Consider the following 83,877-nt stretch of genomic DNA (forward strand, 5'->3'; position numbering starts at 1 on the left):
GATACCCAAGGAGGACACCAACGTCCTCAACCGCTTGCTGACCAACGCCTACCGGCCGGGCCTTGATTGGGTAATGCGCCGACCGAAAACCACTTTGGTTGTGGCCGGACTGGTATTCCTTACAGCGCTGGTCCCATTCACCCGCCTTGGAGGAGAATTTCTTCCCCCGCTCGACGAAGGCGATCTCCTCTACATGCCGAGCGCTCTGCCTGGCCTGTCTCCTGGTGAAGCATCCGCATTGCTTCAGCGGACGGACCGACTGATCAAATCTGTCCCCGAAGTCGATACCGTGTTCGGGAAAGCGGGGCGGGCCGATACAGCGACCGACCCTGCGCCGCTCACGATGTTCGAAACAACGATCCGCTTCAAACCGCGCGAAGACTGGCGGCCGGGAATGACGCCAGAGAAGCTCGTCGAAGAGCTTGATCGTGCAGTGCAGGTGCCGGGGCTGGCCAATGTCTGGGTGCCACCGGTCCGCAACCGCATCGACATGCTTGCGACCGGTATCAAGAGCCCGATCGGCGTGAAAGTATCTGGCGAGGACCTTGCCGAGATCGAGCGCGTGGCGTTGCAGGTCGAGAATGTTGCCAAGCAGGTTCCCGGAGTCAGTTCCGCTTTGGCAGAGCGTCTGTCGGGAGGCCGCTATGTCGACGTGGACATCGACCGGGTCGCTGCGGCGCGCTTTGGTCTGAACATTGCCGATGTTCAACAGATCGTGTCAGGCGCAATCGGCGGCGCAAATATCGGCAGAACGGTCGAAGGACTGGCGCGATATCCCATCAATGTCCGCTATCCGCGGGAGATCCGCGACAGTCTCGGAGAACTGCGCGCGCTGCCTGTGCTAACTCCCTCTGGCCAGCAAATTACGCTCGGCACCGTAGCGCAGGTGAGCGTCAGCGATGGCCCCCCAATGCTTAAGAATGAACAAGGCCGTCTCATCAGCGTGGTCTATGTCGACACGCGTGGACGCGATCTTACTTCGGTCGTAAGCGATCTTCAGGCGGCGGTGTCAGAGGGCGTCGATCTGCCCGCCGGTGTGAGCATCTCTTACGCGGGCCAGTTTGAATATCTTACCCGCGCCAACGAGCGGTTGCGGGTCGTCATTCCCGCAACGCTCGGCATCATCTTCATCCTGCTCTATCTGATCTTCCGCCGGTTCGACGAAGCGCTTCTGGTTATGGGCACGCTGCCCTTTGCCCTGACCGGCGGCTTCTGGCTGCTCTATCTGATGGGCTACAACCAGTCTGTTGCGACATCGGTGGGTTTCATTGCCCTTGCCGGGGTATCGGCGGAGTTCGGCGTCATCATGCTGATCTATCTCAAGTCTGCACTAGCCCGGCGCAGCGGTGCCCTCGATGCGGACGGCGTGGGCGAAGCCATCAGGGAGGGCGCTCTTTTGCGCGTGCGTCCCAAGGCAATGACCGTGGCCGTCATTCTTGCCGGTCTCTTCCCGATCCTCATTGGAACCGGCGCAGGATCAGAGGTCATGAGCCGCATCGCCGCACCGATGGTGGGCGGCATGATCACCGCGCCGCTGCTTTCCATGTTCGTTATCCCCGCCGCATATCTCTTGATGCGGCGCCCCAGGCCCGAGCGGCCAACACAATCCGAAGGAGAAGAAGAATGCGTACCTCAAACCTAGTTATGTTGCTGGCCGCGCCCTTGGCCCTCGCTGCTTGCGACAGCGGGCAAGAGATGGAGACCATGGACGAAATGGGCGCGGACGAGATGTCGATGGAAGGACATGATATGTCAGCGATGAATGAGAGCGAGGGTACAAAAACCGCCAGTGCCATCGGCACCGTAACCGCCATTGATCCCGAGGCAGACACTCTCACTGTCGATCACGAGCCCGTTGCAGAGCTTGGCTGGCCTCAGATGGTGATGGCTTTCGATGCCAGCGAAGACGTGCGCGGCGATGTGGCTGTGGGTGATGCAATCGAGTTTACAGTCGAGGCAACCGAAGACGGCAACACGATTACCGCGCTGACCAAGCAATAGAACTGAAAAGCCCTCTGCGCGAGGAAACCGTAACCCTTGGCCGAAAAATGACCGGCTCGGCCAAGGGGCTTACTTCAAAACTCGCGCGCGATCGTATGAGTGAAATATTTCAGGCAAGCTCCGTTACCGGCTGTCAGAGTGACGCTTTGGTAGAGACTTAAGTCAGAGCCCTCTCGGCGGTCGGCGCCCCTCAGCTGGAGCGGTATGCGGGCTCTTCCGCGGGCCTTTCGGTCTATGCACGCAAATTTGGATATTTGTTTCAGGGGCTTAGTTGGCTGATGTGAGTCCTCTTCTGGCACCATTTGTTCTTCTCCCGTTCTCCCAAATAATCTATAAAAACCGCAGAAATCCAAAGGATCCCGCCTTGGGTTCGTCTCGGAGTGGTCGCCCAATCTCGGCCATTCCAGACGTGAAGCGACAGAATTGCTGTGATTTATGACCAAACGTCGCTAGCGATTCCGGCGAACTTAATGTCAGCGTTGAGGCGGACGCTTCTGGCTGAATTAGGATTTATGACGATACCTTGCGAGGTGGCCGTTCACATTATGCATGCCATTTGGGGCAGCAGATCGATATTTCTTGCGCGCCGAAATGCGTTCGGCTTCGCGTACTCGGTATCGTCCATTGGGACCAGTTTCATGTGATCCGCTTCAATGCCAAAAATGCCGGCGAGTTCTCCATCTCAGATGGCGAAGATTTTGCGAATTCCATCGCGGCTGAAACAACCAGGAGGGTATCATTGTTCACTTATGTTAGTTTGGGCGCGAATTGCTAGGTCAGCGCGTCTCCACCATCCCATCTACGAATTTCCACCAGCGCAAAGCCCCGGAATTGCGGGCACAATTTCCGCCTCTGCGGAAGAGACACCAGAAACCGACGTTCGATGGAAATGGATGGTGAATGGCGCAGTCCATCTCTAACGGGTCTCCGCGCCAAATTTCCCATGTTTATGGGAAAGTAGTGGGAATATCCCGCGTAAAGAGCCATTTTGGCACGTATGCCAGACGAAGAAACGCCAAATTCTGCCGATGAGCGTCCTGATTTCCCATATCATGCAATTTGGGCAGGATATGGGAATGCAGAAGTCACCCTTAGGGAAATCAAAGAACAGCAAGAACTTTATCAGTCGCTTGAGAACTGGGCAGCAGGAGACATGCCTGATTTACCAAGTGTAGATATCAAGAGAGTGGAGGAGCTCGTTCTTGTTCATGGGATTGAGGATAGTGCAGCTTACGACTTTTGGCTCATCTGCTCGTTCTACCAACGACGTCAAAAACTTGAGTTACTCGGGTTCGATCCTGGGCGATCTCAAAAGCTGCTAGTGCGAAGTGCTCACACTGCTAATACATTGCTACAAAGTATTGGTAAGCTGTCGCCGCTGCTACTTGCTGCCCTGCACTATAAGCGGGCTGGCGTTGCAGGTGTGTCCAAACACGAAGGCCTGCCTCTCCATCGATTGCAAGAAGAGTTGAACGATTTCACGCTTGTCGCAATTGATGCCGCTCGGGAACTCGGGCGCCCTGAGGGCAGGCCTACCAGCCACCATCGCGATAGTATGCTCCGCTTGTTCATTGAGCTTCTCGAGGAGCATGGGCTCGACGAGCTTACGATCTCCAGCGGCACAAAAGACAATCCGCTGCCGCATCTGAAAGGCCGTGCAGGGCGATGCCTTTTTGATCTCGTGATGCTGGTCGAGCCTAACTGGAATGAAGCGTGGCTTGCTCCAAAGGTGAAAACTGTGCGGACAAAACTGCGCAGAGCAACATCAAGGTCAAAAACTCAGCGATCCTAGGGTCGTATTTTAGCTCTTTCTCGGCTTGGATTTGTGTTTCAAATGGTTCTCCACTTTGACCCTAGTGGAGATGCACGTTGAAAGCCGACTTATCGAAAGCAGCCAGGCTGAGCGTTGAATATCGCTCGGTTGGTAGCCTAACCCCGTACTCGGGGAATGCGCGCAAGCATCCCAAAAGCCAGATCCGCAAGATTGCGCAAAGCCTCAAAAAGTTTGGTTGGACGAACCCGATCCTTATCGATGTAGACGGGGTGGTGCTATGCGGCCATGGCCGTCTGGAAGCTGCTGAACTCCTCGATCAGAAGACTGTGCCGGCCATTCCGCTCGGCCAACTGAGCGAAGCAGATCGCAAGGCTTACATCATTGCTGATAATCGCATCGCTGAAGAGGCAGAATGGTCGAAATCCACTCTGCGCAACGAACTCAGCGGGCTTGCTGAGTTAGGTTATGATTTAGAACTCACCGGGTTCGATACGCTTGAAATAGATACGGTTCTCTCGATCGGAGACGACCCGATCGAAGAGGATCAAGTTGAGCTTCCAGACGAAGGAGCACTGCCGATTTCGCGACTAGGCGATCTTTGGGAGATTGGAGCTCATCGACTTCTTGTGGGAGATGCTCGCGATAAGGAAGCCTATGAGACATTGCTTCAAGGTGTGAAGGCTGAGCTCGTTATCACCGATCCTCCCTACGGCTGCGTAATCGCGAACAATGTATCTGGCGGCGGCACGAGTGAAGCATGGCAACTTTGTTATGGGCGCGGGCGAAACCGACCTCACCGAGTTTGCAAGCTCACTACTCCATCCGGCTTTTGAGCGGATCTCCGAAAATGCCAAAGAAGGCGCCATAGCCTTCGTCTTTATCGATTGGCGCGGTGCACCCTATTTATATGACGCAGCGAAGGGGGTGTTTCACGAAGCGAAGAACCTGATCGTTTGGGCCAAGACCAATGGCGGCCAAGGCGCATTCTATCGTTCGGCTCACGAATTGATCTACGCATTCAAAGTAAAGCCCGGAAAGCACATCAACAATTTTGGGCTCGGCGGACGATACCGTACCAATGTGTGGAGCTACCCGGGAGCCAATACATTCCGGGCGGGACGAATGAGTGACCTCGCCGACCATCCAACCGTCAAACCTAAGGCAATGATTGTTGATGCGATCCTTGATTGCTCGAAACACGGGGGCATTGTGCTTGACCCGTTTCTCGGTTCGGGAACAACGCTTGCGGCCTGCGAAGAAACTGGCCGTGTTGGCCGCGCGATGGAGTTGGATCCCAAATATGCCGATGTAGCCTTGCGCCGTTTGGCGAAAGCCACTGATGAAGTACCGCGGCTTGATGGCCGATCATTCGAGGAAATAGCCGAGCAGCGGAGCCATCATGGAGAGGCCACATGACCGATTCAAAGAAAAACCTGCAAAGTCATACAAGGCAGGAAATGTCGACGAGGATGGGGGGTACAAGGTTGGCAAGGGCCTGCCGCCCGAACATGGGAAGTTCCGCAAAGGTGACGGACGAAGAAGGGGGCGCCGCGCTAAAGGAACCCAGAACCTCGCCACAGACTTTGAGAAGGAACGCAACAACTATGTCTCGATCAAGGTAGACGGCAAAGCCCGTCGGGTCACAAAGCAACAAGCGGTCATTATGCGGCTATTTGACAAGGCGAGTAGAGGGGAAAACCAAGCCATACGCTCGGTCATGGAGTATGCTGAAAAGTTCAAACCATCTATCGCCGAAGAATCAGAGTTTGATCTTTCAGCTTTGAGCTATGATGAGCTGGGTCTGCTGGAGCAACTGTTAGAGAAGGCTGAGGTGGTTGATCAGAACATCAAAGAACAAAATTGAGTTAAAGCTGGTCAACTAACCGGTCTTGCGTTGCTTTAATCGTCTCTGAAGTCTGCAAAGCCTTCGCTTCGAAATCGCGGCGTGTCATATATTGGAGGGCGATGTCCATTCGTTTGTTTCCTGTGCCGGAGCATTCCGCGACCCGGTTATCGAAGTTGAGTCTCGCGAGTTCGTAGAGTGATAGCGCAAGCTTGCTGCCAAAACCGGGATGAGGTGGTGGGCGTTCGTTCGAAAAGGCAAATGTAAGCAAGACCACTACTTTATCCGACGCATAGATCTGTGAGATTGTTTGTTTCTCGCCACTTCGCCGCGCATTGAGATTGGCGCGAGAAATATCGCTTTCGCGCATATCCTTTTCGAAGATCACTTGAGGATATTTGACGGCCAGGCCAGATGATAGACGATTGAACACCGAGATAGCATCATTGCTGCATTGATCGCCTGAGGCGAGCCAGACCTGTTTCAATCGCTTCTGCGAGAAGCGGGGCTGCAAGATGAACTCCATTTCGCCTATTTGTATTTTGCCTGACGCGTAGCTGATCCTGATTTGGTCCGGGTTCTCAGCGCTACGCCTCCGGTAGAGCCGGGCTTTCTTTATGCCCGGCATCTCTTGAATGATTGGGAGGGCTTTCTCAGGAGACATCCCGGCTTCAAGTCCCTGCCAGAGTGTGACTGGCTTAGCCTTGGATAAGGCGCCATTTTCGTCATGTGAGGTCTCAGCATTTGCAGATGATGAGACTGGGCTTGTGTCTTGTGCATGTGCGGATGTGACCAAAGCGACGGAGCAAAGGAGAACCGCAGGCGTGGTCCTCCGAGCGCTGCGCTTCTGCGGACGAATTGGTCTTCGAAATGTTTGCATATTTCTCCGTGATGTCGTCGATAAGTGACAAGCACCATGCTCGAACTTCCGAGGAGTTCAAGCAAAATGTGACTGATCGTCTGTAGATTGATCGGCGACAAACAGCGCATCACGGATCGGTGGATGTGCATGATCGCCTTGCTGGGAACTTACGAAGACTGCGCCTGGCCAAGGGTTGGTCTCAGGAAGAGCTCGCTCACGAGGCCAACATCCATCGAACCTACATCAGCGACCTGGAGCGCGCGGCTCGAAATCCATCGATAGAAGTGGTTGAACGCGTGGCCAAAGCGCTCAAAGCAAGAATGGGTGAGCTGCTGGATTAGGGTCTGCTTAGAGGTACGTCATCACTCGATCTGGATGTCCGAAATTGGGATGGAAAGCGGACATTGCTTGTGAGGTGGAGTGAACCATTGCCTTAGGTCGCAGACGGGCACTGGTTCTGCGTGGCGGTTAATCGAAACGCGCAATTATGCAAATGCTGTGCTTGTTTGGCTGTGAGGCTATCCCGATTGTGTACCGGCTGACAGTATTGGCGGGCACAGGGCGCGGAAAGATCGTCACCCTATAAATCCATGTACTGCATGCCTTACTGTCTTTGGGCCTACCCAATGAGATGGACATCCAATCAGTCAATAGTGATTCGGCTGAGATGACAGCAGTTTGGGTGCCTTGTCGGTCGCAGGTCATTGATGTCATCGAACTGTCGTGAAGAATTTATGCACAGTGTGCAGAGTTAGGCTACCCTCGGTGAAGCAATGAGAGTTGTCGCAAACGTACAGTAAATGCGCACGGTTCGCTTTTACTGCACACTTGACTTGGCGTTCTGACGTTCGAAAATTATTCGTGAACAATTATATAGGGGGTTTGGGGACTATGATTCGATCATTGCTATTGTCGACAGCGAGTCTGGCGTGCTTAGCGACTACCTCGCATGCAATCGCGCAATCGAGTACGAAAACCTACACTTATGACGCTTTGGGCCGTCTAGTGAAGGCGAAGACTGCCGGTGGTCAGAAAAACAACCATACCCATTCAATTTGCTATGATGCTTCGGGCAACCGCGTTCAATACAAAACAACATCTAATGGAACAGCGGCAAGTTGCGTCGATACTGGCACCAGCACGCCTACCCCATCTCCACCTTCATAAAACCGTCATCCGCCAAGCAATAGGTCGCGGATGGGCGAATTCCGCTCGTTTAAATGAGGTCAGCACACCGATGTGCGCGGCTACCCTCAAATTCTGAATATCATCAAGGGCACTACCATTGAAAACGCTAAAGCATGCTGCCTTGAAAAGCGTCAGTTATTTCAGCGCTGTCGCCGCGATCACAACAGCTTCGATAGCCGGCGCTCAACAAATTGAACCTCTTGATGTCTACCAAGACCCGCATGGCATCGATCTCGTCAGTAACAATGTCGCCACTCCGCAAATGCCCACATTGTCTATTCCGGCAGCGCCGGAATTGGCGTTTCGTGATCTCGCTGACTTCATTCCCATTCTCGAAGTAACCACTGGAGATGTACCTGCAGATGGTTTTGAACCGAATGTTTATACGATCTCGGCGGGCAGGCTTGCTTCCGATGAATTTGCTCAATGCTCCCTTGAGATATGTTATGCCTCCAACGGGACGGGGGGTATGTTGTTCGATGCCGAGGGAGGCGAGAATACACCCAATTCGCCACCTCCTCCAAATTGCTCTGGTGCATCGTGCCCCCCTTCTCCCGAGGGGCCGCTCTACCCAGGCGACGTCATTGGACTAGGGGGAGTTACTTATCGGGCTGGTAGCACTGGTTTGATGATCCGGTTTGATCTCGAAACCGAGCCGGCCGGCGGCACGCTCCCACAACCAATCAAGAAGTTTTTATCACAGGAGATTACTGCGCCCGGTGGTGCTGACATCCAAATCGAGTACGACGCAAAAAGCATTGGAGGTATTTTGCGGCACCGCCCCTCGGTTGCGAAAAGCGCTTCAGGCTATGAGTTGCGCTTTACTTATTGGTCCAACTCGGCAGTGGCCAGCTGGGGGCAATTAAAACGTGCCGAGATAGTTCAAAGTACAAATCCTTCGGTGGTGCTCGCATCGCATGATTACAGTGCCAACACCGTGGTGGACATTGCGGGCCGCGTTTTCAATTGCATCTGTAATCCAGATATTTATCCGACGCGCCCTGAGCATCGTGGGAGCCGCATGAAGCTGCCGACAGAAACCACTGATAACTTTGACACTTTCCGCCAGCAAGGCAGCAACACCCGCACAGTCACCAGCGACGGTGTCACATATACTTACGTCTCAACACCTGACAATTCCTGGTTTCAGCCCCCAGGCTCGCCATGGCCGATTGGCGCGATCCACGACATCACGATCACCGGACCCGATGGGTTTTATCAGTTTGTTGATGTTACCAACATCCAATCGACCACAGGTGAGTATCATCCGCCGCGGCGACGCATTGAGTCGATTACTGATTCGCAAGGCCGCCAAACCACCTATCAATACACAGGGGCGCAAAGGCTCAGCGGAGTTACGTATCCTGAGGGTAACTCTACTTCGGTAAGCTATAACGTCCGTGGGAACATCACCCTAAAGACTGACACGCCAAAACCCGGGTCTGGGCAGTCGCCAATTACCCAGTCCGCCTCCTATCCAAATACTGGCTGTGGAACACTTGGTTTCCTTTGTTATCGACCTACTTGGATAAGGGACGGCAAAGGAAATCAGACCGACTACACCTGGGATCCAGTTCATGGCGGGATGCTTACCCAACTTGACCCAGCCAATGACCAGAACAAACGTCGAAAGGTGAAGCATACTTGGTCGGGAATTGCACCGATTAATGGTGAGACATGCCCCACCTCCATCCAATTGGGCCTTCAGGACCGCCGCGATGTCAATCTCGCCTGCTGAAAGAGGAGGTGTGTGAGACTGACGTAAACGGCAATGAATTAACATGCGGAACTGCCAGCTCTTTCGTACGCAAGTGGACGTATTTTGGCGCTACCAGCCTTCCGCTCAGCGAAACGATCACCGATGGCGCTAACAATACCCCGCTGACCACGACTTACACCTACGACAATGCAGGCCGCATGTTGTCGATGGATGGTCCATTGGCTGGCAGCGATGATGCGACCTACTACAAATATGATGTGATTGGTCGCCGCATCTGGGAAATCGGTGCCAAGGGTCAGGCGGGCTATCGTCAGGCAACCAAAACAACCTATCGCGATGCCGATGATCAGCCAACCAAGGTCGAAATTGGACGGGTCAACGATGCAGCAGGCAATGGCTGGACACGCTTCAGCTACACGTTGCACTATTACGATAACAATCGTCGCAAGACCTTTGATCGAGTGAATGATCATGGGCATACGACCTATGCCGTCACGCAATACAGTCACGATGCCCGAGGACGTTTGGATTGTACCGCCGTGCGTATGCGTCCAGTGGTGAACTCATCGCTACCCTCAAGCGCATGTACACTCGATCCAGGCACACCAGCTGATCAAACGGACCGGATCACCAAAAACATCTACGACACTGAAAGCCGGGTTACCAAGATCCAGCAGGGTGTTGGGACGTCGTTGCAGCGCGACTATGCGACATACACCTATACGACCAATGGTTTGCAGCGTAGCATGACCGATGCGCGGGGTTACAAGGCGCAATGGGTCTATGACGGCTTTGATCGGATGCGCCGCTGGTATTTCCCATCCAAAACAACGCCAGGCATCATCAACACATCGGACTATGAGCAATATAGCCACGACGCCAATGGCAACCGTACCGCGCTGCGCAAGCGCGATGGCAGCACCATCACGTATACGTATGACAACCTCAATCGAGTGACGCGCAAGACTGTGCCTGAGCGTGCCGGGCTTGATCCGCTGCATACACGCGACGTGTTCTACCAATACGACATTCGTGGGCTTCAAACGCGAGCACGGTTTAACTCGCTGTCAGGGCTAGGGCCGGTGTTTTATTACGATCGATATGGCCGGATGACGAGCGTCTATGACACGACCAGTACGCCGCGAAGCCAATGGTACTATTATGACAAAGCGGGCAATCGCACGCGCATCAAGTACCCGGATAACCAGTATTTTGATTATGTCTATCGCGCGGACAATTCGCTCTATGACGTCAAGCTCTCGAGCGGTTCCATATTTGCGCGTTACATCCGCAATGACCGCAATGAGATGACCCGGCTCCAACAGGCGGGATACCAAGACTTCACCTATGATCCCATTGGCAGGCTCTCTCAGCTAAAGCTCGACATGAGCGGCACTTGGCGCGATGTGACATGGGATTTTACTCGCAACCCGGCTTCGCAGATCGCTAGTGAGAGCCAGACCAATGATGCATATACCTGGGCAGGCCCCACCGGCACGACCACGAATTACACGACGAATGGTCTTAACCAGTATACCGGCGCTGGCGGCAACAACTTCACTTATGATGCCAATGGCAACCTAACATCCGATGGAACCAACACATACCTTTATGACCTTGAGAACCGCTTGGTCCGGGTTATCGGCAGTGGTTACACAACACATCTCTACTACGACCCGTTGGGCCGCCTTTATCGGAAAACCTCCAACAAACCCGGTACTACGAATACCGACTTCGTTTATGATGGGGACGCCCTGATAGCAGAATACAATACGTCAGGTACGATGTTGCGTCGCTATGTGCATGGGCCAAACCCTGGTGCAGATGATCCGATCGCTTGGTTTGAGGGCTCTGCAGTCGACCAAGCCAGTTCTCGGTTCCCCAAGGTTGACGCGCGCGGTTCAGTCGTCGGATGGGCCAATTGGTGGAGCAACTCGCTCGGGGTAAACACCTATGATCCCTATGGCGTGCCCGCCGCGACCAATACCGGGCGGTTTCAGTATACCGGGCAGGCATGGCTGCCAGAGATCGGCCTTTATTACTACAAGGCCCGCATCTACTCACCCACCCTCGGCAGGTTCCTCCAAACCGATCCCATCGGCTACGAAGACAACGTTAACCTCTATGCATACGTCGCAAACGATCCGATTAACTCGGTGGACCCGACTGGAAAGGAGGGGTGCCATCTCAATGGTTGTTCGCGGGACCTAATTGGCACTGGAAAACAAATCGGGCCAGATAATCCCCAATCTAGCGCTATAGATAGTGCTATTGGTGCTGCCATTGAGGCATTTGGAGAATTCCTTGTTGGGGATGCAATCAACGCGGTCGAAAATCCAAGTATAGAAAATGCGGTCGTCGGTGTCGCATTGACGGCTTGCAAGCCTTGCAAGGGCGTTAGCAAGTTAACGAAACATACCGACAACCGGCATATCAACAGAAAGAAGTTTCCTGGGAAAAGTAAGTTTAAGAAACCCAATCAAGTAGACAAGCTTCGAGAACGAACAGAGAAAAATCCTGATCGGGTGCAGAAGCAACCTGGGGGAAGAACACGCCTTGAAAAGGATTTCAAACGTGACATAGGCACAAACGGGGAGCGAACAAATGTTTCTGTGCGGGATAGTAAGGGCAAAAACATCACGCAGTTCCCCACAAAGAAATTAGAGGATGAATAGGAAAGTGAATGATGGTCAAATTTTCGAGATACTGAAGCCACACAATGACAGAAAATTTTATTGCCAAATTGGAAAGATTGAGAAGCGGTGTGGTGAAGACATCGTCCATATCGCTGTCTTAGATTCCGAGTTTGACGAAGTTATATCGCATGCACCGTTTTCAGAGGCCGGCTTTAGAATTCAAGTTAGTGGGCCGATAGACGATAGAGTCGTTTCAGCAGATTTCCAAGCCGGATACGAAGTATGGAAAGAGCACTTTGAAGAAGGCGAAGCCGGAGTTTTTTCTGGCCCAATTTTTGAGGTTCTGATCATTTGATTGGCCTTGTCAGGCTAAAGTGGCAATCCAAGCGCACCCCCTCTATCGGCGAGTCATGAGCCGTAAGTCGAGTGCCAATCTAGGTAGCCCATTCAAACGCTTCAACTCGTCGCCCGAGTTCATTCGTCTTGTTGTGGTAATGCAAGCTCGGCTTTTCGCGAGAGTGGGTTAACGTCCGCATCTGGGTCGGAAGCTGACTAGCCGCTGTTGGGTGACTGAGCCGCCGAATCCGCCAGTCAGCTCATGGCTGGAGCACTGGGATTGAATGAAGGCTGCTCTTGGGGGTGGGAGCGGACATTCACGCTACGGCTTACAACCACTCTATTGAGTTCTCTCTTGTCGCCTTCGCGCGCTCAACAAACGTTCGGTAATTCTCTGTTCAGTGATATAGAAATGCATGGCGATCACTCTTTCGTTCCGTGTGTGGAAAACGACATGAACACCGGGATGAGGTTGGGACAGCGGATGTGTCCGTCGTCATGACATTTGGCACAGACTGAGAGTTGATCGTTTGGAGGACTGGCCTCGTCTGTTGGTTTCAGTTTAGGCGGCTAGCTTGCGGTGAAGCAAGCGGCGATGTTTTAGCGTCTTTTGTTTGATCCTTTCTCTTCGCTTGATGATGGCTGCGGCTCTACCGAAGTAGACGTCGGCAGGTGTGACGTTGTCGAGGCTCTCGTGATAGCGCTGATGGTTGTAATGCTCGACGAACGCTTTGATTTGGTTTTCTAGATCGCCTGGCAGGAAGTAGTTCTCCAGCAGAACACGGTTCTTGAGCGTCTGATGCCAGCGCTCGATCTTGCCTTGGGTCTGCGGATGGAAGGGCGCGCTTCGCACGTGATCCATCTTCTTGGCGCTGATGTAATCAGCCAGCTCTCCAGCGATGTAACAGGGACCGTTGTCCGATAGCAGGCGCGGCTTATGCAGCACATTGGCATGGCTACAGTCTGAAGCAGTAAGAGCCATATCGAGGGTCTCAGTGACGTCTTCGGCTCGCATGGTGGTGCACAGCTTCCAGCTGATGATGTAGCGCGAGTAATCATCGAGCACGGTGGAGAGGTACATCCAGCCCCACCCGATGATCTTGAAGTAGGTGAAGTCCGTCTGCCACATCTCGTTCGGTCGCATGGTTTGCGTGTGGAACTGGTCTGCCGCCTTGATCACCGTGTAAGCAGGACTGGTGATCAGATCATGAGCCCTCAGAAGTCGGTAAACGGTCGCTTCAGAGACGAAGTAGCGCTTCTCATCAGTGAAGCGCACCGCAAGTTCACGCGGACTGAGCTCGCTATGCTCCAGCGCCATATCAACGATCTGGTCCTGCACTTCGGGCGCAATGCGGTTCCATACCCTGCTTGGCGTTGAGGGACGATCCTTGAGCGCCTCAGGCCCGCCTTCTAGGTAGCGGTCATACCAGCGGTAGAAGGTCCGCCGCGCCACGCCGAGCTGATCCAGCGTGCGCTTGGCAGGCAGATGTGACTGCTCGACCAGCTTGATGATCTCCAGCTTCTCAGATGCAGGGTATCTCATGCGTCGTCTCCCCCAAGCCCGGTCATGCTTTTTTTGAGCAACCGGTTCTCCAGGGTCAGATCAGCAACACACTCCTTCAGATCACGCGCCTCATTACGCAGATCCTTCACCTCATCCGTGGTCGCAGCACGGGCTGTATCGCCAGCAAGACGGCGTTTACCCGCTTCCATGAATTCCTTCGACCAGGTGTAATACAGGCTTTGCGCGATCCCTTCACGGCGGCACAGCTCAGCAATGCTATCATCGCCGCGCAGACCTTCCAATACGATCCTGATCTTGTCTTCGGCTGAGAAGTGCCGCCGCGTCCGACGGCGGATGTCCTTCACAACCTGCTCCGCAGGTTGCTTCGACTTCGACTTTTTGGTTCTCATCTTCGTTCCTTCGTCACTACGACGAGAACCAAAACTCTCCTAAACTTCAACCGCTAATCTGTGCCATAGGTGCTGACGGGGAACAGATAGGCCTCTCCCAGAAAGGTTTTGGCGAGTGCAGAGCCCTCGCTAGCAAACTCGTGCAATTGGTCGAGAATCTTTGACTGGTCTTCCTTTGCGTAGGCTAACGCTTCCTGAAGCTCCTTCGCAAACTTCTCATTTTTCCATTCCCGCGCCAAATTCTCACCAATCTTATTGTTTGCCAAGAGTATGCTCCATCGAAGGGGGTGATAGCCTGTCGGCAAAGCCCACTCATAGATGATCACTCGGATGACAATAGATACGAAAAGACGATTTAGAGTGGTTGGCTGAAATTTGGGGTTCGCAAAAAACACATCTACTCAATCTGCTGCAAGAAACAACCTATCCCAAGGCAGTCCAGATATGACTCAGAACATGCACCCAATGGCGTGGCAGTCATCCAGTGTCAGAATCATTTACATCACTCAGAAAACGCTTAGCGAGTGTTTTTATTCGTGACCACTCACTAGAATATTTGGGCGAACCGAAGCGCCAGAATTCACTCTGCTTAGGTGTCGAATGATCCTCAAAAATTGAGTTTATTTCTAATATGGACTTGGCACCGATTTCGGATAGCTCACCAACCTCGAGTAAATTAGTTAGGTCCAAGGCGGCTAAAGCGATGTCCAAGTCTTCGGCCAGATCTTCCTTGTGATCCACAGTTAGATCGCCGCTATTGAGAAAATTCTCAATCTCTTCTTCTTCAGATGCAAGTACTAAGGCAATCTCTCGCAACCGCTCGATCTTTCTCATGAGAAGTCTATCTCCTAGTATATCATTGCCCCACCACTCTTATGTTACCATGGCCTGAGTTTACCACCCAATAGCCGTTATCTCCGAATTCTTTGTGGTGCCTAGCGGTCGGATTGTACCGTATGTTGACGCCGGTCGGTTGCCCTCTTGGGTTTAACTTCTCAAATTTGAGTCCAGCACCCTTATTTGTACCGCGACTAAGCGTGGTGCGCCTCCAACCTTCGGGATTGGTGATACGATTAAAAACTCCCGGCCCTTCGCCTGTCAACATTTTTGGGTTACCAAGTACATTCTCAAGTGACTGAGCCTGCTCCGAAGGACTTAAAGTGGGTGCTGGCGCAGAAGCTGGTTCTGACCAGACGGCAGCAACTACGGCACCTCCAAGTCTAGAGGCTAGCCGTAGTGCCCCCTCTAAAAACCTTTTCCCAAGGGATTCTTCGTCAAGGGGCGGACCGCCATTGTGTCCAACGCCAGGGGTGCCTGACCTTCCACCATCCGGCGTTGTGTTCGCAGAATTTACGCCTCTTTGTTTCTTCAGAATTTCCTGACCGCCAGTTCCTCCTAGTACACCATCTGAGCTTCTGCCGCTGCAGCTGCTGCAGATATACATCCCAGTCGGATCGGTGTTGTTGATAGGATCATTGCCAACATATGCATAGAGGTTGACCTGGTCCTCGTAACCTACAGGTGTTCCCCGTCAGCACCTATGGCACAGATTAGCGGTTGAAGTTTAGGAGAGTTTTGGTTCTCGTCGTAGTGACGAAGGAACGAAGATGAGAACCAAAAAGTCGAAGTCGAAGCAACCTGCGGAGCAGGTTGTGAAGGACATCCGCCGTCGGACGCGGCGGCACTTCTCAGCCGAAGACAAGATCAGGATCGTATTGGAAGGTCTGCGCGGCGATGATAGCATTGCTGAGCTGTGCCGCCGTGAAGGGATCGCGCAAAGCCTGTATTACACCTGGTCGAAGGAATTCATGGAAGCGGGTAAACGCCGTCTTGCTGGCGATACAGCCCGTGCTGCGACCACGGATGAGGTGAAGGATCTGCGTAATGAGGCGCGTGATCTGAAGGAGTGTGTTGCTGATCTGACCCTGGAGAACCGGTTGCTCAAAAAAGCATGACCGGGCTTGGGGGAGACGACGCATGAGATACCCTGCATCTGAGAAGCTGGAGATCATCAAGCTGGTCGAGCAGTCACATCTGCCTGCCAAGCGCACGCTGGATCAGCTCGGCGTGGCGCGGCGGACCTTCTACCGCTGGTATGACCGCTACCTAGAAGGCGGGCCTGAGGCGCTCAAGGATCGTCCCTCAACGCCAAGCAGGGTATGGAACCGCATTGCGCCCGAAGTGCAGGACCAGATCGTTGATATGGCGCTGGAGCATAGCGAGCTCAGTCCGCGTGAACTTGCGGTGCGCTTCACTGATGAGAAGCGCTACTTCGTCTCTGAAGCGACCGTTTACCGACTTCTGAGGGCTCATGATCTGATCACCAGTCCTGCTTACACGGTGATCAAGGCGGCAGACCAGTTCCACACGCAAACCATGCGACCGAACGAGATGTGGCAGACGGACTTCACCTACTTCAAGATCATCGGGTGGGGCTGGATGTACCTCTCCACCGTGCTCGATGATTACTCGCGCTACATCATCAGCTGGAAGCTGTGCACCACCATGCGAGCCGAAGACGTCACTGAGACCCTCGATATGGCTCTTACTGCTTCAGACTGTAGCCATGCCAATGTGCTGCATAAGCCGCGCCTGCTATCGGACAACGGTCCCTGTTACATCGCTGGAGAGCTGGCTGATTACATCAGCGCCAAGAAGATGGATCACGTGCGAAGCGCGCCCTTCCATCCGCAGACCCAAGGCAAGATCGAGCGCTGGCATCAGACGCTCAAGAACCGTGTTCTGCTGGAGAACTACTTCCTGCCAGGCGATCTAGAAAACCAAATCAAAGCGTTCGTCGAGCATTACAACCATCAGCGCTATCACGAGAGCCTCGACAACGTCACACCTGCCGACGTCTACTTCGGTAGAGCCGCAGCCATCATCAAGCGAAGAGAAAGGATCAAACAAAAGACGCTAAAACATCGCCGCTTGCTTCACCGCAAGCTAGCCGCCTAAACTGAAACCAACAGACGAGGCCAGTCCTCCAAACGATCAACTCTCAGTCTGTGCCAAATGTCATGACGACGGACACTTGGGTGATTCTGTCTTGGATTGGGGCGCATTGCAGTCATTCTGCGATGGATTGAGCAGCAGCAACTAGCTTTGCGATCTTCGTCGAGGCGTGAGCCAGCTCATCGATAGCGGTGTTCTGTTCGCCTTGGGATTGAGCTCTCAGCGTCAACGCCAGCGCGCTGTGATCTTCCATCAGCATGCCAATTTTGGTGCAGAGCAGGTTGATGAGTTCACGGTCTATGTCGTCCATGACCACCGCAATGCTCGAACGTCGCCGCAAGTCCACTGGAAAGAACGCAAGCTGCCAGAAAGCACTCGACTAGTGCCCGAGTTCGAGCATCCATGCAGTCATGGATATCGAAGAGAGGATCGCCGCCACCGAGGAAATGACACCATCGGAACTACGAGCTGCTTGGCGCAACACATATGGGATCCCTGCACCTCCTGCTTTAGGCCTTGCTCTAATGAGAAGAGCCCTAGCGGCTCGCTTACAGGAACCCGAGGCCGGCAAACTCACAAAGGTTGAGCTTCGGCAGCTTGGTGCACGCGGTCGCAAAGATGAACGCCGCAAAGAAGGCCGAGTATCAACTGAGGCCAAGCCCGGCACGTGGCTATCACGAACCTGGCATGGAGAGGTTCATGAGGTTGTCGTGCTGGAAAGTGGATGCGAGTATCGCGGACAGATGTTCGGCTCCCTGAGCGCGGTCGCTTCTCATATCACTGGAGCAAAATGGTCAGGCCCGCGCTTCTTTGGACTAAACAGTCCGCGCCTCGGCGAACTGAAGGTGGCAGCCAATGGCTAGAGCAGAGAAGAAGCTTCGCTGCGCGATCTACACGCGCAAGTCGACCGATGAGGGCCTGGATAAGGACTTCAACAGTCTCGATGCGCAGCGCGAGGCATGCGCGGCATATATCCTTAGCCAGCAGCATGAGGGCTGGTCGCTGCTGCCCGAACTCTACGATGATGGTGGTCACTCTGGCGGCACGCTCGAACGGCCAGCGCTGCAACAGCTTCTAGACGATGTTCGATCGGGCAAGATCGACGTGGTCGTCGTCTACAAGATTGACCGGCTCACTCGCAGCCTCGCTGACTTCGCCAAAATCGTAGACGTTCTAGATGAGGCAGAGGCATCCTTCGTGAGCGTGACGCAGGCGTTCTCGACCACCAGTTCGATGGGACGGCTGACGCTCAATGTGCTGTTGTCATTCGCGCAATTTGAACGTGAGGTCGGAGCCGAACGGATCCGAGACAAGATCGCCGCATCAAAAGCCAAGGGCATGTGGATGGGGGGCAGTGTTCCGCTCGGTTACAGGGCTGTAGATCGAAAGCTCGTCGTCATCCCGAGGGAAGCTGAGACAGTCCGAGAGATCATGTGCCGCTATCTCGAGGCAGAATCAATCAGAACACTCGTTGGCGACCTGAGACGCGATGGCATTGTTAGCAAGCGGTATGTCTCCAAAAGAGGCAACGCGAAGGGTGGCAATCCGTTCAAGCGAGGGTCGCTGACCTGGCTACTTTCCAATCCACTCTACGTCGGCAAGGTACGGCACAAGGACAAAACCTTTCCCGGCCTCCACGACGCTATCGTCGACAAAGAGACGTTCGATGCGGTCCAAGAGAAGCTAAAGGCGCGCTCCTCATCTGGATCGACCGCGGGTCCTAAACGACGCTTGGCATTGCTGGCAGGAATGATCCGCGATCACCGTGGGCGGCCCATGTCTCCCACCCACACGCAAAACCATGGCCGGCGTTACACATACTATGCCTCAAACATGAATGGCGATGCTGGAGCACCCGCACTTCGTCTTCCTGCAAGCGAGATCGAACAGGCCGTCCGTCGTGCTGTCGCGAAATGGTTAAGGACTGATGCCAATATACAAAAGTTGGTCGCGTCACGGACCGCTGATGAGAAGAGGGCCGTCTTTGGCAAAGCCGAGCAGTTGGCCAATGATATCGAACAACTTCCGGTCAGCGCGGCAAGCCTCACGCTCTCACGGATTGGGCTACACGTTTCGGTAAGCGACCAGTTTGTCTTGGGAAGCTTTGATCCTACCGCCGCGTTGGGTGCGACCACCAACGAGGATGCCGAACAAGTTGAAGCAAGTTTCCAAATCGCTCTCGATCGACAGAGCTATGGTCACGAGCCGCGGCTCCGCCTGCAGCCATCCGAGCCTGATCTAGCGGTGAAGGACGACAGGCTCGTTGAACTGCTTGGCCGCGCGTTTGCGGCAAGGGAGGAGCTGCTCCAAATGGATGAGGAGGCCGCTCAGTCTACCAAGACCACTAGACTTCGCCATCTCCAGCGGCTTGCCAAGCTTAGCTATCTCGATCCTGCGATCATCCGATGCATTCTGAGGGGCAGTCAGCCCAAGGGCCTGAGTGCTCGTAACCTCTGGCGGATGGGAGACTTACCAATCCGCTTTGCCGATCAGCGCGACGCGCTCTGCTTCCCAACCTCCTGAAATCCAAGCAGTAGGTCACTAAATCGACCGCGGAGAACTTCGCGCATTTCAAGCGAGAATTGGTAGGTCATTGCGTCTCTGTTATCGGCAACGCGAACTCTAACGGGTGCAAAGCCCCGGAATTGCGGGCACAATTTCCACCTCCGTGAGGGAGACTCCGGTAATCGATGTTTGATAGAAATGGATGGTGAGCCCTGCTGGGTTCGAACCAGCGACCTACTGATTAAAAGTCAGTTGCTCTACCGACTGAGCTAAGGGCCCCCACAGATGCGCGGAATCACCGCGCAAACGCATCAGGTGCGGGCGCGTCACCTAGGCAGGGTGCGCCCGCGGGTCAAGCGTGCATTTAGGTGTCGGACAGAAAGTCCGCTTTTCGGGTCCCGCCAATTGCCCGCAATCTCGGCCACGGGGCTCAAGACAAAGTCGCGTTCGCGAAAGGCGGGATGGGGTATTTGCAAGCTAGGTGTGCTGAAAAGCCCGCCGTCCCACAGCACAATATCAAGATCAAGAATCCTCCTGCGCCAAGCTTGTCCGCGACGTCTGCGGCCAAAACGGTGCTCGATCCTTTTAAGCATAGTGAGCATGGCCATAGGTGCGAGTGGGCTGGCGATGAGCGCCGCAGCGTTAGCGAAGTCTCTTTGTGAGGGGCCGATTGGCCGGCTTCGCATGATCGTAGAAGTCGCGATCACCTCGGCGCCTTCGGTGGCGAGGTGCTGAAGAGCTTCGCGCACAATTTGGCGTGGTGAGCCGAAGCGCGCTGAGCGCATATTGCTGCCCAATGCGATCACATAGTGATGGGTTCGCTCCGTCAAATGTCTTCGCAAAGCCGCCCATAGAGTTGAGGGCGACGGTCGCGAAAGAAGCCCATGCCGGCACGGTGCTTTGCTGCTTCGTCCAAATCGAGTGTTGCGACCAACACGCCTTCATCGTCCGGGCCAAAGCCGCAGACGATGTCCCCCCACTCATTGGTGACAAAGCTGTGCCCGTAAAATGCTTGGCCGCCTTCCTTACCAATGCGGTTGGCGGCGATCACTGGCATGCAATTTGAGACTGCGTGCCCCTGCATGGCGCGCTGCCACATCCGGCTGGTGTCGAGATCATCATCATAGGGCTCTGACCCAATCGCAGTGGGATAGAACAGTAGCTCGGCCCCCATCAATGCCATCGCGCGCGCTGCCTCCGGATACCATTGATCCCAGCAAATGCCGACGCCGATCCGCGTGCCCGCAACATCCCACACTTTGAAGCCATCATTTCCCGGGCGGAAATAGAATTTCTCTTCATATCCGGGGCCATCGGGAATGTGGCTCTTGCGATACGTGCCCATCACATCGCCATTATGATCAACCATCGCGATGGTGTTGTAATAGTGATGGCCGTCACGCTCGAAGAAGCTGACTGGAATTGCGACCTTGGTTTTGGCCGCTAGCTTGCGCATCGCGATGACGGAGGGGTGCTCCAGCGTTGGTCGTGCGAGAGCAAACAACGCCTCATCCTCCCGCTGGCAAAAATAGGGGCCAGAGAACAATTCCGGCGGTAGAACAATTTCTGCACCGCGCGCCGCCGCGTGCTCGACCAACTCACCGACGGCGGCGATATTATCCGCCTCGTCTTTTTGGCCCAATGGCAGCTGCAGGGCGGCTATAGTCACATTGCGCATAAGCCACCCGCTTCGGATTAAGCCGATTTCTTGAAAAGCAAGGTCATGCGGTCGGTCTCGCCAATTTCGCGATATCTGGCCATTTCTTCTTCAGATTGATTGCCAAAGCCAAATGATGGCGGCAGCGTCCACACACCACCTTCATGATCAGCGGGGTCGTTGGGATTGGCATTCACTTCCGATGTATCGACAAGCTCAAAGCCATTAGCCTCGAAAAACGCGATCATCTCATCCTGCTTGAGGTAGCCTGCATTCCCATCGACATATGCATCGGGCGCATCGGCTTTGGCGCGGTGCTGCACCACGCCCAGCATCCCATCGGGTTTCAGAGTATCGCGCAACGTCGCAATCTCGCTTTCGTCTATGTCCCAACGCTTGAGGTTATGCATCATCCGGAAAATCAAGACGCGGTCGACCGTGCCATCGAGATCATCGGGAACAGCATTGCCAAAATAGAAAGGCAGTTTTTCTGCCGGGATGCCGAGCGCTTCTGACTGGGTGGCTGAGAATGTCTCGCCCCCTTTTCGAACGCGCTGCACAAATCCGTCACCTAGGCTTGCCCCGGCTTCCGGCGGGAAGCTGACGGCGATGTACTGACCATTATTCGCCAGATAAGGCGCGAGAATGCGAGTATACCATCCACCAGCCTGGCGCATATTCAATGATCGTCTGATCAGGTGCGATCTGGAAGAATGCCAGTGTCTCTGCCGGATTGCGGTGGACATCGCGTGCTGTGTCTTCTGCCCGCAAATCCGCCGCAAGAACCTCGCTTAACGCGGTATCTGCCGCGGTTGCCTCATCACCAGCAGGCTCTTCAACCTCGGCCTGAGTGCACCCGGCAGTCAGTGCCAGTATTGTAAGTGGGGCGAGTACCAGTGTCAGCTTGCGCATTGAAATTCCCCGAATGTGTCCCGTGAAGCGTTCGTTCAATTGGCTTTCTTGAACAACAACGTCATGCGATCGCTCTCACCAATGGCGAGATATTCGCTGCGTTTGGGGTCATCTTCGCCGGTTGCAAGTACCGGAGGCAGCGTCCAAACTCCGCGCTCCCAATTGGCCGGGTCATTGGGGTTTGCATTGATTTCTGAAGATTCGACCAGCTCGAAACCGGCGGCTTCGAAGATCGCCAACACACGCTCAGTCGGCATATAGCCTGATGCCGGGCTGTAATCATCGAAGCTCGCGCCCTCGGGTGCGCGGTGCTGAACGACACCAACCATGCCGTCATCTTTCAGCATTATACGAATAGCGCCGAGCACTTCGTCAGCGCGATTGCCATTCGCAAGTCCATGCATGGAGCGAAAGATCAAGGCGCGATCCGCAGTTCCTGCCATGTCTTCGGGGATTTCGTCCGTTTCGTATGCCGTAACAGCATCGGCTTCCATACCCATGGCTTCCGCAAGGCCAGTCTTGAAACGCTCTGTCCAGCCCTTCGTCCGTGCCTCTTGTGTGCGGTTGCGATAACTCCGCCTGTCACTGTCTTGGTTGATCGCAATATATTTGCCGCTGGCCATAACGTAGGGAGCAAGCACGCGGGTGTACCATCCGCCACCAGGCCCATATTCCACGACCGTATGAGATGGCTCGATCTGGAAAAAAGCCAGCGTTTCTGCAGGATTGCGATATTGATCCCGAGCGCGGTCATCGTCGCGGCGTTCATGCGCCAGGACTTCCGAAAGAGATGCGGAATGCGCCCCGTGTCCGTCAGCGACCGCAGGGGCCGATGCCAGTGCGAGAGGAAGAGCAGCGGCGGCGAAAAGAAGTGAACGCATTGGTTTGAGCCTTTCACGGGTATGTTCCCGAATTACCGGGGTTGTCTTGCACAGATTGCTATCGCTGATGGAACGCTGGATGACAAGCTGGGTTCCGCTCCCTATCTGCCCCTACTCGACCAGGGCAAAGGAGATATCGATGAGCGAACAGTCACAAGGCCAGGCCATCATTGCTGGCGGATGCTTCTGGTGCACAGAGGCAGTCATGAACGATGTGGTGGGCGTGAAGGCAGTCGAAAGCGGCTATATTGGCGGCGACAAAGCTGATCCAACCTACAAAGAGGTATGCTCCGGTACGACTGGCCATGCGGAGGCCGTTCGTGTGACCTTTGATCCTGGCGCAATCTCTTACGCCGAACTGCTCGATGTTTTCATGGGCACACATGATCCAACCCAGCTGAACCGTCAGGGCAATGATATTGGAACACAATATCGCAGCGCCATTTTCCCGCTTGATGATGCCCAACGGGCCGAAGCGGAAGCAGCGATTGCGCGGTGGAACGCGGACAATTCGGGAGATGCGGTTACGACCATAGAAGGTCCTGCGACATGGTACCCGGCGGAAGGCTACCATCAGGAGTACTGGGAGGGGGACGGCCAGCGTAACCCCTATTGCCTTGCAACCATTCCGCCCAAACTGATGAAGCTGCGCAAAAGTTTTCAGAATAAAGTTAAAGCTGGCGTGTAAAGGCCAATGTCAAACGCCCTGGCCAAATCCTTCACCCATGATCATGTGCTCCGCACCGACGGGTCTGTCGCATTTCGTTGCTCGACCGACACAGAAGCTTGGCCGTGGTTGCAGCTCGATGTGCATCACCCGTCTGCGGTGCAAGCAGTGCATTTCTGGGCGAGCGTCGGCGCATCAACCGCGATCGGCACATTCGATCCCAAGAAATGGAGCGCGCTCACATGGACGCGTTGGGAGATCGGCGATCGAGGCGCAGGCCAACCGGTGCGGGGCACAATGATTCAGGGCGGAAGGCAGCCTGGCAACGATGAGCGCTTAAGCTATCGACTGACCCTGTTTGATGCAGATGATCGACTTGCTTTTGAGGTTGAGGGCAAGGGCGTTGTATTCCGCACGCGCGATTTTCCCGCCTGGCGCGCGACGGCGAAATCCAAAGCTGCAGAAGAAGGCGGTGAGAAGGGTTTCGACTATGCGCCCGCCGCGCTTATTGGCGTTGAGAAGCTTGGCTTGCCTTTACTGTCTCGCTTGAAAGACTCTGTGGTGCCGCGCGCTGACGCATTGATCACGGCAGGCAATGGTCTGCCTCCCGGCCATCCATATCTTGATGGGTCTGGCGACCATGTGAACTCCACCCATTTATCCGAGGTTTCCATGCAATTTGTCGCGCTTTGCCGCGACGGCGAGCCATTTCGTGTCACTGGTGGAGAGATGCGCTTCACACACTATGTTGAGCTGGGCGCGCCATTCACGATTGCACAAACTGACCATTGCGAAGGCGCGATGTCCATTCAAATCACGCAGAATGATAAGCAATGTTGTATTGCTACGCTGCATTTTGAAGAGATTTAGGGTTTCGTCCACCGACCGATAAAGAACCCATCGAGCCCACCTAATTCAGGCAATAATCCGGGGTGCGTGCGCAGCCAGCCCTCATCCGAGGACACAAGACCTGCAGGCAGCTCATCCGACAATATCGGTGCCGGAGTGAGATCGGTATTCGCGTTGAGCAATTCAGCTTGCTTCTCGCCCTCTTCGCGTTCGAGAGAACAGACCGCATAAACCAGAACGCCGCCGGGTTTGAGCCATTCAACTGCCCGCAAGAGCAGCGCGCGCTGAAGCTCCGCCATTTCCTCAATTTGGCGTGCGGCGATCCGGTGCAGAACATCGGGGTGCCGACGGCACGTGCCCGTCGCAGTGCAGGGCGCATCAAGCAGGATAGCATCGAATTGATGCTTGGGTTCCCATGTGCGCGCATCGGCCCGCACTGGGCTCGCTTTCAGGTTGGTGCGTTTCAGATTGCTTTTCAGGAGATCAAGCCGCCGCTTGGAATTGTCGAGCGCGGTTACCTTCCAGTCTGTCGCTGCCAGCTGCATCGTCTTGCCCCCGGGTGCTGCGCAAAGGTCCAACACGTGTCGACCGTTGCCAACGCCAAGCAAACGGGCAGGCAGGCTCGCAGCCAGATCCTGCACCCACCATGCCCCCTCAGTAAACCCAGCGAGTTTCTCGACTGCTTCGCCGCGTGGCAAACGGACATGGCCCGGCGCATAGCTGTCGCCGCTTAGCTGATTGACCCAATGCGCGGTTTCTTCAGGATCGCGCAAAGTGAGATCAAGTGGCGGGGGTTCTGCCAAACCTGCTGCGATCTTTCGGGCACCCTCACCCCAGCGTTCTGCGATTTGGCCGGGTAGGGTTGGGGCTGTGGGCAATGAAGCTTCGCGCTTGCCCAGCGTCGAGAACACGCCGTGCGCCAATCGTCGGGGGCCGCCCGAAAGCAATGGCAGGCACGTCGCAATTACGGCATGGGGCGGAGTACCCAGCCGCAGCCATTGCGCCAGCATCATTCGCAAAACCATGCGGGGTTTCGCGTCATCGGGCAGCGGTTTTTGAGTTGCGCTGTCGATCAGCGTATCGAGATCCATCAACCATCGTAAGCTTTCACTGACGATTGCTCGCGCGAGCGCACGGTCAGCGGGCTTGCGAACATCGCGTGTTGCCCCGCCAAACGCCTGATCGAGTGTTTCGCCGCGCCGCAGCACTGCATCCAGTAACCGCAACGCCGCGCGACGCGCGTATATCCCTTCAGGTTGAGCCATAGAGGCCCCTAACGCGATGCTAGATTGAAACCAATGCTAATCAGCGTAGTTGTGTAGGTATGGCCAAGCAAAAGCTCAAAGCAGTGAAGAAGTTTGAAAAGCCCTCACACTGGACCAATGATCCTCCGCCGAAACCAAAGGCGGTTGATCCAGAAAAGGATGAGCCGCGCGAACTATCGCCAACCCGTTATGGCGACTGGGAAAAAGACGGCATAGCCTGGGATTTTTGAGGGGGATTTTGTTTACTTTGCACGCCATCCGGCGTGCGGTATCCTCGCTTACGCGATCAAAGATCGCATCGCTGCGAGCGACCGGCCTTGCGGTCGCTCTGCGACCGAACCCAGTCACTCAAATCTTCTTAAACTCAACCTTCAACCCATCCTTGGGCATCGGGATCGGCCATGGCTGCCAGTCTGGCTCGTAGCCATCCGCCATTTCAACACGATACCGGCTGAGCACTTGGACGGCGAGTATCTTAATTTGCATATATGCAAAGTGAAGCCCGATGCACATATGCGCGCCGCCGCCAAACGGCGTCCAAGCATATTTGTGGCGCGCCTTCACCTGATCTGGAGTGAAGCGCATTGGGTCAAAGGTTTCTGGGCTGTCCCAATGTTCTTCTGAGTGATGGACATAGTGGATATTGATGCCCACCAACTGTCCGGCAGGTATGCGATACCCACCAAACTCGAATTCGCGCAACGCGCGGCGCGGCATTGACGGTACGGGCGGGATGAAGCGCAACACTTCTTTGAAAAACATCTCAGTCAGTTCGAGCTTGCCAAGATCATCATAGCTTAATGGCCGTGGCTTGCCGGAAGCATCAAGCCCGCCCGTGACCGCCAGTATTTCTTGGCGCACTTTTTCCTGCCATTCGGGCTGCTGGGCGAAGTAATACATCATCGAGGTCGCGCTCGATGTGATTGTGTCATGCGCCGCCATCATCAGGAAGTTCATGTGGTCGACCACTTCGTCAACCGGCAGGAGTGAGCCATCCTCGCGCGTAGCAGTCGCGAATTGGCTGAACATGTCCTGCCCTCCGCCGGTCTCACGTCTTTTGTGCGTTTCCTTGGTGAAGAAATCGACGAGGAATGCGCGCCCATCAACACCGCGCTTCATCTTGGTGAACGGCAATGGCTTGCGAACCGGTGCGACCGAGGCCTGCACCATATCGACAAATGCGGTGTTGATCTGATCCGCCTCTGGCCCCCAAGGAATTCCGATGAAGCTATCAGCGGCGAGATCCAGTGTCAGCTGCTTGATTGCGGGCCAAAACTTGATCTCGCCGTTTGACCAAGTCTCTGTCCGCTCGGCAATACCGCGATTGAGAGCGTCGCAATAGTGGCGCATAGGTTCGGGTTTGAAGGCAATCGAAAGCGCGCGGCGATCAGCGCGGTGATGATCGAAATCTAGCAGCATGAGCCCGCGCGGGAACAGCTGATCGAGCACTGGACCCCAGCCTTGCTCGGATGAGAAATTCTTGCCGCGATCAAAGAGCAAGAGCTCGTTAGCGTCCGCTCCAACCAGCGCGACGTTCCATCCGCCAAACGCTTTGTTTTTGTAAACCCTGCCGTATTTCGCAACCATGTCTCGTGCGAAACCGTGCGGGTCGGCGAGCATCTTGAAGGTGTTGCCAACGAGGGGCAGACCTGCCTCGCCAGGGATGTGTGCCAGCTCGGCGTCAGTCGGGTTTCCCTCGCTCCAATGCGTTGGGATGTCGTGATCAGTGGAATCAGGTGCTAGCGTAGCCATAAAGCGCTCCTTACTGACAAAAGAGTAAGTAAATTACTTACCTAAATCCACCCCGAAAGTTCACGCCTTATCAAGTGTTCGAGCATGTCCATGCCGGCAGGTCCGTCATTAAGGCACGTAAGCGCAGCGAAATGCTCGCCGCCGAGTTCCGCAAATTGCTCGCGGCCCTGAATGCCCAGCTCTTCGAGCGTTTCTAGACAGTCAGCTGAGAACCCCGGAGCCACAATCGCGAGGCGCTTTGTTCCGCTTCGCGCTTCTTCCTCGATCACCGTGTCGGTCGCGGGCTCTAGCCATTTTGCGGGGCCAAAGCGTGATTGAAATGTGGTTCTTAGTCGCATGTCGGGTCGTGCGATCTTCTCGCTCAAGAGCCGCGCGGTCTTCTGACAATGACAATGGTAAGGATCGCCCAGTTCCAGCGTGCGCAAGGGCACGCCATGAAAGCTTAAAAGCAGCACTTCCGGATCGAAATCGAGCGCGTCCAACTGCTGGTTTATGTCCACCGTCAGCGCATCAATGTAGGCTGGATCGTCGTGATAAGGCGGCAGCGTGCGCAGCGAAGCCTGCCAGCGTAAATCCCTTTGGACATCCGCGACTTTGTCGAGGGCAGTCGCTGTCGTCGGGCCTGAATATTGCGGATAGAGTGGCGCGATAAGGATACGGTCACAGCCTCTATCTTTAAGTGCATTCAACTTATCTGGGATCGAAGGTTCGCCGTATCGCATCGCCCAGTCGACAATGACGCCCTCACCGAGCCGCTCTTGCAGCTTTTCCGACTGTCGCTTCGTAATGGCGGCCAATGGCGAACCGTCTTTCTCGTCCCACACTTCCGCATAGGCCTGAGCGCTTTTTTGTGGCCTCGTATTGAGGATGATGCCGCGCAGGATCGGCTGCCAGACAATCGAAGGAATCTCGACCACCCGCTTATCTGACAGGAACTCGCGCAGATAGCGTTTTACTGATCGACGGGTGGGCTCCTCGGGCGTACCCAGATTGATCACCAGCACGCCAATGCGTCCGCTTTTGACCGGGGCGTGATCGCTCGGCAGCTTTTGCTCTTGCCAGGTCATTATGCTTGCGTGTCTTCCTGATTAGACGGCCCAGAACTGTTTTGGGCGTCTTCGCTATTTTCTGTCGATTGAGCGCTACCTTGCTCGACGGTTTCGCTGTCAGATGGTTCCGGCTCCGTATTTTCCAAGGCGCTATCGCCGTCGGGCTCGCTTTCGCCAATCTCCTCAGCCTGTGCCGATGGACTGTTGCCAAATAGCGGGAGAGTTCGAAGGCGGTCGCCAGAAAGCGTAAAGAATGCATTGGCGATTGCAGGCGCGGCCACCGCCACACCTAGTTCGCCCGGATCAAATGGCGATGCCTCGCTGGCGATCAGGTCTACCGAGATTTCAGGAGCATTGGCCAGGGTTGGAAGATTCATTTGCGTAGGATCAGAAGGGTTCGGGAGGCCGTTCTCCCAAATGGCGCTCGAACCCATCGCAATGCCGAGGCCGAACAGCAGCCCGCCTTCGATCTGCTGACGAGCAATATCAACATTCACAATACGGTCGATGTCGGCGACTGCATGCATGGTGGTTATACGCGGTCGCCCTTCGACCATCAGAGCGCGGGCCACGCAGGCTATACGACCACCATCACTCCAGTTTTGAGTGCCGGGCTGATCCATACGCACCATCGCAATACCTTGGCGGCTTTGTGTGCGCCCTCCGTCCCATCCGGCAAGTTGTGCCACGCGGCGCAGCACAACGAGCATGCGCTGATCGTCTCCTATCATGGCGATCTCGATAGCTCAGCGGATCAACTCGCAGCCCTCTTGCCAATTCATCGACGAAGCTCTCATTGGCAAAGGCTGTGTAGGCCGCAGAATTACCGCGCAGACGCCCCGTAGGGAGAAACAGTTCGGTGGGCACATGGTCGATTGCCACGTTCGGGATGGCATAGGGCGGCACCGCGCCTTCACACGCGAGTGTGTCTGCCTGCCCAGCTGAATTTCTGATTGCCGCTTCGGGTGTATTTCCAGAAAACAGCCGGTTTCCAAACTCGGACATGGTGGACGGAGCTGCGATCCGCGATGTCCAATAGAGCGGTGTGCGCTGCTCGCCAGTGCTCAGCTTGGCGGAGATTTGCATGACCACTGGCGCCCGGGGGGCAGAGTCTTGGTTTCCTCTGCGCGGGACCACGTCAGTTGAACAGGGCGATCGAGCTGTTCGGCGATTTGCGCAGCTTCGATTGCGTGTTGATGTTCAAGCCGTGCATCAAAGCTGCCGCCAGCGGCGACGGGATAAAGGACAACATCATCCAGTGAGAGCCCGATAGACCGCGCCGCTGCATCGCGCGCGGCTTCTGGCGCCTGACTTGCGATCCACAAATTGAGCTTCTCGTCCGCATAATGTGCGGTAACGCTGCTGGTTTCGATCGATGCGTGATGCGCAGGCGCTATGCTGTAGGCATGTGTCATCGTTGGCGCGCCCGGCATGTCTTCTGGTACGCCAATCTCTGTAATCCGCTCGGCAGTGCCTTCCCTCAAGGCATCATCCAGTTGTTCTTCAAGAGTGATTGTGCTGACCGCCCCTGGCCCGGAAAAGCGCGCCATGAGAGCTTTTGCCCCGCGCTCCGCCTGCCACCAGTTTTCTGCGACAACGGCAATCCAGCGCTTCGCTTTGATCACGCTAATGACGCCAGGTATTGCCGCTGCTGCCTCGGCATCAAAGCTCGCCAGTTCAGCCATGCCAACCGGCCCATGACGCACCGACGCATGCACCATACCGGGCAGACGGATGTCGGCAGCGAAGGTGAGAGACCCATCGACCTTTGCTGGCAAATCAAGGCGAGGAAAATCGGTTAAACGACCAGTTAGCGCATCGCGCGGATCCTCTGCGGGTTCTACCGGACGAAGGGGTGGTGGGTCTGGTGCAGTGAACTCAGCTGCCTTTTGCGCCATCTCACCAAAGCGAGCGGTTCGATCCCCATAGCGCAGCAGCCCGCCCACGGCTCTGATCTCTTCGGGGGCAACACCCCACTCCTCTGCTGCGGCCATAGCCAGCATTGCACGTGCGGAGGCCCCAGCAATCCGGGCATCACGCTCGTAGGCCGTCAATGAGGTGCCGTCCGCCGTGGCTGTAAACCGTTCGGTCCTGGCGAACCGTTCCGCCAGCCAGCTGTCTGGTTTATTGACCAGATCCGGAGTGGCAGACCATAGTGGTGCCCATTTCGCCGCGAGAGGAATGTTCGGCTGAGTCCCGCTAGGCGGGGCGGGGACCACCGCGATTTGCCGCCAGTCCGCACCCATTTCCATCGCGATAACCTGAGGCAGGATCGTGGTGATCCCTTGGCCCATTTCCAGCTGCGGAACAGCGACGGTTACCACGCTGTCTTCACCCACGGTCAGCCATGCACCGAATGCGTGCTCGCCCTCGCTTGGCTCTAGCGGTGGGCTATAGCTGCGCGGCCAGGCCCACCATGCGACCAACAGGCCGCCTCCCACTGCGGCGCCAGTCAATACCTGCCGCCGGGAGAGCGTACCGTTTGTCATTTCTTCGCCCTGACCCATTCCGCGAGCTTGTTCGCGATATTCATGAAAGGCTCGGCAATCGGATCATTGCCTGCTGTGACGGGCCGCCCGCCATCGCCGCTGATACGGATTTTTATGTCCAGCGGGATTCGACCAAGAAACGGAAGCTCCAAACGTTCTGCCGCGGTTTCTACCCCGCCAGCGCCAAACGGGTCTGAGACATGGCCGCACTCTGGACATGTATAGCCCGACATGTTTTCGACCAGACCAATAATTGGCACATCTGAAGCGTCGAACAATTGCCCGGCGCGCGCGGCGTCAATCAAGGCAAGGTCTTGCGGTGTAGAAACGAGGATCGCTGCAGTCGGCTTAAATTTCTTGAGCATCGTAAGCTGCACATCGCCAGTGCCAGGGGGCAGATCGACCAGCAACACCTCTGCATCGTCCCAATGCGCGTCGACAAGCTGGCTTACTGCATTGCCAGCCATCGGTCCGCGCCATGCCAGCGCCTTGCCCTGCTCGACGAGATGCCCCATCGACAGCACCGGGATACCGTGCGGGCTTGGCACCGGCACGAGCTTATCGTCGCGCGCCTCCGGCCGTTTGCCCGAATTGCCAAGGATCATCGGCTGTGAAGGGCCGTACACATCAGCGTCAACCAAGCCGACTGGGATGCCTAGCGCTTTGAGCGCGACGGCCAGATTCGCTGTCAGCGTCGATTTACCAACACCGCCTTTTCCTGACCCGATGGCGATAATCTGACGCTGCTTGCGCTCCGCTGTCATTGCCACACGCACATCGTCAATTGTCTCTTGCGCGGTCAAGATGTCGCGCAGTGCACTCTCCAAATCGGATCTTGCGCCGTTATCCAATCCGCTGGCGTCCACCACCAGTGTTGCCACGCCGCCGCGCAGCTTTGCGCTGCCGATGCGGCTGGCGATGGAGGCAGGCAAAAGCGCGATGATGTCATCTGGGGTCATGCCAATATGCGGTTAAACATCAAAAAGCCTCTCGCAACCCCTGTTTTTCCTACAAACCGCACCTATAACAACATTCATGAGATGGATTGAGCACGTTACGAACAAATTTGGTGGCCTGGCTATGGCAGGCAAAAAGAACCCTTGGGGAACTTCGGGGGGCGGATCAGGTGGTGGATCCGACGGCGGTGATGATGGCGGGTCTGATGGGGAGGCACCGAAAGGTGACAGCTCCAACGGTCCGAAGAACCCCTGGCTGCCGGGCGGAAAAAGCGGCGGACGCCGATCAGCGAATATTGAAGATATTTTCAAGAACCGAGGCCCTGAAGGTCCTCGTCGTTCAGGTGGCGGTCCGCGGGGACCAAGTTTCAAGCTTCCTCAGCGTCCTGGTGGAAAGAGCTGGGCTCCTCTACTTATCGTTGCCGGTATCGCGGCATGGTACCTCCTTACGGGCATCCACTTTGTCCAGCCGCGTGAGCAGGGGATTGTGACAACCGCTGGAAAATTCAGCAGATTGATTACCCCAGGGACTCAGTTCACCGCGCCGTGGCCCTTTCAGAGTGTAGACATAGAGAACGTCAGCCAAATCCGCCGCGAATCTATTCCCGATGGCAACGCAGAGAAGCTGATCCTCACTGGCGATCAGAACCTCGTAAATCTCAGTTACATTGTTCGTTGGAACATCAAGGACTTGGGACAGTTTCGTTTCCAGCTTGCCGATCCGACAGCGACCGTACGCGAAGTTGCAGAGGCGGCGATGCGTGCCTCCGTTGCTGAGCAAGAACTGGACCGTGTTCTGTCAGGTGCAGGACGCGCTCAGATTGAAGGCGATGTGATGAGCCGGATGCAGGCAATCCTTGATGCCTACGGCGCTGGCGTTGCTGTGCAGGGTGTGGAGATCGATAAAACTGATCCGCCGGAGCGTGTGATTGATGCCTTTAAAGATGTGTCTGCTGCTGAGCAGGACGCGGACGCTGCCGAAAACCGGGCTCGTGCCTATGCGCAGCAAATTCTCGCCCGAGCACAGGGTAGTGCGGGTGCTTTCGACCGTATTTATGAAGAATACCGTCTCGCGCCTGAGGTAACTCGCCGGCGCTTGTACTATGAGACCATGGAACAAGTCCTGTCCAAGACCGATAAGACCATTGTCGAGGCGCAAGGTGTAACACCTTACTTGCCGCTTCCGGAAATTCGCCGCCGCTCTCAGCAAAATCAGGCGGCGACGCCTCCGGCGCCAGCGCAGGGGGTAACTAAGATGGAACAGATTTGGGAAAATCATAAGCTGACCCTCACGGCAATTTTCGGCGCTATCCTTGTCGCGATGGCATTCGTAATCGTCGTGCCAGAGGATAAGCAGGCGGTGATCATCCAAACTGGTAAGCCTGTTTCGATCGTCAATCGCTACCAACCAGACACTCCTTTCGGTGAGACTGGTGCTGGTGTTTGGTATCGCATTCCACTGATTCAGACGGTGCAATACATCGATAAGCGGGTGCAGAACCTCGACATGGAACCGCAGCAGATCCTGTCAAATGATCAGCAGCGCCTTCAAGTCGACGCCTATGCCAGGTTCCGCATTATCGACCCTGTAGAAATGGTCGAACGCGCGGGTACCGAAGAGAATGTGAAGCTGCAGCTGTCGCCGATATTGTCCTCGGTCATTCGCCAGGAACTGGGTCGACTGCCTTTTGCTGCGCTGATCAACACAGAGCGTAGCGCCGCGATGGCCAATATCCGCAATGCGCTCGATCGTCAGGCACGCCAGTATGGCGCGCAGATTATCGATGTTCGGATCAAGCGTGCCGACTTGCCCGACGGTGCGCCATTGGATGCCGCGTTCACTCGCATGCAAACAGACCGTCAGGAAGAGGCCGCAACCATTCGCGCGCGTGGTCAACGTAATGCGCAGATCATTCGCGCAGACGCAGAAGCGGAATCAGCGCGGATCTATGCTGATGCCTATGGCAAAGATCCGGAATTCTATGATTTCTATCGCGCCATGGAAAGCTATCGCCGCACCTTTGAGAATGGTGAAGCTGAAAGCTCAGCCATCCTTGGTCCAGATAACGAATATCTGCGGCAGTTCCGCGGACGTCGTTGATCGCTTGTCGATCGGCTGAGCAGATGTTCAAACGTTGTTCAGCCGGTGACGTTTGTAATCGTGACGTCTGATTGCAGGCATCTAAATATGAGTTCGCTGCGTAACTTTATCTGAAGTCGCGGCGGACCAGACAAGAGAAAGCCAGATTTTGAGTAGAAAACAAAAGGACGTGAAACCTGTGCGATATGCTTACGGATTGACGAGCGCGCTTCTGATTGGTGGCGCTGCACTTTCACTGACCACCGGGTTTCCTGCCGGCGCGCAGGTTGCCCAAAATGACGATGCGCGGATGAATGCGGTGGTGCCGCGGGCGGGCGCGCCATCAAGCTTCGCTGATCTTACGGCACAACTTCAACCATCCGTCGTGAATATCTCGACCCGGCAGCGTATCGAAGTGCGTAGCCGAAACCCGTTTTCGGGCACGCCGTTTGAGGGCCTTTTCAACCGTCGTCGCGGTGGGCAGCAACAGCCTAGCGAACCTCAGTTCCGCGAAGGTCAATCGCTCGGGTCAGGGTTCTTTATCTCTGCTGATGGTTATGTCGTAACCAACAATCACGTCGTCAGTCCCAACGTACCGCGGAACGGTGGAGGAAATCACCGTCACTATGCCTGATGGCACCGAGTACGAGGCTGAATTGGTTGGTGCTGATGCGCAATCGGATCTGGCCGTTCTCAAGGTCAGCCGTGGCGAGCCGTTCCCGTTTGTTGAATTCGGCGATAGCAGTCAGGCGCGTCCCGGTGACTGGGTTGTCGCAATCGGCAATCCCTTTGGTCTTGGCGGGACGGTGACTAGCGGAATTGTTTCTGCGGTCTATCGCAATACGGGTCAGGGCGGCGCGTATGACCGCTATATTCAAACCGATGCCAGCATTAACCGAGGCAACTCGGGCGGACCGTTGTTCGATATGCAGGGCAATGTGATCGGTATTAACAATGCGATCTTCTCACCTTCCGGTGGCAGCGTCGGGATTGGCTTTGCCATTCCGGCTGAGATTGCCCAGCCCATCGTGAACCAGCTGCGTGATGGTGAAGAAATCCAGCGCGGTTATCTGGGTGTTTCAATCCAGCAAGTCGATGATGACTTGGCAGACTCGCTCGGCCTAGCGCCCAACCGCGGTGAGATCGTTCAATCGGTCGTTGCTGATGAGGCTGCGGACGATGCCGGTATTGAGCCCGGCGACATCGTGCTGAAGGTCAATGGTCAGGACGTAACTCCGGATCAGACACTGTCATATCTGGTTGCGAACATCGCACCGGGAACGCGGGTGCCGATTGAGCTGCTGCGCGATGGACAGCGCCGTTCGGTCAGTGCGACGATCGGCAAGCGTCCTAGTATTGAAGAGCTTCGCCGACAGCAAATGTTCAATCCGGACAATGAGCCGGAACCGGAAATGGAAGAGAACAGCAGCGATCTGATCGCTGAACGTCTCGGACTTCAAGTGGTTGCATTGACGCCGCAGATCGCGCGTCAGCTTGGCGCACCGGAGGAAACGCGAGGTCTCGCGGTTGGGATCGTCGATCCAAACTCTGACGCTGCGCGCAAGGGCTTGCAGCGCGGGGACATCATCCTGAGCGTGAATTACCAGACAATCAGCACTGTTGCCGAATTGGAAGAGGCAGTGACCAGCGCTGACGCTGACAATCGTGATGCTGTGTTGCTGCGGGTAAGGCAGCGGACCGGTAATACGTTCTATCGCGCGGTGCGACTGCGCTGATAGATCAGTAGTGTAACGAACAAGAAGGCCCTCCCAGTTTCTGCTGAGAGGGCCTTTTTTGTGGGTGTTGCTGCGCTACGTTGCTTCGCGCGACTATTGATCATCCTCAGTGTTGGCTGCGCCGCCAGTCGCTCGCTCTAGAAAGTCATCGCTTGCAGCTTGCTGTTCATCGGGGCTCGGGCGGGCGTTGCCGGTTACGGGAGGTGGGGGAAGGTTTGGCGTGTCAGGCGTGTCCCCTGGTTGACGCTCACCGTCGACGCCAAAGGGATCTTCGCGATCGGGGTCGGCTCTCCCCGGCTCGACCAGATTTCCTTGCTCATCGATAAAGTAATAGTCGTCCGGATCTCCAAACAGATATTCATCATCTGGTTCAAGCTGCCATTCGGGAAGGTTTAGCTCGGTATCAAATTCTTCTGGCGCGCGGTCCTTCACCGCGTAGCGCATGTACGCGGCAAAAGCCTGTGCAGGAGCACGGCCGCCTTGCAATCCACCGACCCGTTTATTGTCGTCGCGACCCATCCAGACCCCAGTTGTTACGCCGCTGGAAAAGCCAACGAAATAGCCGTCCTTGTTCGAATTGGTCGTGCCAGTCTTGCCAGCGACAGGCCTGCCGATTTGCGCAGCGCGCCCAGTGCCGGTTTTGACCGCCGCTTGCAGCAGGTCTGTAATACCGGCGGCGACATAGTCAGGGATCAGCTGGCTCGCGCGGCGTTTCTTATGCTCGTAAATCGTCTCACCACTAGCGGTAGTGACTTTGACAATGCCGTAAGGTTGGACGGACTTTCCTTTGGCCGAAATCGATGAGTATGCGCGTGTCATATCGAGCAGGCGTGTCTCAGAGGTGCCGAGTACCATCGATGGATAGGTCTTGACCGGCGTTGTGATGCCAAAGCGTCTGGCCATTGACGCGACTGTACCGAAACCCACCTCATTGCCCAATTGCGCGGCAACTGTGTTGATCGAATAGGCAAAGGCGGTTCGCAGGTTTGTCTCGCCAACATTGCGCCCGCTGGAATTGCGCGGGCTCCATCCGTCGATCGTGACCGGCACGTCTTTGACCGCGTCGCCGGGCGTGTATCCGGCCTCTAGCGCGGAAAGGTATACGAACAGCTTGAATGCCGATCCCGGTTGCCTCAGAGCATCAGTCGCGCGGTTATAGCTGGTCTCGACATAGTCTGTCCCGCCGATGAGCGCGAGGATCGCACCGTCGCGATCCATGCTCACCATCGCGCCTTGCGAGCCATCAGGCGTATTCGACTTGATCGCCGCTGTGGCCGCCTGTTGCATGCCGGGGTCAAGCGTTGTCCAAACCTCGATAGGCTCGAATGTCTCTGGCAGTAGCAGGTCAAGCTGAGGCAGCGCCCAATCGGTGAAGTAGCGGACCGAATTGGTGCCAACTTCCTCTTTCAGATTGACAGCGGATACGTCCACCGACGCTTCATCGTACCGTGATCCTGCCTTGTTCCCGCATCAATCGCAGAACAACTGTGGCACGGCTAACCGCCGCATCGACATCGGCGGTTGGGGAGTAACGGCTTGGTGCTTTAACGAGGCCAGCAATGATCGCCGCCTCTGCGACAGAAAGCTCCGTTGCTGGATGACTAAAGAACTTTCGGCTGGCGCTATCAATGCCGTAGGCACCGCCGCCGAAATAGACTTTGTTCAGATAAAGCTCGAGTATCTGCTCTTTGCTAAACTTCATTTCCAGGGCCATCGCCAGCACGGCTTCGCGCAGTTTTCTGTCTAGCGTTCGGTTGGAGTTGAGAAACACGTTGCGCGCCAATTGCTGGCTGATCGTAGAGGTGCCGCCCACGCGTGATCTGGAACCCGTAATACCCTCAATCACCGCGCCGGTCAGACGGATTGGGTCCACGCCAAAGTGTGAATAATACCGTTTATCCTCCACGGCGATCATCGCGTCCTTCATGGTAGAAGGTATCTCTTGATGGTCCAGCCATTGGCCATAGCTTGGGCCAAGTTCGACAAGCTCGCTGCCATCGCGGGCGCGCACAACGATCGTTTGCCCCGTTTGTGAGGCTTTCAGTTGGTAATAGCTGGGTAGTGATCGAGCGGCGAAGACCACGGCGAGCGCGAGAAAAATGACGCCTAGCAGCGCTAACCCACCACCCCAAAAAAGGTACGGCGCAACCACAGTCGCCAGCCACTTTTGGCTTTCGCTGATCTGCGCTTGGTTTTGCTGGATATTTGGCGCGACTGCTCTTCCGCCGCGCGCCTGCGTCCACCGCGTTTCTGAATCTGATTACGTCTATTCCCGGCCAACTCATTCCACCCTGTAGCAGCCTTTGGCCATGTCTAATCGACTTCTAACCCGGCGTGAACAGAGCGTTCAGAGCAATCCCCGATGCAATGCGCGGGCAGTCGCACCTATTCGGCGTCGAAATCCAATGCTGCGGAATTGATGCAATACCGCATCCCGCCTGCCTCTGGCGGGCCGTCAGGAAAGACGTGGCCCAGATGGCTACCGCAATTAGAGCATGTCACCTCGGTACGGATCATGCCGTGAGAAGTATCGCGATGCTCAGCAACTGCCTCTTCATCAGCTGGCGCGGTAAAGGCAGGCCAGCCACATCCGCTGTTATATTTCGATGCGCTGTCGAACAGTTTATGCCCGCATGCGCCGCAATAATATTCACCGTCCTCATAGAACTTGTCATACTTGCCAGTGAAGGGCCGTTCAGTGCCCGCCTCGCGAAGCACGTGGTACTGTTCTGGCGAGAGCTTCTTGCGCCATTCGTCATTTGCAATTGCCTTTGGGTCGGCCATGACCTGCTCCTAAACATCAACTTTGGCATAGTGACTTGGCGGATGAATGCCTTCCATCTTTTCTGCCAGCAATGGGCGAAAACTCGGACGGCTCTTCATGACCGAATACCAGCCATGCGCCTGCTCATGGCCTTTCCAGTCGAGCCCACCGAGATAATCGGCAACCGAAATTTGCGCGGCGGCGGCTATATCTGCAAGGCTCATCGTCGGCCCGGCCAGCCAGCTGCGATTATCAATCAGCCAATCGATGTAATAGAGGTGCTCATGCGCCAGCTTCATCGCTTCGCGCAGCATTCGGCTGTCTGGCGGTTGGCGCAGGATCAGCCGCTTCTTCATGCGCTCGTTCAATAGCGGTCCCGTAACTTCTCCGTAAAAGTTCTCATCGAACAGAGCGGTGAGGCGGCGAATTTCCGCGCGGCCCCTTGCGGTGCCGGAAATGAGCGGCGCGCGTTCGACCGTTTCCTCTAAATATTCGCATATCGCGCGGCTATCGCATAGTGTGACGCGGCTATCTGGATCGCGTAGTACCGGAGTCCTGCCAGCAGGATTTAGAGCCCAAAACTCCTCCCGCATAACCCAAGGCTCTTCGAGCACCAGATCGTAGGCGACATTTTTCTCGCCGAGCACAAGGCGGACCTTGCGGCTGAAGGGGCAAAGCGGGAATTGGTAGAGGTGCCACATACGGCGTTAGCTAATGCCGGAACGCGGGACGAAAAGCCAGCGCCCTAAGTGTTATTTCATAGCACAAACTGGCTAGATATCAGTACTGCTCGGCCAGATCCTCCGGCAAGGCAGCCTTCAATTGTTCACTCATCGCGCGGAGCGCAGGCAGCAGTGCCGCCAGGCTGTCACTCATGCCAGCCATCGTGTCCATGGCACGCGGGACTTCGCTTGTGATTTTGGCTGGCAAATCGCCAGCCTCTGGCCGCATCCGACGCAGGGTCATGTCGGGATCGACCGGCTCAATGGGTTCGCCGGTAACGTCGCCAGCGGCATTCGCAAGCGGCTCAACAATCGGGGCGAGCGGCAAATCGAGCAAAACTTCGCTCAAGACGGCCAAGGTATTGGCGATCTGTTGCTGCCTGGCTGGGTCGCCAAGGGTTTGCGACAACTCGCTCAGACCCTCAGTCTGATCTGGCTGGGCCGTATCCTGCGCGGCAAGAGGCGTTGCCATGATGGCAAGCGGCGTAGCGGCGGCAAGCAAAATGCTGCGCATAGATAGATCCCTTCCTGTAGTGTGCGTTCAGTTTTAGTGCGACAATGCTGAACAGGTGCTGAAGTGGCTCTAGGTCCCGTGCGCTCAAAGGCGCGCAGTCTCAAGCATCAGGAGGCAGGCAGGCATGGTGGCAGCGAGTCTCTCTTTGTCCTGAAAGCCGCGTGCTTCGTTAGACAACCTGGCGGAGATTTCCTCACGCGAAAGCCCGGTATCATCAATCAGTTTGGCCATTGTTCGCACGAAAAACTCTCGCCCGCGATCGCTCAAAGGCGGATATTGCCCAGCCATTGCAACGCCGTTTTCCTGAAGGTTTGCCGTAACTGCTAGCGCCGCCGCGCAGCGTAAAGCTGCGGCTTGTTCGAGCGAGAGCTGTTGGGCAGGGGCGGGCGAACTCTGCGCGAGAATGAGCGAAGCGGCCAAACTGGATAACATTGTCATGCCTTCCCATAATGCAGCGAAGCTGAACCGCAAACGACCGCTTGCCGCGTGTTGGCCTGTGTCCTAGGTCAATGCCGACAGGAATCGGGAGAACATCAATAATGAAGACTCGCGCTGCGGTTGCGTTCGAAGCCAAGCAGCCGCTTGAGATTGTCGAACTGGACCTTGAGGGACCGAAAGCGGGCGAGGTACTGATCGAACTTAAGGCCACCGGTATTTGCCACACGGATGCGTACACTCTGGATGGCCTCGACAGCGAAGGGCTGTTCCCCAGCGTTTTGGGTCATGAGGGGTGCGGTATCGTGCGTGAAGTCGGCGCCGGAGTGACCAGTCTTGCCCCAGGCGATCATGTAATCCCGCTATACACTCCGGAATGCAGGCAGTGTAAGATGTGCCTGTCCGGCAAAACCAATTTGTGTAGCGCCATTCGCGAAACACAGGGCAAAGGCGTGATGCCTGATGGGACCTCGCGCTTCTCATATAGAGGCGAGACGATCTATCACTATATGGGCTGTTCGACCTTCTCCAATTATACCGTGCTCCCAGAAATTGCGGTCGCCAAGATCCGCAATGACGCTCCGTTTGAAACCACTTGCTATGTTGGTTGCGGGGTAACAACCGGGGTTGGCGCGGTGACCAACACCGCCAAGGTGCAGCCCGGAGATAATGTGGTTGTGTTTGGTCTTGGTGGGATCGGCCTCAACGTCATTCAGGGCGCTAGAATGGCCGGTGCTGACAGGATTGTCGGCGTCGATATCAACCCATCGAAGCGTGAATGGGGTGAGAAATTCGGCATGACCGATTTTGTGAACCCGAAAGAGACCGGCAATGTGGTCGAGCATCTGGTTGAGTTGCTAGATGGCGGGGCTGACTACAGTTTCGACTGCACGGGCAATACCGAAGTTATGCGCGATGCGCTCGAATGCTGTCACAAGGGGTGGGGCACATCGATCATTATTGGCGTTGCAGAGGCCGGTAAAGAGATTGCCACGCGACCCTTCCAACTGGTGACCGGGCGCAATTGGCGCGGCACAGCCTTTGGCGGGGCAAAAGGGCGTACTGATGTGCCCAAGATTGTCGACTGGTATATGAACGGCAAAATTCAGATCGACCCGATGATCACTCACACACTGACGTTGGAAGAGATCAACAAAGGCTTTGACCTAATGCATGCTGGCGAGAGCATCCGCAGTGTGGTGGTGTATTGATGGCTGCGGGCGTGCCTGCCAAAGTCAATCTGGCGGAAAAGTTCAGCCAATTCAGTGAGCATTGGTCGCCGAAAATTGTCGCGCGCTATAATGACAATGAAGTGCGGCTCGCCAAGGCTGAGGGCGATTTCCAGTGGCATTCGCACATGGAAAGCGATGAGCTGTTTCTGGTGGTTTCCGGAACGCTCACGATGGAATTTCGAGGACATACTCAAACGCTTGACCCTGGCGAAATGATCGTTGTTCCGAAGGGTGTTGAGCATCGCCCGCGTGCCTTGCACGGCGAGGTGGAAATGATCATTATTGATCCCAAAGATACTGCCAATACTGGTGACCATGCGACGGCGACAAAAGCAGTCGACATTTAGGAGAGAAGAATGCTGAACCACATTATGATCGGCTCTGGAGATATCGAGAAGTCGAAGAGCTTTTACAATGCTGTGCTGGGCGTACTCGGCGCGGGCGAGCCGATGGCGCATGTCAACGATACCGGACAAACGCGGCTGTTTTACATGCATGACGGCTCAACTTTCAGCGTTAGCGAGCCGATTAACGGAGAACCGGTTTCACCCTCCAACGGCAGTACGATTGGCTTTGTCTGCAATTCACCCGAGCAGATCCAAGAGCTTCATGATGTGGCGATTGCCAATGGTGGAACCTCTATCGAAGATCCTCCGGGGCTACGTGATGGCAGCATGGGGCCGATGTATCTGTGCTATTTCACTGATCCTGATGGCCACAAGATCTGCGGAATTCATCGTCCTGCCTAACCAAGCGAACTAGGGAATATATCTATGTTCAGTCACGTAATGGTTGGCGCCGACGACATCGACGCCGCCAAGAAATTCTATGACGCATGTTTCATTGCCCTGGGTGGCCGAGAAGGATCGGTCGATCCCAAAGGCCGGGTGATGTACTTCAAAGATGGCAGCATCTTTATCATCACCAAGCCGATTGACGGCAACCCGGCCTGTCATGCCAATGGCGGGACGATCGGCTTCAATGTCGATAGTGCAGAGATGGCCGAGGCTTGGCATGCGGCGGGTATTGCGAATGGCGGAACAGCGATCGAAGATCCACCGGGCATTCGCGAGGGTGGCGGCATGAAGATGCATCTGGCCTATCTTCGCGATCCTGCCGGCAACAAAGTCTGCACGATGATGCGGGCCGAGTGACGCCGCTGCGTTTGGTCTAAGTTACAACTGCAACGGTGCGGTAGGCCTCTCTATCCCAGCTTCTCTCTCGGCAGGCTTTGGTTAGCCTTTCTACGGCCTCCAAAATGTCGCGATGACTTGTATAGAGAGGCGTCAGGCCAAAACGGATTACGTCGGGAGTGCGGAAATCAGCGATGACATCTTCTTCACGCAGTGCCTGCACCAGCGCATAGGCATTCTCATATGCGTAGCTGATATGGCTCCCACGCATGCTAACGTCGCGTGGGCTTGCTAGAGCAAACCCAAACTCTGCGCATAGCGGCTCCACAGCTTTATTGAGCAACTCGCCAAGGGTTTCAGATTTTGCGCGCACCTGGCGCAAATCGGCCTCTAGCATCAGATCGACGCCAACTTCGAGTGCCGCGAGACCCAAGACATAGGGCGTGCCGCACAGGAACCGATCAATACCGGCGGCGGGCCGATAGCTCTCTTCAAACGCAAATGGCTGAGCATGACCAAACCAGCCAGAAAGCGCTGGCTGAGCATGCTGATTGCGCTTTGCCACATATAGAAATGCGGGTGCGCCGGGGCCGCCATTCAGAAACTTGTATCCGCATCCGACCGCGAAATCGACATTCGCTGCAGTAACGTCGAGCTCCATTGCGCCAGTGCTGTGGCTGAAATCCCAGATCGCCAATGCGCCAGCCTGTTGAATGCGTTTGGTTGTCTCAACCAGATTACGTCGCCTTGCCGACTTGTAATGGACATGGGTCAGCAGGACTGCGGTACGTGTTGTCATCGACTGCATTGAGAAGATCATCTGGAGCGACCGCGTGAGTGGCGACGCTACCGCCGGAAAACTGCGCGATTCCCTGCATCATGTAAGCGTCGGTGGGAAAGTTACCGGTCTCGGTCAGAATGACATTGCGATCTGGTTGAAGCGAAACTGCGGCGGCTAACGCTTTGAAGATGTTCACAGAGGTTGAATCGGTCGCGATCACTTCACCCGGACTGGCACCAATAAGCCGGGCGATCTTGTCACCGATGCGTTGTGGGGAGGTCGACCATTGCGCGTCGAGCCATGATGTTATGAGGCCTTCTCCCCATTCTTGGCCCATGACTGTTTGAAGGTGCGCCGGGGTGTCTTTCGGCAAACAACCCAGCGAGTTGCCATCCATATAGATGAGGCCATCTCTTATCTGAAAGTGGTCGCGGAAATGCGCGAGCGGATCGTTGGCGTCCATTTCATCGGCTCGAGCTATCAGGCTTTGCATCACACCAGCTCCCGCAAGATCGCGCGCACCGGGCTCGCATCGGCTCCTGCAAGCTTCAATGGCAGCGCCACTAACTCGTACTCACCCGGCTCGACATCATCCAAAACTAATCCTTCAAGAATGCGCATGTCGGCAGCCAAGACCGCATGATGGGCGTCCATGGTCTTCGATGTTTCGGGGTCTAGCGATGGTGTGTCTATCCCGATCAGCCTCACCCCCATTTTCCCGAGCCTTTGGATGACCTCCGGCGCAATTGCAGTGAAACCCGAATCCCAGTGATCATGCGGGAAGGCGGTGTAAGTCCGCACTAAGACGCGCGTATGTCCCGCTATCGCGTTCCAATCGCAGTGTTCGATCGCCACATCTTCATCAGCGTCTGACACGTCAATGACGACGCATCGGCCAATATAGGGCTCCAAATCGCACTCAGCCGATGCGATCCCTTCTTTGTCGTAATGCAAAGGAGCGTCGGCATGTGTGCCTGTGTGCAGTGGCAGCGAAACCGACCCTATATTGACTGGGCAGTCAGACCCAATTTCGGCGTGGCGCGTCAACGTGATCGGAGGTTCCCCTGGCCAACGCGGCGTGTCTTGGTGAATGCGTTGTGTCAGGTCCCAAACGCGGCGGGTGGTCAAGGTATTGCCCTTTCCGAGGTAAGGCTGCTTGTCTGGTCGCTTTACGAGCCGCATCACGTTTCATCAAACACTCTGGTCCGAATTCATAGTCGCTCTTGCGGGAGAAAGCAGCCACAGGCGTATCGGTACAGACTGCCCGACTGAGACACATAACGCCATTGGGCCGGATCACGCGGAGCCAGCCGTTGCGTTGATCACCGGTCTGAGTGTTGTATGCGCAAGATAAGAGGAGCCTTTTCGCCCGCAAAGCGGCAAAAGGCTCAAAGGGCTAAGTTAGCTCATCCAGAAGGCCAGGTCTTAACGTGCCGCCACCTGTTCTGTGCGAAGTTCGCCGCGCTCAAGCATCCTGATCGCCAAGCGGGCCAAGTGACGCGAGATCCTTCCACTCCCCAGAGGCAGTTTCAAGTACCGCTCGGTCTGAGCCGCGCATCGCAGCCTCGAACATAGCCCTTGCTGCTTCGGTACGCCCTTGTCGTGCATAGGCGATGCCGAGATTAATCAGCCTGGCAGGATCATTTTGATCAAGTTCTTCGTTTGTCTGAAGTTCCTCAACGGCAGCGGCGGCCCGACCATCGATCAGTTGTTCGTAACCCACATTGGGCGATGCTGTATCCGCCAGCATCATCGTCGCAACTGCACCTGTAAGCAGCATAATATCTCTCCCACTTGATCCGATAGATAATGTGGAAAAGTTTTTTCAGCTGCAACAAAAATGTAATAGATGTCACAAAACTGAAATAGAGGTGGGGAATAGTTATGATAATCAGTTATTTAAGTGGGAACGTGATGGGCTGGAGTGACCTCTCGGTTTTGTCACAAATGTCATAATCACGATACATTCTGTTATATGACAAATTTGCGTTAGTTCGGAGGAGGCTGACAACAAACAGTCATTCAGCACCCCTAGCGGGATCGAGGCGCGCACTGGCGCCAAACAATAATCGATCTCGGATTTTCTAGGGGACCGCTCGCTGTGAAAACACTCAACCGCACTCTTATCCTTGGCGTAAGCCTGTTCGCGCTCGCCGGTTGCGGGGCAGATGAAATCGTCTCGCCTGGCACAGGCGGAAACATCACTATCAATAATGGCGGCGGCGGAGGAGGCGGTGGTACGCCCACCCCGACACCACCTGCGACCACTGCGACCGCAGCTGCTGATTGCCCTTTTATCGCGGACCCTCAGGGCTTGGCTGATCGCGGCACGATCTCTGGTCCAACGGGATCGTATCGACTGTGCCAATTGCCCGCCCGGTTTAATCGTTCGTCACAGTTGCAATTCTCTGCGACAAACGCCGCAGTGATCTATCTGATCGATGGGCAGGTGGATGTTGGCTCCGACGGCGGTCCCACCGCTGACAATTCCGATGGGCTGGATGACACCAACGTTGTTTTGACAATTGAACCAGGGGTCATTCTGGCGGGCCTTGACGGGTCATATCTGAACGTAAATCGCGGGAACGAAATTCAGGCTAACGGTACGGCGGCGCGCCCGATCATCTTCACCAGCCAACAGAATATCCGGGGCGAGAATACCGATGATTCGTCGGGTGATTGGGGTGGTCTTATCCTGAACGGGCGGGCACCGGTCACAGATTGCCTTTCGAATGCGGCGACGCCGGGAACCGCAGATTGCGAGCGTGAGGTTGAAGGTACCACCACTCCGCCGCGTTATGGTGGCAATGATCCTGCTGACAGTTCCGGCTCAGTCCAGAACGTTCAGCTCCGTTACTCTGGTACGGTGCTCGCCAATGGCGACGAACTTCAGGCGCTAACCACTGGTGGCGTGGGTTCAGGAACAACTTTTGAAAACATCATGTCGTTCAACAGCGCGGATGACGGCGTCGAATTCTTTGGCGGCGTGGTCAATATGAAAGGGCTGGTGGTTGTCGGTGCAGAGGACGACTCGCTCGACACAGACACCGGCGTGAAGGCCACTCTGCAATATGTTGTCGCGGTGCAACGTCCTGATGTCGGTGACACGATTATCGAGGCGGACAGCAACAATACGCTGGTCGACAATACACCGCGCCAGAATACGCTGATTTCCAACGCAACCTTCATTCAGCGCAGAAATGACGATCAGGTTGTGCGGATCCGCGGGGGAACAGACTACTCGCTGTTCAACACAGTCATCTTTGACAACTCCTCTAATGGTACGCCTTGCTTGCGAATTGATCTTCCTGAGACAGTGCGCGCTGCTGATGCTGGTCTTGACGATGTCGGGCCGCCACGATTTGAATCGGTCGCGCTAGATTGCGCCACCGCGTTCCGTGACGGCAGCAGCGGGATCACCGCTGCCCAAACGCAGGCGATCTTCGACAGCGGTTCGAACAACAATGCCATGTTCACCAACACTCTGACGATGACATACATCAATGGGGCCAACGAAGATGCCCTGGTTGCCTTCGATCCAACCGCCGTTTCCGCCTTCTTCGACAATGCCGGGTTCGTTGGTGCGGCCAGAGCCGGTGATACGCGCTTTGAAGGGTGGACTTGCGATTCTGCGACGATCGCCTTCGGCAACAATACCGGCGCCTGCACTTCGCTGCCGGTTTACCAGTAACCCCCGACCGTAGTGGAGCGGCCAGCATCTCTCCCGCCGGTCGTTCCACTGCACAATCCCTGACTTTCTTCCAGGCCTCTATGAAAGGGTCTTCGCATATGAAAACCGGCAAGCAGTTGGTTGGGCTGCTAACGCTTACCACCGCTCTCACATTTCCAGCAGTTGGCTATGCTCAGGATAGTGAAATCGTCGACCCGCCCGCTTCCGATGCGACAGCAGTGGATGAGCAAGTCAACCCAGACGATGAGCCTATCGAAGACCCCGAGATTTCGGTCCCCGGTGGGGCCATCATTGTTACTGGTCGGCGCAACAGAGATGTAACTCGCAGCTCTACTCAAGTCATATCAGTTCTGTCGCAGGAACAGATTGCGCGAACTGGTGAGGGGGATATCGCCGGTGCTTTGGGGCGAACCACGGGCCTAGCCGTGGTCGGTAATGGTAACGTGTTTGTACGCGGTCTGGGTGATCGCTACTCGCTGGCACTCCTGAACGGCCTCCCGCTACCATCGCCACAGCCGCTTAGTCGGGTGGTGCCTCTCGATATCTTTCCAACCAATGTCGTTGCCTCCTCCTTGGTTCAAAAGAGCTACTCTGCGAATTTTCCAGGAGAATTTGGTGGCGGCGTTATCAACTTAACCACGCGCGCGGTGCCCGATGAGAGCTTCCTGGATATCAGCCTGAGTGTTAGTGGCGATACAGAGACGACTTTCAGTAATGGACTGGACTATTTCGGTTCTGATTGGGACTGGTCAGGCTTTGACGACGGCACACGTGATGTGCCTCCCGCTCTGCAGGAATTCTTCGCGAGTGGTCGCCGCATTGGCGATCTGACGACCGCGGAACAAGGCGCGATCGTGCAGCAGTTGGGGAATCCCAACCTTGTTTTACTTCAAGAAGTGGGCAGCACGCGGCCAAACTTTTCCGGCGGGATTACCACTGGCACGGCTTTCGATATTGGTGAGGATGGCCGGCTCGGCATTATTGCGACAGCTTCCCTCAGCAACAAGCTGCGCACCAAAGTCATTACTGCGCAGAACCCGTTTACCACCGATCTGCAGCTGGACCGGGAGTCGCAAAACTTCGTCACGGATAACCGCATTTTGGCGAATGCCCTGCTCGGAATAGGCTTGGAGTTTGGCGAGCAGAAAATCCGATGGACCAACCTCTTCATCCGCGACACATTGAAGCAGTCAGGCCTTGGCTTTGGAGAGTTGCTGCTTGATGAAGACAGCCTGATCACGCAGAACACTGGCTGGTATGAACGCCAGCTGATTGACACCCAGCTCGTCGGCGAGTTTGAATTTGGCGAGCTTTCTGTCGACCTGCGCGGCGGTTTTGCGCAGACGCAGCGCGAGGCCCCGTATGAGTATGAGTTCGTTTATGTGCGGACCAATCAGGAAAATCAGGAAACGGGTGACATCTTTATCAACGTGCTGGATCGCCAGCGCGGCAGTGCATCGGTTGCTTTTTCAACTCTCAAGGAAGAGCTGTTTTACGCAGGGATTGATGTCAGCTATCCTTTGACCGACTGGCTCACCACGACAATCGGATACGCGTATACTGATACAAACCGCGATTCTGAACGCCGAGAATTCCTGATTGATGGAGACAACATTCCACCGGGCGTCGGTGCTCTGCGGCCTGATTTGCTGCTGGGTGACGCAGTCATCGAATTCTTTGGCATTGGTCTGACTGAACCAACGCAAAGTGACCCCGCTTTTGCCGCTGATCTGGAAATTCAGGCTGGGTATGCCAAGGCCAACATTACCCCAGCGTTTGGATTGGGCATCGAATTGGGCGTTCGCTACGAAGACGCCGCACAATCCGTGCAGACAGTAAGCCGTTTCGAAAACCCCTTTGTTTCACTGGCAACGACAGCGCTCGATAATGATTATTTTCTGCCGGGGGCAACGGTGACCTGGGAAGTGACCGACGCCCTGCAATTGCGGGCTAGTGCGTCCAAAACGATTGCCCGACCGCAGTTTCGCGAGCTGATTTTCCAGCCTTACACTGACCCAGAAAATCAGCGGCTGTATATTGGCAATCCGGCATTGCTCGATTCAGAACTGCTCAACGCGGAGATACGCGGCGAGTATTATTTCGGCAGAAGCAACCGTGTATCAATCGCTGGTTTCTACAAAGAGATCGACAATCCGATCGAGCCTTATGTTTCCATTGGTGCGGATACGAGCTTTACTACGCGCTTTGCGAATGCGCCGAAGGCTGAGCTGCTGGGTGGAGAGTTCGAGTTCCAATGGACGAAGCCGCTTTTTGATTGGGGCGCCACGGGCTGGTTTGAGAGCAAGGAGCTGATCCTTGTTACGAACTACACTTACACGCAGTCAGAGCTAAAGGTCATTGATGGCGATGTTACGCGGATTTTCACTGCCGGGGTCGGAGCGATTGAAAGTGACGCGGACCTTTTCTTTAATAACGGCGATCCGCTCACTGGCCAGTCTGATCATCTGGTCAACGTTCAGTTCGGCATTGAAGATCAGGACAAGCTTCAGCAGCTCACGTTCTTGCTTAGCTATGCGAGCGAACGCGTAACCCGCCGCGGCACCGCTGGATTGCCCGATATTGTCGAAGACCCCGGGCTGACATTCGACTTGGTCGCGCGCCAAGAGCTTAACATCTTCTCGCTACCACTGGAATTGAAGGCAGAGGCTCGCAATATCTTCGGGCGTGGCAACTTTGAATTTCAGGAAGTGGGTGACAACCGCATAGAGATCAACAGTTTCGATGTCGGCACATCATTTTCGCTGGGCCTCACCATGAAGTTTTGACGCGAATGCAAGCTGGATTGCGAGGTGAATGTGCCGCCCCACCCGATTCATCACAGATCGAAAACATAGCCTATTGAGCGGACAGTCCGTAAGGGGTTACCTGCACCAGCCGCCTTTAACCCCTTGCGCAAACGGCCAATGCAAACGTCAACGGTGCGCTCGTCGATTTTCTCTTCATTTTTCCTCAATCCCGCCAGAATTTCTTGGCGCGACAACGTCTTGTTGGAGTTTTCAGCAAGGAACCGAAGCAGGCGGAACTCATTGGAGCTAACCTCGATAGCGGTTTCATGCCAATAGGCCCGATACGCGGTCAGATTGATCGTCAACTGTCCGTACTCCAGACGATCTGCAGCATAGGGATCTGAAAGTGAGGGCTTTAATGCGAAGATGCGATCCAATATAATATGTCTATCGACCGGCCCGGTCATGTAGTCATCTGCACCGGCATCTAAAGCGCGTTTGCGCGAAGCAAGGTCCTCATCTTCCAGAACCATCGTGATGTGGGCGTTCGCGGTTATCGGATCGGCGCGAAACCTCCGGCACAGCTCCAACCCAGCCATATCCTCCATCACCCAATCGATGAAGATCCAAACTGGCCCCTCAATCAGACCATCGAAGCCGCTCGAACTGATCTTCGTGAAGGTGAATACCGCTTCTTCATGAGCGAACGGCGCAAAGCTGTTTGCATCCGGATGTGTAAGCAGAATGTTTATGACAGACATGCAGCCAACCCCTGAATTCAAAGGTGGATTGCCTTCAATTTGTGACGAACCCGTGACGAGTTGGTCAAATGTAAAGGCTAGCTAGCTTCGCTATCGCTGAGCAGTCTTTAAGGCCTTTGAGTGGGCCGAGTATTTCGATGTTAGCGAACACACTGAGAGGGGTGCCGTGAGACCCAGATCTGCCCGAAAAACGAAAGGGGTATGTTATCGCCGACCCTAAGAAGCGCGGCGGCAGACCCGAAATGTATGGCGGAGACGGAGGGAGAGCCAGCCAATTCCAAATAAGCACCTGTTTTCGATTGTATAATAATCATGGGTTGCCACTCTGTGCAACACCCGTGTGTTACAGGCTCGAAAAACCTCAATTTGCTGCAACAGCGTTGCAAATCCATTCGCCTCCGAGCGCATTCACTGCTTATCTTTAGCTGGGTCTAATCTGCGAATGTCGCCAGACCCAAACTGACCATTTTGTGGGCGAAAGGCACACCTACTCCTGTCACATGGCTGCCATCAGGACGCCCTTGCCCATCGATTGGTGAGAAGGTGACATGGTAACCGCATTCCTCATTGATGTAGCGAATTACGGCTTCGCCAATGCCTATTCTTAGGTAGGACTTGGTGCCGTTCGGCCCACTAAAATCCATACTTATAACGTGGAGGTATTCGCCGCCAAAAGCATCTTCCCTCAGCTGAAAAACAATCTGACCAATTTTTTGTCGTGGCTTCAGACCTGTCCAGACCGTCATTGTGGTCTGATAATCGTCCCAACTCAGAATAACTGACTTGCCATCGCGTGCAGCGTACTTGAGTTCCATTTCATCCATCGGTCTCGTCATCCCTAGTAGCGTGCAGCAACGCCATTTCCTGCGCCGCTGTGAGCCAATGGTCGCGAAGAGAGTATCTCGGGGCTGTCCGATTGCCGCTCCTGCTTGCGATCAGCACTCGATCCAAGACACCGGCCCGTTCCAAAGCCGCAAGGGTGCTCTGGCTAACACCATCGATCTCGTCGCGGGCTATACCGCCATCTTGAACAAGTTTGCGGACAAGCATTTCGACGGGCGCGCCGTGCCGGGTTGCGACCTCGGCCACGATGGCGAGAAGCTCCGCAATATCACCAATGTGGGGCCGAGATGGCTCTGCAAACAGCGCGAACACGTTCTCCCATCTCAGGCTACTTCCACCCTCAATCCATCTTGAGCGATCTTGGTTGATGCGCGACAGAACACGCTCCATTGGCGCAGCAAAACGTAACGCTCTATCTCCCCAGCTAAATTGCTTTTTGCGCCTAAGCTCAAATCGCAAACGCTTGTTGGATTTTGGGTAGATCGCCAGATTTGTATTGTGAGGCAGGCTGGTTGTGAGCTGAAGACTTCCCGCCCTTCTAGCGACCGAAGAGCGATCCTCAGATGGCGACTGGCCCTCATGTCCAAGGAACAGTGTGCTCTCTAGATCGCTCAATTGATCAATTGCTCGCAAGGCTGCTTCGCGCATCCCAGCTACCGCTCGACCGTGATACCGTTCCACGTAGACCTCGGACTGCGGGATACTGATTTGGGCGGTGTCGATTGTTACCTCAATACCATCTTGTCTCAAGACACGCACCTCACCGTCGGACACAAACTGCGGAGCAAATCCAGAGCTGACGGCGATTTCAGCGAACCTCAAAATGGCCGCGAGGTAGACAGGCAGAAACATTGAGTAAGGATCATTGCCAAGGCGCTCTACCAATGCACTTCGGTCTTCGATCCAGTTTGTTCTGCCATCTAGGGACATCGAAACGTTTTCGGCTGGCGCGAAAAACTCAACTGGCGAAAGGGTCGATATTGCGTCCGTGAAGTTGGCGGGCTGGACTGAAGCGAAGCGCTTCAATAGGTGAGCGAGCGTTCGCGTCGGATTGCCGTCAATCTCAATCGTGACTTTCAATCCAATGCCTCGCCTTACCGGATTTACTCGAGTATCGACATGGCCGAGCGTTTGGATCAGTCCGCGTTCCCTGTTGGGCCTAGTTGCCATGTGCTGGGTTCGTGCCTGCAGAGGGTCTCGTGGAGCAGGGAACCAATGCGCCAGCTCCATGCCCACACCCTCAGGAAAACTGTTAAAGTATTCCGTAGCGGCATGTTGATTGCTATTCTCAGTTGGTCTGCAAAATGCCGTTATCTTTAGCTTTAGTGCATCAACACCAACCTCGCCAATTGATGGATGACCACCTCGCTCTAGTGAACGGAGGTCATTGCGCCCTCGATATGGTGCACGTTGTATGTAGCGACGTGGCCCAATAGCCAACTGCCGTGCCTCCCTGTTTGATTGCCCGTGTTTTGCTTAGCGCATCTCTATAGAGAGGCCATTGATTTCTTCAGGCGAAGGCATCCGGGAAGCCGCTTGGGTAGGTCACCTCGAAGGGCTGGAATTGGCTTTGCGGGTCCATGGCCAGAAGTGTGAACCAAGCTCCTTCACGCCAATTTGCTTTCGCTACTAATAGCCACCGGGCCGGATCATCGAAGCGCGCATGCAGCGCGGCGTGACAACGCTTGCATGCTGGATAGAGGTCGAGCGGACGATCATACCGCTCGGTGTGCATAAAGATGTAGCCAGCGCCTCTGGGATCGTCAGGTTTGGTGTGTCCGCATATGGAGCAAACAATTGGTCGAACCAGCCTGCCTTCGCGCACGGCCTTATTCTGGATAGGGGTAACGGCACATCGAGATGGCCAGTCCCAACCATTGTAAGGCCGTTGCCAAGGTTTGCGTTTGGGCTTTGCCACATGACCAAACAAGTCGCCTGAAAAGCTCATTTAGTTACCCTCAAAATTGCCGAATAGATCAATGCTTTCATAGATTTGTGCCGCATTAGTTTTTTTGAGCCTTTTGCGGTTTTTGCCATCACAACACCTGCTCGATTTTGGCGGCGCGATCTCCAATTTTTCTTACGACGCGTTGCAACTGCCCGACGAGAACGAGATACTCGTCTGTCGCCAGCCCATGCGCCTGACCCTCAACAGCGATGGAATGCGCATCTTCGATTATCCCGGTGAGAATTGCGAACTGCTCGCCAAAATCCAGTGCTCCCCGTTGCACTATCGAACCTCTGCTAGAATGCGATATGCCGATGACTTGGAGACGCCGGTCAGTTCGGCGATCTGAGCGGGCGTATGGCCCTCTGAGCGCAGGCGAAGTATCTCTGGGGTCTTCGCACGCGCTGTTGGCGCACGGCCTTTATAACGTCCTTCTGCCTTAGCTCTCGCAATACCTGCACGTTGGCGTTCCAGAAGCAAGCTGCGCTCAAATTCTGCGAAGGCGCTAAACATCGTCAGCATCATGCGCCCGGTTGCGCTTTGGCTATCAACCGATGATCCGCCAAAATCGAGTATTCTTAGCGCCACGCCCTTGGCATCCAGTCTGTCGATAATTTCCAGAAAGTGACGTGTTGAGCGCGCCAGTCGATCAAGCCGCGTAACGATCAACGTATCGCCATCTCGGACAAAATCTAGCGCCGCCTCAAGTTCATCGCGGCGGGCAACGCTGGAGATTTGTTCTTTGAATATTTTCGTGCAACCCGTTGCACCAATTAACTCAATCTGTTTCTCAAAGCCCGCGATCTGCTCTGTTGTGCTCGTCCGGCAATAGCCAACTAACATACTGTTTCCCCGTCAATTTCTTCGCTGAAGAATGACAGAAAATGGTGTCTAAGTCACGGGAAATGCTCAGTTTTTATGTCAACCGACACGCTGTTGCAGACGAACATTTCTGCGGCTGAGCACCGGGATTGGTCAAGACCCGGCGATAGCATCCCGTACCAGTGCGGCTTGAACTTCGGCTTCATTGCCCGACACCGAAACATAGTCTGATCCTAGGTTGGCTCTGGCGATTGACCGACATCTGGCATCCCAGAAGCCAACAAACTCACGAAAATAGACTTCGATTTCCTCAACTGTGTCAGCGTGTTCTGGAACTGATGCCATCAAGCCCATGTCGCTTTTTTCGCGCTCAAGTGCTTTAAGCATGAGTGCTTCTGCAGTTGATCGGTCCACTCTCAACCTGACTGCCTCGCGAAATGCTCGGTCGGTGAGTTCTTTTGGTATGCCGGAATGGTCCGCAACTCTGAAGCCCATGCTCTTACAGCTTTTGATGGATGTGATTGTCCGGGAAAAGTCGGAGGCAACCTCACCGAACTCAACATAGTCACCGGACTGACCATGGGCTGGCGTCAACCAGAAGGCTCCGGCGCAGATCGCCACAATGTGGATCGGGTTTCTCATGTGGCTCACCGAACGATCAATTACTTTTTTGATGTTACTCATCGTCTGTAGACCGATAGGCGACACCTGCTTGAAGTCAAGGCGATGGATATCCGTCTTCGCCTTGCAAAAAACCTCAAAGAACTGAGGAATGAGCGCGACTGGTCGCAGGAAAGCCTAGCGGCTGAGTGCGGCATCCATCGGACCTACGCCAGCGATCTTGAGCGAGGTGCGCGTAATCCATCGATTGATGTAGTCGAGCGGATTGCCAATGCGCTCGGTGTCACGGTCGGTCGGTTGCTAGACTAAGCATCACGACGTGACGAAAGTCCTCTTCGTTCAGACCTCAATGAAAGTCCGAAAAAATACCGTCCAAGGTCGGGTCGAATTGAAATACTAAGTCTTGAGAGAGGCTCTGAAAAACTTCCTGCACAATGCCTTCAACACCATACCATTCCTCCGATCTATCCTTGTCAGTGTGTATGGTGTCGTCCGAGAAAACCACGCCCGCTCCCGCTGCCGTTTTGGCTAGTGCAAACGCGTCATCAAAGGCCAGTCGGTAGTCGAGCTGATGCGCCATCTTATTCCTGATATTGCCGATACGTTTGAGCAGCGCATGCATGTCGCTATCAAGCAAATCGATTGCGCGACAGAGACCACACAGTCGGGAATAGTTGGTACGGTCTAAATCAATAACATCGGGATCGGTAAGGTTGTGTCTCAATATGACCAACAGCAAGCCCTCTATCACCTGTTCCCCGTCAGCACCTATGGCACAGATTAGCGGTTGAAGTTTAGGAGAGTTTTGGTTCTCGTCGTAGTGACGAAGGAACGAAGATGAGAACCAAAAAGTCGAAGTCGAAGCAACCTGCGGAGCAGGTTGTGAAGGACATCCGCCGTCGGACGCGGCGGCACTTCTCAGCCGAAGACAAGATCAGGATCGTATTGGAAGGTCTGCGCGGCGATGATAGCATTGCTGAGCTGTGCCGCCGTGAAGGGATCGCGCAAAGCCTGTATTACACCTGGTCGAAGGAATTCATGGAAGCGGGTAAACGCCGTCTTGCTGGCGATACAGCCCGTGCTGCGACCACGGATGAGGTGAAGGATCTGCGTAATGAGGCGCGTGATCTGAAGGAGTGTGTTGCTGATCTGACCCTGGAGAACCGGTTGCTCAAAAAAAGCATGACCGGGCTTGGGGGAGACGACGCATGAGATACCCTGCATCTGAGAAGCTGGAGATCATCAAGCTGGTCGAGCAGTCACATCTGCCTGCCAAGCGCACGCTGGATCAGCTCGGCGTGGCGCGGCGGACCTTCTACCGCTGGTATGACCGCTACCTAGAAGGCGGGCCTGAGGCGCTCAAGGATCGTCCCTCAACGCCAAGCAGGGTATGGAACCGCATTGCGCCCGAAGTGCAGGACCAGATCGTTGATATGGCGCTGGAGCATAGCGAGCTCAGTCCGCGTGAACTTGCGGTGCGCTTCACTGATGAGAAGCGCTACTTCGTCTCTGAAGCGACCGTTTACCGACTTCTGAGGGCTCATGATCTGATCACCAGTCCTGCTTACACGGTGATCAAGGCGGCAGACCAGTTCCACACGCAAACCATGCGACCGAACGAGATGTGGCAGACGGACTTCACCTACTTCAAGATCATCGGGTGGGGCTGGATGTACCTCTCCACCGTGCTCGATGATTACTCGCGCTACATCATCAGCTGGAAGCTGTGCACCACCATGCGAGCCGAAGACGTCACTGAGACCCTCGATATGGCTCTTACTGCTTCAGACTGTAGCCATGCCAATGTGCTGCATAAGCCGCGCCTGCTATCGGACAACGGTCCCTGTTACATCGCTGGAGAGCTGGCTGATTACATCAGCGCCAAGAAGATGGATCACGTGCGAAGCGCGCCCTTCCATCCGCAGACCCAAGGCAAGATCGAGCGCTGGCATCAGACGCTCAAGAACCGTGTTCTGCTGGAGAACTACTTCCTGCCAGGCGATCTAGAAAACCAAATCAAAGCGTTCGTCGAGCATTACAACCATCAGCGCTATCACGAGAGCCTCGACAACGTCACACCTGCCGACGTCTACTTCGGTAGAGCCGCAGCCATCATCAAGCGAAGAGAAAGGATCAAACAAAAGACGCTAAAACATCGCCGCTTGCTTCACCGCAAGCTAGCCGCCTAAACTGAAACCAACAGACGAGGCCAGTCCTCCAAACGATCAACTCTCAGTCTGTGCCAAATGTCATGACGACGGACAAGCAAGCCCTCTATCACCAACTGCCCTCTCATGAAGCCACTGTTGATACTCGGTTCAAGTAGGTGAACTATGTGCTCTATTTTTGGACCGGGACGGGGCTTCTTCGCCATTTCAGGCCTAACTCCTATTCCAATTGCGCTTCTCAATAGGGTCATCACTTTGCAAGAAAATGTTCTGCAGCATTTTGAGAGACCTATGCGAGAAGCCTTAGCACTAATTGTCCACACTCCCACTAGAGCAAACTTCAGCTAGACGATCCCTCGCCGAGGGCCATGATCACATGCTCCAATCGTGCCTTCAATTCTTCCATCTTTTGCGATGTGATGTCGTCGCCACTTGGAGAAATAAGGCGTGCGCCGCCACTGAACCATTTGAGTTCGTCTTGGATGAACTGTCTTTCCGTTCTCGCCCAGTCACTAAGTGCTTTGCTCATAAACCCTCCCGACATCTAGGTTGCTGTCACGATGGCCAGACGCCACATGACTATGCAATTGCTCGACCAACCGTTATCTCATGTCAAACATGACGACGACAAAACACTTCCGGGTAAGTTCTTACCTTAAAGATATTATCGGGCGCGATCTCGTCACAAATGAGTTTGTCGCGGTCTTTGAACTGGTTAAAAACTCATTTGATGCGAATGCGAAGCGCGTAGACATCGCCTTTGACTTGGCAAGAAACGAACTCTGGATTGTCGACAATGGAAAGGGCATGGACGAACGCGGTATAACCGACCGTTGGCTATTCGTCGCCTACTCGGCAAAAGCTGATGGGTCAGAGGATGATGCCGAGGCTGCCGACTATCGCGACCAAATCAAAGCTCCTGGACGATACGCAGGTAGCAAGGGTATTGGGCGTTTTTCATGCGATACACTCGGTGAGGAACTTGCGCTTTTCTCACGGACGCAAGTAGACAAGACCACGCAGCGCCTCGATGTGAAGTGGGACAGTTTCGAGCAGGACAGCAAGAAATTGTTCCAGAAGATAGGTGTGAACCTTCAATCAGTCGATGACTTTCCAGAAAAAGCACCCGTCAAGCTACCCAAAAAATCCGGAACGGTGTTGCGCATAAAGAACCTGCGCGCAGTCTGGAACGCCGATCACATTGAAAAACTTAAGAGGTACCTTGAAAAGCTGATCGACCCATTTGGAACAACGAAGGACACCCCAGTCCATATCACAATCAAGAACTCCGACTTCGACAAGGCCACCCTGCGTGAACTCGAAGGCCCTGTGGGCAATGACTTGAGAGAGTTGCTAACGGAGAAGACCACTCGGATCGACGTGACTATCACCGACGACGAGATACGAACGTCATTGGTAGACCGAGATCGCTTAATTTACGTGATCACAGAAGAAAATGAATACGAAGGCCTCAAGACGGCCAAGGTCGAAATCGAAGTGTTCTTTCTTAATCGAAGTGCCAAGAACACTTTCACCAGACGAATGGGTGTGCAACCAGTTAAGTTTGGCAGCGTTTTTTTGTTCCTTAATGGTTTCCGCGTCTTTCCGATTGGCGAAGAGACCGATGACACGCTCGGCCTCAATAGAAGGAAACAGCAGGGCACATCACGGTATCTCGGAACACGTGATATCATGGGTAGGATCGACATTACAGCCCGCCCCCGGATGTTCCGTGAAGCGTCAAGCCGTGACGCTGGATTGATCGAGGACGCGCACTCACGTGATCTCTATGAAGCAATCTTGAGAAAAGCCATCGTCAGGCTGGAACGATATGTTGTTGGTGTGACGTGGAAGGATAAGGCAGACAAAGACCGAGACGATGCAAGTGGTCTAGAGTTTGGGGAAACCAAAGGCCGAGTTGCCCAGATCATCGCTAGTCTCGCGGCTACAAGCGACCTCCAACTGGAATATTACGATCCTGACCTTGTCGACATCTTCGACGATGATTTGCGGACTGTCGATGGCGCAATCAAAGCACTCACTACTATCGCCGAAAATCAGGGGGACGAGGCGCTTCTGCGGCGCGTCGAAAACGCAAAAGCGCGAATAAAGGAACTTGAAGAAGCAGAGGCCGAAGCTGCCGAAGCAGCACGAGAAGCCCTAGCGGCGAAAGCGCGAACGGACGCTCGCCTCAAGCAACTTGAGTTGCAAACGCAGTATCTAGCCTCAACGCAGGATATGACTGTCGAGCAGATGACGCTGCTCCTGCATCAGGTGATGATCTATTCCGGTAACATCAGTGCTGCGATAGATAGATCATTGAAGGGCGCGAATGCCATAATCGCTGCGGCAAGCGAAATCGAAATTGGAGGCGATGACGATGATCTGGGTGACGCAGCGGCTTCAATTCGATCACGAACGAAGAAGGTGGCAGACGATCTGGACTACATCCATCTCGAAAATGACCGGCTAATCGCGGTTGCCAGATTTGCTTCCAACGCCCGATTTGATCTTGAAACCGACAGACTGGCCGGTGATGCAGTCGCATTCCTCGACGAGTATGTAAATCAAGTCCGCAGTGAGCGTGACGCTACTTCAACTGTTCGGTTTGAAGCGAACGAGCTTGAACTCGACACCGAGTTCCGTCCGGTCGATCTTGTGGTAGTGGTCGACAATCTCCTCGACAATGCGCGCAAACATGGCGCGAGAATGATGTCAATGAGTGCAAGAAAGTCCTTAATCAAAGGGCGCATCGAGGTTTTGATCTCCGACGATGGCCGTGGGATCGATGAAGACGAAATCGATCCCTCTAAGATATTTGATAAAGGCTACTCCTCTACACCCGAAGGCACTGGATTGGGGCTTTACCACTCTCGCAAGGTTTTAGAGGCGATGGGCGGCGGGTTATCGCTGGACCCCTCACGCGAAACCGGACGCGTCGATCTAGTCATGCTGCTACCGGAGCGATCAAAATGAACCTGACCTTCAATGTATGTTGGATCGAAGACCAAGCGAGTGATGCATTGGTCAATGGTGTTCAGGATGCAATACGCGACGGAGGGTTCGAGCCACGCATTGATCGTATAGAAACGCCAGAGGATATTGCCGCATTCGCGAAGAGGCAGTCAGATTTCTATGACTATGAATTGATCCTTCTCGATCTTCAATTGGGCGAGACGCGAGGCGATGAACTGGCCAAAGACGTGCGGAGACAATTCAACTCGACACCTCTCCTGTTTTACAGTGGCCGCGACGAGAGCGAACTTCGTCAGTTGATGTTCGATGCGCAGATTGAAGGCGTTTATTGTGTGCATCGAGATCGGCTTGTAAACCGAGTTCACGAACTGGTTCAGAATTTGTCCCCCGCCCTCAATCGCCTGAATGCAATGAGGGGACTTGCGTCGCAAACTGTCGCCAGTTGCGATGAACATTTTCGAGATATCATCTTGCATTTTGGAGCTGACGAAAAGAAGGCCGAGGAGATCATGACCACCATGATCTCGAACTCAGAGAAGAGCACCATGGAGTGGTTAGACGAGGTTAAGTCGATCAAAAGCCTAGACGATCTGCTTGAAAAGATGCCTAGTGTTGCTCTTTATATTGAGGCCGATAGATTGGCACGATCTGAGAATGGTTCAGACGAAGTTCGCGATCTTCTGCGATCCTTGAAATCCAACTATAGAAAAGGACTGCTGTATCGCCGAAACGCCCTTGCGCATGGCAAGGAGGAGCGCACCGAGGATGGCTTCCAAGTCCCTCGCAAAAATGCAAATCCGTTAACTCGCACGGACTTCATACGTTTTCGGTCCGACTTCGGTAGAATACTTGGACACGTTACCGACCTCCGCAGGCTGTTGATCGTCGAGTAGGCCCAAGAGGACCTGACCAATAGCTTCCGCAAGCAGCGGGGGGACTGCATTTCCGATCTGCGTAAAGCGTGGGCAGGCCGATTTTCGGCGCTCCCCGCCAGTAGTGTAGGGGCCGCTAAAAGCGAACCAATCGGGGAATGACTGCAAACGGGCTAACTCTCGCACTGTCAGTGATCTGGGATCAGAGTAGTGGATGATGTCGTCCGGCAAGGTCGTCACGGTTGGCGCAGGCATATCTTCATGAAGTGGAGTGGTAGAGCGCTTTCCAATCCCAAGACGTAGGCGATCTTTGGGTGAAAGGCTTCTTCCACGAGGACAAGTTTCGAGTATCTTGGAAAAACGGGCGACAGTCTTGTCGGTATGCCGAGCCAGTCGACAGTCTGAGGGTTGCCCAGACTGGCCAGCCCTCATCAGCTTCTGGAAACTGCTATCGGCCTCACCACGCGACAATGCTCCATATCCGCGCTCGCCCCATTCTGGGTCTGGTCGCGGCTTTGATCCTCTAAGAACAAAATCCGAGAGTGCCTCGCTTGCCGATACAGGCACATGATCAATTCCCTTGTCAGTGAGGAAGCGCTTCCTTGACGTCTTCAACCTGCTCATGGGATCAATGCCCGGCAAGCTGCTGGCAATGGCTGCAATCAGAATAAAGCGTGGTCGTTTCTGCGGCACTCCGTAGTCAGTTGCGATAAGCACATCAGACCAAACGTCGTATCCTAAACTTGCCAATCGAGCCTTCGCAGCTTCATCGTAATTTCCGCCATCGGCGTGGGGCATCGAAGTGAAACCGCGAACATTCTCAAGTAGCACCAGCCGAGGCTGCACGAGTTCCACTGTCCGGAGATAAGCCTCAACCATCTGACTTCGCGGATCGTCCGGGTCGCGCCTCCCATTCATGGAAAAGCCCTGACACGGTGGGCCGCCTGCCACCAAATCGACTTGTCCATGCAATTGCTTGAGGTCACTTTCATGGTCTTCGACCAGTGAAGTTATGTCGTGCGGTCGTTTTTCCAGCCATTCTGGCCAGTCGCAATGATACCTTCGACCGTCGAGAAGGTTGTTGCTATAAGTCGCGAAAGCATCCGGATGCTGCTCAATCGCGAACTCGCAATCAAAGCCAGCATTGTGAAGGCCAAGAGAAAGCCCACCACATCCCGCAAAAAGATCAATAAACTTCGGCACGGGCGGTCTTTACAACGGAAACAGTTAAGATGTCCAGGGCGCTAGTCTGGCGGCTGCAACCCGATGCTAACCTAGGACTACAGCACATTCTCAGGCCTTTGTCCCATACCCTCATTGTTAGTGTCAGTTTTCGCTCAAAGTCCCAGAATGCTGGGCTTCGTACATGTTTGGTAGGCCCACGACGCGTGAAAATCATAGCAGGCGATGACTGGCGAGGTGCTCAATCTCGATGCCATATTTGACCTTGAGGATTTGCCCCTTCAGCCGGTCGGCCTCCAATCCTACTCCATAGCGGCGCGATGTCCTTCCCTCACGTGACCAACCGCACAACTCCTCCATGTCGTGCTCAGGAACATTTGCTCGGTCGAGTGCGCGCTTGAAGGTGTGACGGAAGGAATGAAAACTCAGTTTCTTTCTGCGGTCGCCTAATTCCAGTTTCTCAAGGTCTTTGCGAAAGCGTTTTGAGAATACCGAACTGGCATTGCCAAATTTGTCTTCGTGGATTTCGGGGAACAAAGTTTGGTTGGCGATCCCCGTCCGCTGAACCCATTCAATCAAGCCGATGTGTTGCAGGAATGGATGCACAGGAATTTCTCGCTGAGCGTTTTCACTCTTGAGCTTCATATCGGGCGTCAAAATGATGAAATCGTTTCCCTCTGGTGAGACCCTGAAGTGATCAGGCGTGAGTTGAAGAATTTCGCCGCTACGCATGCCTGCGAACAACCCAATCAATGGCAACCAATAGCGCGCACGCCGAACAATGTTTGGTCCCGGCTTGTGAAAGCCAAAAGCGTCATCGACACTCCCGGTATAAAGTGGTCGATCAAAGAACCTTTGTAGCTCATCATTCTCGAAGGGGAGCTTGGCGACTGATCCCTGCGGCTTTCGCCCAGCAGGACTGAGGTCGTCGGCATAATTCCGGATTACATATTCACGTTTTGATGCCCATTCCATGAAGCGTTGAAGCTGGGCGAGATACTTCTCTTGCGTGTTCCATTGAAGGCTCACCATGCCCTTTGCGTCCGCATGGTCGGCTAATTCTCGATAGTCCTTATTGGTCTTACGAAGCCCGATTTGGAAATTCGTTGGAAGGCGGGAAAAGACATCTTGAAAGTCCTCACATTCCCTGAGGCGAATGGAATGCATCGCACGATTGGAGCCGAAGAATTTCTCTATGTGCTCTAGCTCACGCAAGTAGCGGTCTGTTGTTTTAGGCTGATGCTTGCCTTGCTCACGCTTTGCGACGAGCCTTTGGCGAAACTCATCGATTGCCTTGCCCAAGGAAATGGCTTCAATGCCGACGCCATCTGTCTGGCCGAGCGGCCTTTTCTCAAAAAGACTGTCGGTTATGCGATCAGAGAAATCGCCATCAAATCTCGCTCGCCGGATGTCCAAAAGTTGGATTGCTGCGCGGCGCAGATGTTCGCGAAGAAGTTGTCCTGCCTCGCTACTCCACTCACAGCGATAGCCGTTTTCATGCAATAGACGGTTCTCAAGGTCGCCAGTCGGGACAGCATCGCGTGGATCGTTCGCGCCGGTAAGCAGTCCGCGTTCTTCGTTGAGCTCATCTCGATAATCAGCTGCCTCGTTCGGCAACATCTCGGAGGCGGCGACAGGATTGATGTCGATCTGCCGCATCGCTTCGGAGAAGAACTTTTGAACGAGCCGCTCGGCTTCTATCGGCTGGAGAATGGCGAGCTTGGTGCTGGTTGGGCGAGGAATAGGGTTGCTGGTCGGAACTATGCCGCTCTGAACCGTCTTGCTGCTTTCCGTTTGGAAATAGCGCTCTGCCTCCAATTGCAGGGTGACCACCCGTGAAATCGCTTCATCGTAATCGCTGGTGTTAGTGGATCGCACAAAATCGGAGCGGCTCTCGCCGTCTTGCAGGTAGCGTTTCGGCCATCGCTTCCGAAAGTACCAAACGCCGTTTTTCCGCTTTGTAAGCCCGCTTGGTTTCCCCACTTCGCCCATGCCCGTGTGTTACAGGTTTGTGTTACAGTTGGCAATTTCAAGCAATTGTAATTACTCAAAATACCGGAAAATAAGGAAAAATTTGGAAAATGGCGGAGACGGAGGGATTCGAACCCTCGATACCCGTATTAGGTATGGTTCCTTAGCAGGGAACTGGTTTCAGCCACTCACCCACGTCTCCGGAAGGCGCGTTTCCGCGCGAGAGGCGGGCCTATAGCTCGCTCTATCTGTGCCATCAAGGGGGTGTGAGCAGCGTTTTATCTACGGTGGTGAGATCGGCACCGTCACCAAACCACCCTGAATGACTCGCTCTGCCGTATTTTCGATTCGGTTCATCGTTCGCTCATTGCGGACCGCGACAATGAGGATTCTGAAGACCGACAAAGCGTCTGGCGCATCGAAAGGCTTACTATGGCAACCGCTCATTCATTTTTTGGTTTTGCGCCGCTGCGCATTCTTGCGCTGACGGTTGGGGCCTTTGGTTTGGCAACCAGCCCGGTCGCTGCGCAGGTCGAAACCGTTGATCCAGACATGGCGATCGATGGCGATCTGGAACCTTTGCCCAGTGAAGCTGGATCAACAGCGGTTCAGGATGAGCCGGCAGTTGTCTATTCTCAGACACCGCCAGAAGGTGCTCCGCCTGAGACAATCACGCCCGATTGGCTGGATGAGACTGACTCAGAACAAGCTGGCGCACCTTCGACCACAGAAACCGTCGCCGTAGACGAGAACGCGACGACCTATCGCGAGGATGATCTGATCGGCGCTGCTGAGGGCGTTTTTGGCAAAGGAGCCAAGGGCGTTGCAACGATGATCCAGAACCTGTTGGCCAAGCAGGGTGAGCCGAACGCGTATATCGTTGGTCGTGAGGCTGGCGGCGCTTTCGTAGTCGGCGCGCGTTATGGCTCGGGCACGATGTTCCACAAGGTAGAGGGTGAGCGTCCGGTATACTGGACGGGGCCCTCAATCGGGTTTGACGCGGGGGCCAATGCGGGCAGTACCTTTGTCCTCGTCTACAACCTCTATGATAGCGAAGAGCTTTATGAACGCTATCCCGCTGGCGAAGGACAGGCGTATGTCGTGGGCGGCATGACCGCGAGCTATTTGCGTAAGGGCGATGTTGTCTTGATCCCTATTCGTGTCGGGGCAGGTCTGCGTCTGGGTGTCAACGCAGGTTATATGCGCTTTTCCAAGAAGCAGCGCTGGCTGCCGTTTTGATAGCATCGGGAAAGCGCGAATAGCGCGGCGTTAAGTCAATTTTCTATTGCGAGTGAGGCGCGCTGGTTGCATGGCGCGCTCATGCTTCAGAACCTTCAACAACAAGCCCCCGATGCGCTGCTGGCGCTGATCAAACTGTATGCCGCCGATGATCGATCCGACAAGATTGATCTGGGAGTAGGCGTCTATCGGACGGGTGAGGGCGACACGCCTGTTTTTGCGGCGATCAAGGGCGCGGAACAGCGTTTGGTCGATACGCAGGACAGCAAGTCCTATCTCGGGCCAGAAGGTGACATGGGTTTTGTCAACGCGATGGCTCCTTACGTCTTCGGCCCGGATGCGACGAAGGGCGGGCGGATTCAGGGAATGCAGACGCCAGGTGGGACCGGGGCAGTTCGGCTCGCGGCGGCACTCGCCAAGGAGTCAGGCGCGACCCGCGTTCACATGGGTACGCCGAGCTGGCCCAATCATGCGCAGATTTTCGCAGATTTGGATTTAGAGATCGCGCCATTCGCCCATGCAACAGGTGAAGGCGACGCGGATATTGAGGCAGTTCTGGGTGCCATCAGCACTGCAACCGCCAACGATGTGGTGCTGCTCCATGGCTGCTGCCACAATCCGACCGGCATTGATTATACAGCTGATCAATGGACTGAGATTGCAAATGCCCTCGCGAACTCACCTGCACTGCCATTGCTCGACATCGCCTATCAGGGTCTGGGGCTTGGTATGGAGGAAGATGCAGCGGGTGTTCGCACTGTCTTGGACGCGGTGCCACAAGCGCTGATTGCCTATAGTTGCGACAAGAACTTTGGTATGTATCGCGACCGAGTTGGCGCACTCTATATGATGACTGAGCGTCCCGATCAGCTCGATTCAGTGGCATCCAATGCGAACGCTTTGGCTCGTGCAAGCTGGTCAATGCCGCCTGATCACGGCGGTGCGGCGGTGCGCGTAATCCTAAGGGATTCGGGCCTCACCAAATTGTGGCTGGATGAAGTGACCAGCATGCGTGAGCGGATGCGCGATGTGCGCGCGCGCCTCGCGACGGCAGACAATGAAGCGCGAGGGCTAGGCCTTGCGTCGCTGGCCAATCAAAACGGTCTGTTTGCGATGCTGCCATTGAGCAAGGATCAGATTCAGACCCTGCGAGAAGACCATGCAATTTACATGGCCGGCTCTGGCCGGATCAACATTGCCGGACTGTATGACGGGAATATCCCGAAATTCATCGCCGCATTGGCTGACGTAACGGGCGCATGAACAGACAACCGATCCTTGAGGCAGAAGGGCTGTTGCTAAAGCCGTTAACGCCAGAGGATTGGCAGGCGCTTTATGCAGTGGCATCTGATCCCGCGATTTGGGAACAACACCCGATGCATGATCGCTGGCGTGATGATGTGTTTCGCGAATTTTTCGATGATGCATTGGTCAAAGGCGGCGCATTGGTCGTCATTGATACCGCTCAAGACGCCGTGATTGGCTCATCGCGATACTCAGGCGTACGATCCAGAAGATGGTGGATCGGTCGAGATTGGCTGGACTTTTCTAGCGCGCAATTACTGGGGCAAAGGCACGAACCACACAATGAAACGCCTGATGCTCAAACACGCCTTTGACAATGTGGATCGGGTCGACTTTCTGGTCGGCGAAACGAATTATCGTTCGCGGCAAGCGCTTGAAAACATTGGTGCTGAGCGAACTCGGCGGACTGAGCTCGCCAAGTATCAGGGCAAACGCGTGCTTCATCTCGTTTACGAGATAACGAAAGATAATTTCGAAAACGGGCCGCTCTGCGCGGCCTAAGCCGGTAATCAGACCTGCTGCAAATCCCGCATGCGTTTGAGATATCGGGCCAGGACATCGATTTCGAGATTAACGTGGTCGCCTTGTGACAGCTTGCCGAGTGTCGTTACCTCACCAGTATGCGGGATAATGTTGAGGCTGAATGTGCAATCACCGTTGTCCATGTTATCGCCATCATTGCACATGTTGGCGTCATCATTGCGGTGATCGATGACGCTATTGACGGTGAGTGACACCCCCTGAACGGTTACCGACCCTTTTTCAGCGATGTACGGCGCAATGTCTTTGGGCGCACGAATATCCAGCCGGGTCGAACCGCCGATGTCGTCGGTCAAAGTGACTTCGCCAACAGCATCAACATGACCGGTCACCAAATGGCCGCCAAGTTCATCGCCCAGCTTGAGAGCCGGTTCGAGATTGAGTTTCCGGCCCTCTTGCCACTGATGGGTGGCGGTTCGGCTGATCGTTTCGCCCGAAACATCAACCGCAAACCAGGCATCGCCCGGAATTCCACCGCGTTCAACAACCGTGAGGCATACGCCGGAGCAGCATATTGACGCCCCGATATCGATGCCGGTACGGGTCCCACGGGCAGGCAACGGTGATCCGCATATCATCGCGCTGTTCCGCCTTAATGATCGTGCCGATTGCGGTGATGATGCCAGTGAACATGGGGTGCTTCTATCCTGATGCTGCAGAAACGTGGGGCGGCTCATAAGCCTCAAACACATCACTGCCAAGTTGACGGCGTTCGACGCAAGCCCATCGATTATGTGCATCTGCCAGAGACTCCAGCGCAATATCGCCGACACCGCCCTGGCCAGCGCCGATAATGATCGGTGCGCGGTAAATCTCAAGCCGGTCCACCAGCTCTTCCCTCAGGAATGAGGCTGCCGTTTGCGCGCCGCCTTCGACATACAGATATTGAGTGTTCTCAAGTTGGCTGATCTGATCGGGTCGGTTGATGATTTTGACGCCGTCGGGTGCAACACCACGGGTCAGGACAACGCGCTGCGGCGATAGATTTTCCAGCCCCGACAGCCGCACATCAAGACGCGGCACATCGCTGCGCCAGGTTTGGCCGCCGACGAGTATCGCATCATTCATTGCGCGGCGTGCATGCACATGCGCCCGGGATGCTTCGCCCGTAATCCATTGGCTTTCGCCATTGGCCATCGCAATTTTTCCATCAAGGGAAAGGGCCAACTTGAGCGTCACATGCGGTCGGCCACGACGCTGCCGGGTCAGATATCCGGCGAGGCTGGCCGCACACCCCTGATGGTCAATCACGTCCACCATGATCCCCGCCCGGCGTAGCAATGCGACGCCTTGGCTAGAGGTCCGTTCGTCTGGATCGAGCTGTCCAATAACTGCGCGGGCAACACCGTTACCCGCCAACAGGTCAGCGCAGGCTGGCCCGCGTTCTGACTGATGCGCGCACGGTTCCAGGCTGACATAGGCGGTGGCGCCCTCGCTGGATCGGCCTGCACTTTCTAAGGCGGCGGCTTCTGCATGTGGACGTCCGCCAGCTTGGGTCCACCCACGACCGACGACGCGCCCGTCTTTCACGAGGACGCAGCCGACGCTGGGGTTGGGGCGGCTCAGCGGGCGACCACGCAGCGATAGCCGTGCGGCAACATCCAGCCAGTCACTGTCCCCGTGTGGTTTGGTCATTGAGCGGCTGGAGCAGCCGCGCTGTCCGCCTGCGGATCATTCGTTTGTGCGCCCGCTGCCCGAGCGGCTGCTGCCGCTTCTTCCTCGGCACGTTCGCGCTCCAGACGTTCATCAATCGCGTCAACATCAATACCGGTCGCGCGGCCAAGCGCGCGGTACATGTCGCGCACCTCTTGTTCCCGCTGCGCCTGCTCTGCGGCGAGTTCGTCTTTGCGGCGCTGGTTTTCAATGTTCGAGGCAATGATCTCTTCATCGGTCCGGCCATCAGCGAAGGTGGAGATATACGTCACTTCGGGCTTTGCAGGGGGGCGTAAGACCGATGTTGTGCAAGGACGACTAGCAAGCCAACCGGGACCAGTACGGACACCAGCAATATGGGCACGCGGTGCGGGTTAGGACGCGAAAATTCCTGCCAAAAATCCTTCGCTGCGGGAGCTGGATTGAAACGGGAAAAGAAACTCATGACAGGCTAAATAGGGCTTTGACCGCTGCAATGCCAGTGGCTTGCGCTGACCCGACTATCCAAAATCGCGATAGAGCGTGCGGCCATGTTGGCGCAGCCATGCGTCGGCCCCGTCAATATCATCGTCAAAGATATCTTTCAGCATCGCATGAAAGGCGGGGCTGTGATCGAAATGTGTAAGATGCGCAACTTCGTGCGCCACGACAGAACGCCTTACATAGTCAGGCGCCTGGATCAGCCGCCAATTGATCCGCACGACGCCCTTGCTTGAGCAGCTGCCCCAGCGGCGTTTGGCCCGTGTGAGGCGCAACTCGCGCGTTTCATGCCCGGCGCGCTCGCAGAAAAATGCCAGGTCGGTTTCCATGGCCGATTGGGCTTCACTCTCCAACCAGCGTTGCAGGCGCTTTTGCAAGGTATCTTGCGGGCCACCTATTTGTACGGTCGAGGCTGATAACCTTGCCTTGCGCGGTGCATTTGCCTGCCACGCAATTTGGGTCTCCTGCCCGCGATAGAACAATGAGCCGCGCTCCACCGGGTCTTGCGGGGTGGGGATCTTGGTAAGTTGAGCTTCCAGCCATTCGATGCGGGCATGGGCGAAGGTGACGGCCTCTTTCGTGCTGCACCAGCGCGGCATCGTTATTTGAACCGCACTACCATCACTCGCCATCCGCAATGTCATTCGCTTTGCGCGGGCGTGCCGCTTGAGCTCAATGGGGATGGTGCGCCCTGACAATACAATGACAGGGTCCGCTTGTGCCGTTCGAAGCCACTCGATCACGGGGCCGCCCCCTCGCTCTCTTCCCAGCATACGATATGATGTTCCAGCGGTCCCGCCTCATCCTCGCTCACAACGCGTCCGGCAACTGATACACCCGCCCCGACAACAGTATGGCGATCTCTTGATAACAGGTAGTGCCAATCGGGTAATCCTTTGCCAGCTGCTCTGCGCCGATAGGCGCATGTATCGGGGAGCCAGGATACGTCATCAACGATTTTCAGTGTCAGACGCAAGCAATCCGGCACATATGTCTTGCGATTGGCGTAATCGGTGCATTGCGCGGTTTCGGTGTCGAGCAGGCGGCATGCGACATTGGTGTCTTCGATAACGCCTGTATCTTCATCTTCCATCTTGTGGAGGCAACAGCGGCCACACCCATCGCACAGCGCCTCCCATTCATTCTCCGACAGAGACGCGAGTGGAAGCTCCCAAAAGCGGTCTCTTAGCGCACCCATTTACTTAACTCTACCGCGACCGCATCGGCGCCCTGATCTGTAGGCAAGGTCGCCATCGGTTCGCCCTGAGGGTCGAACAAATAAGTGATGTTGGTATGATCGACCAAATAGCCACCGCCAGGCTGATCTTCCCCGCGTTTATAATAGACACGAAAAGCGTCAGCGGCGGCCTTTACCTGCTCTGCGGACCCGGTGAGGCCGGTAATCCGGTCAGAAAATGCGCTGGTAAATTCCGCGACCACTTCGGGTGTGTCACGCTCTGGGTCAATGGTTACAAAAATCGGTTGAATCTTCGCGCCAAGTTCGGGGTTGGCTTGCGTAAACGCGCTCAGCCCCTGCGCCATTCTTTGCATGTCAGTGGGGCAGATGTCAGGGCAATATGCAAAACCGAAATAGACGATCGCATATTTGCCGCGGAACTGATCCCAGGTGACTGTTTGGCCGTCAGTCCCGACCAGCTCAAACGGTCCGCCAATCGTTGCGCCGGCAAGCGGTGGCTCTGCTGGAGGGTCAGGCTCTGCCAAAGAGCATGCACTCAATGAAGCGGCCATGCCAAGTGCGATGTAAAATGGGGTGAATTTGCGAACCATAGTATCTTGGTTCATGGTCTGCTAACGCCCGAAGAGCAAGTGAGGAGCTAGAGATGTGCATCGCGGATATGCGAAAAGCATGTCTCTCGTGCTCATGTTTTAGAAATCAATGGGGGTTTACAGTGAATTTGCGTCACGCGGTTACATCTATGTTGGCTGTGCTTTTAGGTGGTCTGATGGTGGCTGCGCCAGCAGGCGCGCAGAACTATTCTGAGGGCTATCAATTCCTTAAAGCGGTCAAGGATCGTGATGGCGAGGCTGTGACGAAAACGCTTAACGAACCAGGCTCCACGGTGGTGAATACCCGCGACATTACAACGGGGGAAAGCGCGCTGCATATCGTGACTTCGCGCCGAGATGTGCAGTGGATCAAGTTTCTCACTCAGCGCGGGGCAAACCCCAATATTGAAGATAAGAAGGGTGTAACCCCGCTTCAGATCGCCTCTGGTCTGGGGCTGGTTGAAGGCGTCGAAACCCTGATCAAGGCAGGTGCGCGGATAGACAACGCCGACGATACGGGTGAGACAGCATTGATGAGCGCGGTCCACCGCCGCGACCTTGCGATGGTAAGGCTGTTACTCGCGAACGGAGCGAGTGTTGACCGAGCAGACAATTCTGGCCGGACCGCGCGCGATTATGTGGCGCTCATGAGTGGTAACGGCCAGTTGCTTGAGGCAATCCGCCGATCGGATGAAAGCAAAAAGGAAACCGGAAACGGCAAATCGTACGGGCCCAGCTTCTAGAACCTGCACGTGTAATTCCTATATGGCGGACATGACTGATCCCAATGATATGACATTAGAGGAGCTTCGGCTTCACTTGGCCCCCATCATCGCTGACGCTGCGGTGTTCGATGGTTGGGGTGAGGAAGCTCTGGTCATGGCTGCGGACCAGGCGGGTGTTGACGTGGATGTCGCCAGATTGGCATTTAAGGACGGTGCCCTTCAAATGATCCTCGCGTGGATCGAGACAATCGATCTCGCGATGGTGGAGGCTCTGCCGAAAGAGAAGCTTGCTGAGATGAAAATCCGTGAGCGTATTCGAGCACTCGTGCAGTTCCGGCTGGATGCAATTGCCGGCCAGGAAGAGGCGCTGCGCCGCGCGCTATCCATCATGGCCATGCCGCAAAACGCGGCGACTTCGCTCAAAGTCGGGTGGAACACGGCGGACGTGATGTGGCGTCTGGCTGGTGATACCGCGACCGACTACAATCACTATACCAAGCGCGCGATCCTTGCGGCGCTCTATGGTGCGACACTTGCTGCGTATATTGATGACGAGAGCGAAGATAAGCAGGACACCAAAGACTTCCTTGATCGGCGGATCGAAGGCGTCATGAAGTTCGAAAAGGTGAAAGCAAAGTTCACCAATTCCGACCGCGAAACGTTCAGCCTGTCGCGTTTCTCGACCGACTGCGTTATCCCGCGCAATAAATCCGTTTCAGACCAGCGAGACGTGGAAATCTGATTCGATCAGTGGCGAAGATCGCGCTGCTGCCTTACTCCATATCCAACAGATTCGACTGCGTGAGACAGATTCTGCGCGGCATTATTGATTTAGGGAAGTTTGAAATGGCCGGATCACTCAACAAAGTCATGCTGATTGGCAATCTGGGCCAGGATCCGGAAATCCGCAGTTTCCAGAACGGTGGCAAGGTCTGCAATCTGCGGATCGCCACCAGCGAGACCTGGAAAGACCGCAATACTGGGGAGCGGCAGGAACGGACCGAGTGGCACACTGTCGCGATCTTTTCCGAAGGGCTCGTCAATGTCTGCGAGAATTATCTCAAGAAAGGCAGCAAGGTCTTTATCGAAGGCAAGCTCCAGACCCGCAAATGGCAGGATCAGAACGGTCAGGATCGCTACTCGACCGAGGTTGTCCTGCGCGGATTTGATGGCACGCTCACCATGCTTGATGGCCGCTCTGGCGGAGGCGGTGGTGGCCAGGGCGGCGGCTATGGCGGTGGCCAATCGAGCGGAGGCTCTTCGGGTGGCTGGAACCAAGGCGGCGGCGGCTCTGGAGGCGGCTCCGGCGGCAACCAAGGCGGCTCTGGTGGCGGTTCGGGCGGCGGGTCAAACTATGACGATTTGGACGATGACATCCCGTTTTGAGAATGGTCACGACTAAATTTGTTTAGAAGCGCCGCTGGACCGATGGGTTCGACGGCGTTTTCTTTTGGACGTGGGCTAAGGGCTGGGCGTGCCCTAGTCTTTCTTCAATGCAGCGAGGGCTGCAAAAGGTCCGCTGGCTTCTTCGCCCCCGATCAAGCCTGAATTGCGCGCTTCATCCGCGTTCGGCCCTTCCGCATAGGGATCGATCGCCAGCCCAAATGACTGAGCCAGCGCTTCACCCAAATCAAACGACTTTCCTGAGTATGGAATCTCATCAAGCTCGTTCTCTTCCAGCTCGATTTCCTCGTCAGGTTTGCCTGAGGTGCCGTCATCAGAAACGAATATCAGCGCGACGTCCTCCTTCACCGAATTGGAGAAGGGCTCTCCCGATACGGCGCACAGCTGATCAAACTGCGCGATTAGTCTGCCTGAGGCAGTGATTGTACCGCCATCGGCTGCAAGGGTCACTCTTGCTGAAAGACCGTGGATCGCTTCAAGTCCAAAGCGCGATGCCAACGCGGCCCGCTCGACCTCAGTGGCTTCGATCTCAATGGGCTCCTCAGAGAGTTGATCCAGTCGAATCATGCGCTCCCACTCACTGGTCAACTCGATTGGCGGTGTCTCTCCTGATTGCTCGCTCACGGAATGTCCCCCGCAAGCACATCATCATCAGACGCTTTTGCCAACCGGTCGCGCAGCGCGAAAAGTCGCGCCGCAGCAGCGCTGCCATCTGCGCCCTCAACCAGTTCGACATTGCGCCTCACCGCGTCTGCTAATTCATCCTGACCCTCGGCCAACCCCTCGCGATAGGCACCGATTCGTCCACCTAGCGTACTCATGAGTTTGCCGATCTTCTTGCCCACCATCAGATCGCCAACGCCCGTCTGGCGCATCTGGCCATCCATGTCCTCGACAAAAAATTCTGTGAGCAATCCGGTCCTTTTCCCAAGGTCTTCGTCGCGCTCCATGCGGACCAGCACCAGCGACAGGGCCGCGCAAACCATGTCAAAGCGCCCCTCCAATGTGTCAGCGACACCGCAATCTGCATACCATTCCCGCTCGCGCGCAATCTCCGCTGTCCGATGCCACAGGGGGCGAACGTCCTCGCGCGGATCGCGCTGCGTTCCAAAGAGACGGGTGAAGAATGACATAAGTGGATTTGCCCTGATACAATTCGGTTCATCAGCAATTCAAACCGCCATCCCCAATCGGAAAGTAACGGGCAATTGCAAGCGAGGACCGTGCCGCCTAAAGCGGTGCGGCTTACCAATGGTAACCGGCATATAGGGAGGACAGTTCCCGCGTCCAAGCCATGAGGCAAGCATATGGAGTTATGGAAGTCTTGATGCACAATACGAACCGTGAACTGAACAAGCGGATATGCGCTCAAAAGCTGCGTACGGGATTGGTGATTGCGACGGCGGCGCTTGCGCTTGCCGGGTGTAGTTCGATTCGCGAGACACGCGGTTTCGTGGTTGACCCCGTTCTGACAACAACGGTGCAGCCGGGCATTGATAATCAGCGATCAGTCGAGGGCGTGCTCGGTACGTCCAACATTTGCCAGCCAATATGGCCAGCCGACCTGGTATTACGTTTCCAGCACAACCGGGCGCAGGCCATTTGTGCGTCCGCGTATCCAGCAGCATTACGTTTTGGCGGTGAAATTTGATGAGGCGGGAAATGTTATCTCCGCTGAAAACACCGGCATTGATAAAGTTGTCTACCTCCAACCGGAAGGTGACGAGACACCAACGCTGGGCCGCGAGCGGGGCTTCTTGGAAGACCTGTTCGGTAATATCGGCGCGGTTGGTTCTGGTCTGCCGGGCGGCGGGGCAGGTGGCCCTGGCGGCCCGTAAGCACGTCTCTTGTGCCGGGCGCGCCTTGACCGTTTCCAACTCGCCCCCATATCTCGCACCATGAGTGATGATGCAGCCAGCCACGGGCTAACCAAGTGGCACGGAACCACCATAATCGGTGTACAGCGCGGTGACCGGATTGTGATCGCGGGTGACGGTCAAGTCTCCATGGGCAACACAGTGATGAAGCCAAATGCGCGCAAGGTTCGCCGTATTGGCGAGAATGGCAAAGTTGTCGCCGGGTTTGCAGGTGCCACTGCGGATGCGTTCACATTGTTTGAGCGGCTTGAGAAAAAGCTGGAGCAATATTCCGGCCAATTGTTGCGCGCTGCGGTGGAGCTGACAAAGGATTGGCGCACTGACAAATATCTGCGCAATCTGGAAGCGTTGATGATTGTGGCGGACAAGGAAAATCTCCTGGTCCTGACCGGCAATGGCGATGTGCTGGAACCCGAAGGCGGCATTGCTGCGATCGGCAGCGGCGGGAACTATGCACTCGCGGCGGCCCGCGCGCTGGTAGATTACGAAGATGACCCGGAAACGATCGCGCGCAAGGCCATGGCCGTCGCCGCGGATGTCTGCGTGTTCACCAATGGCAATGTGACCATCGAAGAAGTTTAGAAAATCACTTCATCCCGTTCGTGGTGAGCCTGTCGAACCATGAACGCTCGACCAACGCCCTTCGACAGGCTCAGGACGAATGGAACTCCTCAATCAAATGACCGAAGCCCTTACTCCCAAGGCGATTGTCGCCGCTCTGGATGAACACATTATTGGCCAGAAAGACGCCAAGCGTGCTGTCGCGGTTGCGCTGCGCAATCGCTGGCGCCGTCAACGGCTCGGCCCGGAATTGCGCGACGAAGTTACGCCGAAGAACATCCTGATGATCGGCCCCACTGGCTGTGGTAAAACCGAGATTAGTCGGCGCTTGGCGAAACTTGCCGATGCACCCTTTGTGAAGGTAGAGGCGACCAAGTTTACCGAGGTTGGCTATGTCGACCGCGATGTGGAACAGATTGCGCGCGATTTGGTCGAAGAGGCGATCCGGCTGGAAAAGGATCGCCGGAAAGAGGCGGTGCGTGAGGCGGCATCTGAGGCGGCGATGGATCGGCTGCTCAACGCACTTGTTGGCGACAACGCCAGCGAGGCAACGCGTGAGGCGTTCCGCGAGCGGATCACGCAGAACGCGATGAACGACACCGAAGTCGAAATTGACGTCAAACACGCGCCTGCCATGCCGATGGATATTCCCGGAATGGGCGGAAATATGGGCATGATCGATTTGTCAGACATGCTCGGCAAAGCGATGGGCAAGAGCAACAGCAAGCGACGCAAGCTGAAAGTTCCCGATGCTTGGGACAAGCTGGTCGAAGAAGAAGCTGAGAAACGCATGGACCAGGACGACGTCGCCCGGGTCGCGCTAGAGAATGCTGAGACCAATGGCATCGTTTTCCTCGACGAGATTGACAAAATCGCAGTCAGTGACGTGCGCGGCGGATCGGTCAGCCGTGAAGGCGTGCAGCGCGATCTGCTCCCTTTGATTGAAGGCACGACGGTCAGCACGAAATATGGCCCGATGAAAACCGACCACGTGCTGTTCATCGCGAGCGGCGCGTTTCACGTTGCCAAGCCGTCTGACATGCTGCCCGAATTACAGGGGCGCTTGCCAATTCGGGTCGAGCTGCGTGCGCTGACCGAGGAAGACTTTGTCCGCATTCTTTCGGAAACGCGGGCGAATCTGGTCGAGCAATATCGTGCCTTGTTGAGTACGGAGGAAGTCGAACTCGACATCGGCGAAGATGCAGTAAGCGAAGTCGCCAAGATCGCTGCGCAGGTGAACGAGAGCGTTGAGAATATCGGCGCGCGCCGTTTGCAGACGGTGATGGAGCGGTTGCTCGAAGACATCAGCTTCGAAGCGGAGGAGCATGTTGGTGAGACGGTGACGATTGACGCGGGCTATGTGCGGGAACGGCTCACCGATCTTGCCGAAGATACCGACCTCAGCAAATATATTCTGTGATGACGCCGAAATTCGTCAGAGATTTGCAGGCTATGCTTTCGGGCATGGACCCAGAGCTGGACGAGACGCTCTATCGTTATGTTTCTGTGACGACGGACAATGCGACGCCCGTCATTGAGCAGGCGTTTGCGATCCTGCGCGAGGATGAAGGTGTTTCAGCCATCGTCCCGCAACAGGTAGCCGATGACCTCGATATCGACGGACCGCTATTCGCGCGCATAACCTTGCGGGTTTATTCCGATCTGGAAGGGGTAGGGCTAACCGCCGCAATCGCAACGGCGCTCGCCGCTGAAGGTATCGCCTGCAATGTGCTCGCTGCGCTGCATCACGATCATTTACTGGTGCCTGCGGACAAAGCGGAGCGGGCGTTGGAAACGCTGAGATCTCTGCAGTCAAAAGGCCGCGACTAGGGCGGCGGCGTTTATGGATGCGGTGCTAGGCCGATCTCAACACCGGTCTTGTCCGTCAGCGCAAATTTGTCGACCAGATCGGCGCTCGCCCGGTTGAGGCCGACTACTCTCACACTTCGACCATTGCGACGCATCCGCTCAACCACTTTGTCGAGCGCGCCAATGGCTGAGATGTCCCAGAAATGCGCCTTTGATACGTCAATAATCACGTGATCGGCAGGGTCCGGCATGATGCTTTCCGGGCCAAGTGCTGCCTCAAAACGTTCAACGCTGGCAAAGAAAATCTGCCCCTTGGCGCGATAGACGGCGGAATGATCGCGTCGTTCGCGCACGACCTCGAACATGGTCATCACCTTCTGAGTGAAGAACACACCGGACAGGATCACCCCTGCCAGAACACCGTAAGCAAGGTTGTGTGTGGCGACGACGACAATCACTGTTGCAAGCATGACGACGCTGGACTGCCATGGGTGCTTGCGCAAATTGGGGATGGAGTTCCAGCTGAATGTGCCGATCGACACCATGATCATGATGGCAACCAGAGCGGGCATCGGGATTTGGCCCACCCAATCGCCAAGCACCGCCAGCAGGATCAGCAATGAGGCGCCCGCAGTGAGCGAAGACAGCCGCCCACGTCCGCCGCTGGTCACGTTGATGACCGATTGGCCAATCATCGCACAGCCACCCATGCCGCCAAAGAAGCCAGTGACCATGTTGGCGAGACCCTGACCGCCCGCCTCACGGCGTTTGTCAGATCCGGTATGTGTCATGTCATCGACGATTTGCGCGGTCAGCAGTGACTCCAGCAGTCCAACAGCGGCCATCGTTGCCGAATATGGGGCGATAATCAGGAAGGTTTCCCATGTCAGCGGGACCGTGGGAAACGCGAAAAAGGGCAGACCATCGGGCAATTCGCCCATATCGCTGACCGTGTTAACCGGTACATCGAGCATGATTGTCAGCACGCTCAAAATGACAATCGCGATGAGCGGGCTGGGTACTGCCGTTGTCAGTCGCGGGATCAGGTAGATCATCGCCAGACCAGCGGCAACCAACGCATATGTCATCCAGTTTACCCCGTCATTCATCGGATTGAGTTCGGGGAGCTGGGCCATAAAGATTAGGATCGCCAACGCGTTGACGAAACCAGTGATGACTGATCGTGAGACGAACTGCATAAGCAGGTCGAGCCGCAGCAGGGCGGCGATCGCCTGAAACACACCCATCAGGATCGTCGCAGCAAACAGGTAGGCTTCACCATATTGGTCCACCAACGGAACGACGACGACAGCCACCGCAGCGGTGGCGGCAGAAATCATACCCGGACGACCGCCAGTAAAGGCGATGACCATGGCAATTGTGATCGAGGCGTACAGGCCGACGCGTGGATCCACCCCGGCAATGATCGAAAAGCCGATGGCTTCCGGGATCAACGCCAGCGCGACCACAAGTCCAGCCAGCATATCTGCGCGAACGTTCGAGAACCAGCCGTTTGGCTGCGCCGTCGCTGGGGCTGCTGCGGTCGCCTGCGTCATGGGAAGTGCCTGTCAGTCTAGATGCTATTGTGTACCAGGCGCGCTGTGCCCGAGCGGATTGTGCGCGCTATGGCGATTTGTGCAATGCGGCACAAGGTCTCTTTATTGCTCGCCTAGCCACCCGCGTCCTCCGCCCTTCCACCAGGATAGTGTCCCGGTAGGTTCTGGGTGGAAGGGCGGAGGACGCGGGTGGCTAGATGTTTTCAGACGTATCGCGCTCCGCTGCCTGCCTTGCCCACATCTCTGCATAGAGCCCGTCAGCTTTCAGCAATGCGTTGTGTGTGCCGCTTTCAGCCAGACGACCGTGATCGAGAACCAGAATACGATCAGCATCGGCAATGGTCGAAAGCCGATGCGCGATGCTGAGGGTTGTGCGATCTTCGCTAACCTTGCGCAGAGTCGCGAGAATCTCTTGCTCAGTGCGTGTGTCGAGCGCACTCGTTGCCTCGTCCAGCATCAAAATGGGTGGGTCTTTGACCAAAGTGCGCGCAATGGCGACCCGCTGCTTCTCGCCGCCCGACAGTTTCAGACCCCGCTCACCAACCTCGGTGTCGAGACCTTGCGGCAGCTTTTCGATAAAGGGCATGATTGCTGCACCGCGCGCCGCCTCCAGCACGTCCGCTTCACTCGCGCCATCGCGGCCATAGGCGATGTTGTACCCGATGGTGTCATTGAACAGCACGCTGTCCTGAGGGACGATCCCAATGGCGGCGCGCACGCTCGCCTGAGTGCACTCCGCAATATCTTGACCATCAATCAGGATACGGCCCGATTGCGGATCATAGAAGCGGAATAGCAGCCGTGCGATGGTGCTCTTGCCCGCGCCGGATGGCCCGACGATTGCATGATGCGCGCCTGCCGGAACTTCAAATGAGAGATGGTGCAGAATGGTTCGATCCGCTTCATACCCAAAGCGGACATTGTCGAACGCGACTGATGGGCGTGTGATGGTCAGCGCTGGAGCACCGGGCTTGTCCGCAACCTCCACATTGGTGTCGATCAGGTCAAACATTTGGGCCATATCGACCAGCCCCTGGCGTATGGTGCGATAAACCCAGCCCAGCAGATCGAGCGGGCGGAAAAGCTGCATCAGATAGGTGTTCACGAACACCAGGTCGCCAACGGTCAGATCACCTTTGCTCCAGCCCCACACTGTGTACGCCATGGCACCTGCCATCAGGGCATTCGTGATAAATGCTTGTGTAATATTGAGCATGCCGAGCGAATTTTCCGACCGGATCGCTGCCTCGGCGTATTGCGTTGCGGCTCTGGAATACCGTTTTTCCTCGCGTCGCTCCGCACCGAAATATTTCACTGTTTCGTAATTAAGCAGCGAGTCGACCGCCCGGCTGAGTGCGAGCCCATCAAGGTCATTCATTTCGCGGCGGAGCTTGCTGCGCCATTCAGTGATTTGCCGAGTGACCATAATGTAGGTCACAACGGTAAACCCAGTCGCGGCGACCAACCCTGGACCAAAGTTGATCCAGAAGATCACTGCAACTGCGACCAGTTCAATGATCGTGGGTGCGATATTGAACAGCAGGAAATAGAGCATGGAATCGATGCTCTTGGTGCCGCGTTCAATGATCTTGGTGACCTCGCCGGTTCGGCGCGAGAGGTGAAAACGCAGCGACAACCGGTGCAGCCGTTCGAACACGTCCTCTGCCAGATTGCGCGTCGCCTCTTGGCCAACCCGTTCAAAAACGATGTTGCGAACGTTGTCAAAGCCGGTGCCAGCGAACCGGCCAAGCCCATAGGCGAGCACAAGGGCCATCGCGACCATCATCGCCTCGTTGCTGGCGGTGGTCATCGTATCGACGGCGTTCTTGTACGCGAACGGCAGGGCGAGCACGACTGCCTTGGCGATCAAGACCAATATGATTGCGATAACTATGCGTCGTTTGAGGCCCGGATTGTCGCGCGGCCACAGATAAGGGAGGAACCGCTTAAGAGTGCTCCAGCTTTCTGCATCATAATTTTTGTCAGCGGAGGTTGCGGTATCGGGCGGCATCGCCACGCCATGTGGGGGACGCTACACTGGACTGCAAGGCAGACGGCAAGCCTGCGACTAGCTGGTCCCGGTTCGCCCCGGCACAAAGACGCGCTTTTTGAGGTTTTCTGTTTCGACTCTGCTGGGCAGGTCAAACAGTATCCGCTGGCTTGCGAAATCGATCGCAACCCGGTTTAGCGTACCGCAGATTGTTCATACCCAGGATCATCGCGGGGCGTTCGCTAAGGCCCAGCGCGGCAAATACAGGACTCTCTGAAAAGCCGATGGGCACGCGCTTCATCTGAAGATCACCGATCTTGAGGCGTCGCGCTATCGTCAGATCACTACGCAGTTCGATGCCGTGAACATCGGTGCTCAGTTGTTTCTCGTCTTCCTCTCGCGCGCGGAGCCGTTTACGCAGTGCCGCATTCCCGATGGAATTTTGCGCGCCTGTATCGATGATCACGGCGGTGCGCACGCCATTGATACGCGCATCGGTGATGATCATCTGGCCCAGCTTGCGTCTCGCCCGCACGATGATTTCATAGCCTGAATTGCCGCCCAGCTCGTCGGCGTCGGCAACCGTCATGCGCTCTTCGCGAAAATCGATCAGAACCCGCAAGTCTTGCAGGGAATCGAGCCCGAGGATTCCATCCGCACCGATATTCCGGTTTTTCAGGAGAGGCGCGGTAATCCCATTGAAGCGTCGATTGGCGAACTCCAGACCGTCAACGGCGATTGTGTCGACGACTTCGCTACTACCCATAGCAATAAGTGTGGCGCGCCCATTCCGTTCAAGGGCCAGATCATCGACAATCCGGTTGGTCACCACTGTTGCTTGCGCGCCGGTGTCGACCAGAAATCGGTATGGCCCCTGACCTTCGATCGTGACCGGAACCGTAATGCGTTCATAGCGGTCGCGATCTATCGCAATCTGATCGACCAGCTCGTCATCGACGCTTTCTGGAGCTGGGGCGGCTTGGGCGGCGACCCCCAATACGGCTGTCGCGCTGACCAATGCTGCGGCAAATGCGCTTCCGAAAAGGCTCATATTTTCTCTCCCAAGCGTCGATGCGCTTGATCCGATCGTACCACGCTCTGCCCGAATGGCAAAAAGCCTGCAAATTGGGGGAGGTGTTTTTTGCCGAGACCTTGCTATGGCGGACGCTATGGGCGCGGGCGAAGAGAATATGGCATCTGAATTGCGGGTGCTCGTCACCATATTCGCTCATAACGAAGAGAAGCGCATCGCGGCATGTCTCAACAGCCTGCCACGCCCCAGCGATGATGCGGGTCTGGCCGTGGTCGTGGTGGTCAATGGCAGTGATGATGGCACCGCCGATATTGTTCGCGGCTTTGCCGATCACGGGGTGCAGCTGCGCGAATATGACGAGGGCGGCAAATCGCGCAGTTGGAACCGGTTCGTCCTCGACGAGGGGCTGAGCGCAAAGACGCATATGTTCTGTGATGGCGATGCCGAGTTTGCGCCTGGCACTGTGGCCGCGATGGAGCGGGCGCTTGCCCAGAACCCAGACGCCAATGGCGTCGCGGGCCTGCCCCTGAATGGCCGCAGGATGCACGCCTACCAGAAGAAGCTGCACAAAGATCGTGGGCTTTTTGGCGACTGCTATGCGTTACGCGGCAGTTTTCTCGACCGAATGCGGCAATGCCAATTGCGGCTTCCCGAGGATTTGATCGGCGATGACGGTCTGATCGCGACACTGGTGCGGACGGATTTGGAGCATGAGCGCAACTGGGATCGTAATCGCGTTGTAGTGGCTGATAGTGCTGGCTTTTACTGTGAACCGAACGGCCTCTCCCTTCGAGGGATGCAAAAGCAATTGCCCCGCATGCGGAACTATTCAGAGCGTCACATGCAAAACCAGATCATTCGCGAAATCATGCGTGGGCCGGGGCCGCAGGCATTGCCCGAACGCCTCTGTGATACATACGCACAATGGGTTGGTAAGCTAAAGCCGCGCAACAACCCGATATGGTATTGGTTCGACCGCCAAACGCTTAAGCGGATGCGCGACCTTGCCGAATGAACGCATAACTGTCGCGCAAGATTGTCGGGAATAGTAAAGCCAGGACCGCCCCATAAGTGACCGCGCCTATGCCAGCCAAAATGATAAGGCGTATCCAAGCCGGCAGGTCGGCGACATAATCGCCAGCAAGCAAAACCGCGCCTGCCATAGCCGCGCAACCTAGTGCAGCGGGAAGCAATGCCCACAAGAACCGCACAACGGAGAGTTGGACGTGGTACAGGGTTAGTGTCGCCGTGACGAGGAACAGGAAGCTCGCCGCCACCCACCAGGCATGAACCAGACCTATCGGGCCAAACTCCACGCCGACCAGAAAGCAACCTAAGAATGAAACCGCGCCAATGATACTCGTAATGAGATAGACGCGGGGGCGGCCCATCGCGTTTGTCGCCGGGCTACACACAATCTGCAAGGCGAATAGCGGCATGACCAGTGCCAGCCCTTGCACAATCGGTGACATCGGAACCCACTTTGTGCCGAACAGGGTTTCGACTGCCTCGAACGCAGTGAGTGACAGGCCGATATATACAGGTGCCGTGAGCAGGGCGACGCTGCGGATGGTGCGCTCGAAATAGGGGGCCAGGCTTTGGCCAGACTTGTAGAGCTCCGCATAGGCGGGGAAGGCGACCTCATTGAGCGGCGGTAAGAAACGTCCTGTGACAATTAGTGTGAGGAACAGCGCTTCGGCGTAAAGG

The 83,877-nt window shown here is 55.4% G+C and carries 84 protein-coding genes, 2 tRNA genes and 4 pseudogenes (2 of these 90 only partly in view); 40 read left to right on the forward strand and 50 right to left on the reverse strand.

Annotation, left to right across the window (positions count from 1 at the left end; genetic code table 11):
- From ACZ1GM_RS03375 to ACZ1GM_RS03400, 6 genes are all read left to right on the forward strand, one after another.
- Positions 1-1,642, forward strand: the 3' portion of a protein-coding gene (locus ACZ1GM_RS03375; RefSeq protein WP_472677756.1) for an efflux RND transporter permease subunit. It extends 1,523 nt beyond the left edge of the window; the window shows 1,642 of its 3,165 coding nt (coding positions 1,524-3,165); the start codon falls outside the window, past its left edge; its stop codon occupies positions 1,640-1,642.
- Positions 1,624-2,001: a copper-binding protein gene (locus tag ACZ1GM_RS03380; protein ID WP_472677757.1), complete on the forward strand. Its 378-nt coding sequence runs from the start codon at positions 1,624-1,626 to the stop codon at positions 1,999-2,001. The genes ACZ1GM_RS03375 and ACZ1GM_RS03380 overlap by 19 nt, the downstream gene beginning before the upstream one ends.
- Positions 2,002-2,998: 997 nt before the next feature.
- Entirely contained in the window at positions 2,999-3,793 is a 795-nt protein-coding gene (locus ACZ1GM_RS03385; RefSeq protein ID WP_472677758.1) for a hypothetical protein, read from the forward strand.
- 77 nt (positions 3,794-3,870) lie between these two features.
- A complete protein-coding gene (locus ACZ1GM_RS03390; RefSeq protein ID WP_472677759.1) occupies positions 3,871-4,608 on the forward strand; it encodes a ParB/Srx family N-terminal domain-containing protein in 738 nt (245 codons plus the stop codon).
- On the forward strand, positions 4,547-5,191 hold the full coding sequence (locus ACZ1GM_RS03395) for a DNA-methyltransferase (protein WP_472677760.1): 645 nt from the start codon (positions 4,547-4,549) through the stop codon (positions 5,189-5,191). Before ACZ1GM_RS03390 ends, ACZ1GM_RS03395 begins: the two co-directional genes overlap by 62 nt.
- Entirely contained in the window at positions 5,175-5,639 is a 465-nt protein-coding gene (locus ACZ1GM_RS03400) for a DUF5681 domain-containing protein (RefSeq protein ID WP_472677761.1), read from the forward strand. Before ACZ1GM_RS03395 ends, ACZ1GM_RS03400 begins: the two co-directional genes overlap by 17 nt.
- Before the next feature lies 1 nt (position 5,640).
- On the opposite strand, the gene ACZ1GM_RS03405 is transcribed toward ACZ1GM_RS03400, so the two are convergent.
- Complete coding sequence (locus ACZ1GM_RS03405) at positions 5,641-6,132, reverse strand: hypothetical protein (protein WP_472677762.1); 492 nt, start codon at positions 6,130-6,132, stop codon at positions 5,641-5,643.
- 491 nt (positions 6,133-6,623) lie between these two features.
- Between ACZ1GM_RS03405 and ACZ1GM_RS03410 the strand changes: the two genes are divergently transcribed.
- The 4 genes from ACZ1GM_RS03410 to ACZ1GM_RS03425 all read left to right on the forward strand — a co-directional run bounded on the left by ACZ1GM_RS03410 (position 6,624) and on the right by ACZ1GM_RS03425 (position 12,379).
- Positions 6,624-6,821, forward strand: coding sequence for a helix-turn-helix domain-containing protein (locus ACZ1GM_RS03410; protein ID WP_472677763.1), 198 nt, complete (start codon positions 6,624-6,626; stop codon positions 6,819-6,821).
- 944 nt (positions 6,822-7,765) lie between these two features.
- Entirely contained in the window at positions 7,766-9,406 is a 1,641-nt protein-coding gene (locus tag ACZ1GM_RS03415) for a hypothetical protein (RefSeq protein ID WP_472677764.1), read from the forward strand.
- An 8-nt stretch (positions 9,407-9,414) separates the two neighbouring features.
- Positions 9,415-12,063 (forward strand): RHS repeat-associated core domain-containing protein, encoded by a 2,649-nt coding sequence (locus tag ACZ1GM_RS03420; protein WP_472677765.1) that lies wholly within the window; start codon positions 9,415-9,417, stop codon positions 12,061-12,063.
- Positions 12,056-12,379 carry a hypothetical protein gene (locus tag ACZ1GM_RS03425; protein ID WP_472677766.1) on the forward strand — a complete coding sequence of 108 codons (324 nt, stop codon included), beginning with the start codon at positions 12,056-12,058 and terminating at the stop codon, positions 12,377-12,379. Before ACZ1GM_RS03420 ends, ACZ1GM_RS03425 begins: the two co-directional genes overlap by 8 nt.
- A 543-nt stretch (positions 12,380-12,922) precedes the next feature.
- Here the strand turns inward: ACZ1GM_RS03425 and ACZ1GM_RS03430 are convergent.
- The 3 genes from ACZ1GM_RS03430 to ACZ1GM_RS03440 form a co-directional block, all read right to left on the reverse strand.
- Positions 12,923-14,274 (reverse strand): IS3 family transposase gene (locus ACZ1GM_RS03430; RefSeq protein ID WP_472676197.1). Its coding sequence is split into 2 segments (ribosomal slippage): positions 12,923-13,938 and positions 13,938-14,274, totalling 1,353 coding nucleotides; the frame shifts between segments, so codons are not numbered across the junction.
- A gap of 53 nt (positions 14,275-14,327) precedes the next feature.
- Complete coding sequence (locus ACZ1GM_RS03435; RefSeq protein WP_472677767.1) at positions 14,328-14,540, reverse strand: hypothetical protein; 213 nt, start codon at positions 14,538-14,540, stop codon at positions 14,328-14,330.
- Between the two features lie 211 nt (positions 14,541-14,751).
- Positions 14,752-15,108: a hypothetical protein gene (locus tag ACZ1GM_RS03440; protein ID WP_472677768.1), complete on the reverse strand. Its 357-nt coding sequence runs from the start codon at positions 15,106-15,108 to the stop codon at positions 14,752-14,754.
- A 773-nt stretch (positions 15,109-15,881) separates the two neighbouring features.
- On the opposite strand from ACZ1GM_RS03440, the gene ACZ1GM_RS03445 reads away from it, so the two are divergent.
- Positions 15,882-17,232 (forward strand): IS3 family transposase gene (locus tag ACZ1GM_RS03445; protein ID WP_472676197.1). Its coding sequence is split into 2 segments (ribosomal slippage): positions 15,882-16,219 and positions 16,218-17,232, totalling 1,353 coding nucleotides; the frame shifts between segments, so codons are not numbered across the junction.
- A 112-nt stretch (positions 17,233-17,344) separates the two neighbouring features.
- Here the strand turns inward: ACZ1GM_RS03445 and ACZ1GM_RS03450 are convergent.
- Positions 17,345-17,539, reverse strand: coding sequence for a hypothetical protein (locus tag ACZ1GM_RS03450; RefSeq protein ID WP_472677769.1), 195 nt, complete (start codon positions 17,537-17,539; stop codon positions 17,345-17,347).
- Between the two features lie 100 nt (positions 17,540-17,639).
- Between ACZ1GM_RS03450 and ACZ1GM_RS03455 the strand changes: the two genes are divergently transcribed.
- On the forward strand, positions 17,640-18,092 hold the full coding sequence (locus tag ACZ1GM_RS03455; protein ID WP_472677770.1) for a DUF2924 domain-containing protein: 453 nt from the start codon (positions 17,640-17,642) through the stop codon (positions 18,090-18,092).
- On the forward strand, positions 18,085-19,752 hold the full coding sequence (locus tag ACZ1GM_RS03460; protein ID WP_472677771.1) for a recombinase family protein: 1,668 nt from the start codon (positions 18,085-18,087) through the stop codon (positions 19,750-19,752). Before ACZ1GM_RS03455 ends, ACZ1GM_RS03460 begins: the two co-directional genes overlap by 8 nt.
- Before the next feature lie 185 nt (positions 19,753-19,937).
- Here ACZ1GM_RS03460 and ACZ1GM_RS03465 read toward each other — a convergent pair.
- From ACZ1GM_RS03465 to ACZ1GM_RS03490, 6 genes are all read right to left on the reverse strand, one after another.
- Positions 19,938-20,013 (reverse strand) — tRNA-Lys (locus tag ACZ1GM_RS03465).
- Between the two features lie 47 nt (positions 20,014-20,060).
- Positions 20,061-20,540 carry a 2-amino-4-hydroxy-6-hydroxymethyldihydropteridine diphosphokinase gene (gene folK / locus ACZ1GM_RS03470; RefSeq protein ID WP_472678620.1) on the reverse strand — a complete coding sequence of 160 codons (480 nt, stop codon included), beginning with the start codon at positions 20,538-20,540 and terminating at the stop codon, positions 20,061-20,063.
- A gap of 20 nt (positions 20,541-20,560) precedes the next feature.
- The gene (aguB, locus tag ACZ1GM_RS03475; RefSeq protein WP_472677772.1) at positions 20,561-21,412 is read right to left on the reverse strand and encodes an N-carbamoylputrescine amidase; all 852 of its coding nucleotides are present in this window, start codon (positions 21,410-21,412) and stop codon (positions 20,561-20,563) included.
- 17 nt (positions 21,413-21,429) lie between these two features.
- On the reverse strand, positions 21,430-22,074 hold the full coding sequence (locus ACZ1GM_RS03480; RefSeq protein WP_472677773.1) for a class I SAM-dependent methyltransferase: 645 nt from the start codon (positions 22,072-22,074) through the stop codon (positions 21,430-21,432).
- Positions 22,013-22,303: a hypothetical protein gene (locus ACZ1GM_RS03485; protein WP_472677774.1), complete on the reverse strand. Its 291-nt coding sequence runs from the start codon at positions 22,301-22,303 to the stop codon at positions 22,013-22,015. Before ACZ1GM_RS03485 ends, ACZ1GM_RS03480 begins: the two co-directional genes overlap by 62 nt.
- 35 nt (positions 22,304-22,338) lie before the next feature.
- Positions 22,339-23,184, reverse strand: a complete 846-nt coding sequence (locus tag ACZ1GM_RS03490) for a class I SAM-dependent methyltransferase (RefSeq protein WP_472677775.1) — start codon at positions 23,182-23,184, stop codon at positions 22,339-22,341.
- Between the two features lie 139 nt (positions 23,185-23,323).
- Here ACZ1GM_RS03490 and msrA point away from each other — a divergent pair, with 139 nt between their 5' ends.
- Both msrA and ACZ1GM_RS03500 read left to right on the forward strand, forming a co-directional pair.
- Positions 23,324-23,872 (forward strand): peptide-methionine (S)-S-oxide reductase MsrA, encoded by a 549-nt coding sequence (msrA, locus tag ACZ1GM_RS03495; RefSeq protein ID WP_472677776.1) that lies wholly within the window; start codon positions 23,324-23,326, stop codon positions 23,870-23,872.
- A 6-nt stretch (positions 23,873-23,878) separates the two neighbouring features.
- Positions 23,879-24,721, forward strand: coding sequence for a hypothetical protein (locus ACZ1GM_RS03500; RefSeq protein ID WP_472677777.1), 843 nt, complete (start codon positions 23,879-23,881; stop codon positions 24,719-24,721).
- Here ACZ1GM_RS03500 and ACZ1GM_RS03505 read toward each other — a convergent pair.
- A complete protein-coding gene (locus ACZ1GM_RS03505; RefSeq protein WP_472677778.1) occupies positions 24,718-25,965 on the reverse strand; it encodes an RsmB/NOP family class I SAM-dependent RNA methyltransferase in 1,248 nt (415 codons plus the stop codon). The genes ACZ1GM_RS03500 and ACZ1GM_RS03505 overlap by 4 nt on opposite strands.
- A 59-nt stretch (positions 25,966-26,024) precedes the next feature.
- Here ACZ1GM_RS03505 and ACZ1GM_RS03510 point away from each other — a divergent pair, with 59 nt between their 5' ends.
- Positions 26,025-26,195 (forward strand): DUF1674 domain-containing protein, encoded by a 171-nt coding sequence (locus tag ACZ1GM_RS03510; RefSeq protein WP_472677779.1) that lies wholly within the window; start codon positions 26,025-26,027, stop codon positions 26,193-26,195.
- Positions 26,196-26,313: 118 nt separating this feature from the next.
- Here the strand turns inward: ACZ1GM_RS03510 and ACZ1GM_RS03515 are convergent, their stop codons facing one another.
- The 5 genes from ACZ1GM_RS03515 to ACZ1GM_RS03535 all read right to left on the reverse strand — a co-directional run bounded on the left by ACZ1GM_RS03515 (position 26,314) and on the right by ACZ1GM_RS03535 (position 32,214).
- A complete protein-coding gene (locus tag ACZ1GM_RS03515; RefSeq protein ID WP_472677780.1) occupies positions 26,314-27,717 on the reverse strand; it encodes a cytochrome P450 in 1,404 nt (467 codons plus the stop codon).
- Positions 27,718-27,758: 41 nt separating this feature from the next.
- Positions 27,759-28,784 carry a ferrochelatase gene (hemH, locus tag ACZ1GM_RS03520; RefSeq protein ID WP_472677781.1) on the reverse strand — a complete coding sequence of 342 codons (1,026 nt, stop codon included), beginning with the start codon at positions 28,782-28,784 and terminating at the stop codon, positions 27,759-27,761.
- Positions 28,784-29,497 carry a molybdopterin cofactor-binding domain-containing protein gene (locus ACZ1GM_RS03525; RefSeq protein WP_472677782.1) on the reverse strand — a complete coding sequence of 238 codons (714 nt, stop codon included), beginning with the start codon at positions 29,495-29,497 and terminating at the stop codon, positions 28,784-28,786. Before ACZ1GM_RS03525 ends, hemH begins: the two co-directional genes overlap by 1 nt.
- Before the next feature lie 333 nt (positions 29,498-29,830).
- On the reverse strand, positions 29,831-31,255 hold the full coding sequence (locus ACZ1GM_RS03530; protein WP_472677783.1) for a molybdopterin cofactor-binding domain-containing protein: 1,425 nt from the start codon (positions 31,253-31,255) through the stop codon (positions 29,831-29,833).
- Positions 31,252-32,214, reverse strand: a complete 963-nt coding sequence (locus ACZ1GM_RS03535) for an Mrp/NBP35 family ATP-binding protein (protein WP_472677784.1) — start codon at positions 32,212-32,214, stop codon at positions 31,252-31,254. Before ACZ1GM_RS03535 ends, ACZ1GM_RS03530 begins: the two co-directional genes overlap by 4 nt.
- A 76-nt stretch (positions 32,215-32,290) precedes the next feature.
- Between ACZ1GM_RS03535 and ACZ1GM_RS03540 the strand changes: the two genes are divergently transcribed.
- Complete coding sequence (locus ACZ1GM_RS03540; protein WP_472677785.1) at positions 32,291-34,312, forward strand: SPFH domain-containing protein; 2,022 nt, start codon at positions 32,291-32,293, stop codon at positions 34,310-34,312.
- A 178-nt stretch (positions 34,313-34,490) separates the two neighbouring features.
- Positions 34,491-36,027, forward strand: a pseudogene (locus tag ACZ1GM_RS03545) (Do family serine endopeptidase).
- Between the two features lie 93 nt (positions 36,028-36,120).
- On the opposite strand, the pseudogene ACZ1GM_RS03550 reads toward ACZ1GM_RS03545, so the two are convergent.
- The 5 genes and pseudogenes from ACZ1GM_RS03550 to ACZ1GM_RS03570 all read right to left on the reverse strand — a co-directional run bounded on the left by ACZ1GM_RS03550 (position 36,121) and on the right by ACZ1GM_RS03570 (position 40,465).
- Positions 36,121-38,181 (reverse strand): annotated as a pseudogene (locus ACZ1GM_RS03550) (transglycosylase domain-containing protein).
- 231 nt (positions 38,182-38,412) lie between these two features.
- The gene (gene msrB / locus ACZ1GM_RS03555; RefSeq protein ID WP_472677786.1) at positions 38,413-38,811 is read right to left on the reverse strand and encodes a peptide-methionine (R)-S-oxide reductase MsrB; all 399 of its coding nucleotides are present in this window, start codon (positions 38,809-38,811) and stop codon (positions 38,413-38,415) included.
- Positions 38,812-38,820: 9 nt separating this feature from the next.
- Positions 38,821-39,492 (reverse strand): glutathione S-transferase family protein, encoded by a 672-nt coding sequence (locus ACZ1GM_RS03560; protein ID WP_472677788.1) that lies wholly within the window; start codon positions 39,490-39,492, stop codon positions 38,821-38,823.
- A gap of 79 nt (positions 39,493-39,571) precedes the next feature.
- Entirely contained in the window at positions 39,572-40,027 is a 456-nt protein-coding gene (locus tag ACZ1GM_RS03565) for a hypothetical protein (protein WP_472677789.1), read from the reverse strand.
- An 84-nt stretch (positions 40,028-40,111) separates the two neighbouring features.
- Positions 40,112-40,465 carry a hypothetical protein gene (locus tag ACZ1GM_RS03570; protein WP_472677790.1) on the reverse strand — a complete coding sequence of 118 codons (354 nt, stop codon included), beginning with the start codon at positions 40,463-40,465 and terminating at the stop codon, positions 40,112-40,114.
- 101 nt (positions 40,466-40,566) lie between these two features.
- Between ACZ1GM_RS03570 and ACZ1GM_RS03575 the strand changes: the two genes are divergently transcribed.
- From ACZ1GM_RS03575 to ACZ1GM_RS03590, 4 genes are read left to right on the forward strand one after another with little or no spacing between them, the layout of a single operon-like run.
- On the forward strand, positions 40,567-41,673 hold the full coding sequence (locus ACZ1GM_RS03575) for an S-(hydroxymethyl)glutathione dehydrogenase/class III alcohol dehydrogenase (protein ID WP_472677791.1): 1,107 nt from the start codon (positions 40,567-40,569) through the stop codon (positions 41,671-41,673).
- A complete protein-coding gene (locus tag ACZ1GM_RS03580) occupies positions 41,673-42,041 on the forward strand; it encodes a cupin domain-containing protein (protein ID WP_472677792.1) in 369 nt (122 codons plus the stop codon). Before ACZ1GM_RS03575 ends, ACZ1GM_RS03580 begins: the two co-directional genes overlap by 1 nt.
- A gap of 9 nt (positions 42,042-42,050) precedes the next feature.
- Positions 42,051-42,443 (forward strand): VOC family protein, encoded by a 393-nt coding sequence (locus tag ACZ1GM_RS03585; protein ID WP_472677793.1) that lies wholly within the window; start codon positions 42,051-42,053, stop codon positions 42,441-42,443.
- Between the two features lie 24 nt (positions 42,444-42,467).
- Positions 42,468-42,848 (forward strand): VOC family protein, encoded by a 381-nt coding sequence (locus ACZ1GM_RS03590; RefSeq protein WP_472677794.1) that lies wholly within the window; start codon positions 42,468-42,470, stop codon positions 42,846-42,848.
- Between the two features lie 16 nt (positions 42,849-42,864).
- On the opposite strand, the gene ACZ1GM_RS03595 is transcribed toward ACZ1GM_RS03590, so the two are convergent.
- The 4 genes from ACZ1GM_RS03595 to ACZ1GM_RS03610 all read right to left on the reverse strand — a co-directional run bounded on the left by ACZ1GM_RS03595 (position 42,865) and on the right by ACZ1GM_RS03610 (position 45,388).
- The gene (locus tag ACZ1GM_RS03595) at positions 42,865-43,626 is read right to left on the reverse strand and encodes an aminotransferase class V-fold PLP-dependent enzyme (RefSeq protein WP_472677795.1); all 762 of its coding nucleotides are present in this window, start codon (positions 43,624-43,626) and stop codon (positions 42,865-42,867) included.
- Complete coding sequence (locus ACZ1GM_RS03600) at positions 43,565-44,101, reverse strand: hypothetical protein (RefSeq protein WP_472677796.1); 537 nt, start codon at positions 44,099-44,101, stop codon at positions 43,565-43,567. The genes ACZ1GM_RS03595 and ACZ1GM_RS03600 overlap by 62 nt, the downstream gene beginning before the upstream one ends.
- Positions 44,101-44,790 carry an arylformamidase gene (gene kynB / locus ACZ1GM_RS03605; protein WP_472677797.1) on the reverse strand — a complete coding sequence of 230 codons (690 nt, stop codon included), beginning with the start codon at positions 44,788-44,790 and terminating at the stop codon, positions 44,101-44,103. The genes ACZ1GM_RS03600 and kynB overlap by 1 nt, the downstream gene beginning before the upstream one ends.
- A 283-nt stretch (positions 44,791-45,073) precedes the next feature.
- Positions 45,074-45,388 (reverse strand): hypothetical protein, encoded by a 315-nt coding sequence (locus tag ACZ1GM_RS03610; protein WP_472677798.1) that lies wholly within the window; start codon positions 45,386-45,388, stop codon positions 45,074-45,076.
- 321 nt (positions 45,389-45,709) lie between these two features.
- Between ACZ1GM_RS03610 and ACZ1GM_RS03615 the strand changes: the two genes are divergently transcribed.
- A complete protein-coding gene (locus ACZ1GM_RS03615; RefSeq protein ID WP_472677799.1) occupies positions 45,710-47,299 on the forward strand; it encodes a hypothetical protein in 1,590 nt (529 codons plus the stop codon).
- 98 nt (positions 47,300-47,397) lie between these two features.
- The gene (locus ACZ1GM_RS03620) at positions 47,398-50,085 is read left to right on the forward strand and encodes a TonB-dependent receptor domain-containing protein (RefSeq protein ID WP_472677800.1); all 2,688 of its coding nucleotides are present in this window, start codon (positions 47,398-47,400) and stop codon (positions 50,083-50,085) included.
- Positions 50,086-50,135: 50 nt separating this feature from the next.
- On the opposite strand, the gene ACZ1GM_RS03625 is transcribed toward ACZ1GM_RS03620, so the two are convergent.
- From ACZ1GM_RS03625 to ACZ1GM_RS03655, 7 genes are all read right to left on the reverse strand, one after another.
- Complete coding sequence (locus ACZ1GM_RS03625) at positions 50,136-50,807, reverse strand: response regulator transcription factor (RefSeq protein WP_472677801.1); 672 nt, start codon at positions 50,805-50,807, stop codon at positions 50,136-50,138.
- 431 nt (positions 50,808-51,238) lie between these two features.
- Positions 51,239-51,622, reverse strand: a complete 384-nt coding sequence (locus ACZ1GM_RS03630) for a hypothetical protein (RefSeq protein ID WP_472677802.1) — start codon at positions 51,620-51,622, stop codon at positions 51,239-51,241.
- 1 nt (position 51,623) lies between these two features.
- Positions 51,624-52,820, reverse strand: a complete 1,197-nt coding sequence (locus tag ACZ1GM_RS03635; RefSeq protein WP_472677803.1) for a hypothetical protein — start codon at positions 52,818-52,820, stop codon at positions 51,624-51,626.
- 340 nt (positions 52,821-53,160) lie between these two features.
- Positions 53,161-53,598, reverse strand: coding sequence for a hypothetical protein (locus tag ACZ1GM_RS03640; RefSeq protein WP_472677804.1), 438 nt, complete (start codon positions 53,596-53,598; stop codon positions 53,161-53,163).
- A gap of 88 nt (positions 53,599-53,686) precedes the next feature.
- On the reverse strand, positions 53,687-53,881 hold the full coding sequence (locus ACZ1GM_RS03645; RefSeq protein ID WP_472677805.1) for a hypothetical protein: 195 nt from the start codon (positions 53,879-53,881) through the stop codon (positions 53,687-53,689).
- Positions 53,881-54,441, reverse strand: a complete 561-nt coding sequence (locus ACZ1GM_RS03650) for a recombinase family protein (RefSeq protein WP_472677806.1) — start codon at positions 54,439-54,441, stop codon at positions 53,881-53,883. Before ACZ1GM_RS03650 ends, ACZ1GM_RS03645 begins: the two co-directional genes overlap by 1 nt.
- A 132-nt stretch (positions 54,442-54,573) precedes the next feature.
- Positions 54,574-55,104 (reverse strand): hypothetical protein, encoded by a 531-nt coding sequence (locus tag ACZ1GM_RS03655; protein WP_472677807.1) that lies wholly within the window; start codon positions 55,102-55,104, stop codon positions 54,574-54,576.
- Between the two features lie 42 nt (positions 55,105-55,146).
- Between ACZ1GM_RS03655 and ACZ1GM_RS03660 the strand changes: the two genes are divergently transcribed.
- Positions 55,147-55,350 (forward strand): helix-turn-helix domain-containing protein, encoded by a 204-nt coding sequence (locus tag ACZ1GM_RS03660; RefSeq protein ID WP_472677808.1) that lies wholly within the window; start codon positions 55,147-55,149, stop codon positions 55,348-55,350.
- Between the two features lie 37 nt (positions 55,351-55,387).
- On the opposite strand, the gene ACZ1GM_RS03665 is transcribed toward ACZ1GM_RS03660, so the two are convergent.
- Positions 55,388-55,792, reverse strand: a complete 405-nt coding sequence (locus ACZ1GM_RS03665) for a hypothetical protein (RefSeq protein ID WP_472677809.1) — start codon at positions 55,790-55,792, stop codon at positions 55,388-55,390.
- Positions 55,793-55,878: 86 nt separating this feature from the next.
- On the opposite strand from ACZ1GM_RS03665, the gene ACZ1GM_RS03670 reads away from it, so the two are divergent.
- Positions 55,879-57,230 (forward strand): IS3 family transposase gene (locus ACZ1GM_RS03670; protein ID WP_472676197.1). Its coding sequence is split into 2 segments (ribosomal slippage): positions 55,879-56,215 and positions 56,215-57,230, totalling 1,353 coding nucleotides; the frame shifts between segments, so codons are not numbered across the junction.
- A gap of 319 nt (positions 57,231-57,549) precedes the next feature.
- On the opposite strand, the gene ACZ1GM_RS03675 is transcribed toward ACZ1GM_RS03670, so the two are convergent.
- Positions 57,550-57,738 carry a hypothetical protein gene (locus ACZ1GM_RS03675; protein ID WP_472677810.1) on the reverse strand — a complete coding sequence of 63 codons (189 nt, stop codon included), beginning with the start codon at positions 57,736-57,738 and terminating at the stop codon, positions 57,550-57,552.
- A gap of 80 nt (positions 57,739-57,818) precedes the next feature.
- On the opposite strand from ACZ1GM_RS03675, the gene ACZ1GM_RS03680 reads away from it, so the two are divergent.
- Positions 57,819-60,185, forward strand: coding sequence for an ATP-binding protein (locus ACZ1GM_RS03680; protein ID WP_472677811.1), 2,367 nt, complete (start codon positions 57,819-57,821; stop codon positions 60,183-60,185).
- Complete coding sequence (locus tag ACZ1GM_RS03685) at positions 60,182-61,078, forward strand: response regulator transcription factor (protein WP_472677812.1); 897 nt, start codon at positions 60,182-60,184, stop codon at positions 61,076-61,078. The genes ACZ1GM_RS03680 and ACZ1GM_RS03685 overlap by 4 nt, the downstream gene beginning before the upstream one ends.
- Here the strand turns inward: ACZ1GM_RS03685 and ACZ1GM_RS03690 are convergent.
- The 3 genes from ACZ1GM_RS03690 to ACZ1GM_RS03700 all read right to left on the reverse strand — a co-directional run bounded on the left by ACZ1GM_RS03690 (position 60,986) and on the right by ACZ1GM_RS03700 (position 64,412).
- Positions 60,986-62,260, reverse strand: a complete 1,275-nt coding sequence (locus ACZ1GM_RS03690; RefSeq protein ID WP_472677813.1) for a DNA cytosine methyltransferase — start codon at positions 62,258-62,260, stop codon at positions 60,986-60,988. The two genes, ACZ1GM_RS03685 and ACZ1GM_RS03690, sit on opposite strands and share 93 nt — an antisense overlap.
- Before the next feature lie 192 nt (positions 62,261-62,452).
- On the reverse strand, positions 62,453-64,231 hold the full coding sequence (locus ACZ1GM_RS03695) for a tyrosine-type recombinase/integrase (RefSeq protein ID WP_472677814.1): 1,779 nt from the start codon (positions 64,229-64,231) through the stop codon (positions 62,453-62,455).
- 90 nt (positions 64,232-64,321) lie between these two features.
- Positions 64,322-64,412: transfer RNA gene (locus tag ACZ1GM_RS03700), tRNA-Ser, on the reverse strand.
- 230 nt (positions 64,413-64,642) lie between these two features.
- On the opposite strand from ACZ1GM_RS03700, the gene ACZ1GM_RS03705 reads away from it, so the two are divergent.
- The 4 genes from ACZ1GM_RS03705 to ACZ1GM_RS03720 all read left to right on the forward strand — a co-directional run bounded on the left by ACZ1GM_RS03705 (position 64,643) and on the right by ACZ1GM_RS03720 (position 67,255).
- A complete protein-coding gene (locus ACZ1GM_RS03705) occupies positions 64,643-65,449 on the forward strand; it encodes a DUF1134 domain-containing protein (protein ID WP_472677815.1) in 807 nt (268 codons plus the stop codon).
- A gap of 81 nt (positions 65,450-65,530) precedes the next feature.
- Positions 65,531-66,712, forward strand: a complete 1,182-nt coding sequence (locus ACZ1GM_RS03710) for an amino acid aminotransferase (RefSeq protein ID WP_472677816.1) — start codon at positions 65,531-65,533, stop codon at positions 66,710-66,712.
- Positions 66,709-67,068 (forward strand): GNAT family N-acetyltransferase, encoded by a 360-nt coding sequence (locus ACZ1GM_RS03715; RefSeq protein ID WP_472677817.1) that lies wholly within the window; start codon positions 66,709-66,711, stop codon positions 67,066-67,068. Before ACZ1GM_RS03710 ends, ACZ1GM_RS03715 begins: the two co-directional genes overlap by 4 nt.
- Positions 66,983-67,255, forward strand: coding sequence for a GNAT family N-acetyltransferase (locus ACZ1GM_RS03720; RefSeq protein WP_472678621.1), 273 nt, complete (start codon positions 66,983-66,985; stop codon positions 67,253-67,255). Before ACZ1GM_RS03715 ends, ACZ1GM_RS03720 begins: the two co-directional genes overlap by 86 nt.
- An 8-nt stretch (positions 67,256-67,263) precedes the next feature.
- Here the strand turns inward: ACZ1GM_RS03720 and ACZ1GM_RS03725 are convergent.
- The 6 genes and pseudogenes from ACZ1GM_RS03725 to ACZ1GM_RS03750 form a co-directional block, all read right to left on the reverse strand.
- Positions 67,264-67,927: pseudogene (locus ACZ1GM_RS03725) on the reverse strand (riboflavin synthase).
- Positions 67,928-67,936: 9 nt separating this feature from the next.
- Positions 67,937-68,929: a bifunctional diaminohydroxyphosphoribosylaminopyrimidine deaminase/5-amino-6-(5-phosphoribosylamino)uracil reductase RibD gene (gene ribD, locus ACZ1GM_RS03730; RefSeq protein WP_472677818.1), complete on the reverse strand. Its 993-nt coding sequence runs from the start codon at positions 68,927-68,929 to the stop codon at positions 67,937-67,939.
- Positions 68,926-69,219: a hypothetical protein gene (locus tag ACZ1GM_RS03735; protein WP_472677819.1), complete on the reverse strand. Its 294-nt coding sequence runs from the start codon at positions 69,217-69,219 to the stop codon at positions 68,926-68,928. Before ACZ1GM_RS03735 ends, ribD begins: the two co-directional genes overlap by 4 nt.
- A gap of 228 nt (positions 69,220-69,447) precedes the next feature.
- Positions 69,448-70,170 carry a M48 family metallopeptidase gene (locus ACZ1GM_RS03740; protein WP_472677820.1) on the reverse strand — a complete coding sequence of 241 codons (723 nt, stop codon included), beginning with the start codon at positions 70,168-70,170 and terminating at the stop codon, positions 69,448-69,450.
- Positions 70,167-70,625, reverse strand: coding sequence for a YcgN family cysteine cluster protein (locus ACZ1GM_RS03745; RefSeq protein ID WP_472677821.1), 459 nt, complete (start codon positions 70,623-70,625; stop codon positions 70,167-70,169). The genes ACZ1GM_RS03740 and ACZ1GM_RS03745 overlap by 4 nt, the downstream gene beginning before the upstream one ends.
- Entirely contained in the window at positions 70,613-71,230 is a 618-nt protein-coding gene (locus ACZ1GM_RS03750; RefSeq protein WP_472677822.1) for an SCO family protein, read from the reverse strand. The genes ACZ1GM_RS03745 and ACZ1GM_RS03750 overlap by 13 nt, the downstream gene beginning before the upstream one ends.
- A gap of 134 nt (positions 71,231-71,364) precedes the next feature.
- On the opposite strand from ACZ1GM_RS03750, the gene ACZ1GM_RS03755 reads away from it, so the two are divergent.
- The 3 genes from ACZ1GM_RS03755 to ssb all read left to right on the forward strand — a co-directional run bounded on the left by ACZ1GM_RS03755 (position 71,365) and on the right by ssb (position 73,326).
- On the forward strand, positions 71,365-71,958 hold the full coding sequence (locus ACZ1GM_RS03755; protein WP_472677823.1) for an ankyrin repeat domain-containing protein: 594 nt from the start codon (positions 71,365-71,367) through the stop codon (positions 71,956-71,958).
- A gap of 31 nt (positions 71,959-71,989) precedes the next feature.
- Complete coding sequence (locus ACZ1GM_RS03760; protein ID WP_472677824.1) at positions 71,990-72,682, forward strand: COQ9 family protein; 693 nt, start codon at positions 71,990-71,992, stop codon at positions 72,680-72,682.
- Positions 72,683-72,786: 104 nt separating this feature from the next.
- Positions 72,787-73,326 (forward strand): single-stranded DNA-binding protein, encoded by a 540-nt coding sequence (gene ssb / locus ACZ1GM_RS03765; RefSeq protein ID WP_472677825.1) that lies wholly within the window; start codon positions 72,787-72,789, stop codon positions 73,324-73,326.
- Positions 73,327-73,419: 93 nt separating this feature from the next.
- Here the strand turns inward: ssb and ACZ1GM_RS03770 are convergent, their stop codons facing one another.
- Both ACZ1GM_RS03770 and ACZ1GM_RS03775 read right to left on the reverse strand, forming a co-directional pair.
- Positions 73,420-73,968 (reverse strand): YceD family protein, encoded by a 549-nt coding sequence (locus ACZ1GM_RS03770; protein WP_472677826.1) that lies wholly within the window; start codon positions 73,966-73,968, stop codon positions 73,420-73,422.
- Positions 73,965-74,477 carry a ubiquinol-cytochrome C chaperone family protein gene (locus tag ACZ1GM_RS03775; RefSeq protein ID WP_472677827.1) on the reverse strand — a complete coding sequence of 171 codons (513 nt, stop codon included), beginning with the start codon at positions 74,475-74,477 and terminating at the stop codon, positions 73,965-73,967. Before ACZ1GM_RS03775 ends, ACZ1GM_RS03770 begins: the two co-directional genes overlap by 4 nt.
- 194 nt (positions 74,478-74,671) lie before the next feature.
- Between ACZ1GM_RS03775 and ACZ1GM_RS03780 the strand changes: the two are divergent.
- The 4 genes and pseudogenes from ACZ1GM_RS03780 to ACZ1GM_RS03795 all read left to right on the forward strand — a co-directional run bounded on the left by ACZ1GM_RS03780 (position 74,672) and on the right by ACZ1GM_RS03795 (position 77,612).
- Positions 74,672-75,182 (forward strand): annotated as a pseudogene (locus tag ACZ1GM_RS03780) (outer membrane protein assembly factor BamE).
- Between the two features lie 60 nt (positions 75,183-75,242).
- Positions 75,243-75,803, forward strand: a complete 561-nt coding sequence (hslV, locus tag ACZ1GM_RS03785; RefSeq protein ID WP_472677828.1) for an ATP-dependent protease subunit HslV — start codon at positions 75,243-75,245, stop codon at positions 75,801-75,803.
- A 97-nt stretch (positions 75,804-75,900) separates the two neighbouring features.
- Positions 75,901-77,202 carry an ATP-dependent protease ATPase subunit HslU gene (gene hslU, locus ACZ1GM_RS03790; protein WP_472677829.1) on the forward strand — a complete coding sequence of 434 codons (1,302 nt, stop codon included), beginning with the start codon at positions 75,901-75,903 and terminating at the stop codon, positions 77,200-77,202.
- Positions 77,202-77,612, forward strand: coding sequence for an ACT domain-containing protein (locus ACZ1GM_RS03795; RefSeq protein WP_472678622.1), 411 nt, complete (start codon positions 77,202-77,204; stop codon positions 77,610-77,612). The genes hslU and ACZ1GM_RS03795 overlap by 1 nt, the downstream gene beginning before the upstream one ends.
- Before the next feature lie 11 nt (positions 77,613-77,623).
- Here ACZ1GM_RS03795 and ACZ1GM_RS03800 read toward each other — a convergent pair whose 3' ends face one another.
- From ACZ1GM_RS03800 to ACZ1GM_RS03810, 3 genes are all read right to left on the reverse strand, one after another.
- Positions 77,624-79,075: a SulP family inorganic anion transporter gene (locus ACZ1GM_RS03800; protein WP_472678623.1), complete on the reverse strand. Its 1,452-nt coding sequence runs from the start codon at positions 79,073-79,075 to the stop codon at positions 77,624-77,626.
- A 265-nt stretch (positions 79,076-79,340) separates the two neighbouring features.
- The gene (locus tag ACZ1GM_RS03805) at positions 79,341-81,158 is read right to left on the reverse strand and encodes an ABCB family ABC transporter ATP-binding protein/permease (RefSeq protein WP_472677830.1); all 1,818 of its coding nucleotides are present in this window, start codon (positions 81,156-81,158) and stop codon (positions 79,341-79,343) included.
- Between the two features lie 130 nt (positions 81,159-81,288).
- On the reverse strand, positions 81,289-82,188 hold the full coding sequence (locus ACZ1GM_RS03810; RefSeq protein WP_472677831.1) for a retroviral-like aspartic protease family protein: 900 nt from the start codon (positions 82,186-82,188) through the stop codon (positions 81,289-81,291).
- A 106-nt stretch (positions 82,189-82,294) separates the two neighbouring features.
- Here ACZ1GM_RS03810 and ACZ1GM_RS03815 point away from each other — a divergent pair, with 106 nt between their 5' ends.
- Positions 82,295-83,185 carry a glycosyltransferase gene (locus ACZ1GM_RS03815; protein WP_472677832.1) on the forward strand — a complete coding sequence of 297 codons (891 nt, stop codon included), beginning with the start codon at positions 82,295-82,297 and terminating at the stop codon, positions 83,183-83,185.
- Here the strand turns inward: ACZ1GM_RS03815 and ACZ1GM_RS03820 are convergent.
- On the reverse strand, positions 83,157-83,877 hold the 3' end of the coding sequence (locus ACZ1GM_RS03820; RefSeq protein ID WP_472677833.1) for a lipopolysaccharide biosynthesis protein. Its footprint extends 773 nt past the window's final position; the window shows 721 of its 1,494 coding nt (coding positions 774-1,494); its start codon lies off the right edge, out of view — the gene reads right to left on this strand; its stop codon occupies positions 83,157-83,159. The genes ACZ1GM_RS03815 and ACZ1GM_RS03820 overlap by 29 nt on opposite strands.

It is taken from the genome of Qipengyuania sp. JB2-7 (assembly GCF_055693485.1).

Coding starts and splice junctions, on each gene's coding strand:
- ACZ1GM_RS03395 (WP_472677760.1), top strand. CDS start 4,547: ATGGGCGCGGGCGAAACCGACCTCACCGAGTTTGCAAGCTCACTACTC.
- ACZ1GM_RS03575 (WP_472677791.1), top strand. CDS start 40,567: ATGAAGACTCGCGCTGCGGTTGCGTTCGAAGCCAAGCAGCCGCTTGAG.
- ACZ1GM_RS03535 (WP_472677784.1), bottom strand. CDS start 32,214: ATGACCCCAGATGACATCATCGCGCTTTTGCCTGCCTCCATCGCCAGC.
- ACZ1GM_RS03640 (WP_472677804.1), bottom strand. CDS start 53,598: ATGAGCTTTTCAGGCGACTTGTTTGGTCATGTGGCAAAGCCCAAACGC.
- ACZ1GM_RS03625 (WP_472677801.1), bottom strand. CDS start 50,807: ATGTCTGTCATAAACATTCTGCTTACACATCCGGATGCAAACAGCTTT.
- hslU (WP_472677829.1), top strand. CDS start 75,901: ATGACCGAAGCCCTTACTCCCAAGGCGATTGTCGCCGCTCTGGATGAA.
- ACZ1GM_RS03565 (WP_472677789.1), bottom strand. CDS start 40,027: ATGCGCAGCATTTTGCTTGCCGCCGCTACGCCGCTTGCCATCATGGCA.
- ACZ1GM_RS03500 (WP_472677777.1), top strand. CDS start 23,879: ATGTCAAACGCCCTGGCCAAATCCTTCACCCATGATCATGTGCTCCGC.
- ACZ1GM_RS03385 (WP_472677758.1), top strand. CDS start 2,999: ATGCCAGACGAAGAAACGCCAAATTCTGCCGATGAGCGTCCTGATTTC.
- ACZ1GM_RS03570 (WP_472677790.1), bottom strand. CDS start 40,465: ATGACAATGTTATCCAGTTTGGCCGCTTCGCTCATTCTCGCGCAGAGT.
- msrB (WP_472677786.1), bottom strand. CDS start 38,811: ATGGCCGACCCAAAGGCAATTGCAAATGACGAATGGCGCAAGAAGCTC.
- aguB (WP_472677772.1), bottom strand. CDS start 21,412: ATGCGCAATGTGACTATAGCCGCCCTGCAGCTGCCATTGGGCCAAAAA.
- ACZ1GM_RS03760 (WP_472677824.1), top strand. CDS start 71,990: ATGACTGATCCCAATGATATGACATTAGAGGAGCTTCGGCTTCACTTG.
- ACZ1GM_RS03460 (WP_472677771.1), top strand. CDS start 18,085: ATGGCTAGAGCAGAGAAGAAGCTTCGCTGCGCGATCTACACGCGCAAG.
- ACZ1GM_RS03485 (WP_472677774.1), bottom strand. CDS start 22,303: ATGCGCAAGCTGACACTGGTACTCGCCCCACTTACAATACTGGCACTG.
- ACZ1GM_RS03585 (WP_472677793.1), top strand. CDS start 42,051: ATGCTGAACCACATTATGATCGGCTCTGGAGATATCGAGAAGTCGAAG.
- kynB (WP_472677797.1), bottom strand. CDS start 44,790: ATGCGGCTCGTAAAGCGACCAGACAAGCAGCCTTACCTCGGAAAGGGC.
- ACZ1GM_RS03380 (WP_472677757.1), top strand. CDS start 1,624: ATGCGTACCTCAAACCTAGTTATGTTGCTGGCCGCGCCCTTGGCCCTC.
- ssb (WP_472677825.1), top strand. CDS start 72,787: ATGGCCGGATCACTCAACAAAGTCATGCTGATTGGCAATCTGGGCCAG.
- msrA (WP_472677776.1), top strand. CDS start 23,324: ATGAGCGAACAGTCACAAGGCCAGGCCATCATTGCTGGCGGATGCTTC.
- ACZ1GM_RS03775 (WP_472677827.1), bottom strand. CDS start 74,477: ATGTCATTCTTCACCCGTCTCTTTGGAACGCAGCGCGATCCGCGCGAG.
- ACZ1GM_RS03610 (WP_472677798.1), bottom strand. CDS start 45,388: ATGCTGCTTACAGGTGCAGTTGCGACGATGATGCTGGCGGATACAGCA.
- ACZ1GM_RS03490 (WP_472677775.1), bottom strand. CDS start 23,184: ATGCGTTCACTTCTTTTCGCCGCCGCTGCTCTTCCTCTCGCACTGGCA.
- ACZ1GM_RS03450 (WP_472677769.1), bottom strand. CDS start 17,539: ATGGACGACATAGACCGTGAACTCATCAACCTGCTCTGCACCAAAATT.
- ACZ1GM_RS03540 (WP_472677785.1), top strand. CDS start 32,291: ATGAGATGGATTGAGCACGTTACGAACAAATTTGGTGGCCTGGCTATG.
- ACZ1GM_RS03655 (WP_472677807.1), bottom strand. CDS start 55,104: ATGAGTAACATCAAAAAAGTAATTGATCGTTCGGTGAGCCACATGAGA.
- ribD (WP_472677818.1), bottom strand. CDS start 68,929: ATGACCAAACCACACGGGGACAGTGACTGGCTGGATGTTGCCGCACGG.
- ACZ1GM_RS03710 (WP_472677816.1), top strand. CDS start 65,531: ATGCTTCAGAACCTTCAACAACAAGCCCCCGATGCGCTGCTGGCGCTG.
- ACZ1GM_RS03745 (WP_472677821.1), bottom strand. CDS start 70,625: ATGGGTGCGCTAAGAGACCGCTTTTGGGAGCTTCCACTCGCGTCTCTG.
- ACZ1GM_RS03705 (WP_472677815.1), top strand. CDS start 64,643: ATGGCAACCGCTCATTCATTTTTTGGTTTTGCGCCGCTGCGCATTCTT.
- ACZ1GM_RS03795 (WP_472678622.1), top strand. CDS start 77,202: ATGACGCCGAAATTCGTCAGAGATTTGCAGGCTATGCTTTCGGGCATG.
- ACZ1GM_RS03685 (WP_472677812.1), top strand. CDS start 60,182: ATGAACCTGACCTTCAATGTATGTTGGATCGAAGACCAAGCGAGTGAT.
- ACZ1GM_RS03800 (WP_472678623.1), bottom strand. CDS start 79,075: ATGCTGGCTGGACTTGTGGTCGCGCTGGCGTTGATCCCGGAAGCCATC.
- hslV (WP_472677828.1), top strand. CDS start 75,243: ATGAGTGATGATGCAGCCAGCCACGGGCTAACCAAGTGGCACGGAACC.
- ACZ1GM_RS03805 (WP_472677830.1), bottom strand. CDS start 81,158: ATGCCGCCCGATACCGCAACCTCCGCTGACAAAAATTATGATGCAGAA.
- ACZ1GM_RS03595 (WP_472677795.1), bottom strand. CDS start 43,626: ATGACAACACGTACCGCAGTCCTGCTGACCCATGTCCATTACAAGTCG.
- ACZ1GM_RS03695 (WP_472677814.1), bottom strand. CDS start 64,231: ATGGGCGAAGTGGGGAAACCAAGCGGGCTTACAAAGCGGAAAAACGGC.
- ACZ1GM_RS03590 (WP_472677794.1), top strand. CDS start 42,468: ATGTTCAGTCACGTAATGGTTGGCGCCGACGACATCGACGCCGCCAAG.
- ACZ1GM_RS03650 (WP_472677806.1), bottom strand. CDS start 54,441: ATGTTAGTTGGCTATTGCCGGACGAGCACAACAGAGCAGATCGCGGGC.
- ACZ1GM_RS03530 (WP_472677783.1), bottom strand. CDS start 31,255: ATGACAAACGGTACGCTCTCCCGGCGGCAGGTATTGACTGGCGCCGCA.
- ACZ1GM_RS03560 (WP_472677788.1), bottom strand. CDS start 39,492: ATGTGGCACCTCTACCAATTCCCGCTTTGCCCCTTCAGCCGCAAGGTC.
- ACZ1GM_RS03810 (WP_472677831.1), bottom strand. CDS start 82,188: ATGAGCCTTTTCGGAAGCGCATTTGCCGCAGCATTGGTCAGCGCGACA.
- ACZ1GM_RS03680 (WP_472677811.1), top strand. CDS start 57,819: ATGTCAAACATGACGACGACAAAACACTTCCGGGTAAGTTCTTACCTT.
- ACZ1GM_RS03505 (WP_472677778.1), bottom strand. CDS start 25,965: ATGGCTCAACCTGAAGGGATATACGCGCGTCGCGCGGCGTTGCGGTTA.
- ACZ1GM_RS03635 (WP_472677803.1), bottom strand. CDS start 52,820: ATGGCAACTAGGCCCAACAGGGAACGCGGACTGATCCAAACGCTCGGC.
- ACZ1GM_RS03455 (WP_472677770.1), top strand. CDS start 17,640: ATGGATATCGAAGAGAGGATCGCCGCCACCGAGGAAATGACACCATCG.
- ACZ1GM_RS03755 (WP_472677823.1), top strand. CDS start 71,365: ATGTTGGCTGTGCTTTTAGGTGGTCTGATGGTGGCTGCGCCAGCAGGC.
- ACZ1GM_RS03630 (WP_472677802.1), bottom strand. CDS start 51,622: ATGGAACTCAAGTACGCTGCACGCGATGGCAAGTCAGTTATTCTGAGT.
- ACZ1GM_RS03425 (WP_472677766.1), top strand. CDS start 12,056: ATGAATAGGAAAGTGAATGATGGTCAAATTTTCGAGATACTGAAGCCA.
- ACZ1GM_RS03580 (WP_472677792.1), top strand. CDS start 41,673: ATGGCTGCGGGCGTGCCTGCCAAAGTCAATCTGGCGGAAAAGTTCAGC.
- ACZ1GM_RS03440 (WP_472677768.1), bottom strand. CDS start 15,108: ATGAGAAAGATCGAGCGGTTGCGAGAGATTGCCTTAGTACTTGCATCT.
- hemH (WP_472677781.1), bottom strand. CDS start 28,784: ATGACCTGGCAAGAGCAAAAGCTGCCGAGCGATCACGCCCCGGTCAAA.
- ACZ1GM_RS03600 (WP_472677796.1), bottom strand. CDS start 44,101: ATGCAAAGCCTGATAGCTCGAGCCGATGAAATGGACGCCAACGATCCG.
- ACZ1GM_RS03815 (WP_472677832.1), top strand. CDS start 82,295: ATGGCGGACGCTATGGGCGCGGGCGAAGAGAATATGGCATCTGAATTG.
- ACZ1GM_RS03660 (WP_472677808.1), top strand. CDS start 55,147: ATGGATATCCGTCTTCGCCTTGCAAAAAACCTCAAAGAACTGAGGAAT.
- ACZ1GM_RS03525 (WP_472677782.1), bottom strand. CDS start 29,497: ATGATAGGAGACGATCAGCGCATGCTCGTTGTGCTGCGCCGCGTGGCA.
- ACZ1GM_RS03750 (WP_472677822.1), bottom strand. CDS start 71,230: ATGAACCAAGATACTATGGTTCGCAAATTCACCCCATTTTACATCGCA.
- ACZ1GM_RS03620 (WP_472677800.1), top strand. CDS start 47,398: ATGAAAACCGGCAAGCAGTTGGTTGGGCTGCTAACGCTTACCACCGCT.
- ACZ1GM_RS03675 (WP_472677810.1), bottom strand. CDS start 57,738: ATGAGCAAAGCACTTAGTGACTGGGCGAGAACGGAAAGACAGTTCATC.
- ACZ1GM_RS03515 (WP_472677780.1), bottom strand. CDS start 27,717: ATGGCTACGCTAGCACCTGATTCCACTGATCACGACATCCCAACGCAT.
- ACZ1GM_RS03400 (WP_472677761.1), top strand. CDS start 5,175: ATGGAGAGGCCACATGACCGATTCAAAGAAAAACCTGCAAAGTCATAC.
- ACZ1GM_RS03510 (WP_472677779.1), top strand. CDS start 26,025: ATGGCCAAGCAAAAGCTCAAAGCAGTGAAGAAGTTTGAAAAGCCCTCA.
- ACZ1GM_RS03715 (WP_472677817.1), top strand. CDS start 66,709: ATGAACAGACAACCGATCCTTGAGGCAGAAGGGCTGTTGCTAAAGCCG.